80 protein-coding genes, 1 other RNA gene and 1 pseudogene are annotated in these 99,951 nt (G+C 46.3%); 49 read left to right on the top strand and 33 right to left on the bottom strand.

Annotated elements, in window-relative coordinates:
- Positions 1-88: 88 nt before the first annotated feature.
- On the bottom strand, positions 89-859 hold the full coding sequence (locus QUA10_RS09090) for an SDR family NAD(P)-dependent oxidoreductase (RefSeq protein ID WP_333082385.1): 771 nt from the start codon (positions 857-859) through the stop codon (positions 89-91).
- A 981-nt stretch (positions 860-1,840) separates the two neighbouring features.
- Between QUA10_RS09090 and QUA10_RS09085 the strand changes: the two genes are divergently transcribed.
- Both QUA10_RS09085 and QUA10_RS09080 read left to right on the top strand, forming a co-directional pair.
- Positions 1,841-2,152 (top strand): RNA-binding protein, encoded by a 312-nt coding sequence (locus tag QUA10_RS09085; RefSeq protein ID WP_333082386.1) that lies wholly within the window; start codon positions 1,841-1,843, stop codon positions 2,150-2,152.
- A gap of 409 nt (positions 2,153-2,561) precedes the next feature.
- Positions 2,562-3,173 carry a hypothetical protein gene (locus QUA10_RS09080; protein ID WP_172191765.1) on the top strand — a complete coding sequence of 204 codons (612 nt, stop codon included), beginning with the start codon at positions 2,562-2,564 and terminating at the stop codon, positions 3,171-3,173.
- A gap of 211 nt (positions 3,174-3,384) precedes the next feature.
- On the opposite strand, the gene egtD is transcribed toward QUA10_RS09080, so the two are convergent.
- From egtD to egtC, 3 genes are all read right to left on the bottom strand, one after another.
- The gene (gene egtD, locus QUA10_RS09075) at positions 3,385-4,428 is read right to left on the bottom strand and encodes an L-histidine N(alpha)-methyltransferase (RefSeq protein ID WP_333082387.1); all 1,044 of its coding nucleotides are present in this window, start codon (positions 4,426-4,428) and stop codon (positions 3,385-3,387) included.
- A 380-nt stretch (positions 4,429-4,808) separates the two neighbouring features.
- Positions 4,809-6,143 (bottom strand): ergothioneine biosynthesis protein EgtB, encoded by a 1,335-nt coding sequence (locus tag QUA10_RS09070; protein ID WP_333082388.1) that lies wholly within the window; start codon positions 6,141-6,143, stop codon positions 4,809-4,811.
- The gene (gene egtC, locus QUA10_RS09065) at positions 6,115-6,903 is read right to left on the bottom strand and encodes an ergothioneine biosynthesis protein EgtC (RefSeq protein WP_333082389.1); all 789 of its coding nucleotides are present in this window, start codon (positions 6,901-6,903) and stop codon (positions 6,115-6,117) included. Before egtC ends, QUA10_RS09070 begins: the two co-directional genes overlap by 29 nt.
- 161 nt (positions 6,904-7,064) lie before the next feature.
- Here egtC and QUA10_RS09060 point away from each other — a divergent pair, with 161 nt between their 5' ends.
- Complete coding sequence (locus QUA10_RS09060; protein WP_190736419.1) at positions 7,065-7,283, top strand: hypothetical protein; 219 nt, start codon at positions 7,065-7,067, stop codon at positions 7,281-7,283.
- Between the two features lie 983 nt (positions 7,284-8,266).
- Positions 8,267-8,554, top strand: a complete 288-nt coding sequence (locus tag QUA10_RS09055) for an RNA recognition motif domain-containing protein (RefSeq protein WP_015179076.1) — start codon at positions 8,267-8,269, stop codon at positions 8,552-8,554.
- A 269-nt stretch (positions 8,555-8,823) separates the two neighbouring features.
- On the opposite strand, the gene QUA10_RS09050 is transcribed toward QUA10_RS09055, so the two are convergent.
- Together QUA10_RS09050 and QUA10_RS09045 are read right to left on the bottom strand one after the other, a co-directional pair.
- On the bottom strand, positions 8,824-9,270 hold the full coding sequence (locus QUA10_RS09050; RefSeq protein ID WP_333082391.1) for a hypothetical protein: 447 nt from the start codon (positions 9,268-9,270) through the stop codon (positions 8,824-8,826).
- Between the two features lie 450 nt (positions 9,271-9,720).
- Complete coding sequence (locus QUA10_RS09045; RefSeq protein WP_333082392.1) at positions 9,721-12,207, bottom strand: putative PEP-binding protein; 2,487 nt, start codon at positions 12,205-12,207, stop codon at positions 9,721-9,723.
- Positions 12,208-12,279: 72 nt separating this feature from the next.
- Here QUA10_RS09045 and QUA10_RS09040 point away from each other — a divergent pair, with 72 nt between their 5' ends.
- The gene (locus tag QUA10_RS09040) at positions 12,280-12,966 is read left to right on the top strand and encodes a ComF family protein (RefSeq protein WP_333082393.1); all 687 of its coding nucleotides are present in this window, start codon (positions 12,280-12,282) and stop codon (positions 12,964-12,966) included.
- Positions 12,967-13,101: 135 nt separating this feature from the next.
- On the opposite strand, the gene QUA10_RS09035 is transcribed toward QUA10_RS09040, so the two are convergent.
- Positions 13,102-13,656 (bottom strand): 2'-5' RNA ligase family protein, encoded by a 555-nt coding sequence (locus QUA10_RS09035; RefSeq protein WP_333082394.1) that lies wholly within the window; start codon positions 13,654-13,656, stop codon positions 13,102-13,104.
- Positions 13,657-13,776: 120 nt separating this feature from the next.
- On the opposite strand from QUA10_RS09035, the gene QUA10_RS09030 reads away from it, so the two are divergent.
- The 18 genes from QUA10_RS09030 to QUA10_RS08945 all read left to right on the top strand — a co-directional run bounded on the left by QUA10_RS09030 (position 13,777) and on the right by QUA10_RS08945 (position 31,675).
- Positions 13,777-14,043: a YciI family protein gene (locus tag QUA10_RS09030; RefSeq protein WP_265234333.1), complete on the top strand. Its 267-nt coding sequence runs from the start codon at positions 13,777-13,779 to the stop codon at positions 14,041-14,043.
- 23 nt (positions 14,044-14,066) lie between these two features.
- An RNA gene (gene ffs, locus QUA10_RS09025) (signal recognition particle sRNA small type) lies at positions 14,067-14,163 on the top strand.
- A 23-nt stretch (positions 14,164-14,186) separates the two neighbouring features.
- The gene (locus QUA10_RS09020) at positions 14,187-14,567 is read left to right on the top strand and encodes a phasin-related domain-containing protein (protein ID WP_333056143.1); all 381 of its coding nucleotides are present in this window, start codon (positions 14,187-14,189) and stop codon (positions 14,565-14,567) included.
- Between the two features lie 198 nt (positions 14,568-14,765).
- Positions 14,766-15,209, top strand: a complete 444-nt coding sequence (locus tag QUA10_RS09015) for a hypothetical protein (protein WP_333082395.1) — start codon at positions 14,766-14,768, stop codon at positions 15,207-15,209.
- Between the two features lie 34 nt (positions 15,210-15,243).
- Entirely contained in the window at positions 15,244-15,813 is a 570-nt protein-coding gene (locus QUA10_RS09010; protein WP_333082396.1) for a Uma2 family endonuclease, read from the top strand.
- Between the two features lie 96 nt (positions 15,814-15,909).
- The gene (locus QUA10_RS09005) at positions 15,910-17,256 is read left to right on the top strand and encodes a DNA phosphorothioation system restriction enzyme (protein ID WP_333082460.1); all 1,347 of its coding nucleotides are present in this window, start codon (positions 15,910-15,912) and stop codon (positions 17,254-17,256) included.
- 85 nt (positions 17,257-17,341) lie between these two features.
- Complete coding sequence (locus QUA10_RS09000) at positions 17,342-17,617, top strand: hypothetical protein (RefSeq protein ID WP_333082398.1); 276 nt, start codon at positions 17,342-17,344, stop codon at positions 17,615-17,617.
- Positions 17,614-19,677, top strand: a complete 2,064-nt coding sequence (locus QUA10_RS08995; RefSeq protein WP_333082399.1) for an AAA family ATPase — start codon at positions 17,614-17,616, stop codon at positions 19,675-19,677. The genes QUA10_RS09000 and QUA10_RS08995 overlap by 4 nt, the downstream gene beginning before the upstream one ends.
- Positions 19,667-20,323, top strand: a complete 657-nt coding sequence (locus QUA10_RS08990) for a Uma2 family endonuclease (RefSeq protein WP_333082400.1) — start codon at positions 19,667-19,669, stop codon at positions 20,321-20,323. Before QUA10_RS08995 ends, QUA10_RS08990 begins: the two co-directional genes overlap by 11 nt.
- A gap of 12 nt (positions 20,324-20,335) precedes the next feature.
- The gene (locus QUA10_RS08985; RefSeq protein WP_333082401.1) at positions 20,336-20,656 is read left to right on the top strand and encodes a nucleoside triphosphate pyrophosphohydrolase; all 321 of its coding nucleotides are present in this window, start codon (positions 20,336-20,338) and stop codon (positions 20,654-20,656) included.
- A 92-nt stretch (positions 20,657-20,748) separates the two neighbouring features.
- Positions 20,749-21,219: a DNA phosphorothioation-associated protein 4 gene (locus QUA10_RS08980; RefSeq protein WP_333082402.1), complete on the top strand. Its 471-nt coding sequence runs from the start codon at positions 20,749-20,751 to the stop codon at positions 21,217-21,219.
- A 10-nt stretch (positions 21,220-21,229) separates the two neighbouring features.
- Positions 21,230-22,276 carry an endonuclease/exonuclease/phosphatase family protein gene (locus QUA10_RS08975; protein ID WP_333082404.1) on the top strand — a complete coding sequence of 349 codons (1,047 nt, stop codon included), beginning with the start codon at positions 21,230-21,232 and terminating at the stop codon, positions 22,274-22,276.
- Positions 22,277-22,595: 319 nt separating this feature from the next.
- The gene (locus QUA10_RS08970) at positions 22,596-24,047 is read left to right on the top strand and encodes a methyl-accepting chemotaxis protein (protein ID WP_333082405.1); all 1,452 of its coding nucleotides are present in this window, start codon (positions 22,596-22,598) and stop codon (positions 24,045-24,047) included.
- A gap of 616 nt (positions 24,048-24,663) precedes the next feature.
- Entirely contained in the window at positions 24,664-26,256 is a 1,593-nt protein-coding gene (locus QUA10_RS08965) for a hypothetical protein (RefSeq protein ID WP_333082406.1), read from the top strand.
- Between the two features lie 366 nt (positions 26,257-26,622).
- Positions 26,623-26,988: a hypothetical protein gene (locus QUA10_RS08960; RefSeq protein ID WP_333082408.1), complete on the top strand. Its 366-nt coding sequence runs from the start codon at positions 26,623-26,625 to the stop codon at positions 26,986-26,988.
- A gap of 260 nt (positions 26,989-27,248) precedes the next feature.
- Positions 27,249-28,841 carry a M36 family metallopeptidase gene (locus tag QUA10_RS08955; RefSeq protein WP_333082409.1) on the top strand — a complete coding sequence of 531 codons (1,593 nt, stop codon included), beginning with the start codon at positions 27,249-27,251 and terminating at the stop codon, positions 28,839-28,841.
- Positions 28,842-28,894: 53 nt separating this feature from the next.
- On the top strand, positions 28,895-29,473 hold the full coding sequence (locus QUA10_RS08950; RefSeq protein ID WP_333082410.1) for a hypothetical protein: 579 nt from the start codon (positions 28,895-28,897) through the stop codon (positions 29,471-29,473).
- A gap of 255 nt (positions 29,474-29,728) precedes the next feature.
- Entirely contained in the window at positions 29,729-31,675 is a 1,947-nt protein-coding gene (locus tag QUA10_RS08945; RefSeq protein ID WP_333082411.1) for an alpha-amylase family glycosyl hydrolase, read from the top strand.
- A gap of 294 nt (positions 31,676-31,969) precedes the next feature.
- On the opposite strand, the gene QUA10_RS08940 is transcribed toward QUA10_RS08945, so the two are convergent.
- Positions 31,970-33,562 (bottom strand): DGQHR domain-containing protein, encoded by a 1,593-nt coding sequence (locus QUA10_RS08940; protein ID WP_333082412.1) that lies wholly within the window; start codon positions 33,560-33,562, stop codon positions 31,970-31,972.
- 230 nt (positions 33,563-33,792) lie between these two features.
- On the opposite strand from QUA10_RS08940, the gene dndB reads away from it, so the two are divergent.
- Positions 33,793-34,929 (top strand): DNA sulfur modification protein DndB, encoded by a 1,137-nt coding sequence (gene dndB, locus QUA10_RS08935; RefSeq protein WP_333082413.1) that lies wholly within the window; start codon positions 33,793-33,795, stop codon positions 34,927-34,929.
- A gap of 31 nt (positions 34,930-34,960) precedes the next feature.
- Here the strand turns inward: dndB and QUA10_RS08930 are convergent, their stop codons facing one another.
- Positions 34,961-35,572, bottom strand: coding sequence for a hypothetical protein (locus QUA10_RS08930; RefSeq protein ID WP_333082414.1), 612 nt, complete (start codon positions 35,570-35,572; stop codon positions 34,961-34,963).
- Between the two features lie 218 nt (positions 35,573-35,790).
- Here QUA10_RS08930 and QUA10_RS08925 point away from each other — a divergent pair, with 218 nt between their 5' ends.
- From QUA10_RS08925 to dndE, 5 genes are all read left to right on the top strand, one after another.
- Positions 35,791-36,759: an HNH endonuclease gene (locus tag QUA10_RS08925; protein WP_333082415.1), complete on the top strand. Its 969-nt coding sequence runs from the start codon at positions 35,791-35,793 to the stop codon at positions 36,757-36,759.
- Positions 36,760-36,781: 22 nt separating this feature from the next.
- Positions 36,782-38,497 carry a DNA phosphorothioation system sulfurtransferase DndC gene (gene dndC, locus QUA10_RS08920; RefSeq protein ID WP_333082461.1) on the top strand — a complete coding sequence of 572 codons (1,716 nt, stop codon included), beginning with the start codon at positions 36,782-36,784 and terminating at the stop codon, positions 38,495-38,497.
- A 125-nt stretch (positions 38,498-38,622) separates the two neighbouring features.
- A complete protein-coding gene (gene dndD / locus QUA10_RS08915) occupies positions 38,623-40,620 on the top strand; it encodes a DNA sulfur modification protein DndD (RefSeq protein WP_333082416.1) in 1,998 nt (665 codons plus the stop codon).
- 110 nt (positions 40,621-40,730) lie between these two features.
- On the top strand, positions 40,731-41,120 hold the full coding sequence (locus QUA10_RS08910; protein WP_333082417.1) for a GxxExxY protein: 390 nt from the start codon (positions 40,731-40,733) through the stop codon (positions 41,118-41,120).
- Positions 41,121-41,201: 81 nt separating this feature from the next.
- On the top strand, positions 41,202-41,603 hold the full coding sequence (dndE, locus tag QUA10_RS08905) for a DNA sulfur modification protein DndE (protein ID WP_015179042.1): 402 nt from the start codon (positions 41,202-41,204) through the stop codon (positions 41,601-41,603).
- Here dndE and thiD read toward each other — a convergent pair.
- Positions 41,600-42,439: a bifunctional hydroxymethylpyrimidine kinase/phosphomethylpyrimidine kinase gene (thiD, locus tag QUA10_RS08900; protein ID WP_333082418.1), complete on the bottom strand. Its 840-nt coding sequence runs from the start codon at positions 42,437-42,439 to the stop codon at positions 41,600-41,602. The two genes, dndE and thiD, sit on opposite strands and share 4 nt — an antisense overlap.
- A gap of 151 nt (positions 42,440-42,590) precedes the next feature.
- On the opposite strand from thiD, the gene QUA10_RS08895 reads away from it, so the two are divergent.
- Positions 42,591-43,355, top strand: coding sequence for an MBL fold metallo-hydrolase (locus QUA10_RS08895; protein ID WP_333082419.1), 765 nt, complete (start codon positions 42,591-42,593; stop codon positions 43,353-43,355).
- Positions 43,356-43,418: 63 nt separating this feature from the next.
- Here the strand turns inward: QUA10_RS08895 and ftsZ are convergent, their stop codons facing one another.
- Together ftsZ and QUA10_RS08885 are read right to left on the bottom strand one after the other, a co-directional pair.
- Positions 43,419-44,693, bottom strand: coding sequence for a cell division protein FtsZ (ftsZ, locus tag QUA10_RS08890; RefSeq protein ID WP_333082420.1), 1,275 nt, complete (start codon positions 44,691-44,693; stop codon positions 43,419-43,421).
- Between the two features lie 370 nt (positions 44,694-45,063).
- Positions 45,064-45,966: an FtsQ-type POTRA domain-containing protein gene (locus QUA10_RS08885; RefSeq protein WP_333082422.1), complete on the bottom strand. Its 903-nt coding sequence runs from the start codon at positions 45,964-45,966 to the stop codon at positions 45,064-45,066.
- A 336-nt stretch (positions 45,967-46,302) separates the two neighbouring features.
- On the opposite strand from QUA10_RS08885, the gene QUA10_RS08880 reads away from it, so the two are divergent.
- The 4 genes from QUA10_RS08880 (at position 46,303) to QUA10_RS08865 (ending at position 55,597) form a co-directional block, all read left to right on the top strand.
- Positions 46,303-47,634: a P-loop NTPase fold protein gene (locus tag QUA10_RS08880; RefSeq protein WP_333082423.1), complete on the top strand. Its 1,332-nt coding sequence runs from the start codon at positions 46,303-46,305 to the stop codon at positions 47,632-47,634.
- Positions 47,635-48,316: 682 nt separating this feature from the next.
- A complete protein-coding gene (locus tag QUA10_RS08875) occupies positions 48,317-53,791 on the top strand; it encodes a WD40 domain-containing protein (protein WP_333082424.1) in 5,475 nt (1,824 codons plus the stop codon).
- Between the two features lie 247 nt (positions 53,792-54,038).
- Complete coding sequence (locus QUA10_RS08870; RefSeq protein WP_333082425.1) at positions 54,039-54,845, top strand: TPM domain-containing protein; 807 nt, start codon at positions 54,039-54,041, stop codon at positions 54,843-54,845.
- Between the two features lie 128 nt (positions 54,846-54,973).
- Positions 54,974-55,597, top strand: a complete 624-nt coding sequence (locus QUA10_RS08865) for a precorrin-8X methylmutase (protein WP_015179019.1) — start codon at positions 54,974-54,976, stop codon at positions 55,595-55,597.
- 18 nt (positions 55,598-55,615) lie between these two features.
- Here the strand turns inward: QUA10_RS08865 and QUA10_RS08860 are convergent, their stop codons facing one another.
- From QUA10_RS08860 to dapB, 4 genes are all read right to left on the bottom strand, one after another.
- Positions 55,616-55,948, bottom strand: a complete 333-nt coding sequence (locus tag QUA10_RS08860; RefSeq protein ID WP_333082426.1) for a DUF2442 domain-containing protein — start codon at positions 55,946-55,948, stop codon at positions 55,616-55,618.
- Entirely contained in the window at positions 55,929-56,147 is a 219-nt protein-coding gene (locus QUA10_RS08855) for a DUF4160 domain-containing protein (protein WP_333082427.1), read from the bottom strand. The genes QUA10_RS08860 and QUA10_RS08855 overlap by 20 nt, the downstream gene beginning before the upstream one ends.
- A 90-nt stretch (positions 56,148-56,237) precedes the next feature.
- The gene (locus QUA10_RS08850) at positions 56,238-56,948 is read right to left on the bottom strand and encodes a phosphate ABC transporter permease (protein ID WP_333082428.1); all 711 of its coding nucleotides are present in this window, start codon (positions 56,946-56,948) and stop codon (positions 56,238-56,240) included.
- 108 nt (positions 56,949-57,056) lie between these two features.
- On the bottom strand, positions 57,057-57,884 hold the full coding sequence (gene dapB, locus QUA10_RS08845) for a 4-hydroxy-tetrahydrodipicolinate reductase (RefSeq protein ID WP_333082429.1): 828 nt from the start codon (positions 57,882-57,884) through the stop codon (positions 57,057-57,059).
- A gap of 299 nt (positions 57,885-58,183) precedes the next feature.
- On the opposite strand from dapB, the gene QUA10_RS08840 reads away from it, so the two are divergent.
- Complete coding sequence (locus QUA10_RS08840) at positions 58,184-60,706, top strand: EAL domain-containing protein (RefSeq protein ID WP_333082430.1); 2,523 nt, start codon at positions 58,184-58,186, stop codon at positions 60,704-60,706.
- 116 nt (positions 60,707-60,822) lie between these two features.
- A complete protein-coding gene (locus QUA10_RS29085) occupies positions 60,823-60,957 on the top strand; it encodes a DUF6883 domain-containing protein (protein ID WP_445243569.1) in 135 nt (44 codons plus the stop codon).
- Positions 60,958-61,059: 102 nt separating this feature from the next.
- On the opposite strand, the gene QUA10_RS08835 is transcribed toward QUA10_RS29085, so the two are convergent.
- Positions 61,060-62,856 carry a pseudouridine synthase gene (locus QUA10_RS08835; RefSeq protein ID WP_333082431.1) on the bottom strand — a complete coding sequence of 599 codons (1,797 nt, stop codon included), beginning with the start codon at positions 62,854-62,856 and terminating at the stop codon, positions 61,060-61,062.
- Between the two features lie 283 nt (positions 62,857-63,139).
- On the opposite strand from QUA10_RS08835, the gene QUA10_RS08830 reads away from it, so the two are divergent.
- Positions 63,140-64,822, top strand: coding sequence for a tetratricopeptide repeat protein (locus QUA10_RS08830; protein WP_333082432.1), 1,683 nt, complete (start codon positions 63,140-63,142; stop codon positions 64,820-64,822).
- Between the two features lie 411 nt (positions 64,823-65,233).
- Here the strand turns inward: QUA10_RS08830 and QUA10_RS08825 are convergent, their stop codons facing one another.
- On the bottom strand, positions 65,234-67,696 hold the full coding sequence (locus tag QUA10_RS08825; RefSeq protein WP_333082433.1) for an ATP-dependent helicase: 2,463 nt from the start codon (positions 67,694-67,696) through the stop codon (positions 65,234-65,236).
- A gap of 455 nt (positions 67,697-68,151) precedes the next feature.
- On the opposite strand from QUA10_RS08825, the gene QUA10_RS08820 reads away from it, so the two are divergent.
- Entirely contained in the window at positions 68,152-69,159 is a 1,008-nt protein-coding gene (locus tag QUA10_RS08820) for a DUF4349 domain-containing protein (RefSeq protein WP_333082434.1), read from the top strand.
- Positions 69,160-69,316: 157 nt separating this feature from the next.
- Here the strand turns inward: QUA10_RS08820 and QUA10_RS08815 are convergent, their stop codons facing one another.
- Entirely contained in the window at positions 69,317-70,411 is a 1,095-nt protein-coding gene (locus QUA10_RS08815; RefSeq protein ID WP_333082436.1) for a RuBisCO accumulation factor 1, read from the bottom strand.
- Positions 70,412-70,567: 156 nt separating this feature from the next.
- On the opposite strand from QUA10_RS08815, the gene QUA10_RS08810 reads away from it, so the two are divergent.
- The 4 genes from QUA10_RS08810 to QUA10_RS08795 all read left to right on the top strand — a co-directional run bounded on the left by QUA10_RS08810 (position 70,568) and on the right by QUA10_RS08795 (position 74,412).
- Positions 70,568-71,512: a response regulator gene (locus QUA10_RS08810; protein WP_333082437.1), complete on the top strand. Its 945-nt coding sequence runs from the start codon at positions 70,568-70,570 to the stop codon at positions 71,510-71,512.
- 359 nt (positions 71,513-71,871) lie between these two features.
- Positions 71,872-72,585, top strand: a complete 714-nt coding sequence (gene ubiE / locus QUA10_RS08805; protein WP_333082438.1) for a bifunctional demethylmenaquinone methyltransferase/2-methoxy-6-polyprenyl-1,4-benzoquinol methylase UbiE — start codon at positions 71,872-71,874, stop codon at positions 72,583-72,585.
- Between the two features lie 117 nt (positions 72,586-72,702).
- On the top strand, positions 72,703-73,935 hold the full coding sequence (locus tag QUA10_RS08800) for a DUF445 family protein (protein ID WP_333082439.1): 1,233 nt from the start codon (positions 72,703-72,705) through the stop codon (positions 73,933-73,935).
- A gap of 168 nt (positions 73,936-74,103) precedes the next feature.
- A complete protein-coding gene (locus QUA10_RS08795; protein WP_333057719.1) occupies positions 74,104-74,412 on the top strand; it encodes a DUF3493 domain-containing protein in 309 nt (102 codons plus the stop codon).
- 337 nt (positions 74,413-74,749) lie between these two features.
- On the opposite strand, the gene QUA10_RS08790 is transcribed toward QUA10_RS08795, so the two are convergent.
- Positions 74,750-74,878, bottom strand: a complete 129-nt coding sequence (locus tag QUA10_RS08790; protein ID WP_333082440.1) for a hypothetical protein — start codon at positions 74,876-74,878, stop codon at positions 74,750-74,752.
- 279 nt (positions 74,879-75,157) lie between these two features.
- Between QUA10_RS08790 and QUA10_RS08785 the strand changes: the two genes are divergently transcribed.
- The 3 genes from QUA10_RS08785 (at position 75,158) to QUA10_RS08775 (ending at position 79,375) form a co-directional block, all read left to right on the top strand.
- On the top strand, positions 75,158-75,733 hold the full coding sequence (locus QUA10_RS08785; protein WP_333082441.1) for an alpha/beta hydrolase: 576 nt from the start codon (positions 75,158-75,160) through the stop codon (positions 75,731-75,733).
- Between the two features lie 558 nt (positions 75,734-76,291).
- Entirely contained in the window at positions 76,292-77,500 is a 1,209-nt protein-coding gene (locus QUA10_RS08780) for a DegT/DnrJ/EryC1/StrS family aminotransferase (RefSeq protein ID WP_333082442.1), read from the top strand.
- Between the two features lie 747 nt (positions 77,501-78,247).
- A complete protein-coding gene (locus QUA10_RS08775) occupies positions 78,248-79,375 on the top strand; it encodes a glycosyltransferase family 4 protein (RefSeq protein WP_333082443.1) in 1,128 nt (375 codons plus the stop codon).
- Between the two features lie 156 nt (positions 79,376-79,531).
- Here the strand turns inward: QUA10_RS08775 and QUA10_RS08770 are convergent, their stop codons facing one another.
- From QUA10_RS08770 to QUA10_RS08760, 3 genes are all read right to left on the bottom strand, one after another.
- Entirely contained in the window at positions 79,532-80,713 is a 1,182-nt protein-coding gene (locus QUA10_RS08770; RefSeq protein ID WP_333082444.1) for a glycosyltransferase family 4 protein, read from the bottom strand.
- 422 nt (positions 80,714-81,135) lie between these two features.
- Complete coding sequence (locus QUA10_RS08765) at positions 81,136-81,360, bottom strand: hypothetical protein (RefSeq protein WP_333082445.1); 225 nt, start codon at positions 81,358-81,360, stop codon at positions 81,136-81,138.
- A gap of 241 nt (positions 81,361-81,601) precedes the next feature.
- Positions 81,602-82,342, bottom strand: a complete 741-nt coding sequence (locus tag QUA10_RS08760; RefSeq protein ID WP_333082447.1) for a low-complexity tail membrane protein — start codon at positions 82,340-82,342, stop codon at positions 81,602-81,604.
- A 256-nt stretch (positions 82,343-82,598) separates the two neighbouring features.
- Here QUA10_RS08760 and QUA10_RS08755 point away from each other — a divergent pair, with 256 nt between their 5' ends.
- Positions 82,599-82,727 (top strand): hypothetical protein, encoded by a 129-nt coding sequence (locus QUA10_RS08755; RefSeq protein ID WP_333086223.1) that lies wholly within the window; start codon positions 82,599-82,601, stop codon positions 82,725-82,727.
- Here QUA10_RS08755 and infB read toward each other — a convergent pair.
- From infB to QUA10_RS08715, 8 genes are all read right to left on the bottom strand, one after another.
- Complete coding sequence (infB, locus tag QUA10_RS08750; protein ID WP_333082448.1) at positions 82,702-85,869, bottom strand: translation initiation factor IF-2; 3,168 nt, start codon at positions 85,867-85,869, stop codon at positions 82,702-82,704. The genes QUA10_RS08755 and infB overlap by 26 nt on opposite strands.
- A 382-nt stretch (positions 85,870-86,251) precedes the next feature.
- Complete coding sequence (locus tag QUA10_RS08745; protein WP_333082450.1) at positions 86,252-86,566, bottom strand: YlxR family protein; 315 nt, start codon at positions 86,564-86,566, stop codon at positions 86,252-86,254.
- Between the two features lie 262 nt (positions 86,567-86,828).
- The gene (nusA, locus tag QUA10_RS08740; protein WP_333082451.1) at positions 86,829-88,112 is read right to left on the bottom strand and encodes a transcription termination factor NusA; all 1,284 of its coding nucleotides are present in this window, start codon (positions 88,110-88,112) and stop codon (positions 86,829-86,831) included.
- A 293-nt stretch (positions 88,113-88,405) separates the two neighbouring features.
- Positions 88,406-88,873 (bottom strand): ribosome maturation factor RimP, encoded by a 468-nt coding sequence (rimP, locus tag QUA10_RS08735; protein WP_333040953.1) that lies wholly within the window; start codon positions 88,871-88,873, stop codon positions 88,406-88,408.
- A 334-nt stretch (positions 88,874-89,207) separates the two neighbouring features.
- Positions 89,208-89,357: a hypothetical protein gene (locus QUA10_RS08730; protein ID WP_333086222.1), complete on the bottom strand. Its 150-nt coding sequence runs from the start codon at positions 89,355-89,357 to the stop codon at positions 89,208-89,210.
- Between the two features lie 2 nt (positions 89,358-89,359).
- The gene (locus QUA10_RS08725) at positions 89,360-89,509 is read right to left on the bottom strand and encodes a thiamine S protein (protein ID WP_333082452.1); all 150 of its coding nucleotides are present in this window, start codon (positions 89,507-89,509) and stop codon (positions 89,360-89,362) included.
- Positions 89,510-89,580: 71 nt separating this feature from the next.
- On the bottom strand, positions 89,581-90,972 hold the full coding sequence (locus QUA10_RS08720) for a response regulator (RefSeq protein ID WP_333082453.1): 1,392 nt from the start codon (positions 90,970-90,972) through the stop codon (positions 89,581-89,583).
- Positions 90,969-93,797 (bottom strand): ATP-binding protein, encoded by a 2,829-nt coding sequence (locus QUA10_RS08715; RefSeq protein ID WP_333082454.1) that lies wholly within the window; start codon positions 93,795-93,797, stop codon positions 90,969-90,971. The genes QUA10_RS08720 and QUA10_RS08715 overlap by 4 nt, the downstream gene beginning before the upstream one ends.
- An 870-nt stretch (positions 93,798-94,667) precedes the next feature.
- Between QUA10_RS08715 and QUA10_RS08710 the strand changes: the two are divergent.
- Positions 94,668-94,796 (top strand): annotated as a pseudogene (locus QUA10_RS08710) (IS5/IS1182 family transposase); the annotation flags it as partial.
- 25 nt (positions 94,797-94,821) lie between these two features.
- Here QUA10_RS08710 and QUA10_RS08705 read toward each other — a convergent pair.
- Positions 94,822-96,273 (bottom strand): hypothetical protein, encoded by a 1,452-nt coding sequence (locus QUA10_RS08705; RefSeq protein WP_333082455.1) that lies wholly within the window; start codon positions 96,271-96,273, stop codon positions 94,822-94,824.
- A 609-nt stretch (positions 96,274-96,882) separates the two neighbouring features.
- On the opposite strand from QUA10_RS08705, the gene QUA10_RS08700 reads away from it, so the two are divergent.
- Together QUA10_RS08700 and QUA10_RS08695 are read left to right on the top strand one after the other, a co-directional pair.
- Entirely contained in the window at positions 96,883-98,382 is a 1,500-nt protein-coding gene (locus QUA10_RS08700) for a GUN4 domain-containing protein (protein ID WP_333082456.1), read from the top strand.
- A gap of 324 nt (positions 98,383-98,706) precedes the next feature.
- Positions 98,707-98,970 carry a hypothetical protein gene (locus QUA10_RS08695; protein WP_333082457.1) on the top strand — a complete coding sequence of 88 codons (264 nt, stop codon included), beginning with the start codon at positions 98,707-98,709 and terminating at the stop codon, positions 98,968-98,970.
- A gap of 128 nt (positions 98,971-99,098) precedes the next feature.
- On the opposite strand, the gene QUA10_RS08690 is transcribed toward QUA10_RS08695, so the two are convergent.
- On the bottom strand, positions 99,099-99,626 hold the full coding sequence (locus tag QUA10_RS08690; protein WP_333082458.1) for a P-loop NTPase family protein: 528 nt from the start codon (positions 99,624-99,626) through the stop codon (positions 99,099-99,101).
- Positions 99,627-99,951: the final 325 nt, after the last annotated feature.

Raw genomic sequence — 99,951 nt, 5'->3', positions numbered from 1 at the left:
TTACTCGGCATTGACTTTTCATAAATATGGTTATATTGTATAATACAATATGCGTTTTAAATGCACAACAGCTTAAGACGGGCGCGAATTATTTGTTAGCAGAACCCGGTTCAGTAAGCTGGCGGTGCATTTCGGCATTAACGGTATCAGGTAAAACTTTGCTGGCGCTGGCGAGAATCTTTGTCTTGAGTGAACCTGCAATGATGTTGTCCTTGCCGGCCATCAAGGCTTCAAATCCCTGCTTGGCAACCTCGGCTGGATCATCTTTCTTGTCGGCGCCCGCCTTTGTGTCGTCCATTCCCGCCCGATGGAAGAAGTTAGTATCGGTTGGGCCGGGCATGAGCGAGGTGACAGTTACACCTGTATCTTTTAACTCATTGCGGAGTCCTTCGGAAAACGAGTGGATGAAGGCTTTGGATGCTGCATAGACTGCCTCGAACGGGCCGGGCATCAGGGCGGCAATGGAGGAAGTAAATAGAATCCGTCCTTCACCGCGATCGACCATATCCTTAACTACCCGTTTAGCCAAATGCACAGACGAGACAACGTTGAGGTTAATCAGATTTAGTTCGTCCTTCAAGTCGGTTTCGCGGGCAAAGTCGCCGCCTACGCCGACACCGGCATTAATTGCGATCGCATCCACTGGCCGATTAGTCGCTTTTATCTGGTTGTAGAGCGTCTCAACACCGTCGTAGGTAGCGAGGTCTGCCTGCACTGTATCGACTTTGGCACCGAGCCCCTCAAAGGCTTGAGCCGCTTCATTGATGCTCGCTCCGGTGGCGGTGACTAGGAGATCGAAGCCGTTTTGAGCGAACTGTTTGGCGAGTTCGTAGCCGATACCGTTAGAGGCACCCGTCACGACAGCCAAGGGCCGGGTCAACGAACTGTTTATAACCATTTAAAATCCTCTGTAACTGCTCCACGCTCTTTTGTCTAGGCTTGCTTCTGTCTGTACTAGACAATCTTTGTGGACTGTGGACGTTCAACTTTTACAATGGTAGGGAGGTAGGAGTGCGATCGCATCTTTCCCAGGACATAAACTTTTAGGCATTTAAATACGGTAGAATCGAAAACAAACTTCATGCAATTAGTGTAAAAATCACAGCCGAGAATCATCTTAGAGAAAGAGCAAATAGAGAAACTACATAAAGCCTTAAAAAATGAATAAAATCGAAATATTAAAGAAATAATTATACTTAGATAGCAATCCTTGCAGGAGTCGTAAAATTTTTACCCCACCCCAACCCTCCCCGCGAGATGGGGGAGCGAGTAAGAAATTCACAAATCATGCGAGGATTGCTATCTAAGTATAAAATGCGCGTAGATATGGCTAATAACTCTTTTGATAATTATTGGGGAGCCGCCATTATCGGGCGCTAAATCGGATGCGATGAGAGACGGGAGATGGAAGATGGGAGATTGACTCGGAAGATTAATCCTGGGCTAAAAACATTTATCTCTGGTGGAACGGGCAGGAGGCTTGTCCAAGGAGAACAGTGGGTGATGTTAGTTATAAGTGAATCTCAGGCACTGGTCTCAATCAGACCCAATCAACCTGGTAACAGCGACGCAAAATTTCAGATATCAGGTCGATCGCGCAGCAAGAAACCAACCGGAGGATGCCAAGAGTGTAAGATGTCATTTATCAAGAATACTTTCTGTTGCCGATTGCCCGCTCGGCACCCAACATTGAAAATTATGACAGCCAATTGCTGATTCTGCTGGCTTCATGTTATAGTGGTTTTCCAAGAATTAAATTCGGTTGCGTAGTTTGTTGGTGTTTATTTACAAGCGTCTCTCCGAATCTAAGTCTCTGCACCCTAATGATTCTGGAGATTTTATGTCGATTTACGTGGGTAATCTTTCATATGAGGTAACATCAGATGACCTCAACGAAGTATTTGCCGAGTACGGTACTGTAAGCCGCGTCCAAGTGCCAATGGACCGGGAAACAGGCAGGATGCGGGGTTTTGCTTTTGTGGAAATGGCAAGCGAGGCAGAAGAAGCAGCAGCCATCGCAGCTTTAGACGGTGCTGAGTGGATGGGCCGTGACTTGAAAGTCAACAAAGCCAAACCTCGCGAAGACAACAAACGCTCATCGGGTGGCGGCGGCGGCTGGGGCGACAAAGATCGCTCTTCTCGACGCTACTAAGCTTTGAGACTGAAAATTTGAGTTTTGGTAGTTGACGGCAGGTGCGAATGCTGCTTTTTTTTCGGGTTGTTCGATCGACCCATCAAATAAAACTCCCAAACCTCTAAATCAGTTTTGCCCCCTCCTTGGAGGGGGCTTTGTTTTTGGCGAAAAATCCCGCGAGATACGTCGGCGGTGCAGTTTCGAGTCTAGTTCGTGATTCAGTACCCTGTTAACTGCTTTTTTTAAGAGGCTGTCGGGATTTCGCGGCTCGACGCCTGTAAACTATCAAACTAGAATTAAGCAGCAAGAAAAGTTAGAATAACGGCAAAACTGAATATTGCCTAGAACAGCAAAACTATCTTTACCGAAGATTAGTCGAGAAAACCAGCCGAATATCAGCCAATATCTTGATTTTGCCTCAATAAAGATGTCCAAGGTCTACAGCACGGCGGAACTCATTAAAATCCTCGAAGAAGAGCGCCAAGCCTGCTTGCATGGGCGGCGTCTCAATTTGACTGAAACTCCTGCTACAGGCAACCCCGTGATTGACCGCTTTCTCAAATCTGAGGGAGTTCAGAAGTTCACTGCTTATCAAAATTTTAAGGCTGCCGTGCACGAATACCAGCGGGAACATCAAGTTTCTGGGATTGTCTGGCGGGAAATGGCGGTTAAAGGCAATACTCTACGCTATCCGGCAGTGGATGACGAATTAATAGCTCTACCGGTTGATTTGATTACGTTGAAGGCAGCTAAGATTGCTATGTTGGAATTCTGGCAGCAGGTAACTGCGGGGATGGATTTGTATTTAAGCATTAACAGCGGGAAGGATTTTCGATCGATCGAGCCGGTTGATGTAGAGGCTATAGCCCAGCGCACAGAATGGGCCAGTCTCTCGAAGTGGGAAAAGTTGGATTTTCTAGAAATTTTGTTGCAGTTGGGCTGGGGGAAGCCAGAGGAAGCTTATTACAAGCGGGGATGGCCGACCTCGGGCAGCGAGTACATTCACGCCGTCAAACCAGGACAGCGGCCGATTTGTTAATTGGTCAGTAGTCAGTAGTCAGTAGTCAGTAGTCAGTAGTCAGTAGTCATAGTGCTGTCCCCGCTCGCGAACGTTATTAGTCAGTAGTCAGCAGTCAGTAGTCAGTAGTTACTGATTATTGGGAGATATTCAAAACAAATAACAAATAATAATTGGCAATTGGCAATTGGCAATTGGCAACTGCCAACTGTCAACTGTCAACTGTCAACTGTCAACTGTCAACTGACATCTGACAAAGCATCAAGCCAAACCACTGATTTGGATCTGTCCAAACCTGCACAGGCATTAAACCACGCTGCGAAAGTTCTTTTTTTACAGTATTGAGATTAAACTTGCGCGATATTTCGCTGCGAATAGTTTCTCCCGCTGCAAATTCAATTGTTAAATTGAGAGAACGCAACTGCACTGTTTGCGCTTTTTTACTTTTTAAGTGCATTTCAATTTGACATTCCTCTTGATTGTAAAAAGCCCAATGCTCGAACTGTGCTAAATCAAAATTTCCCTCATATTTTCGATTTAAATGTCGCAGCATATTCAAGTTAAATGCTGCCGTTACTCCTTGACTGTCATCGTATGCAGGCTCTAAAATATCCTTAGATTTGTCCAAGTCAATTCCCAGCAAAAAATACTCTCCAGGCTGCAATGCACCGACAATTTGCGAGAAGAACAAATCGCATTCTTGAGCGTTGAGATTGCCGAGGGTACTGCCTAGAAAGCAAATCATTCGGGTTGGCAACGGCGACGGTGCAATTTTAGCTAAGGCTAATTCGTAAGTGCTGACAAGTCCGTGAATCTGGAGCGACGGATAATCTGCCAACAGTTGACAAGCGCTGCTTTCTAGGATAGTAGGACTGATGTCGATCGGCAAATAGTGCAGGGGATATTCCCGTTGACTGTAAGCATCGAGGAGAATGCGAGTCTTGGTGGAACTGCCGCTGCCGAGTTCGACGATTTCGCAGGGGCCAGTTAAATTGGCGATCGCCCCCGCGCACCCCTGCAAAATAGCCGTCTCAGTGCGCGTCAAGTAGTATTCCGGCAACTGGCAAATCAACTCAAACAGCTTTGATCCGCGATCGTCGTAGAAATACTTGGGAGGCAGGGATTTGGGGGTTTGAGTCAACCCGCTAACTGCATCGCTGCCAGCATTGATTTCTGCTGGTGTCAGTGCCGCAGCGCTCACCAGGCGCTCTAAGTGCAGCCGGTTTTCTTTCGTTGAGGCTGAGTTGGTTGTGTCGGACAGTCTTGGGGATTTCATAAAGTAATTTTTAGATGCACACATGGGTATAGCACGCAGTCGCGTTGCCAAATATCGCGCTCAAGTCAGATGTTTCATACCGCTCTCCGTTCTGTATTGTCTCACCCAATGGCGATCGCATCCACAATTAAAACTTAAAATTTATCCACAAAAATTATTGAATACTTAACCAAAGTAGTTTTCTTTGAGCTTGTTACATGGAAAAAACTTGGGCATTTCGCAAACAATTTTTTTTCCCAATTCCCTCTCCAGCCATTTATCTGATGTTCGTCAAATAAGCTTTGTAATGCAAGTATTAAGGAATTTGTTAAGCTGAAAAGTCGGATGAATAAATTTTTAACTATAAACAAATTTGATAGTAATTATAATTACCTAGCCAACTACTTAGCGCAGCGAAAACCAGCAATAATTTGCCGCACGCCCGGATAATACCAATTCCGAAAGGTCGATCGCAGTGCCTGCGGAAAAGTCGCCCAACTCCCGCCTTTCAAAACCCGGTGTTCTGCATCAAAATAAACTTGAGAATATCCCCTGTAAGGATAACTTTCAAATCCCGGATAGGCGTCAAAGGTTGAAGCAGTCCACTCCCAAACATTCCCCAACATATCCCAGCAACCCGACGCACTTGCTCCTTTGGGAAAGGCATCAACTGGCGAGGTATTGGCAATATTATTGCCGTGATTGCACAGGCTGCCGTTTGGCGGTTCTTCTCCCCAAGGATAGATGCGATATGTTTGATTTATTGCATCCCAACTCGCAGCTTTTTCCCATTCCGCTTCCGATGGCAAACGCTTGCCAACAAAGTTGCAGTAAGCTTCGGCTTCGTACCAACTCACGCCGCAAACTGGATGGTTGTTGAAAGCTGGATTTTCTGACCAGTAAAGCGGTTGAGAGACGGCTTCGCCTTGCAGCCATTTCCAGCCCTCCGCTGACCACCAATCAGGGTTTTGATAGCCGCCGGATTCCATGAAATCTTGGTATTGACGGCAAGTGACGGGATAGCGATCGATCGAGTATGCTTCTAAATAACACAGGTGGCGCGATCGCTCATTATCCAAAGCCTCAGCAGCATCGCTTCCCATGTAAAATTCCCCGCCCGGAATTTCAATCGCTGAATTGGGCATTGGGAATTGGGCATTGGGCATTGGGCATTGGGAATTGGGCATTAATATTCCTTCTTCCTTCTTCCTTCTTCCTTCTTCCTTCTTCCCTCTTCCTTCTTCCTTCTTCCTTCTTCCCTGTTCCTTCTTCCCTCTTCCTTCTTCCTTCTTCCTGTGCATTTGCAACACGAAAGCAACTGTTTCGCAGTGCTGGCTTTCGTGCTGAATAATAAACCGCCAGAGACGTTCTTGCTCGTCGATCGGTGCTAATTCCAAATAATCTAACACCTTTTTTCTCACCGCGTCTAGATATAATTCAACTTCAGGTAACGTCGGCAGAAAAACCCGTTGTTTTTTCGGCAAAATATCAGCAGCAAACAGTTGGTGATACTGAGGAAAGACAGGTTCCAAGCCAGCACATCGCTGCAACAGCCACAAATCCTCAGTATAAGCAATGTGACCTAAGTGCCAGCCAACTGGACTGAAATCAGGATGAGCTTGACGGCAAAAAGTATCATAATCGATGTCTGCAAATAGCTTGAAAGTGCCGCTGCGACACTGCTGCAAATCGCGATAAATTGCCTCTCTACAAGATTGGATAGATTTCGATATCACGCTCTACTCCGGTACTGATAATGCTCTGGACTGGGCACTCGTGCCAATTGCCAGCAAATAAAGGTTCAGAAGCAATGATGACAGAATCCGGGAAATTTAAATCGTCCCGCAGCCAATAGAGGGAAGGAGGGGTTTTTTGGGAAGCAAAGCGAGAGGCAACAAGCTGGTGTCCGTCACTGATAATGATATTAGCTGAAAATTCTACTTGGTGAAAGTTTGCTAGCTCTGCCAAAGTTTTCAGCGAGTTTCGCAAAGCAGCTTCTAGAGTCACATTGGCGACTGTCAATTCATTGACAAACAAGCCGAAAATATGCTCTGAATCTGTAGTGCCGTTAATTGATTGATAAAGCGTATCGCTGAGTCGATCGCGAATTGGTCTGTAAAGAGTTTGCCGAAAATTCTTCACGAAGCCGTTGTGTACGAACAGCAGGCGATCGTTCTGAAACGGCTGACAGTTGCTCAAATCTACAGCTTGTCCTGAAGTTGCACTGCGAACATATCCGATCGCGCATCCAGATTCAACGTATCGACTGATACTCGGAAGGTTAATGTCGCTCCAAATTGGCTGTACATTTTTATAGGTAAACGGGTCAGTATCTAGGTGCGGGTGATACCAACCAATACCAAAACCGTCAGCATTGAGTAGACCAGAAGTCATTTCGCGGGGCTGGTAACTCTGCACAATTAGGGAATGTTCCGGCTTGTACAGAATAGCATCAAGTAAAATCGGCTCCCCTAGGTAGCCAAGCAAACGGCACATAAAATTTTTGCAGCAATTTGATTAGCATTGTAAGTCATGAGCCGAAAAATTGCCCGATCGCCCATTTTCAGCGCTGGAAGGTTTTTTGTAGCCTGCTGCCAGCATCGCAGTACAAACGATACAGTTAAGGTAGAACCCCTGCAACACAAGGAGACTCTTGAATGTTCCTCGACGAACTCATCCCAATGGCGAAAGAATTGATCGAACAGCCGATCGCCTTCGCGGGCGGATTTTTATCTGGTCTGCTTCGACTCAACCTTCACGAAGATCCCGTTAAAAGCTGGATCGACGAGCAAGCTGGTTCAACTTCCTACACTACTCCCCCAGCCGAACCCACCAACGGTAAAAGCACGGGGCCTCAGTCAATCTCGATCGACTAAGGAAAAACAGTAACATCCTCCCAACGCCAAACTGATTACAGTTATGGCGTGGGCTTCCAAACGTCACAGTTTGGCTTTTCGCGTTTTTCCCTTACGGGATTTCCACACTGGGGTAGATTGAATTGCTCAGTCCCCGCTAGAAAGTCTGCACAGACACAAGCGATTCCTGCAGAGCCTTTCTCAGATAGATGAAGTACAATAACAGCAGTGTGTAAACCAGTTCCAAATCTTGTGCTGAGAAAGTTGACGGAATGCAAACTCGATCGCCTTTCCTAATTATTGATAATTTGTTATGTTGATAAAACTGAAAATATATTTAAGTTTTGACCATAAATTCTCAGGTTTGTGATAAATGGCGAGAAGGGGGTGACAATTATATTATTTTAGCCCCTTTTTTTGATTAGTTTCTTTACTTATTTTCTCTATTTATATGACTATTTTCCATCACTAACAAAGCATTTTTCCATGGTTTGGGTAGGTTGTCGCATCATAAAAGTATCAAATGTAATTGTATCATTTTTTTTTAAATTAACTTATATTATAACTTTATGAACCCTTAGATAGCAATCCTTGCAGGAGTCGTAAATTTTTTACCCCACCCCAACCCTCCCCTTAGCCGCTCTGAGGGAGTAAGAAATTCACAAATGATTTAGGAATGCTATACCTTGTTAGTCGCTTTGTTTCCGAAGATGCTTGGTGATTCCTCGCCCACCCATCAGTGATCTGATTAAAATCAAGTATTGTTCAGGGGTGGGATTCCTCGCCGCCCCAAAACTTATATCCTCACTTATATCCTCACTCATCCGCAGGGGGAGTGAGGATATGAGTTTTGATTAAACTAACTATTGCAGCCAGTACCAAGGGTTGGTGAGTGCGGCAAATCCTTTTAGTCAGAGTCGATCGCCCAGTTGTATGCTAGATAGCACTTGACAGTTAAATTAAAAGGTTATTATGTATAGCACAACAAGTTCAGTTCGATCGACATGACTATCTACATTGGAAATCTGTCTTACCGCGCCACCGAAGAAGACCTCAAAGCAGTATTTGCAGAATACGGCACAGTCAAGCGAGTTGTCTTGCCTACCGACAGGGAAACCGGTCGGATGCGCGGTTTTGCATTTGTTGAGATGATGGAGGATGCCCAAGAAGACGCTGCAATTGCCGAATTAGACGGTGCAGAGTGGATGGGGCGCCCCTTGCGAGTGAACAAAGCTAAACCGAAAGAAGAGGGAAATCGAGGCGCAGGTATCAAGAGAAACGACGGATATTAGTCCGTGATGCGGCGGTTGACATCCTCTCGAAACCCACCTGATGCACCAGTACGCCACTAGCGCCGAATTGCAAGCAGCAGTTGATTTTGGGGATGAAATGTCAAATCCGCTGCACAAAAATATCGCTTCTTTGTGAGCTGCACTTGATTCCTAACTTTTTGAGAAAGACAGAATTTATACACGCTAGTCTAGAAACCCGATTTCTGCCGCGATACCTTGCTGGTAAAAGCAAAATTTATCAGGAGAAACCGGGTTGATGAGCGTTAGTCTTAGAAAGAGTAAATTCGCCCTTTTTCATCAATATAAACTGAGCGGTCTTGCCTAGTGCGGGGGTCTGATCTGGTGATGCGAACCGTCACAATGTTTGTCTGCGAGTCAACGTTATAGTCGTATTTCAAAGTTGCGCTTCCTCCTGTGGTATTAATCGGAATATTGGCAATGTCGCCGGTGCGATTGCTGATACGAACAATGATGTTTTTGCTGGTTCCGACGGGCAAGGATGACAAGCTGGCACCTGATTGACCGTATTCTAGGTTTAATCCAGTTTCATTTAACAGTCTGAGGGTAATGTTGCGAGTATTGTCAACCTGGGCTTGAGGTTGCCAAAATCCGGGTTTTGTCCCGCCGTCAGTTGCAGGTTGAGATAATGCTGGGTGAGGATGCAGAAAGGCTAGGGCGGCAAGTATTGCTGCGGTTGCAATAATTTTTGATTTCACGGTTTGTACCTCCGGGTCAAGAATTGGTGATATTTCTATCCTAGCTTTAAAATCGGATGTTAGTGGAAGCAAGAAGGAAGTTCGGCAACGGATTATTTAACGGATGTAACGGATGTAAAGGATAGAAGGAAGAAGGAAGAAGGAAGAAGGAAGAGGGAAGAAGGAAGTTCGGCAACGAGCAATGTACGGGATGTAACGGATGTAAAGGATAGAAGGAAGAAGGAAGAAGGAAGAAGCAGTAAAAGCAATAAAAGCAAGGGCTTCACCAATTAAAAACGTCCTCACTATCTGGGCGGTTGCTATATAATTAGAAACCGGGTTTCTGTAGTTGTTAATAGTCCTGGATGCACGGGTTGTCTAGAAACCGGGTTTCTGAGCGGGTGGCTGCTTGCCAAAGCTATGATTTAAAGTAGAAACCGGATTTCTGGGGTCAAGTGCGTTCGGAAGTGGTTAATTGTTAATTATCGATCGAGCGGCTTCTAGCAGCAGGCGCTGTTCGGCGCGGACGATCGCCCTGGAAGTTTGTTCTGCAGCATCGACATTGACCGAAATAGACGAAATTCCCCACCGCACGAAGGATTCAACTGTGTCGGGATACAATGCGGGAGCGTCGCCGCAGATTGAGCAAGGAATGCCGGCGGCCCGGGCCTGTTTGATTAATTGTTCGATCGCCCTCATCACTGCTCGATCGCGCCCGTTGAAAGCACCTGCTACCTGGTCGGATTGGCGGTGAATTCCTAATAGCAATTGGGTTAAATCGTTGGTTCCTATTGAAATTCCTTGAACTCCGGCTTTTACGTAATCTGGCAATAAAAATAACACCGAAGGAACTTCCGCCATAATCCACAGTTGAAACTCTGTTGAGCGGTTTTTCCAAACTGTTTCTAAGCGCTGGCGGCAGTAGATAAACTCGTCAACTGAGCGCACGAAAGGCAAAATTAAATTAACATTTGTATAGCCTGACTCGCAGACTTTTTGAAGTACGCAGAGTTCCCAATCAAATAATTCTGGTTCAAAGGTATAACTGAAACTTCCGTGGGCGCCTGACTCGCGCAAATCGAGCGATCGATAAAATATTGGCCGCGGCGAAACAGCAGCAGCAAATAAGCTGAGGCAATCCGCCATACGATCGACAAATTCCGATTGGCGACCGTCTTGTAGCCAAACTTTGGGGTTTTGACAGTCCAAAGCTTCTAATGCCATTAATTCCGATCGCAGCAATCCGATGCCGTCTATTGGCAGATTTTTGAGGCGGTCAATCGAACTTGTTTGGCTGACATTAACTAGCAGTTGAGTCGCCGTTGGTGGACCCCAAACATATTGAGTAGACTCAGATTGTCGAGATTTAGACGCCCAATTGGACGATCGATCGGAGGTAGAAGATTGGTGCTTGGCTATTGACATTTTTGCTGCTGTACTGTATATATTTGCCTTTTTTGCTGTGTCCCGAAGTCGGCTGCTGTCTCCTGTCTCGATCGCATCCTGTTGGGCGAGGGCAAAAACTTCTCCGCTATCGCCGTCTACCAACACGGAATCGCCCGAGGCGATCGCCCGCGTGGCCCCTGCCACTCCCACAACGGCGGGAATTCCCAATTCTCTCGCTAAAATGGCGCCGTGGCCTGTCATGCCCCCTTGTTCCGCCACCACCCCAGCAGCAACCTTCAGCCAAGGCAGCCAATTCGGCTCGATTGTCCGGGCTACCAAAATGCCTCCGGCTAGGAATTCCGCGTTTTCTGGGTGGGAATTAGTCATAACTTGGGCAATTGCTTCGGCTTTTCCTGATGCTGCTGCCACACCTCTGAGTATGGCAGGAGTTCGGGCTGGGGCGATCGAGTTTGGCTGCAGGAGGGATCTCGAATTTTCCTCTAGTGGCGTGACTTTTTCCCCTTTGACAAGACGAACTTGAGTGAAATAAAACTGCGCTTCGCCGCTTTTTGCTGTCTGGTTTAGCGTCCACTCTAAAATTAAATCCGAGTCAAATTCCGCGATCGCTTTTTTACTCAATTCAATGATTTCTTGCAGTTGCGATTCCTCTAAAACATATTCTGTTTGTGCTTCCTCTCCCAGCGCTAAAACTTGCACGCAACAATCAGCAAAATCAGGAATTATAAATGGAGAATCGGAAATTGGGAAAGCACCAAACTTGCCCAGCAGCAGTTTTTTTTTCGGTTCACCATCGCCGACTTTGAGATTGTAGGCTAATGTTTTGTAACCGATCCGCTGGAATTTAACCGCGCTTGTTTCTGGCTGCACTTGATAGTAATCGGGGATGGTTTCTCCCCTAGCGAGGGACAATCCCAAACCGCTGGTGGCTTGGATTTCCCACTGTGCGCCCGCCTTTGTTTTCACCTCGCCCGCGGCGATGGCTTCTTGAAGTGGCTGCACCAAAACTGCGGGATTGATTTGCTGTACCCGCAGGCCGCACCGCTGCCAGTAAAATAGACTTCGGGCTCTGAACATTTCTGCCCAAGCTCGTTTGAGTCCGTCCCCAATGGCTTCGGGTTCTGCCCGTACTGCCTGAGATGCCAGAATGCCCACTGTTTTCGGGTTCCAGGAAGTCAGGGAAGGGCGAAAAATTAAGGCTGTGGAGTTTAAGTTTGACTTGGAGTTGAGTTGAGAAACAGCAGACTCTAGGGTGGAGAGCAGTGAATCTGGCAGTTTGCCGGCGAGGATTTGGTGGCGGATGCTGCGGGCGATCGATTGCAATTGTCTGGGTTCATCGACATTCAAGTGCAGTGAAGAGTGTGGCCAGTCAGCAAACAGCGGTTCTAGGCACTCGATCGACTCTAAAAACTGCCAGAATGTGGTAGCCGGTACGACAAAACCAGGTACAACAGGATGATTTTTCTGGAGCAAACAGCTCAAGTAAAATGCTTTTTCTCCCACTGCATCTCTGTCTGAAGGTTGAATTTTGTCTAACCAGTAGAGGTTTTTCACGCTGCGAGCCTGTCGGTGGAAACTGATTGAAGTTGAAAGTTTTTCCCATTAATCACTTACGACAATTTTAGGATGAACAAGCGACAATGGACGGGATTGGTCAAATCTTTTCTCAATCTATTTCTTAAGTCTAACTGTCCTCTTTGTCAGCGACCGGCCGCCGGAGAGTTTTGTTTGTACTGTCACAAGCAACTTCAGCGATGTCAGTTAAGCGATTCCGGTCGATTTTGGAATTCACAGCAGCGTGTTTTTGTGTGGGGTGAGTATGGCGGGGCTCTCAAACGCGCGATCGCAGCTTTGAAATATGACGGCAACCCGCAATTAGCCAAACCTCTAGGCGGCTGGCTGGCAGAAGCTTGGCTGAGTTTTCCGGAATTAGCTATAGACAATTTAACAGTTGTACCGATTCCCCTGCATCAAGAAAAGCTCAAGGAGCGCGGTTTTAACCAGGCCGAACTTTTGGCTGAAAGTTTTTGCGAGGTGACTGGTTTGCCTTTGCAGCGGCACGGTTTGGAGCGGGTGAAAAATACTCAGGCTTTATTCGCTCTGACGCCACAGCAGCGCCAAGCGGAAATGAAAAATGCTTTAAGTTTGGGGAAAGATTTTCGTCGTCGCCTTCCGCGCGATCGAGTGCTGTTAGTTGATGATATTTACACTAGCGGTACTACGGTTAAGTCGGCAATTAAAATATTGGAACAGTCGGGAATTTCGGTTTACGGAACTGTGGCACTTGCAACTCCGAATAAGAGCGATCGGTAGGCTATTTTGTCTTTAATTTTAAACAGGTTTGTAGTGAGGAAATGTTATTTCTCAGGATTTGCTAATAAGATTTTTTTGGGAAAACGAACCGCGAAGACGCGAAGTCGGCGAAGGAAGAAAAAGAAGAGAGAGAGTTTAGGCGGAAAGGGGGAATTGGTTGCTGATGTTCCAGCGGCTGCCGTCGTGAAGCAGTAAAGTTAACGCCGAAGCGGTAAACTCAAAGTGGAGCGATCGCCCGGAGAATTCCAACCAAGCCGTTTGAAAATTCTCCTTAGTTAAATCGCGAAACGCTACTGTCATGTGCGGTACAAATGGGCGAGCCTGAGAAACTCGATCAACTATTCCCAAAGTTGCCTCCAAATAACTCATCAAATCTTTGTGAATCTCCAGCAATTCGGGCGATTTGACAACATCAACGTAAATGACGCGCGGCGCGAAAGCAGCAAAACTGGATAGAGTAACGGGAATTGACAGCCGATTTGCCGAAAACTCCTTCAAACTTTCCTCTAATTTGGGAACATCCTCCGCTAACGAGTGAAAAGGAGGTTGCAGCGTGATATGCGGCGGCGAATTCAAAGCACTGCGGCTGTTGTAGTGTTCCGCAAAATACTGTTGAATCTCAGTAATGTGCTGTTCAATATCGGGAGGTGGCACTAGGGCAATAAAAAATCGCTGTTTTGACTGGTTCATCGGATAACATCGCAGTTAAGAAAGGATGGTGCAAAATGGAATAGAGAGCATTTGCCCTAGATCCCATTGGTGATCACCCATTCCCAATCTAAAATATAAAATCTAAAATCCCAAATAAAAATGCCTTGGTTTGTCAAAATTGAGCAAGGAATTGTCGAAAAACCTGTCTTTGACCAATACGTGCCAGCTCACAGAGCTTATGTCCGAGAGTTGATTTCTAAAGGACACCGAGCCAAAACTGGCTACTGGGCGAGGCGGGGCGGCGGTATGTTGATGTTTGAGGCGGGTTCGATGGATGAGGCGAAGGCGATCGTCGCTGAAGACCCGCTGGTGAAGAACGGTTGCGTTATTTATGAAATTTATCACTGGTGTGTGGTTGAAGAATAAATAACTGTGTTATACTCATTTATGAACTGGACCCACGCGATTCCAACGCCCAAATCTTGTCAGGACCGGAAGGTAGCAGCAACACGGGATGCTTGTAATAGGCGTGGTCTCCGGTTCACCCAGTTTTATGAGGTGTAGATCCTATGCCTGGTTTCGGAGATATTTTACAAAAAGCAGTTTACCTTGGTGTCGGGCTAGCTTCCTACGCTGGTGAAAAAGCTGGCAGCAAGTTAACTGAATTACGCACTGAAGCCCAAAAGCTGGCAGACGAATTGGTGAAGCGGGGCGAGATGTCCACGGAAGAAGCTCGCCGCTTTGTTGATGACATGGTGCAACAGGCTCAGCAGCAGCCCCCCGTAGCCTCGGCTGGGAACGAAAAACCCGCTGAACCTCGGCGGATTGAAATTGTTTCTGAGGAAGAAGATGTCTCGGCAAAAGATGCTAAAGAGACAGGCGGCGTAGACAAGCTCCGCGAACAGGTGCAGAATTTACAAGAGGAATTGCGGCGGCTGAAGCGGGATTAAGCAGGAAAAAGCTCGCTCAGCAAAGCATGAAGGGAACTCAGGATAATAATCTTGAGTTCCCTTTTTGAATATCTGCCCTGTCAGATGTGGACGGATATCAGGCAATAGGTAATAGAATTGAAAGTAGGTGCAAGCACTTCACTTGAGGCTGGCTGCACTTGTCTGTAAAATATTTTGTAATAGCAAGCTGTCAAATTCATGGAAGATTGGTCTAAAGATTTTTTTGGAGTAATGGAAAATGCTGTTTCTGAAGTAGAGCATTTTTTCACCGAAATGGGCGAAGAGTTCGTCGAAATGCTGGACGTTTTGGCAAAAATGTCGGAAGAGTTTACAGAACAAGTACAAAATAATCTGATTAACGACATAGACGGTTATTTCAATGAATTTGACGGTTTATTTAATGAATTTATCGAACCGATAATTGAAATTTGCCGCGACTTCGACCCGGAGTTTGATGAGATAGATTTGTCGATGGTGACTTATGTAGACCCTTCGCCGACGCAGCAGCCAGCTTGTCGCGGTTGTCGCAACTATCACGGTCAAGTTTACGGGGGAAATTTGTTGGTTTGTGCGATGCACCCTACTGGTGTGGAATCGGAGAGTTGTGCGGATTGGGAAACAGACGGCGATGCAGATTTTTAATGGCCCAGTTGAGTTGTTGAGGGTTTAATGGCTTATGGTAACGTCAATTCAGTCTCCGTCAAAGATTTCTCTGGAAGAGTTTCTGCTATTGCCAGAGACTAAGCCTGCTAGCGAGTATGTTGACGGTCAAATTTATCAAAAAGCTATGCCCCAAGGAAAACACAGCACGTTACAATTCGAGTTTCCATCTGTTATTAATCGAGTTGGCAAGCCGCAGAAATTAGCTTATGCGTTTCCAGAATTGCGCTGCACTTTTGGGGGACGTTCTATTGTTCCAGACATAGCAGTGTTCGAGTGGCCGCGCATTCCTCTGAATTCTCAGGGAAAGATTGAAAATAGGTTTGAAATTGCGCCGGATTGGACAATTGAGATTTTATCGCCGGAGCAAAGTTCAACTCGCGTAATTAATAAGATTCTGTTTTGCCTCAAGAATCATACTAAATTAGGTTGGCTGATTGACCCGGAAGAAGAATTGGTAATTGTTTTTAAACCGCAGCAGGAACCTGAGATTAAAGAGAATGAAGATATTTTACCTGTACTGGATGTGCTGTCTGGTTTGCAATTGTCGGCGACAAATTTGTTTGAGTTGTTAAGTTTTAATTAGAAATGAGTTAAAGTTGAGTATAGGGAATTTTGCATCTAACGGCATTTAAAGGTGAATCGCTCAACGGCTGATAATTCGCAATTTGGGTTTCCGAAGATGCCGCCATCGCTGCAATTGCGACAGTATCAGCGAATGGCGGTTGCTAATTGGTTTGCGAATCAGGGACGCGGTACGCTGAAGATGGCGACGGGTAGTGGCAAGACGATTACTGCACTGGCGATCGCCACTGAATTATACAATAAAATTAACCTGCAAGTCCTTCTCGTAATTTGCCCTTACTGCCACCTGGTGAATCAGTGGGCGCGCGAATCGGAGAAATTTGGTTTAAAACCTATTTTGGCTTTTGATAGCGCCCGCAGTTGGCAGAATAAGCTGGCTGGGGGTTTGTATGAAGTGCGATCGGGCGATCAAGCATTTCTCACAATCATCACTACCAATGCTACCTTAATGGGAGATAGTTTGCGATCGCAACTGCGCTATTTCCCAGAAAAAACCCTGATTATTGGAGACGAAGTTCACAACTTAGGCGCGCCGCGTTTAGGAGAAAGTTTGCCGCGCAATATTGGACTGCGACTCGCCCTTTCCGCCACTCCAGAAAGGCATTTCGACGAACAAGGAACCGAAGCTATTTTAGATTATTTCGGCCCTGTTTTGCAGCCCGAACTCACCCTGGCTGATGCTATCCGCCAAAAAGCATTAGTACATTATTTATACTATCCAATTTTAGTAGAATTGACAGAAGCCGAAACCCGCAAATATTCCTACTTAACTAAAAAAATTGGCTGGGCGCTTTGGGGCGATGAAAAAGTAGAAGAAAACGATGCTTTAACGACTTTATTAATGCAGCGAGCTCGGTTAATTGGGGCAGCGGCTAATAAATTAACAGCTTTGCGAGAATTAATGATTCACCGTCTCGACACAGCCCATACTTTATTTTACTGCGGCGACGGTGCGATCGAAGGAGGTGCCCGCCGAAATAACAACCGCCAACTAACAGAAACCGCGAAGTTATTGGGTTCAGAATTAGGCTACCGAGTTAACACTTATACTGCGGCAACTCCTTTAGCAGAAAGAGAACGATTGCGCCGACAATTTGAGAGTGGAGAATTGCAAGGTTTAGTCGCGATTCGCTGTTTGGATGAAGGCGTTGATATTCCAGCAATTCGCAATGCTGTAATTTTAGCAAGCAGCAGCAATCCGCGCCAGTTTATTCAGCGCCGGGGACGGATTTTGCGGCCGCATCCGGGGAAGGAAAGGGCAACTTTATTTGACATGATAGTTTTGCCTCCAGATTTAGGTCGGGAAACGTTAGAAGTCGAGCGCAATTTGCTGCGAAAAGAGTTAAAGCGGTTCTTGGAATTTGCGGATTTAGCCGACAATGCTGGGGAAGCGAGAGTGAAATTGCTGCAAATTCAGAGGCGTTACGGGCTATTAGACATTTGACATTTATTAAGCTTCGGTTTATGTTTGAGAATAGAGAATTATTCGATCGCAGTTTGAGTTGCTAGTTTTTAATATTTGAAAAAAAATGACTGAAAATCTGCATGAAAATCTGATTATGGCATTTAGATATGAAGATAGTGCGATCGCAGCCGTACCAACAAGTATTTTAGCAGAAAATCGTTCTTCTTATCAAACTCATCAGGAATTGAGCGACGTACAGGAACCAATTACTAGCGCGCCGCCCGAAGTCCGACAAATTATCGAACGGGTATTAGAAATTGAAAAAGATAAACTGTACATGAGGGCTCCCCGCTATATTAGCGATGACATTTTGAAAGTTATTAAGGAAGCAATTGTATGAAGCTGATTTCAATTAGTCTGTGCAATTTCAGGCAGTTTTTCGGCCAAACACCCGAAATTAAGCTAGCCTGGGGCGCGCAAAATATTACAGTGATTCACGGCAATAACGGTGCTGGAAAAACAGCTTTGATGAATGCCTTTACTTGGGGACTTTACGGAAATCTGAGCGCGGGTTTTACGGAAGAACAATCAGTAAATAAACGCGCTATTGCGGAAGCCAAACCGGGCAAACGAGTACCTTGTTGGGTGGAAATCGTGTTTGAACACGACAGCAAGCGCTACCAAGTAAGGCGCAGTTGCCATGCTTACAAAAGTCAAAATAGTGTCGAATATAGCAAAGGCGAATTGTTTATGCAGGTAGCAAAAGATGACGGCCGCTGGATGCTACCGCCCCAGCATCCTGATGATATTATCGGACGAATTTTGCCGGAAAGTTTGCATCAATATTTCTTTTTTGACGGAGAGCGAATCGAGCAAATTGTCCGCCACGATAAGAAAGCAGAAATTGCTGAAGCTACTAAGGAGTTGCTGGGAGTAGAGGTGCTGAATCGCTCGATTAGACATTTGGGAGATGCCAGAAAGTCTCTAGAAACAGATTTAAGAATGATTGGCAGTTCCGAAATTAAGAAACTTTTGAAAGAGAAGCAAAGATCTCAAAAAGAGGTAGAACAACTTTTGCAAAAGAAATTAGAAATTGAGCAAGAATTGATTCATCAAGGCGAGTTAAGAAAAGCAGTTAACGGTGATTTGCTGGTACTGGGCGGTGCCGCCGAATTGCAAAATTTGCGAGACGAATTGGAAAAGCAGCGCCATTTATTTAAGCAACAAATTTCAGAAGCTACAGATGCTCTAAAACGCTCAATATCTATGCGCGGTTACGCGGTATTTCTGTCAGATGCGGCGGTTGAATTTGAAGCTATTGTCGGGGGTTTACGAGAAAAAGGCGAGTTGCTTTCGGGGATTCAGCGGCCGTTTTTGGAAGAGTTATTAGCACAGCAGCGGTGTATCTGCGGTGCGGAATTAGTGGAGGGTTCTGAATCTCACCAACAGGTTAGTGGTTGGATGGATAAGGCGGGTGTTGGCGATGTGGAAGAAACAACTATTCGGATTAGCGATCGGGTAAATGAAATTGATAGGCAAGTGGCTGATTTTTGGGAAGAAATTGACAGACAGCAAGGCAATATCAGTCGCGACAGAACCGAACTTTCTCGGGTGGAAACGCAGTTAGACGATATTCACAACAAGCTGCGAAATTTTCCTGAAGGCGATGTCAGCCGCTTGCAAAAGCGCTTGGATGAAATTGAGGCAAAAATTGGCGATTTGCACCGGGAAACAGGCTCTAACCAGCAGCAGATTGAGAGTTTGAATGCGTCGATCGCGAATCTGGACAAGCAAATCGATAAGCAGCAACTGAACGAGCAAAGGCAAGTATTAGCCCAGCGCCGGATTGCTGCGACTCAGGATGCGATCGATCGCCTAACTGAAGTGCGATCGCGCTTAGAAAAACAGTTTTGTTCTCAGTTGGAAAAGCGGGTGCAAGATATTTTTAGTCAAATTTCTTTTACTCCTTACATCCCCAAGTTGAGCGATAAATACGAACTGACGCTAGTAGAAAATACGTCGGGACAAGAATCTTGGGTTGCCGCTTCTACAGGAGAAAATCAAATTCTCAGTTTATCGTTTATCGGCGGGATTATTGAGGGCGTGCGGGAGTGGAGTCAAAAGAATACTTTGATGGGCCCGGATAGCAGTACGTTTCCAATTGTGATGGATTCTCCCTTTGGGAGTTTGGACGAGATTTATCGCAAGCAAATTGCAAATAAGCTGCCGAAGTTGGCGAATCAATTGGTAGTTTTGGTAACAAAAACTCAGTGGCGTGGAGAAGTTGCTCAAGAGATGGAAAGTTGCATCGGCAGGGAATACGTGCTGGTGTACAATTCTCCGAAAGCTGATTGTGAAGAAGATGCGATCGAACTGGGCGGGACGCGCTATCCTTTAGTTAGGCGCAGTCCGAATGAATTTGAATATACGGAAATTGTAGAGGTGGATTATGACTTCTAATTCGGCAATTACGCAGGCTTTGGAAACGGATATTTGGGTGAAGGCGACGTGGGAAGAGTTTCTGAATTTTGCTGAGGATTCAGCATGGGAAAAGGGCAAGTTTTATTACTATCAAGAACACATGAGGGTAGAAATGTCACCAGTAGGGCCATTGCACGCGCGTCATAATTCAATCATCCCGTATGTAGTTATTCTGTTTGCTACATTGGGAAATATCCGAGTAGTTCAATTTGCTAATGCCAGTTTTAGGAAATCAGGTATTCGCGAGTTTCAACCTGATTTAGCTTACTACATCGGTTCAGATTTGAGAGTTCCTCCTAATGACAGCAATTCACCTGTTGATTTGGATGAATACGATCCGCCTAATTTGGTAATAGAAATTGGTGCATCTTCTTTTAACGATGATTTAGGCAGTAAGCGGTTGCTTTACGAAAATGCAGGAATTAGTGAATATTGGGTGGAACGTGCAAACACGCGGGAGGTTTTTGCGTTTGCGATAAATGGCGGAGGTAGCGGGAGAATTCAAGAGTCGCGGGTTTTACCTGGCTTAGCAATAGCGTTAATTGAGGAAGCTTTGAACCGGAGTCAAACAGAAGATGATGGGGAAATTAATCGCTGGTTGATTCAAACTTTTAGTCAAGGTTGAAGGGAGTTGGACGTGGAAAAAGAGTATCATAAGTTGGTGCGCGATCGCATTCCTGAAATTATTCGCAAAAGCGGGAATGAATGCGAGTTTGTAATTTTGTCGGAGGCAGAATACCGTCAAGCTTTGCTGCAGAAATTGATTGAAGAAGCGGGGGAAGCGGCGGCGGCTGATGAAGAAGATTTGGTGGCGGAATTGGCGGATTTGTATGAGGTGATAGATGCGGTGATGGCGAGTTTTGGCATTTCGGGCGATCGACTTTTGGCGGAACAAATGAAGCGGCGGGAAGCAAGAGGAGGTTTTGCACAAAAAATTATGTTGTTGCGGACATTCTGAAAATTATCTGCGTTAATCTGTGTTTATCTGCCTCTAATCTGCGGTTACTCTCTCAATCAAATTACTCAGTTAAAAATTACATATTAATCCCAATGGCTGCTAACAAAATTAGAATTGCTAAAGATAAAGCGGAGTTAGTCAAATCCTTAACTTTATCGGATAACAACTCCGCGCCATTTCAGACTTACGCTGATGTCATCGCCTTCGCCGCATCCTTGGGAAAACAGCGAAAAAAACGATCGCCTTTAGGGGAAATTTCTAAACGAGAACCGGGGGCGATAGATGTTGATATTTTTGTATCCAGGGGTTACGATATGGCGATTAAATTAATTGCGATCGCCGAAACCAAAAATCCTCAAATTCTCTCCCATCTCGACGAAAAATTGGAAGCAGAACGCTTGCAAATTTTTGAAGAATATGCTAATGGCGGACTGGAGATTTTGCGCGAAGAGTTGCGGGGTGCGGCGGATTATACCGATCGCCTTTTGTTGGTGTTGATTTCTGAAAGAGACAACCAACATCGGTCAAATGAAGAATTCGATTTAAGCAAGTTTTTATTTTAATAGGTTCCCAATGAAATATGTAGTAGCCGATTTAATAAACAAAGGGCTTAAAGAATCTGCCAAAATTTTCGCTTACAGCTACTCAGGATTCATTATCTGCTATTTCATTCTCAAACTAATTTTTTGGGATAGACTGTGGATTGTGGGCTTAATTAGCACTTTTATTCCCTTAATTTTCTTCCCCACTTTCCTGATTGCCATCATCGGATTGTTAATTATCAAAAAAAGATGGTTCACTATTATTTCTGCGATCGCCTGCATTTTCCTAATAAGTTGGCTGCACATTAAATACTTTTCTCCCGCACCAATAAATATTACAAATTCGCAGCCCAGTCTCAAAATTCTATCCCATAACGTCGGTTGGTATGCAACTCAGTCACCTACTTTATTTAAACTGATTCACCAGCAAAAACCAGATATTATATTTTTACAAGAAATCGTTAGGAAACATACCGAAAGAGCTTTCACCTGGTTAAAAGCAGACTACCCCTATCAAATTGGCACTCCCCCTGTAGGAATTCTCAGTAAATATCCGATTGTATCCAGCGAAATACTGCACTTAGCCGGCCATCGAGAAACGCAGCAACGGGCAATTATTAAATTTAACGAACAAGAAGTAGTGATTTACAATATGCAAGCTACCGGGCCGTGGTTTAAGAAATCGAGACTCGGGCGTTTTCTCAAAATTCCAGTTTACAAATATGGCAAACGAGCGCCTGAAATTCAAGACTTAGTGGAGCGAGTTGAACGAGAAAATCTGCCAGTAATTGTCGCGGGCGATTTTAATATGACAGACGAAACTCAAGACTATGACAGGGTGCAGAAAGTCATGCAAGATTCCTTCCGAAAATCTGGACTGGGGTTTGGTTTTACCTGGCCTAACGGTTGGGAACTTAAGTTATTGGTAAAAAGGTCGAATTGGAGATTAAATTATCCCGTTTGCCGGATTGATTATATTTGGTATTCAAATCATTGGGGTGCTAAATCTAGTTCGGTTTTGGAGGCAACCGAGTCCGATCATTTGCCTGTAGGAGCCGAACTTATTTTGTTAAAATGAAGGGGTGTAAGCCACAGCATCAACCAAACTTAAGATCGATCGCCTGCTCTCGGAAAACTCCTCGGAAAACTCCACTAACTACTCAAGGAAATACCACAGTACATAATGGTATAATTTACATCTACCCGTGCAAAATTTGGTATCCAGTATTATAGACCCCTACTCGCAGAAGACCCCTTACGCAGTGAAAGGGAGTGCGGGTATCCTGGGATGTTGAGATGAAGAAGTTGAGTAGGTGGCGATTAATGGCGCCACCCGCCATCGATCATTTCCTACCGAAGTGTAGCTATTGATTGAAGTCAAATTTTGGATCAAATCTATGTTGAACAGCTTTAAACTCAGAGGAAAAATGCTACTTGGCTACTCAGTGCCAGTAGGATTAATCGCAGGACTAGCGATCGGTGTCTATAGTACATCGCAAACAGTTAGTAAAAACTTTGAGGAAGCATTGCAAGCAGTACAAGCTGCTAGGATGTCAGACTACATTGAATTGAGAGTGTCAGAAATTGCCCGACAGTCAAGGGGTTATGCTCTGACCCTTGACAAAGAAGCGCTCGATCGCTACGAAGCGGGTGTCAAGAAGCTGAAGGAAACTGAAGATCAAGCCTCAGATCTGACTCACAACCTCAGCAATGAACAAAAAGAACGGATGACCAAGATGATTGAATTTTCAACCCAGTATGACAAGAGCGCCCGCAATCTGATTGAAGCGGCCAAAGCTGGTAACCGTAAATTGGTAATGGACACAGCAGAGCAGGGTGCAGAAAATCTCAAGGCTTTCGAGGCTGTTATGACGGAGTTTGACACTCAGCAAGCTAAGCTAGTCAAGCAGTCGGAAACTAACACCAAAAATGCGCTCGGTGTGTTGGTCATGATGTCGGTATTGGGTGCTGTTGCTTCTTTAGTTATTGCGTTGGTGGTGGCATACTTGATATCCACGGCGATCGCCAATACCCTCAACCAAACTGCCGGCGAAATTGCTAGCTCCTCGGCACAAATCGTCAGTGCGGTCGAAGAGCAAGAACGCACCGTCTCGCAACAAGCTAGCTCAGTGAATGAAACCTCGACCACGATGGACGAACTCGGCGCATCTTCGCGCCAATCGGCGGAACAGGCTGAAGTCTCTGCTTCAGGGGCACGTCACGCCCTCTCGCTGACTGAAGGCGGTACAAAAGCGGTGCGCCAAACTCTTGATGAGATGACTACCCTTAAGGACAAAGTGGGGGCGATCGCCCAACAAATTTTGCGCCTGAGCGAACAAACCAACCAGATTGGCAATATTTCGGGCTTGGTGGGTGACTTAGCTAATCAAACCAATATGCTCGCCGTGAGTGCCGCCGTAGAAGCCGCCCGTGCTGGCGATCATGGCAAAGGCTTTGCGGTAGTTGCTCGAGAAATTCGCAAACTTGCTGACGAAAGTAAGAAGTCTGCGGTCAAGATCAACAGTCTGGTATCGGAAATCCAAACGGCGATCGACTCCACCGTGATAGTTACCGATGAAGGCAACAAGACAGTGAATGAAGGCTTGTCCCTTGCCCATAGCATGGCAGAGGCATTCACAGGTGTGTCTAACTCAATCAACAAAGTTTTCATCAGCAGTCAACAGATTTCGCTGAATGCCAAACAACAAGCAGTTGCGATTAATCAAGTGGTCGAAGCGATGAATGCGATTAATCACGGTGCGCGGGAGACGGCTTCGGGTGTATCGCAAATCAAAGTCAGCACGCACCAACTCAATTCTGCTGCTCAAAAGCTGCAAGCAGTTGTTTGATCCTCCACCCTTCAGCATCTCCGTTCTCAAGGGGGACTTAACGAATTCAATCCCCCTTTTTCATGGCTGGTAGCGACTGTTCGCAAAAACTTAGCTAAATATTCCTAAAATTACTCAGACGACTGATCATCCGTCTCATTCCCGATCAAATCGGGAAGCAATATTTCTTGCTACGGGAAGAACAACAACCGCAATCCTTCTCTATTGCTGCTTGGGAATTCCTAAGACTCACCAAACGCGAGGCCCCGGTGTTGTTTTGGATTGCCAAAAATAATAGCAATGCCGGAATATAGCATTTCTCAGTTGAGTTAAGTACAGATGTCCGATTGAAAACTGCTATAGCTAAAGTGCTGGGTTGCTGTGAAGAAACAGTGCGAAAACATTTGGATAATCTTTACAAAAAACTATACAAACTCGAACGGGTGCGGTGATGGTTGCCAAGAGAAAAGTTGGGGCTACTCAAATGGTAATTTGTTGCAATATCTTCATAATCCTATACGCTGATCGTCGTATTGTTTCTCAAGTTTATTTGGAGGAGTATGAAAGCAAAGGCTATTCAATGAAATCTGCATTTTTGAATGGACAAAATGAAGACAATATTTGAGAAGGAGTAAAAATGACAACTGTAACTAGTCATTGGGCCACAACACCGATCTCGCTATCTGGCAGTTTCTCTCCAGGAGAATGGACAGACGCTGGTGTCATGCCAATGCCCAATGGAGTAATTCTGCTCAAGAATGATGCTACATTTCTTTATCTGGCTCTAGACCTGATCGGTGACACTGGTAATTCACCCGGGGTAGATGACTATTTCTGGTTAAGCTTCGATGTTGACCGGAGCACCAGCATTACACCAAATTTTGATGTGAATTATGGGATTTATCCGTCCCTACCCATCAAAATTGCAAGACAATACTATCTGGGACCAGGAAGCTGGACAGGCATTCTCGGTACGCCCACCTCGTCTGTAGTTCGGCAAGGATTTGGACCCTCTCCGAATTCGGCGACCCCTCACCGAATTTGGGAGATGCGGATTGCGTTATCGGAAATTGGGATCGCTGGATTGGGAGGTATGACGCTACCCTACGTGCGTTTTGGGCTAAGGGTCGCCTCAACGTCGCCTTCGTTTGTGACCGATTTTCCACCAGCGTTCTTTACAAACTTTGCATCCCTGCACCAGATCTATTTAGCTACGGGTCCAGATGCGATCTATCCGCCGGGGATGGCTGGACCTGTCATCGGTGGCGTGGGTCTGATTCCCGCTACCACTATCAGTGGCGGACGAGCCACCACGACAGCCCCCTATGTGCCGACGGTAACGAACGCAGCTTTTGGCGGAACGCTCAACTTTATCTATAATCGTCCCAACATACTAGCTTTGTGGGGGGCTGGGGCAAGGAAATATCGCATTCTCCATCGATTTGGCAGTAGTGGCAGTTTTGTACCGCTACGCCGGACATGGGCAAACTATCGGTGGACTGGCAGCACTTACGTGCTGGATTCTTTTGGTCCCGATAGCAATGATTGCTATGGATTGCAGAATCCATCGTTGGACTATTCTACGAAGGATCTGCTATTCCAATTGAACTCGGCAGGTGGCTCGGGCGATGCACCACTACCCACTGGGGTGCATGAGTTCCAGGTGGAATTTCAAAATGCTGTAGGTGCTGTCATCATTTCACCACCCCAAACACTGCAACTCTACATTGATAACGCCATGCCGGAGTTGCAGATCTATGGCATCACCTATAAAGGGGCGTCAGTTGCGCCCTGTTCCATCATCGACATTACAGAAACACCCGATCCTGTACGTGTGCGCTTCCGTGCCTACGATCCGGAGGGGAATCTCCTTTTCTTTGGACTACAGGCATACTATGGAGGGCCAGGGACTCCGCCAATTAACCTATTGCCGTCTGGTATGGGTTCCTATCCAGGTGGAAACTGGCAGGGCGTGGCTGACCAATGGATTGATTGTCCGGTTAGTCCAACGAAATTTCCGCCTGTCACCTGTGCTTATCAAATACGGCTCAGTGCTTATCCGCGGACAACTAACGGATATGGCTATATTGGCTATAAAGAAGTCACAACCCATGTGACTTTTCGGAGAGCAGGGGTCGCACCGTTTAGTGTTAGTCAACCCCTAGAGGTTCCATTGGGATTCCAGTACGATCCTGAAAATCTTTATGTAGTTGGCATCGATCGTGCATGAACATTAAGAGCAGTTGCTCCAGAAACTCGTTGTCATGTAATCGACACGATATGGAATTAATACAAAGTGTTAGTTTGCTTGAAGGTTCACTCTAGAGTGGAAGGTCATGCGATCGCTGTTTTGATGGCAAGCTGCGATCGCACATCTTGAATATGTGAAAAGAGCGATCGACAGGATGCAACTTGAGTTGAAATTCCACTGACCGGATTTAACTTTGCTAGAGGGCTACTTAAACGATAGTTTGTTGCAATTTCGTCATAATCCTATACGCGGATCGTCGTATTGTTTCCCAAGTTTATTTTGCTGAGAATTAGATCGAAGGCTACGTCTAGTAAGTAGTGAAGCAATATTTACGGAGGATTCATCATGAACGAGTTGATGGACAGCAGTGCTCTTCTTCCCGAAGTTACTGAGAAAGTGCATTTGGTGACACCGAAAGGCGTAACCGCAGGCGCAATCGGACAGCAACACTACGGATACGTTTTCGCAGGCAGTCGCCCTGGTGATTTCATCTTGAAAGTGACTGGCTGGAACTTCACCACGCCAACCCCGCAGATTGTACAGTGCCAGCCTCGCCAAGCTGACAATCTCGATCGCGGGTGGCCCGATCAATTTGGGATTCAGGTGATCGAAACCGGGCGTGATTTTGTGCGGATTCGCATCCGTAGATTGGACTCAAACGGCAGCGGATGGGGACAAAATCTTCGGATTGACATGGTGGTTATTGAATAGCTACCGAAGTTGGGTAAGCTGAGGCGCATCTAAATTTTACAGTCAAGTTTGAGCAAATTCTGGTGTGGGTTCCGCCTTTTTTGACCTCGAATTCCTAGGCTCCGGCCACTTCAAGCGCTAATGTACTTGGTTGGTCATTCGAGATGCGAGGTCAAACCCCAAAAATACAATTTAGATGCGGGACAGCTTAGTACCATGCACCCTTTTTAGAAATCTGATTTTCAAGAATTCATTGCATCAATTGACAAGGAGAAAAACTTATGTTTCATAAAGAGTCTAGCCTTAGTCATCCTGCCAACCGAAATCGTGTTGATGCCTTCGTCTCTGGTGTAGCCGCTGAGTCAGTTGCGGTTGCTTCGGCCCAGAGGAAAACATTTCTGGCGCAGCGATCGGGATCTTCCTTAGTGGTGAACACCATGACCGGCAATCCTGCTTACTTAGAAGGAAAATTGTCCATGACAATCACAGGCACTGCCGCTGACGCCAGCCGTTCCTTCCTGATGGAAAACCCTGGTATTTTAGGACTGAGCGCAGAAGATGCTGAAGAACTGACTGAAGTTGATTCCTTTGAGTGGGGCGGGCTGAAATTCATTCGTCGCCAGCAAAATCACCAGGGATTACCCGTCTTTGGTGCCAGCGTTTTGGTAGGTGTAGATGACAAAAATCAAGTTCGGATAGTGACGAGTGGTCTGCGATCTCAAATTTCTGTCAAACCGGGCGAGACAGCTATCTCCCTAAAACAAGCTCGCCAGATTGCCCGAAAAGATCTCGGTGAAGCGGTTGAGTTGAGGGGTAGCATTACCCATAAAACCGTCCTCTATCCGACCCAACAGGGTCATGTGCGAGTCTATCACTTAACTGTTCCGGCAGAAACCCCCCTCGGTGACTGGGAATACTTTATTGATGTCCAGAATGGAGAAATTGTAGACAGCTACAACTCGATGAAATTTCACTCATTTTACTTTGCACCTCGGGCGCGAATTTACTCTGAAAATCCCGAGGAAACGCCCCTAACAACTGTGATGCTGCGCGATGTCAAATCTCCTTACAACAAGTTAGATGGTCGGTATTGTAAGGTGATTAATGAGGATGCGCCCGGCGCAGTGGTAGGCAGCAATTACCGATTTGACTTTCCTCCTGAAGATACGCACTTTGATGAATGCCAAGTCTACTATGCTGTGGAGAAAGTCTATCAATACTTCTTGGACCTGGGATTCCGAGGGTTTACTGTCAATAACCCCTATGGCAAAGTTAACAGTGGACAACTCGCTGCTAACGTCCATACCGGAACAAAATACGATAATGCTTATTACTCTTCCAGTACGGGGCAAATCTACTTCGGAGATGGCAGTTATCCCGGCAATCCCGGTGGACTTCGCGACCTAGCCAAGGAATTTGATGTAGTTGCTCACGAGTTCACCCATGCCGTGATTGATGAATATCACCCTGCTATGTTTGGAAGTGAAGGAGCTGCACTGCACGAAGGTTACGCTGATTATTTCGCTTGCTCTTTATTGAATGATCCTGACTTAGGGGAGTATGTCGTACCTGCTCCTGAAAAAGCGGGGATGATTCGCAACTGCGATAATGATTTGAAATATTCCGAAACATCAACAGAGTCCCATGACCGTGGTCAAGCTTGGGCCGGGGCCTGCTGGCACTTGAGAAAAAAACTCGGACAAGAAGTGGCAGACTTCCTGATCTTTGGGAGTATGCTGGTTCTAGGAACAACTTCACCGACCTTCAAGTATGCCAAGGATATGCTACTCGCGGTTGACCAATCCTGGTGTGGTGGAGAATACAAAGCAACGATCCAGCGGATCTTTGAAACTGAACGAGGCATCCCTGTTTAGTAGTTTGCTTGGTCTATGTCAACTAGAAGAATAGTCTAATTAGGACTGGGGGTATGGTGAAACCATGCCCCAGAGATAGGTTTTTTGCTATGGAGAAGCCTTTTTACCAAAAACTCATTCCAGTCACCATTCTGGTATCACTTCTAGCGTTTATGACTGCTATGGCGATGAGTACACCTCGTAACAATCCTTTCCTCACGGAAGATGGTTACCCGATCGCAGAGTTAGAGTTTCGAGATGGACAGATGGGCTTTGTGGGGATTTCTGGCATAACTTGGACAATTCTCCCTAATGGGACTTGTCAGGCTAGTCGTTTTATCAACGATACAGTGTCATCTCCCCATCAAAGATGCCAATTAGAGCAACAGGATTTAGTAATGCTTGCGAATATTCTGTCCGATCAGGATTTTGCCGACCTACCCTCTGAGATCCCATCTGAACCTACCCTCAACCCCCACCGGCTCACTATTCGCCTGGGGGAGAAATCATCAACATTGGTATTGCCAACAGGTCAAAGTATTGAGAATGTTCTGACAACACTGCATAATCAACCGGAAACTCCTCGATCGAGATTCCTAACTATTGCACAGGCGATCGATCAACTTGTACGGCAGCATTGCGGGGACAATTAGTCTACTGCTAAGTAAGTGCGATCGCCATCTTCTAGCAAGATGGGTTGAGGGCCCTCAACCCATCATCCCAAACTGATCGCCACAACAAAAAATCTGGGTTTCACAGAAGTTTAACTCAGTCCACACAAGATCGGGCGATCGCCTGAGTCCAGTCCATTCTTGACAGAGTGCGATCGCCGATCGCCCCACATTAACAAAAAAAACATAACTTCAGAAGACCGAGCAAAGCTATTCACCAATCTTGAGATAATTCCTATGACATTTACCGATCAAAATCTCACTAAAAAGCGCCCAGATAGTTTAAAAGACTTTTCTTTACCCCGACGTGAGAGTTACTTTCCATCCTCTCCCGATTGGAGAAATGAAGTCCTCTATTTTCTCTTACCCGATCGCTTTAGCGATGGTCAGGAGGACACACGCCCTCTACTTAATCGGCAGCAACTCAATCAGGCCCGACCTAATCTGCCGAACGGACAGTCTTGGCAATTTGACAAGTGGGCAGAATCCGGAGGCGATCGCTGGCAGGGTGGGACGCTCAAAGGATTAGAGTCAAAGCTGGATTATCTCAACCAACTAGGCGTGACGACGATCTGGGTAGGGCCAATCTTTCAGCAACGGGGTCACTTGGATAGCTATCACGGTTACGGAATTCAAGATTTTCTAGAGGTCGATCCTCGCTTTGGGACTCGCCAAGATTTGGTCAGTCTGGTCAATAAAGCGCACTCCAAGGGGCTACGCATTATCCTTGATATCATTTTTAACCATTCAGGATCTAACTGGTTTTATGCTCCTGGTACCCCTGGGGGAGAATGGGAACCACCCTATACACCTGCTTGGTATCAGTTTGGGTCGTGGGTAGGCGATCGCGGACAACCCATTGCGGGGCAACCTCAAACCGAGGCGGAAGGAGTCTGGCCGATCGAACTCCAGGAACCAGATTGCTATACTCGTGCCGGAAAGGGCGATTTAGGGCGGGGGGAACTCGACGATCCCAATGCCGAATTCCGGCGATCTGATTTCATTACGCTGCGCGATTTCCAGTTGGACTATCCACATCTGTTAGATTACTTAGCCCGGTGTTATAAATACTGGATCGCCCTGACAGACTGCGATGGCTTTCGGATTGATACGCTTAAGCACGTTACCTACGAGCAAGCCCGAAATTTCTGCGGGACGATTAAGGAGTTTGCGGCCAATCTGGGTAAGAGTGACTTCTTTTTGGTAGGAGAAATAGCAGGCGGAGACTATAACGAAGACCGTTATCTGGATGTAGTAGGGCAAAACTTAAATGCTGCGTTGGATATCGGCGAGATGCGGGGAAATCTTAACCAGGTTGCCAAAGGGCTGATGGACCCAAGAGCCTACTTTAACGGGTTCGATCCAGGGAACGCTGTAATGGGGTCGCACCGGAATCTCGGGCGGCGTCATGTTTCAATTTTGGACGATCACGATCATGTATTTGGTGAAAAAATCCGCTTTTCCAGCGAAGCTGCATCGGATCATCAGGTGATTGCGGGAGTGGCATTGCAACTCTTCACGTTGGGGATTCCCTGCATTTACGCGGGAACCGAGCAGGCATTGGCGGGGCCAGAACCGTCTGAACGCAAGTGGTTGCCCGACTGGAAGAGATCCGATCGCTATTTGCGGGAAGCCATGTTTGGCCCCTCGCATCCCCGGCAATCTGGAGTAGCAGGACTACAAGCCTTGGATGAAAACTTACCCGGCTTTGGGCCGTTTGGGACAGCGGGTGCTCACTGTTTCGATCCGAATCACCCTGTCTATGTTCGGATTGCGGCAATGGCGGCACTCCGCAAAAAGTTCCCTGTGCTGCGCTTGGGACGGCAGTATTTGCGACCAACCGCGATTCCCTTCTTGAACTTGCCCTTTGGCGATCATGGACGGAGTGGAGAAATTATTGGTTGGTCACGGGTTTTAGACGATGAGGAAGCGGTTTGTGTGCTAAACAGTCATGGAACGGATAATCGAGGAGCGAGAGTGCTCGTGGATGCCAATCTCAACCCGATCGGCAGTTCAATGACGGTAATTCTGAATACGGCCCAAGTAGGGAATCCGGGTTACACGGGTCCTCATCAGGTGGGATCAACGCTGTCAGTGCAGCGACAAGATGGGATTGCTTATGTCGAAATTCAACCGATTCCAGCATCCGAATTGTTGATTTTGACGAATCATCCTGAAAGTTAAGTTGAGGTAGTGCGATCGCCCGAATCAACCAGTGGGTGACATTACCTTGAGCAAATCAACTTTGCCACGCCGTGCGATCGCATATCTGGAATGGGCGAAACGAGCGATCGAGTCAGTGCAGTTTCAACTCCACTGACTCGATTAACTTTGCAACGCCGTGCGATCGCAAATCTAGAGTACGAGAAAAACAATAAATTGGCGCAGGTATGTGCAGTCGATCGCCTGATCGTGAAAAAACATCTGCCTGCATCGTGGCACGGGCGTCCCGCCTGTAGTTCCGAAGCGGTGACAAAATCAACTCAGCACCGGCGGCAATCCTACCTCTTGCGGCTGCACAAATCTGCCGTTAAAACTAATAGCTTTATCCTCAAAAGTTCTCGCTTCCGCTACCGCTTGTCGCAAATGAGCTCTATCCATATCGTCCTGAATTCCCCCTACCAAATATACAATTAACTTCGTCGCTAAATCCTTTCCCGAAACTAGCATTCGCTTTTTGTTCGGATCGTACAAAATCCCGTACCACGGAGACTCAGGATTGTCCATGTGGCTAAATCCTTCATCGACATCGAATCTGCGGAGTTTGTCGAAAATAGATTTCAGGGAAAGTTTCTTCCTAAATACTAGAATTCCCAAAGCATTAGCTAAAGCAACTTGACCGACTGGACGGAACAAAATATTTCCCTCACCCCCTGGCTTTTCAAAACTAAATCGGCGCAATTCAGCCGTTTCTTCGCCGCTTTCAATTCTTTGATAGCTGGGTAAAGTTGCTAAATGATCGAACAATTTTTTAAACTCTTCAATTCCCTCTTTTAGTTCTTCATCTTCGGGACGCATGGGAATTAAACCTTTTCGTTCCGGCTTCCAATGAGGGAATTTGTATTCTAAATACCGTTCGGACATATCTTGCAGTGCTTGCAATGTGGTTAACACAGTTGATTTTGCTGCGACTGTGGCGCTGTCCCAATTGACGCGGGGGTTTCTGTCATCTTGTTCTTTTAATAAGGGATGGGTGACGGCAATTTTTCGGGCTGCGATCGCAAATCCGTTGTCCTCGTTCAATAATGCTAGCTGGCCCTGACTCAGCGTTACGGCCATTAGGTTAACGTGCACAAAGATTGATCGCACTCGCCGTTGTGCTTGCTGTCGCGTTTCCCCCGCTACCGCCGCCGGGATAAACTCAATTCCGATTTTTTCGTGAGCTAATTTATACACTGTTTCGGGGTCGATTTGATACTCTTCTGCTAAATCTTCCAGAGTAATTGCAGCGCCGACAGGTTTTTTATTTTTGTTGTATCTTTGCAGGATTCCGGTTTTAATTAAACTCATTAAACCTTGAACTCCCATCAGCCGATGCTGGCCGTCTAAGGCAAAAATCGAGAGTTCTTTAGAAACATTCAAAAGCCCTAAGTTTTCGTTTTTATCAAAGGATGTAAATTCAGTCGCGGATTTGGTTGCTACGCCACTTTTATCCCATTCCTCGGCTAATGGATTATCTACCCACGGGGGACTGACGACTACTAAAACTGCGGGGAATTTGTGCGATTTTCTGGCTGCTAAGTATTGAGTGAGGGCGGCTTGGCGCGACCAATCTAAGGGACGCTGAATAACTTCGTCAATCGTTTCGTTGTCGCGGACGATGTTGTTGGTTTGGAGGTCGAATTTTTGGCGGAAAAGGGGCATTTGTGAGGCGAAACGGACGCGAGAGTCTAACCATTCTAGGGTGACTGAACCGATGTATGCTTCGCTGTTTCCCATCTGGGTTTTTTGTACGAAAATGCGATCGTCCTTTCCTAAATAATTATCTAATAAAAGTGCGATTTCCTGTCTGTCGCTATTTTCTTTTTCTAAAATTTTACTAGCGAGGTCATCCGCTGGGTGGGTAGTCATCGGCGGTTTTTATATAATTAGGCTATTTTTTCAAAAAATATCATATGTTCAAGTTTATGTCAACACTTGTTTTTAAAAAAACATTGTGAAATACTTAAATTAAGCCCAAATAGCCCACGTACATACCATAAAATTTGAAAAAAGTCAATAGCTATTAATGCCCAATACCCAATGCCCAATGCCCAATGCCCCATGCCCCATGCCCCATTCCCAATGCCCCATTCTAAAATATGTCTACTCCTTCTTTTGAATACATTTTGCCGGTGATCCGGGGAATTCAAGCGGGGCGCGAATATTACGTGTCGATGTGTCCGGTGCGTTTTTTGCCGAAATTGTTTCCCTTTGAATCTGAAGATTTGCCGCCGTCTATGCGGGCGAAACGCGCGCTTAACAAAGCTAGGATTCCCGAAATTGCTGATTATTTTGTTAAGAATCCTACAAATTATACTTGTGGGGCAATTGCTGCTTCGATTGATGCGGATATTACTTTTGAAGCAGTGGGAAATGAGGCAGAAGAACGGAAAATTGGTCGCTTGCGGGTGCCGATGGATGCTAAGTTTACTATTAATGACGGACAGCATCGGCGCGCGGCTTTTGATATGGCTTTGAGGGAAAATCCGCAGTTGGGATATGAGACGGTGGCGCTGATTTTGTTTCTCGATATTGGGTTGGAAAAGTCGCAGCAGATGTTTGCTGATTTGAATAATTTTCAAGTTCCTTTGGAGGCGTCGCTAAGTCTACTTTACAACCACCGGGACGATCGCGCTTTTGTCGTGAAGGCGGTTGTTAAGCAGGTTGAGGTTTTCCGGTGTTTGACTGAGATGGAGAGGGGGAGTTTGAACGGGCGATCGCACAAATTGTTTACGCTGAGTGCGATCGATCGTGCTATCATGGCTTTGCTGTCTAATATTCACCGCAGCGAACAGCCAAAACCCTCTGGTTATCGCACCAAAAAAGAACAGAAAGAGGAAGAACTTGCTCAAAAAATACAACTGGCGGTTAGTTATTGGAATGCGGTTTGCAATTTTATTCCAGATTGGCAATTAGTTCTGCACAAGCAAGTTGCGGCCGGGGAAATGCGCCGGGATTGCGTGCACTGTCACAGTGTTGTGCTTGAGAGTTTGGGGGAAGTTGGGGCGGCTTTGCGATCGGTTTTTCCTGAGAGTTGGGAGGAACATTTGAGCTTTTTGCGGCAGGTTGATTGGTCGATTTCTAATCCTGATTGGGAGGGAGGGATTTTGTTGAAAGGGGGGATTTCGCGATCGAGGGCGAGTGTTAGTTGGATGACTGATTATTTGAAAAAGCGGTTGGGTTTGGAAACCGCAGATACAGCACAAGCGGGACGCCCGTGCCACCTGCCTTTGTAATTGCAGCGCCCAAATGCCGCCAAAAACTAGGCTAATTAAAATAGCGTCTGAATGGTTCTGCAAGAATGCCCAATATTTGGTCTAGCTGAGTAATGAAATATTCAGTTAAATCAATTTTTAACAACTGATTTTCTAAAATTAGGAATTTCCAGTTTGTACCCGTTGAAACTGCTCCATAAATTGCGGATTGTTCTTGGCCTTTGCGGGCATTAAATATTTGAGCTGCTGCCATCTGAGCCGCACACTGTCCCAATCCTATTCTAATATCGTTGTCTTTGGCTTCCACTAATGTCAAGAGTGGGGCTGTAACTAATGATTGATTACTGGACGCACTGAGGAGAAAGTCACAAGCTCCGATTAATCCTTTGCTCTCTTCTACGTTAAATATGTTGCCGGAAAAATAGCCAATTTTGTTGTTGAAAGTGCGCCGTATTTCGAGTAGAATGGGGGTGATTATTAATTCCGATCGAGCTTTTTCGGTGCTGATACTTGAGGCTAAGTCTAAAGCTTCGTCTAGAGTTTCTTTGAGGCGTTCTGAAGGTGCGCGGGGGCTAATTTTGCTGAATAAGTGGGGAATGTCTTCAACGGTTAGATCCAGGGTTGAGACGGCTTGGTCGATGGTTTTGAAGTCGCTGTAGGACATATTTGATTTGGGGGGTGAGAGATGATTTTTTTAACCGCAGATGCACGCGGACAGTGATATAATTATCTCCTGTCTAGGCTATAAAATTACTTTTTAGTCTGCTGACACTGCTTAAATTGTCTAGTTTATGGGTTATGGTTTTGCCTGCGGTTAACTTTTTGTTGGCAAGAGTGTAAAATTTCAGGTCGGATTTTATTTAATCCTAGCGGGAGGAGAAAATGACTACAGGAGAAGAGTCCGAAAATAAGAATTTAGCATACTATCGCCAACGTTTTGCAGCTCTTAATGTAAATAACACACGCCAACGTGGCCAAGCTAATCATAAGCCAATATTACTATTGTCAATCATCGATCTAATTGCTCAAGGAATAATTAGGGAAAATCGAATTTATGTTTCGGATGCCTTGGTTAAAACATTTAACAAGTATTGGGAAATTTTAGGTTCTGACTCTCACAATCGTGGTTTGTACTATCCATTTTGGCATTTGGAAGGTGATGGATTCTGGCATAAAACCTTGAAATCGGGATTTAACGGTTCAAAGCCTAAAACAACTAACAAGCTAAGAGAAGCTGTAGAATACGGTAGTTGGGATAATGAATTATTCGATTTACTCCAAGACCAAAATTCTAGAGCGGAATTAATAGATACACTGATTGCTAAATGGTTTTCATCAAATAGAGACGATATTGGAGAGATTTTGCAGGTCAATCAAGAGTTTGAAAATGTTAGTCACACAGAAAGAGAAATGTCGGCTACAGCCGAAGTTTCTGACGGAGAACCGAGATTTTGTTTAACAAAATCTGCTGTTAGAAATGCTTTTTTCAGGAAAGCAGTAGTACATACATATGATTACAAGTGTGCATTTTGTCGATTGAAAGTTATCAGAAATCTAACTCAAAATATTGTAGATGGCTCACATATTAAGCCATTTTCAAAGTTTTATGATAATCAAATTAATAATGGGATATCATTGTGCAAAAATCATCATTGGGCTTTTGACCAGGGTTGGTTTGCTATAGATGATAATTACAGAATTATCGTCGCTAATGACTTAGAAGAGGAATCCCCCAATGCCAGATGTATGAAAGATTTTCATAGTGAAACTATTCTCCTGCCCACTTCCGACCAAGATTTACCAAGACTTGAATCGCTAGAATGGCATCGGCGGAATGTATTTAGAGCTTAATAAAGTAACTGAGGTTGAAGACATGACAGAAACAATGCTACCACTTTTTCCACCCCGTACCGTTAGGGACTTAGTGGAAGAAATAAAAAAATTAAGTCAAGAAATTAGAGATTTATATTGTTTAGATGATCTACCTTGGGTTTTAGGATATTCCGGTGGGAAAGACAGCACTGCGGTAGTGCAGCTTATCTGGTATGCAATAGCAGAATTACCACCTGAAAAAAGGACGAAAAAAATTTATGTAATTACCACAGATACACTGGTAGAGAACCCGATAGTTTCTACTTGGGTACGTCAGTCATTAAAACAGATGAAGTCTGCGGCTATAAAGCAGCAGCTCCCAATAGAGCCTCATATGCTTTATCCAGATGTCAAAGATACTTTCTGGGTCAACTTGATGGGAAAAGGCTACCCAGCACCGAGACATGGATTTCGCTGGTGTACTGAACGCCTGAAAATTCTTCCTTCTAATCGGTTTGTTCGTGATATGGTGAGAATCAATGGAGAAGTAATTCTTATATTGGGTACTCGCAAAGCTGAAAGCATTAAACGCGCTGTTTCAATGGAGAAACATGAAATAGGTCGCATGAGTGACCGTCTAAATGATAAATCTAGTTCCATTAAATCTCTGCTTTATCAGAGTCCTAGTCTGCCTAATTCCCTAATTTATAGTCCGATTGAAGATTGGCGAACTGATGAAGTTTGGATTTATCTGAATCAGTGGCCTAATCCTTGGGAAAATAGCAACAAAGATTTATTTACCATGTATCGAGGCGCAACAGCAGACAATGAATGTCCTTTAGTTGTCGATACGTCTACACCTAGCTGCGGCAGTTCTCGCTTTGGCTGCTGGGTTTGCACAATGGTAAGCCAAGATAAATCTATGGAGGCAATGATTCAAAACGATGAGGAAAAAGAATGGATGCAGCCTCTTCTCGATATTCGCAACGAATTAGACATTAAAAACGATCGCCCAAAAAGAGACTTCCGACGCATCTACGGTAGAGTAGAACTGTTTGAACGCAACATGGGCGACGACACAACCTCCGTCGAACCCATCCCAGGGCCCTACACCAAATTCTGGCGGGAACACTGGCTGAGACGAGTCTTGGAAGCACAAACCCAAATCCGCAAAACCGCACCCCTAGAAATGCGCGATATCACCTTAATTACCCCAGAAGAACTTAGCGAAATCCGCCGCATTTGGCTGGAAGAAAAACACGAATTTGACGACTCTTTGCCCCGGATTTACGAAGAAGTCACCGGCGAACCTTTTGAAGATTCCCGTCCCGCCGCCGAAAGAAAACTCCTCGGTAGCGACGAATGGGCTGCGATCGAAGAGATTTGCAGCGAGGACAAAATGCACCTCGAATTGATGGCAAAACTCCTGGATACAGAACGTCAATACTACACTAAACCCCGTCGTACAGGCATTTACGGCGATTTGGACAAATGCTTTGAAACCAGTTCGCGATCGAAGGAAGAAGCAATTGGCAACGCCCACTATCAACGCAATTTAAAAAAAGCGGTGGAAGATATTAAAGCAAATCCGACGGAAAACATTCAGCAATTCAAAGATGCGATCGCCCAAACCAACAGTTCCGCAAAAAACGATACGGTTGATATTGCCAAACTTAAAGAAGAACTCGAAAGCAACAGCAATCAAAGCAGACAGCTATCTTGGGCAGACATCAAATATTCTACTCCCGATGTAGGAGAGAAAAATAGCCAAGATTAAATCCGTTAAATCAAAAATTCCCCTGCGTAAGGTGCGTCAGCTATCATTATTCTCGACATAATGGATAGCCCAATCGCTGACGTACCTACCAAACAAATCAGCGACCAACAACATCTACATCTACAATGCAATTCCTCGAACTCGTCCTCAAAAACTTCGGCCCCTATGCAGGCACCCAAACCATCAATCTCCGCCCCGAAAAAGACGGAAATCCCTGCCCAGTCATTTTATTTGGCGGCATGAATGGCGGCGGCAAAACCACCCTTATGGACGCCATTCGCCTCGCCCTCTACGGTGGGCGCGCCCAATGTTCCACCAGAGGCAATTTAAGCTACAGCGACTTTCTCAATCAATGCGTCAACCGCCACACACCCCCATTAGAAGATACCCGCGTCGAACTAACATTTGAACAAGTCCAAGATGACAAATTAGCTCAATTCAAAATAGTTAGATACTGGAAAAAACTAGATATCAAAGACAACCTAAGCATTCTCATATACAGCGAAATTGTCAGCGATTGGTGGTCGGACAAAGCGATTACTAACACTTGGGACGAATACATCGAAACCCTTTTGCCCGTCGGAATATCCAACCTATTTTTGTTTGACGGCGAACAAGTAAAAGAACTCGCCGAACTCGAAACACCGCCAGAGTTTGTCGTCGGGGCGATTAAATCTCTTTTAGGTTTAGAATTAGCAGAACGCCTCGCCGTCGATTTAGAAATATTAGCCGGCCGCAAGCGGAAAGAAATTGCTGGCAAAAAAGACTTGGCTGCTTTAGAGAAAATAGAACAAACTTTTAAGAAAATTAGTGATGAAATAGACTCAGCTAAGCAAGAACAAGCCAGCTTTAAAAACGAGTTAGATAAAGCTCAAAAAAATCAGCAACAAGCATCAGACAAGTTTATTTTTGAAGGCGGGAAAATTGCCGCCGATCGCAGTCAACTAGACAGACAGCTAAACGACTACAGAAATCAGGCAGATAAAACCCGTCAAGCCATGATGGAATTGGCATCAAATACGCTACCACTAGCCCTAATTTCGCCCTTGCTAAGTGAAGCCAAAATTCAAGCAGAAACAGAAACCAGCCAGCAGCAAGCAAAGATTGCCCAAAATGTTATCAAACAAAGAAGCGATCGCCTTCTCAACTACATCGCGGAAATCTCGTTAAATCCCCAACAGCTAGATAAAATTCAAGACTTCATCCGCCAAGAAAACCAAGAACTCGAACAGCAAGCCGGAACAGACTCCCCACCCTGGATGAACGCCGACAACAACAGCATCCAGCAACTAGAAAACCTCCTTAGCTACCAAATCAAAGCCCAGCAAATTCTAGCCCGCGATCAAATAGAAGAAATCAAAAGCATCGAAGCAGAAATCGACTTCACAGACAGACAACTGGCAACCGCAGCTTCCCCCGAAGCCTACGAAAAACTAGAAGAAGAAGTCAGGAAAGCCCAAAAAACAGTCGCTATCGCAGCCGCAGCCTTGGAATCAGCCAACCGCCGCGTCGATGAATTAGAGAAAGAATTAGCCAAAAACCAAAAAGAACTAGAAAACTACAGCAGCGAATACATCACCATCAGAAACAGCCAACACGTCATCGCTTCCATCGCCAAAGCCCAAGCCACCCTGAAACTCTTTAAAGAAAAACTCACCCTCAAAAAACTCAACAAACTCGAAATAGAAATTACCGACTGTTTCCGCTACCTGTTGCACAAAACCGACCTCGTACACAGAGTTGCGATCGACACTCAAACATTTAGCCTCTCCATTTACGATCCAGAAGGCAAACCAGTACCCAAACACCGACTTTCAGCCGGGGAAAAACAATTGCTGGCGATCGCCTTTTTGTGGGGATTAGCGAGAGTATCCGGGAGACAATTGCCAGTGGCGATCGACACTCCCTTGGGCCGCCTCGACTCCTCCCACAGAAACAACCTAGTCGAACGCTATTTCCCCTCGGCCAGCCACCAAGTCATCCTGCTTTCTACCGACACGGAAATTAGAAAAGTAGAATACGAAAAACTCCAAGAATTAGAGGCGATCGCCCACAGCTACCTCCTCAAATACGACTCCGCCAAACACCAAACCACCGTCGAAAAAGGTTACTTCTGGGAATAAACCGCAGATGAGGGCAGATGAACACGGATGAACGCAGATTGGATTGGATGGCATGGGAATTTTTGGTATAGTTTTGGATGTGGGAGGTTTTTAACCGCAGATGAGGGCAGATGAACACGGATGAACGCAGATTGGAATTGAAGGGGATTACGGAAAAAATTATTGGTTGTGCTTTTAAGGTAGGAAATACTTTAGGTTGTGGATTTTTGGAGCAAGTTTATCAGAATTCTTTGGTTTATGAACTTCACAAAACAGGAATGCTGGTTGAACCTCAGTTTGTCATTTATGTCCATTATGAAGATATAATCGTTGGGAAATTCGTACCAGATGTGTTGGTGGAAAGATCCGTGCTTGTAGAACTCAAAGCTATCAAATCACTGGGGGAAAGAGAAATGGCACAGTGTCTAAATGTCATAAAAGCTACAAAACTAACCGTCTGCTTGCTCATCAACTTCGGCAACCCTAAAGTGGAAATTCAACGAATAGTCAATAATTTCTAAACCGCAGATACAATCTCATGCTATTATCTGCGTTCATCCGTGTTCATCTGCCCTCATCGGCGGTAACAAAATTATCAACCTATGGAACCACCAGTCGATCGCATCCGCCTCTCCCAAACAGGCAAAGACCAACTATCAAAACTGAAACGATCGACCAAAATCGATCAGTGGAATATTCTATGCAGGTGGGGATTTTGCCGATCGCTCGCCGAACCCAGCATCCCATCCCCAGTACCAATTCCCAGCGACAGCAACGTCGAATTAAGCTGGGATGTCTTCGGCGGCGACATGGCTGATATCCTGATAATGGCCCTCAAACAGCGGTGTCACCAAGATAATTTAGGCACAGAAAAAGAAACTCTAGCCAAACAGTTTCGCCTGCACTTGCACCGAGGGATTGGTTATTTGGCCGGCGATCCGAATATTAAGAAAATCGAAGACTTGGTGGCGATCGCTCTATCGCCTGAGAAATTAAGAAATTAACTGACTGTTGACTTCTTCCCTCTTCCTTCTTCCTTTAACAGTGGGAAAAAATGACCTACTGGCCCTTGACCTTCCCCAATATCCAAAGCATATTTGAGAGCAGTAGTAACATAATCTTTAGCCAATGTCACCGCTGTCAATAAATCTTTACCTAATGCTAAATTAGCGGCGATCGCAGCGCTCAAAGTACAACCAGTCCCGTGAGTATTCCCAGTATCAACATTTTCAGTCTTCAACACATCCAACCGCGTACCATCAAACCAAACATCAATTCCCCGCAAATCTCCCGCCATCCCTCCGCCTTTCACCAAAACAGCCTTTGCGCCCGATCGATAAATCTGCTGCGCCGCCGATCGCATATCATCAACAGAATTAATCTGCAAACCGCTCAAAATCTGAGCCTCAAACCGATTCGGAGTCACGACAACAGCCACAGGAATCAAAACATCCCGCAAAAATGCGATCGCCCCCTCATCAATCAATCGATCACCCGATCGTGAAACCATCACCGGATCTACAACCAAATTCCCTATTCCCAAAGCCTCAACCTGTGAAGCCACCGCCGCCATAATTTCCCGATTCAGCAGCATCCCAGTCTTCACAGCATCCACCCCAATATCCCCAACTACCGCCTCAATTTGAGCCGCCACAGCCTCAGCAGACAAAGCATCCACCCGCGTCACCCCCAAAGTATTTTGAGCCGTCACACAAGTCAAAGCACTCGTACCGTGCACGCAGTGAAACGCAAAAGTCCGCAAATCCGCCTGAATCCCAGCCCCACCGCCACTATCGGAACCAGCCACAGTCAAAGCCACAGGAATCTTCGATTTAATCATCTTTTTTTAACTGCAGATAAACGCAAACAAACGCAGATAAATCCCATCATATCCGCGTTCATCAGCGCTCATCCGCCCTCATCTGCGGTTAAAATGTCCCCACAAAATTAGCTATGATTAAAACAAATGTAAAGAATTATTGCAAACAACAGTGAAAATAACTCGAATCGACCTCAACTCTTGGATCTTCCACATCGCAGGCCAAACCATCCTCGTCGATCCCTGGCTAATCGATCCGCTCGTATTTTACGGTCAACCCTGGTTGTTCACCGCCTACCACAACACCCCCGTCGCCTTTACTCCCAGTACCTTACCGCCGATCGACCTCATCCTGATTTCCCAAGGATTAGACGACCACTGCCACAGACCAACACTCGAAAAGCTCGATCGCACAATTCCCGCGATCGCCTCACCCACCGCCGCCAAAGTCCTCAGCAGTTTAGGCTACACCAATATCACATCTTTAGCAAATTGGCAAGAATTTAATTATCAAGAAAAGTTACAAATTACTGCCGTACCCGGAGCCGAAATCCAGCCGGGACAAGAAGAAAACGGCTATTTGCTTAAAGATTTAAGCAGCGGCGAGACACTTTATTACGAACCGCACCTGCCACCATTAGAAAAAGTCAAACAGAAAATAGACACAGTAGACGTAGCCATCGCCCCAGTCATCGGTCAAATCTTCCCATTTCTCGGACAAGTCATCATCGGCCCTTCGGAAGCCCTCAACCTCGCCCAAACACTCAAACCTCGGTTTTTCCTGCCTACAGCGGCGGGAGACATCCGAGCCACAGGCATTTTACCAAAGTTAGTGCGATCGATCGGCAGCATCCCCGAATTTCGCGATTTGCTAGCAAAATCGGGACTCTCCACCCAACTCCTCGAACCCGAACCAGGCCAAACCCTAGAAATTTGAGATTTGAGATTTGAGATTTGAGATTTGAGATTTAATCCGCCATCCAAAATCCCAAATCCAAATTTATCTAGGCGGGCGACGGTTACGCAAAAACTCAGGAATATCCAATCCCAAATCCTGCGGCGGTTTCGCTTTCGGATCTGGTGTCTGTTGAGCAGGAGTCACCGGCACAGTTGCAGCCCGCCAAGGAGCATTAACATTTTGCGTGCGCCCCGGAGTCGGAGGCGGGGAAACTTCCCCGGAAAAACCAGTAGCGATCACAGTAATCTTAATTTCGCCCTGAAGCCGCTCGTCAATCACCGCTCCAAAAATAATATTGGCATTCGGATCGACAACCTCGTAAATCGTCTCAGCCGCCGCATTCACCTCGTGCAGCGTCATGTCCGTACCGCCAGTGATGTTAAACACCACACCTCTAGCGCCCTCAATAGACGAAGCTTCCAGCAGAGGCGAAGAAATAGCCTGCATCGCAGCCTCCCTAGCCCGCGACTTGCCAGAACCCACGCCGATGCCCATCAAAGCCGAGCCCGCATCAGCCATTACTGCCCGCACGTCAGCAAAGTCAACATTCACTAAACCGGGAATAGTAATAATGTCAGAAATACCCTGAACCCCTTGGCGCAGGATATCATCAGCAACTCGAAAAGCCTCTTGTACCGGCATTTGTTCGGAAATCACAGACAGCAACTTGTCGTTAGGAATTACGATCAGCGTATCCACCCGGGTTTGCAAAGCCGCAATCCCTTCTTCAGCTTGGCTGGTGCGCCGCCGTCCCTCAAACGTAAAAGGCCGCGTCACTATGCCCACAGTCAAGGCGCCCATTTCCTTAGCCACCTCAGCCACGATCGGAGCCGCGCCTGTACCCGTACCGCCACCCATGCCGGCTGTGATAAACACCAAATCCGCATGATTCAAAGCATTAGCAACCTCGTCGCGAGATTCCTCCGCAGCCTTTTGACCGATCGCCGGATTGCCCCCCGCGCCCAAACCGCGCGTCAACTTCTGTCCGACTTGCAAGCGTTTCGGAGCATTTGAGAGAACCAGAGCTTGGGAATCTGTATTCACGCACCAAAACTCGACACCAGAAACCTCGCTGGCAATCATCCGGTTAACGGCGTTGCCCCCACCGCCGCCGACGCCAATTACTTTGATTTTGGCAGCACTGCTGGGCATTATGTCTTTGGGATTGACCATAGGATCGATATCAATACTATCTACATTTACATAACCAGACTTGCGTCTAAAGGGATTGGCGGAATCTGCAGCCACCGGAAAATTTTTTACTTCTTCCGAAGGGGGACTGTCTTGGTCAGACCCCTGTCTATTATTAAGCTTCATTAGAGTCGGGGATAGTAGATTACAGCTTTTTAACTAAACGCCAATTCACAATCAACTATAGGCTAAGTTGCGCGAAAAACTAACACTGGTCGATGCTTAATGTTAGCAATCTCGGATTTGGCCGACCTCGCTAGCCCAGACCTCGCTTGACGCCATCCAGGTACTTGACCGGATTAAGGCAGTTGTAAGCAAGGCAGAGGGAAAAAAAATGGATACTAGCCTCAGAGGCATCGGGATGGAAAGAAAAATCAGATTTTTTTTCCCGACTCGATATCAAAAAACAGTCCTTATTTCCAGCGCTGCGTATTGATCCTGATGGCTAAAAATTCTGCCGTCCGATCGATACCTTCTACCTTTTGTTGACAGAGGATCAATTTCGGGCGCGAGTGGGTGCCGGAGTTGAACTCTCCAAACTGCCGGGTAGTTCGGGCAAATGGACGATCGGCGAAGCAGGATTTTTCAAGTCAATGTAGGCTATTTTGCTTGAATCTAGCTGTTTTGGCAATTGTCGCATTCTGTCTAAAACCTTAAGTTGCTCCCCAGTCCTGGAACTGTACGGCCCTAAGTGTACGGTACCGATCTCTGTTTTCAAGATCAAGTTGTTCGGGTTTTGCCAATTAATCTCAAACACTTTCACCGTCAAGCCGCTGAGTCCTTGGTAAAACTGCGGCCAAGAGGCGCGATACTGTTCCAAAGGCCCGATGACTTTTAAAGTGGGCAAAGAACGCTGAGGCTGCGTTCCCGGAATGCTGCCGGGCCCGATCGAATTATTCTGCGATCGTACAGCAGTATAACTATCCGACGGCATCCAACCTCCGCGAGCGTCCAGCCACCCCACTTTTTCCTTCTCACTGTTCGATCTCAACACCGCCGTCGGCTGCGCCACGGCCACCGGCAGGCGTTCTGCCACTTCTATAGTCAAACTCGGCGGAAACAAGTTACGAGTCACCTTCGCTTTGGCGATGGGCCCCGTTGACTCCAGCTTTTCGGCCAGGGCCTGCGGTTGAATCCCCCACAGCGACTGCGGGTAAGACAGCGGCACCAAAGACCGCACCGCCTTATCCGACAGCCACTGATTGCCCTCCACCTTCACTTGTTCCGATCGGGCAATCAACCAAGCCGGCTGAGCAATCCACCACAGCAAACCTCCAGCGATTGCGCTCGCTGCTAGCATTTGCCACACAACAGCCGCCAATCGAGCGCGCCTCTGCTGCCGCAACTTTTGGCGCCTGCGCCCTAACTCTGTTTGAGAAACCGCTCCAAAACTAGCCATCTACGTCTTGACAATATAGGAATTAAGGATTAGTACAAATTCAAAACTGTTTAATCTCTCTCTTGAACCCTGTTTTCCCCTACCATTTAACCAGATCCCCGCAAATTTACCCATACTCCTGCTAATATCAGTAATATCACTGATCCCGCTAAGTAATAAAAAATTATTAATTAAAAATTCCAAATTCCAGCGCCGGGAAAACCCCTTGCCAGATCAAGGTTCTTTGGGTATTTAGGGCATTACCCCACAGGGCAAAAGGTTACAAATCAAACTAAACTCAACTAAAGAAAGTTTAGACTTTCGATTAACTTTTCTAACTTTTATTCGGCTTCCATTGTGATCGCACTCGAATTAGACAGATTCTATAAAGCCTGCAACCCCAGCAAGACCCTTGTTGCGGGAGACCCAGGGGATTATCAATACTACATTGATTTTGGTTCCGTGCGTGGCGGCAAAATCATTGAATCTTTACAGCGAACCATTACCCGCATCTCCCCCAACGAGCCAACCTGTCAGCTATTTACAGGACATATCGGCTGTGGCAAATCTACGGAATTGTTTCGGCTGAAAGCTGAGCTAGAGCAAGAGGGTTTTTGCGTCGTCTACTTCGAGTCTTCCCAAGACTTAGACATGGGTGATGTAGATATCAGCGATATTTTGCTGAGCATTGCGCGCCAAGTCAGCGAAACTATGGAATCGGCTAAAATCAAACTCAGACCGAGCTATTTCACCAATCTGTTTGCAGAAGTGGCAGAATTTTTGCAGACTCCCATAGATTTGTCAGCGGAAGCCGAGTTATCTGTAGGCATTGCTAGAGTGACTGCTAAAACTAAAGACTCTCCCAAACTGCGATCGCAACTCAGGCAATATCTCGAACCCCGCACCAACAGCATTTTGCAGTCCATCAACGAAGAACTCCTCAACAAAGCTAACGCTGAACTTAAGCAGCAAGGCAAAAAAGGACTCGCAGTCATCGTTGACAACCTCGATCGCCTCGACGCATCCCTCAAGCCCAGCGGACGCACCCAGCCAGAATACTTGTTTTTAGACCGCGGCGAACAGTTGAAAAAACTCAATTGCCACGTCGTCTACACGATTCCCCTGACTTTGATTTTTTCCAACGACTTCGGCCGCCTCGCCAGTCGATTTGGAGTCAAACCCAAGGTGATGCCGATGGTACCGGTGCAAATGCGATCGGGCGAAGACCACATTGAAGGAATGGCACTCCTGCGGCAGCTAGTATTAGCTAGAGCTTTCCCGAAAGTTGCTCCCGATCAACGCATTGATTTGATTTCCCAGGTGTTTGACTCTCCCGAAACTTTAGATCGGCTTTGTCGGATTAGTGGCGGTCACGTTCGCAATCTACTGATGCTTTTGTATAGCTGTTTGCAGCACGAAGACCCTCCCTTCTCTCGCGAATGCCTCGAAAGCGTCATTCAAGAATATCGCGATGACCTTTTGGGAGCTATCAATGACCTAGAATGGGAATTGCTGTTTCAAGTCGTCAAGCGACAAAGTGTAACCGGCGAAGAAGAGTCTCAAATCTTGTTGCGAAGTATGTTTGTCTTTGAATACCGCGATCAAGAAGGTCGTTGGTTTGGGATTAATCCAGCCCTAGCAGAAACCAGAAAATATAAGGAGTGGCTGCAGCGCACTGAAGCAAAATAGTTGGGGTTTTTGAGATAGCTTCGTGACTCTAAGCACCCTTAACCACCAGGGAATTAGAAAGTATTTAACTGAAAATTCATCGCTCACAACTCCGAAATCTTACAATTTAATAAAGAAATCAGTCAGCGGTTTTTGCCACTGGCTGATTTCTGTTGAATGCTGGCTATAGGCGGTGAATGTTATTGTCTTGTACAACTTTGCCGCCACTAAGGACTTTCCCCACTCTCAACTCTCATATCTGCAATATCATACCCCCTATTTCTGTTTTTACCTGTTGCTCTTAATTTCACATAATCCCATCCCGGACGACATTTTTTTTGCGGTTGTGTTAAATGCCTGCTACAGATATATCGGAGTTGTTTACTAATAGCTAGCCGTCGGTATGATCGTGAACTTAGCAGTTGACTATTTATGATCTGTAGTTTTTTATGTATAGCTGAATAAAAACATCTAAGATAACCTTAAATTTTTATTGGGAAGTCTAGCATTCTCTGAGATTGAGAGGTATGATATCTTTACATTGGATCTAATAACTATGTAAGTATTGATAGAACAAGTAGGAGAAACTACGTATTTATACAGAGGTAAAGCGCCAGACAGAGACGGCGCTGTCTAAGTAGATACGCTTTCAGTCACGATTGGCGAGCGTTAGGTAATTGATTAATGCAAAAGAGGTGCACGCATGACCGATCTAATTAAGGTACAAGAAACTGCAAACTACAACGAGCGATCGCTCAAAACTCTGGTCAGGTCAATCACAATGTCTCAACACCAATTCTCGCTAATTTTGGTGCGCTGCAACTACGAGCAGTTGCGCCAGCAAATAGCGCAGCGGCTGCGAGAAGTGTCCCCAGTTCCAATTCAAGATCTCGTCCTGCCAGCTTCAGTCAAAACCCTTTACACTACTCTGCAGGCAAGCACTTTCCAAGAGGGGTACTCGCCTGTGGTTTCTGCCTCGGCTTTGATGGTATTTGGTTTAGAAACAGTAGTAGCGATCGACGAACTGATGGCTTCTACCAATCAAGTGCGAGACGAATTTCGCAAAAATTTTTCCTGCCCAGTGATTTTGTGGGTAACAGATGACATCGTGACCAAAATGATTCGTCTGGCCCCGGATTTCAAAAGTTGGGCCGCCGCCACAATTAAATTTGAAATGGGCGTTGACGAATTAATTAATTTTCTCGCTAGGCGGGCCGATACTATATTTAAAATAGGCGAACTCAATCAAGAACTCGCCAGTAGCAACGTCAGCACCATCGCTAATTGTGAGACCTGCGAAACCCCGTCCGAAAAAAGCGACATCGATCGCGAAATCAGCCCTGGAGAACGCTTTCTAACTTTTAACTCACGGCCACAAAACCGACGACAATCAGATGTCCACTCCTATTCGCCATTGAGTCCGGGCAATACCTTCGATTTGGCGATCGGCTCTTTGCCACGCCGAGAACTAGAATTAGCTTTAAGAGATTTACAAAATCGCGGTGAAGAATTAGAACCCGCCCTCAAAGCCAGCCTGCAATTCGTTCTCGGTCGAGATTACTATGTCAGCGACCAAACCGAAACTGCCTTAATTCACTACCAAGAAAGTTTAGTATTTTGGCAGCAGAAAACGGGCAACTGGGAACTAGCAAACTTGGAACATTCCGAAAACCCAGAAACCTTCTCCTCCTTGTCGAATCCTGTCCCCAAAATTTTATTTTTAGAGAGAGAAGGCATAGTGCTGTTTCACATAGCCCTGTGTCACCGCTTACAAGCAGCCAGAAACCCGGTAGCCAACCGCCAGCACTGGGAACAAGCGTGGATTAGCTTGGAAAAATCTAGAAACGCTTTCTCCCTTGCCTCACGCCCGGAATTGGTAGCTGAGGTGACAGCACACCTCGGAGAAGTGCTGCAGCGCCTAAAAGCTTGGGGAGAGTTGCAAGCATTAGCGGAAAATTCTTTGCAGTTGCACTTCACTTACGGTACCCCCAGCCAACTAGCTCAAGATTACGGCTTTTTGGCTGAAGTTGCCCTGCAAGAGTCGAGGTGGAGTCAAGCCCGCCAGCTAGCCGAGTTGGCTTTGGCGATTTTGGATCAAACGCCTAATGATTTGAGATTGCTGATTGAAGATTTGAGATTGGGGTTTGAGGGAAATTATCCAGAAATTGTGGGTTCTAACGAGTTAAGTAACGAACCCAAATCTAAAATCCAACATCCCAAATCCGACAGGAGTTCGTATCTTTTACTTTTAGCCCGAAGTTTGCGACAGCTAGGGCAGTGGGAAGCGGCGGTTCATTCTTTGGAGTTGGCTCAATCTCAAAGCGAGCCGAAGTACGACCCCCGACTTTACATCGATATTTTGACGGAATTGCAAGCGGTTTATTTCGAGCAGGGAGAGTATCTTAAAGCGTTTCGGATTAAAAAAACCCAGCGTTCGATCGAATATCAATACGGATTTAGAGCTTTTATCGGAGCCAGCCAATTGCAGCAGCAGCGCCAAGCGGTCAATCCTTCAGGCCCCTCAGCTCAAAACCAAGCTGCCATCGCAGCCTCCATGACAGCTTACTCGCGGCAAACAGATATCAATAGCTTGCTAGAAAGAATTAGCAGGGACGACCATAAATTAACTATTATTCACGGGCCCAGCGGAGTCGGGAAAAGTTCTCTAGTCAATGCCGGCTTAGTACCAGCTTTGAAAAATATTACTCCGGGCGCGCGGGATACATTGCCCGTAGTAGTCAAAGTTTACACCGACTGGCTGGTGGAGTTAGAAAATGCTTTGAACAGCGCACTGTACGACAAACAAGCCGAAGAGGAAAGTAAATTAATCTCAAAAGGACTACAGGAAATCCACAAAAGAAGTTGCTCGGTTATTCCTGCTCGCAGCTCGGAAGTCTCTTCTTTTATTATAGAGCAGTTGCGCGAAAATGCCACAAATAATTTGTTGACTGTGCTGATTTTCGATCAATTTGAAGAGTTTTTCTTTGTTTCGACTTCAGTGGCACAAAGACAACTTTTTTATAATTTTTTGCGTTTGTTTTTGAATTTGCCTTATGTCAAGATAATTCTGTGCTTGCGGGAAGATTATTTGCACTACTTACTAGATTGCGATCGCTTCCCAAATCTTGACGCTATTAACAATAATATTCTCGACAAAAGTATCCGCTACCAACTGCGGAGTTTTTCTATCAAAGACGCGCGGGCTGTCATCGGACACTTAACAGAACGGGCGGAATTTTATTTAGAGCCGGCACTGATCGATGCCTTCGTAGAAGATTTAGCAGACGAACTGCAAGAAGTGCGACCGATCGAATTGCAAGTAGTAGGAGCGCAACTGCAAGAAGAAGGTATTACCAGTCTAGCACAATACCAGCAGTTGGGGGACAATCCCAAAGCGGAATTAGTGAAAAGATCGCTCGAAAGAGTGATCTCTGACTGTGGGCCCGTTAACGAAGATGCAGCGTGGAAAATCTTGTTTTCCCTGACAGATGAAAGAGGCGTTCGCCTGATAAAAACCAAACACGAACTCTCGTTAGTTACAGGTCAGCAGCCAGCCGATGCCCGCGAAACCGAATTATCGGCGCTCAGCAGAAACAGAATTTCCCTACAGCGACAGTTCGCCAAAGACCCTGAAAGCCGACCCAATAAAACCGACAACCTCGACTTAATTTTAGACATTTTAGTTGGTCACGGTTTGCTATTTCTGCTACGGGAAGCGCCCGAAGACCGCTATCAATTGGTACACGACTATTTAGTGCGACCGATCCGTCAAAGATTCGGCTTAGAAGCCAGACTGCACAAAGCAGAAGCAGACAAAAAAATGAGTCAAGCACAGCTCTACCGAGCCAATACTTTTCTCAAACAACTGCTGGGAGTAGCAGTGATAGGCGTCATGCTGCTCACCAGTTCTACCATCGCCGCCGTAAATTTTTGGTGGCGGGCTGTGGGTCAAAAACAGCTAGCTGTCGCTCAAACTCAGCGAGCCGAAATCAGTACCCTGACAGCAGCTTCTGAAGCACTTTATTTCTCAAACAACAAATTTGACGCCATGATGGAAAGTTTGAGAGCTGGTAAAAAGTGGAAACAGATCGAACACTCCCAACAAATGTATACTCTCAAAGACACCGAAATTCTGATTTCTGCTGCCCTCCAGCAGGCAGTTTATGGAGTCAAAGAACGCAACCGCTTGGAAGGACATGGCGATGTAGTTTGGGGTCTTAGCTTCAGTCCAGACGGCGAAACAATAGCTTCTTCCAGTGTAGATAAAACCGTCAAACTTTGGCGGCGCGACGGCAGTTTGTTGGCAACTTTCAAAGGCCATACTAACAGTGTCTCCTGTGTGGCGTTCAGTCCCGACAACAAAACCATAGCCTCGGCAAGTTTAGATAAAACTGTCAAAATTTGGGAAACTGACGGCAGTTTGCTGGCAACTTTCAAAGGGCATACTAACAGCGTTACCAGCGTTGCTTTTAGCCCTGACGGTCAAACGATCGCCAGTGGCTCTACAGATAAAACTATCAAACTTTGGAAAACCGACGGCACGCTGTTGAGAACGATCGAACAATTTGCTCCCGTAAATTGGCTAAGCTTCAGTCGCGACGGCAAAATAATCGCTGTGGCGAGCGATGACGGTACTGTGAAACTGTGGAGTTCTGACGGCCGGTTAATCGCTAATTTATGGCACAGCGAAAACAGACAACCCTCGAAAATTTACACCGTCAGTTTCTCCCCCGATGGTGAAACGATCGCCAGTGCGGGTGAAGATAAAACTGTGAAAATCTGGAGCATCGCTGCACTCAAACACCCACCAACAGAAAATTCAACACCAGCTAAAAAAGGTGAACTGCTAACAACTTTGCGGGGGCACAGCAAGTGGGTATTTGGTGTCAGTTTCTCCCCCGACGGTCAAACACTTGCTTCGGGAAGTGCAGACGGGACTGTCAAACTCTGGAGTCTTGCTGGTGTTGGCGACAAACGCCCAACTGATGCTAGCAACATTAAACCAGAGAGTCGCTTACTGAGAACTTTTGAGGGACACGCCGATCGAGTTACTCAGGTGAGTTTTAGCCCCGAAGGCAAAACCTTGGCTTCGGCAAGTTTTGACAAAACTATCAGGCTGTGGCGACTTGATGACGTGCCGCTCAAAACCCTCGACGGACACCAAAACCGGGTGCAAGGCGTTACTTTTAGCCCCGACGGCCAAAGGCTGGCTTCTGCTTCTACGGACAAAACTATCAAACTCTGGAGTCGCACGGGAGTTTTGCTAGAAACCTTGGAAGGACACACTCAGAGAGTCGCCAGCGTCAGTTTCAGCCCCGACGGCCAGCTACTTGCTTCTGGGAGTTACGACAAAACGGTGAAAGTCTGGAGTTTGACAGAAGATGGCATGAATAATATTCTGCCTTGTCCTTCGGCTCCGCTATTTCCGTGTTCGCCTTCTGTGCTGTTCACTCTCGACGCCCACGCCGATAGCGTGATGAGCGTGAGTTTTAGCCCTAGCAGCCAGATACTCGCTTCGGGGAGCAAGGATAAGACTGTGAAACTCTGGACTAGAAACGGCAGGCTGATTAAGACTTTGACGGGACACACAGGCTGGGTGACTGGGGTGACTTTCAGTCCCGACGGCTCGATGCTGGCTTCTGCCAGCGATGACGGTACTCTCAAACTCTGGAATCGGGATGGTCGTTTGCTGAGAACTTTTGAAGGAGCTCACAACAGTTTTGTGTTGGGGGTGGCTTTTAGTCCTGATGGCAAAATGCTGGCTTCGGCTGGTTACGACAATTCGGTGAAATTGTGGAAGGTGGACGGGACTTTGGTGGCGACGCTACTGAAGGGTTCTAGCGACAGCGTGACTAGCGTTGGTTTTAGCCCCGATGGTTTGTTGGTTGCTTCGGGCAGTTACGATCATAAGGTGAAGCTGTGGAGTCGCAGCGGGACTTTGCTGAAAACTTTGACGGGTCACAAGGATAGCGTGATGAGCGTGAGTTTTAGCCCGGATGGGAAGGTTCTGGCTTCTGCAGGCCGCGATAATCGGGTGATTTTGTGGAATTTGGATCTTGACGATTTGTTGGTGAGGGGCTGTGACTGGGTGGGAGATTATCTGAGAACTAATCCTAATGTAAGCGATCGCGATCGGCTTCTCTGTGAGGGGGTTGGGGCAAAACCAAATCGATTTTAGATTTTAGATTTTAGATTGGGGGATTCAGTGGATGTTCGATGTTACTCACCCCTTTGAGGATCTCGATCGCTAATTTCTCCCCCCTTCCCCCTCTCCCCCTCCCCCTTTCTCAAAAACTATTTTTTCCTTCCCCTTGCTCTCGGCTTCCTGTAAAGTAAATAATTGTAAAGAAAAATGAGTTTTCTCTTATCCTTTGGTTAAGACCGCCAGCTAGCATTCACAATTAAGACCCGGATTATAAGTTCCTATGTCACAGCTTTTCCCGCGAAAATTTCTAGCATCTGTTGTCGCATTTTGTCTGGCTTTGTCCGTGTGGACGATCGCACCAGCAGCCCACGCTTTCAATAATCCCGATTTGTTGCCGTCAACTCAGACGCCGATCATTGACTTAGCTAAAGCCCTCACAGATATTGAAGAACAAAATTTGGCAAAAAATTTAAAGGCATTTGAAGCCGAAACCGGCTGGAAACTGCGAGTGCTGACTCAGTACGATCGCACGCCCGGTTTGGCTGTCAAAAGTTATTGGGGGCTAGATGACAAGAGTGTGTTGCTAGTTGCTGACCCCCGAGGGGGCAATTTACTCAATTTTAATGTGGGCGACTCGCTGTATCCGCTGCTGCCACGAACTTTTTGGGTGGAACTGCAAACCCGCTACGGTAATCAATTTTTTGTGCGGGACAATGGGGAAGATCGAGCAATTATTGAATCTTTGGAGTCTATAGAAGGCTGTTTGCGTCAGGGCGGATGCCGCGTGGTTCCCGGTTTGCCGAGGGAACAGTGGGTTCTGACGTTAATTACCTCGGTGGTTGGCGGCGTCATCTGCGGGTTTGCAGCTCAACCTCGGAAGCCGGGACAGGTTGTGGCTTGGCAGTGGGCGCTGATTTTTTCGCCGCTGTGGGGCATTCTGTTTTTCGCCTTCGGACTTGGGCCCGTTGTGACTCGGACTTCTGACTGGTTGCCTGTGGTTCGGAATGTGGCCGGTTTTGCGATCGGAGTTTTGGTGGCATTCCTGACTCCGGTGTTGGGCAAATCTTCTTCATCGTCGGAAACTTAGTTGTCAGTTGGCAGTTGCCAGTGAACAGTTATCAGTCAACAGTCATCAGTCAACAGTCAACAGTCAACAAATGACTAAAAGCTGGTAAGCTGATACCTGACAACTCAGAGGCGACAGCTATCCAACAAATGGAATGGCACGTAAGCGATGCCCAGAGTCTGGGATTAATCGATAACGAAATTGGCGACCACGGTTTTTCAGCGGCGGAGTACGAAATAGTCCGCCGCGTGATTTATGCTACTGCTGATTTTGAGTACAAGTCTTTAATTAGTTTTTCCGATCAGGCTTTGCAGGCTGGGGCTGCGGCTTTGGCTGCTCGGACTACGATCGTGGTAGATGTGCCGATGGTGCAGGTGGGCATTACGCCTCTGATCCAGAGTACCTTTGCGAATCCGGTTTACTGTTCGATGGAGGCTTTGACACGCCCCCAAAAGGAAAGGACGCGGGCAGCTTGGGGGATTGAAACTTTGGCAAGACGCTATCCTGAAGGGATTTTTGTGGTGGGCCAGGCTCAAACTGCTTTGTCGGCGATCGTGGATTTGATTGAATCGGAGGAAATTCGACCGGCTTTGGTGATTGGGACTCCTTCTGGGTTTGTGGGGGTTGATGTGGCTAAGTCGCGGCTGCACGATTCGATGATTCCTCACATTCGGATTGAGGGGCGCAAGGGTTCTGCGGTGGTGGCTGTGGCTATTGTTAACGGGCTGGTGGATTTGGCTTGGCAAGCTTATGGGCAAGAGGGAAACAGTTGATGGAGAAGTCAGCAGTCATTAGTCATTAGTTATTAGTAGTTCTGGATTATTTCGATCAGTCTTGCGGTTAATTAACCAACTTTCAAACGATCGTTGACTTTCACTGCTGCGTCGGCCGGCTAGCAAACCTTCAACTCCAATATGTTCGTCTAAATCAACCCATTCAATGGCATAACCATCTCCAAGTAGCTGCCAATTCTGTCTTTCCTCCGGGGAACCGTGCAACAAACGGGGATACCAAGCTAAGGGAACACTCAAACTGCGACCATCAACTAAGTCCACAATTACTTTTTCATCTGTCACCGTGACTTTAATTACGAGGGGTTCTGTTTCAAGTACCAAAGTAGTCATGCCAAGCCTGCAACAATATTTGTTCATATTCCTCTACAAGACGAGCAATCTGGTTTAATTCATGCTCTTTGAAGCCTAGATTTTTTTCTAGAGATACAGGATTCATCCAAAATTGGGTAAGTTGCCGATCGCGCTTAACATGAATGTGGGCGGGTTCGCCTCGATCGGAACTAAAAAAAATGAAACTGTAGGGGCTCACCTAAAAAACCGCAGGCATTAGCCGCTATCTTGTGAATTTTGTCAGAATTTTAACCTGCACTCGCTCTTAAATTTGTGGCTACTATCAATATTAATAATCAGCGGGCGATCGCCTTTTTACATCTCTGCTTTGATTAGTACGATCGCGGTCTTTTTTCCTACCTTTTTTAATTTGCTGGCTCATCTCGACAAACAAATCTCTGCGTAAATAAGGATAGTCGCTCACCCACACGTCACGGCTGGGAATGTAAATATCTGAAACTTTGGCAATTCTGCCCAAATCTTCTTGATTTGACATAATTACCATTAAAGCAGCTTGGCCGGGGGCAATTCCTTGATGATCTTTCCGCAAGGGAGCTCGCAGTGTAGTAGTAAATCCGGTTTTATCGCCGACTTCTAAGTTGATTCGTGGTTCTAGGTTGTCAACTATTACGAGTTGTCCTTTTTGATTGACTGTTTCTTCTTGACTTGTGACTTCATCTGTAATATATATATCCAAAACTCGTCCTTGCCAAAAACCGCAGTATTGATATTTGCGGCATTCTGCATTCCGCAAACTCGCCCACAAAATCGGCCCCCACAGCCAGTACAAACCAGCTATCAATCCGGTAATTAAAACTAGCGGCCCGACATCGGAACCGACGAAATTATAAACTACCAGGAGGAAAACTACGGTGACGGCAGAGATTAACATTCGCCTCAAAAAATCGGGCGGTTTTCCCCAGATATATTTGTATTGCGCTCCCGTGGCGACGGCGGGAATTAGTTCTTGAAAGGTTTCGCGGGTTAAGGGAATTAGCATAATTAGTCAGTTGGCAGTTGGCAGTTGGCGGTTGGCAGTTGGCAGTTGGCAGTTGGCAGTTGGCAGTAGTAACAAATTACCAATTACAAATTACCAATTACCAATTACCTACAAGATTTTTTCCAGACCGTAAACGAGCGATCGCAATTCAATGACTTTGCGTATAGACAGCAAGACTCCGGGCATATAACAAGCGCGATCGCTCGTATCGTGTCGTAAAGTATAAACTTGACCGGCGCCGCCAAAAATTACCTCTTGGTGGGCAATTAAACCGGGTAAACGGATGCTGTGAATGCGAATCCCTTCATCCGCCAGTGAACCTCGAGCTCCGGCTAATTTTTCGGTTTCCTCAACTTCTGGCGGATTGAAAGTTTTTCCCATCTCTGCTAACATTTGGGCAGTTTGAATTGCCGTACCGCTGGGAGCGTCGGCTTTTTGATTGTGGTGCAGCTCGATAATTTCTACGTGTTCAAAATACTGAGATGCCGTGACGGCGGCTTGTTGGAGCAAAACCATGCCGATCGAGAAATTGGGTATAATCAAACACCCTGTGCTCGCTTTATCAGCAAATTCAGCTAAGTTTTCAATTTGCTTGCTGCTCAATCCGGTAGTGCCGACTACGGGGCGAATCCCGTAAGCTATAGCCGATCGCACGTTTTCATAAACTGACGAAGGGTGCGTAAAATCTACCATCACTCCTAACTGCTTTTCCTGAGCTGCTAATACCAGCATTCCTTGCAAGTCGTCAGTGATGGGAACTTCTAACTGGCCGCATCCGGCTACTTCGCCGGCATCGGCGTTGAGGCACGACTGAGAGCGGTCTACAGCCCCAAATAAGGTCATGTCACTAGCATGGGCGATCGCCTTAATTACTTCGCGGCCCATTTTGCCTGCAGCACCGTTAACAATCACCGGAATCGGAAGTTGATTCGCCATAATCTCAAAAATATCCTGAAAGTTTGATCGACTAAATTTTAACGCTTGTGGGAATTTGGGTAAACAAGGAATGAAAGACAGGATTTGTCTGCCAATCTTCCAAAACCCGGTTCCGATTCGAGAAATACTTTGCCAAATCGAGTAATTAGCTTAAAGAAACTCGGTGGCTGCAGAAGTTCTGAAAAAATTACATTCAATCTCATATTAAGCTCAATTCTGTAAGAACAGACTGCAAAGCTAATTTGCACCGACATATTTTTTCTGTGACTGCCAAATTCTCTCGAAATCTTCGATATGTCATGTCTGTCGCAACTGGTCTCAACCTGAGTTCTCAAAACCGACGGGTTAGGATTTTGCCTGCAATGCTTGCGGGCGCGACTGTAACGCTGCTGAATATGGGAGTTCGGCAGTTGGGAGGCCTGCAAAGCCTGGAATTGGGGAGTTTTGACTCGTTAGTGCGCTTGCAGCCAGATTCGGGCCCCGATCCGCGACTGCTGGTAGTGGGAATTTCTGAGGCCGATATTCAAGCTTTGGGGAGATTTCCGATTTCCGACGGTGCGCTCGCTCAAACCTTGGCCAAACTGCAAAAGTATCAGCCAAAAGTCATCGGTTTGGATTTGTACCGCGATTTGCCTCAACCGCCGGGACACGAAGAATTGCTGGTCGCACTGAAAGCACCGAATGTGGTGGCGATCTATAAATTGAGCGATTCAGAAAGTCAGGGAGTGCCTGCGCCTCCGGGGATACCGCCCGATCGGCTCGGTTTTAACGACTTCGTGCTCGATCCTGATGGCGTTGTACGCCGCAATTTGCTTTCAGTCTCGCAACCAGACAAAAAGATTGCTTTATCGTTTTCTGTGCAAGTGGCTTTGCTGTATCTCAAAGACAGAGTACAGCAGAAAAATAGCCCTGTTCATCCCCACCAAATCAATTGGGGAAAGGCAGAATTTGTGCCTTTAACTTCTAACAGCGGCGGGTATGCAAATCTCGATGCCAAAGGCTACCAAATTCTGCTCAAATACCGATCTGGTAAGGAGGTGGCGCGACAAGTCAGTATCAGGCAGGTATTGAAGGGAGAAATTGACCCAAGCTGGGTTAAGGACAAGATTGTGTTGATTGGGACGACGGCACCGAGTACCAGAGATTTATTTTTGACGCCCTACAGCCCGGTTAAAAAGCAAAGTCCGAAAATGCCGGGGGTGTTGCTGCACGCGCAAATGCTCAGCCAAATATTGAGTGCGGTTTTGGATGGGCGATCGCTATTTTGGGTGTGGCCGGAATGGGCGGAAATTTTGTGGAACGGTGCTTGGGCGATGATTGGCGGGGTTGTGGCTTGGCGGATTCAGCATCCTGTGAGGGCGGGATTGGCTGGGGCTGCGGGATTGATGGGACTGTTGGGGATTAGTTATGGGATTTTTACTGGGGGTGGGTGGGTACCGCTGGTGTCGCCGACTTTGGGTTTGGTGGTGACTGGTGTGAGTGTCAGTGCTTACAGGAAGCTTTACGATGCTTTTCACGATTCTCTAACAGGTTTGCCCAACCGGGATTTGTTCGTGGATTGTCTGGGGCGGGCGATCGCCAATAGTAGGGGCCGCCGCAGCTATCTGTTTGCGGTGCTGTTTCTGGATTTAGACAGATTTAAGGTGATTAATGATTCTTTGGGTCATTTGGCGGGGGATGAACTGCTGATGGCGGTGGTGTTGCGGTTGAGGACAAGTATTGGTCGCGCCGATACTGTGGCGCGGGTGGGCGGTGATGATTTTGCGATTTTGGTGAGGAATGTTGATGTTGCTACTGCGGTGGATTTGGCCACTCGAATTCACCAAGCTTTAATTGTGCCTTTTGAGTTGAAGGGGCAGGAGGTGTTTTTGACGGCAAGCATCGGGATTGCGCTGGGGGGCGAACCTGCTGCTACTGTCAGTGAACAGCCGGAACACTTGCTGCGGGACGCCCACACGGCGATGTACCGGGCGAAGGCTTTGGGAACGGGAAGGTATCAGGTGTTTAATGCTTCGATGCACGATTTGGCGGTGGAGAGGTTGCAATTGGAAACTGATTTGCGGATGGCTCTCAAGCGTCAGGAGTTTTTGCTGCATTACCAGCCGTTTGTATCTTTGGCAAGCGGGAAGATTATTGGGTTTGAGGCTTTGGTGCGTTGGCAGCACCCGCTGCGAGGTTTGATTTCGCCGATGAAGTTTATTCCGGTGGCTGAGGAAACGGGGGCAATTGTGCCGCTGGGTGAGTGGGTGTTGGAGGAGGCTTGCCGGCAGTTGGAGCTTTGGGAGGGAATGTTTGGTTTCGATCGAGCTTTGATTATGAGTGTAAATTTGTCGGGAAAGCAGTTTGCCCAGCCAGATTTGGTCGATCGCATTCAGGTGATTTTGGAAACAACGGGTTTGAGTGCCGAGAGTTTGAAGTTGGAGATTACTGAGAGTGTGGTGATGGAGGATGTGGAGTCGGCGATCGCGGTTTTGAAGCAGATGAAAGCGTTAAATGTCAAGTTGGGAATTGATGATTTTGGCACTGGTTATTCGTCGTTGAGTTATTTGAGTCGGTTTCCTACGGATACTTTGAAGGTTGATAAGTCGTTTGTGGGGCGAATGGAGATCGAAAGCGAGGGGGAGAATGTGGCGATCGTGCGGACGATTGTGGCGCTGGCTCATGCTTTGGGTATGGATGTGATTGCTGAGGGTGTGGAGACGGCGGCACAATTAGCTAGGTTGAGGTCGATCGGCTGCGAATATGGTCAGGGTTATTTTTTTGCTAAGCCGTTACCGAGCGAGGCTGCGACTGCTTTGATGGCTTCCGATCCGCAGTGGTAGTTGTGGGTTATTAGTTATTAGTTATTGTACGTTAGAGCTAAAATTGAAAGTCGATCGGGTTCCCCAAGCGTATCTCTAATATCTTAGGTGCTAAAATTACTGCTAGGTAAACAAATATGAACCTGAAAAAAAATGTCAGCCATCTCGTTATCGCTTCTCGAAAATTAACAGAGTATCCTCTTAATTTAGATAACGCTCTCGGTAGCGATAAAGCTGTAATATTTCAGGGTTGTTTAGGATTAAATCAATAAAACTATGATTTACTGTTAGCACAAATTTCAACTAAAACTCTTGAGGCTGAAGCAATTACTTGTTATTCTACAGATATTGATCATTGCCCGATCGCCCTTAGCTCAAAAAGGTGTTTCTGCCTGTAAGTGCAGCTTTTCTCCCAACTGCGGATGCTCAAACGAAAGTTCCCGGGCGTGCAAGTGTAGCCGATTCGCAGCAGCCCGACATCCGTAAAGTCGATCGCCCAAAATCGGTATCCCTAACCCTTGAACATCCGCTGCATGAACCCTCAATTGATGAGTGCGTCCCGTCAGCGGCAAAAACTCGACGCGAGTATGATTTCCCTCTTTCGCCATTACCTGAAAGCGAGTAACACTGGGTTTTCCGCACTCCCAATTGACTTGCTGGTAAGGGCGATTTTCTGGATCGCCCCAAAGTGGGAGAGCGATCGTCCCCGCATCAATTTTTACAGTACCGGAAAGCACCGCTTCATAACCTTTGTGAACCTGCTTTTTTGCAAATTGCTGCCTGAGTTGACTGCTAGTTTCTTTGTCCCACGCCAATAGCAAAATTCCAGATGTTTCCAAATCTAAACGATGCACCACTGTCAAATTAAAACTTTTAGATAAAAAGTTACGCAAACGACTGAAAACACTATCTTGATTTTCAAAAAAACGACCTGGAACTGACAGCAACCCGGAAGGTTTATTGACCGCAATCAACCATTTGTCTTCATAGATAATCGGTAGCATTTGGGTAACGCGCAAGATGCCCGTTCCACAAGAAATATGATGGTTTTTAGGGCTGGCTTCTAGCCCGCCCGCAACGGGCAAGATGCCCGTTCCACAAGAAATATGATGATTTGTGGGCTGGGCTTCTAGCCCGCTCGTCAAACCCTCATTTATATTATTAGAAACAATCGGGTTTTGAGCCAATCCTGACAGCAAAAAACCCATCAACGGCTGACACCGATCGTCACAAGCACCATAAAATTCTCCCTGTATCTTATCCCCCGATGGCCGCCCCCACCAAAACTCAGCCATTGCCAGCGGTTTCAGATTGTGTACTGCCGCGTAGTGAAGCAATTTTGGCGCGCAACAGTCGCCAGTGCCAGTGGGAATAGAATTAGTTGGCATTAATGAGGAGAGCGAGATCGATGTCCCCAAAAAATTCATCAGAGTGTAAGCCGCGTGCATTTGCGTCTGAAGTTCGCGGGAAAGTTCTTTTCGCTGCTGTTTTAACGCCCGCATCCGTTGATCTGCAGCTTCAATTAATTGTTTGAGCGGCTGCAATGTTTCATCCCGGTGCCGTTTCAATTGCCTGCGTTCAATTTTCTCCAAACGGCTTTCTTGATTGAGTTGTTCCAGGGCAATTTCTAGTGTTTCTGCTGCGAGAGTTTGGCACAGTAACTGGCGTTTTTCGTCTCGCTGCTGCTTGTAATTGCGATGCCGATCGCTCAAAACTTGCATTTGCACTTCAAACTCCCGAAACAAGGCTTCATACTCTTGTCGCTGCGGGAGTTGATTCAGTGCAATAAGTTCCTGTTTCATCGCCTCCAATTGAGTTAAGGTGCGGGCTTCATCGAAAGCAACTCGATCTCGTCCCGGAATCGGTGGCACCCACCCATCAACAATGCTGCAACCGTTCAGCATCCCGGAAAATGCTTTGAGTATCCCCTGTTCCCCCGAAGGCATCTCCACCAGTAATATGCCGTACATCTTGCCCTCGCGATCGTAGGCACCGTCAGCCGCCAGGTACTGCATCAAACCCCGCGCGAGGTCCTCCGACATTCGAGTGCGCGGCAGTCTCAGCAGCTCGCCGCTTTGAGGACAACGGCCTTCGTACCAATAATTCGGCTGCGAGTCGATCGACTCCCAATGACAGTCCGTGACATCTAAAAGCGCGTGAAATTCTAACATATTAAATTTGGTTTGAAATCTGAATTACGAGATATCTGCTGGTATCCTGGATGCTTTCGGTCAATCGAAAATCGAAAATCGACTGACCGTATATTACAGGGGTGTACCCAAAGTGGGAGGGGTGCATAATTTTATACCTACTAGAATTAAGTAAAAATGATTGGTCGCACCCAGCCTGATATGCTAAATTTGTTTCAAAACAGCAGCGAGATTAAGAAAAGCATAAGTTAATATATAAGACCGCAAGCTTGTTATCCCACTAAATTTTTTATGTGCAAGGCGTATGCCAGACCTCTCGACTTCGGCTCCTGAAAACTCCTCAAACCCCCAACCAGCTCTGCTGCCGCCGATTTTAAGAATTTTTGCAGCATTTCCAGATTACGATCGGGGCAATAGATTGTACGCCGCAGGAAGGTACGAAGCGGCAGTCCTTTGCTACGGAAAAGCGGTTCAAATCAAGCCGGACTGGGCCAGGGCGTGGCTGAATCTGGGCAAAGCTTACAAGCAACTGCATTCCTACGCAGAAACCGTAGCCTGCGCCGATCAAGCTACTGCAATTAATCCCGAAGAATACTGGGCTTGGATGCTGCGCGGGACAGGGCTGTTAAGTTTGCAAAATCACTCAGAAGCGATCGCCGCTTTCGACACCGCAATTCAAATCAATTCAGAAAAGCACGAAGCTTGGTATCAGCGCGGCAGAGTTTTAGAGGAATTGCAGCAGTGGGATGCAGCCGCAACCTGTTACAAAAAAGCAACCCAACTTCATCCGAATTTACCCGCCATGTGGTATAGGCAAGGCAACGTCTTGGTTCAAGCAGAGCGCTATCCTGAAGCGGTGGCTGCTTTCGAGCGCGCGCTGAAACTCGTCCCGACTAATTGGGAAGCTTGGCTGAACCGAGGTTTGGCTTTGATGAAAGCCGAACGCTACGCTGAAGCTGTCACTTCTTACGATCGCGCCATTCAACTGCAACCACAAAATAGTCTGGCTTGGTTCAATCGGGGCATTGCTTCCGCAAAATTGCACAAATATGCAGAAGCGGTGACAGCTTACGATCGCGTACTGCAAATGCAACCCAACGACTGCGAAGCTTGGTTTTATAAAGGAATGGCCCTCAAACACCAGTGGGCAGATGCGGCAATTGCTTGTTTCGATCGGGCAATTCAAATTAATTCTTTTTATCCCGAAGCATGGATCGGGCGCGGTCAAACACTGTCAGAATCGAGAGATTTTGAAGGGGCGATCGCTGCTTTTGACCAAGCCGTTCAAATTAATCCGAATTTTCCCGAAGCTTGGCTGGGTAGAGGCATCGCCCTAGCAGGATTGGAACGCTACAAAGAGGCAATTATCGCTTACAGTAATGCCCTACAAATTGAAGGTAATTTTCTAGAAGCTTGGAACTTGCGAGGCGAAGCTCTGGAAAAATTACAGCAATACGAAGAAGCGATCGCCTGTTTTGATAAAGTAATCTCTCTGACTTCAGAAGCAGAAATTACATCAAAAGTAGGTTTGCAGCAAGGCGCAGCGCTGGAAAAATTGCAGCGTTACGAAGAAGCAGTCGCAGCTTACAACCGCGTACTAAAAATCGTGCCAGACAATTTTGAAGCTTGGTTGCAACGCGGCAACGCTTTGTCAAAATTGCAGCAGTACGAACAAGCTCTAGCATCATACGATCGAGCAATTACTGTCTGGCCCGATAACTATCAAGGCTGGGTACAGCGAGGTCTGATCCTAGGGGAAATGCAGAACTATTCCCAAGCACTCGTCGCTTTTGACCAAGTGATTCAACTCAAGCCAGACAACTGGGAAGCTTGGGCGCAGCGGGGCGACGTTTTGCAAAAATTGCAGCGAACTCAAGATGCCATTAGCTCTTACGGAGTCGCCCTCGAAATCAAACCAGATTACTACGAAGCTCTAGTTAGTCGAGAAGAATTGAGACTTAAGGGCACGATGTCAGGAAAGTGGTGAGGGGAAATTGACAAAAATTTTTGAGTTTTGAAATTGCTTTGTTCTTTGTAACGTTGCGCTGGGGTAAAGTTTTAACCTAAACTTCCCCCTGCAAATCAGCTAATCCGCATTTAATACCATTTCACTAAAATCGTGCAACACTCTTCGACCCCCTTAGCCCCCCCGCTGCATTGCGGGGGGAACAAGAATACTGTTGCATTCTTTTTTAAAATTGGTATAAATTGCATGGTAAAATAAATTTTCACTCTTGTGGGAAGTAGGGGTTGGGCCGGAAAGCCCGCCCTCAACATACAATTTAAATGAACAACAATTAACAATCGAATTAAGTTGATTATGCGACAAAGATAGGAATTTTCTAACGCCAGATAACTTGTGATAAGCTGATGCACCTCAGCTTAATTATGACTTCTTTTATATAGCATTACTCGGAAATCTCTGCTTCAAAACAGGCATTATCGGACAAGGTTTTTGCTCCTGTAAATTCTCTGGTTTGTTCCAAGTAAAAGGCCCTTTTTGCTCCGCCGCCATCCACAACAAACTTTTTGCTCGCGTCATCGCCACATACAGCAGTCGAAACTCTTCTGCTGTTTTCAAATAACCTGCTTGTTCCCAGGCTTCGCCTAGATTTGGTAAAGGATATTTTTCGTGCAAACTTGCTCGAATCTGCGCTCTCGCTACCTCTGCTAAAGTGAAATCTCCTAAAAATCGGGCTTGCGGCAAAACTCGCAAATTTCCGGGGATGGTTTGTTCGTGCAGAAACGGCAAAAATACGCAGTCCCAATCCAATCCTTTGGCTTTGTGCATGGTAATAATTGTTAGTTGACCTTTGCTGGTATAGCGTTCTTCTATTTTGTCGTCTGCATCCACAGGTTCAAATCTTTCGGAACTGACAATTTCGCTCAGTACATCCAAAATATTCCGCATTGAATTGTTGCCGGCTGTTTGGATTGCTACTCGTTCTGCTAATTTGTCGGCCGTGGCTAATTCTGTTTGGTCGTATTGCAGCGCTAAGGCTAAGAATGAAATGATTTGGTATGGTGGCAGTTCTAAGCTAGCTTGCAGCAAACCGCAGCAAAAATAGCGGCATTTGCGAACCGGGTCTGACTGCTGGGGGTCTAGGGGGCCTGGGTAAAGGAATTGTTCGGGGCTGGTAGCAAAAGCATTGTAGTCTTGTTTGGGGATCAGTTGCCGATCGCTCAAAATCTTTAAGGCTGCTTTCAGGTAGTCTGGAGAGTGGGGGCGATCGAGAAATTGTAGCAGTGTTAAGATTTCCCAAGGTACTTGAGAATGTCTGTCGCGTTCTCCCACATCCTCAATTTTAATTCCATATTTGTGCAAATCAAAGCTTAATCCGTGTTTTTTCGGATTTTCTATCACTTCTTTGATAAACTTACCTTGTTTGTTTTCCCGCACCAAAATAGCCATCGATTTCAGATTTTCTAACGGCAATTTTGCACAATTTTCACCCTCGCTAGCTTCACCGCCTGATTCGATATTTTTGCCATTTATTCCAAATTCAAACTCTGCCGGTAAAAATTCTTCTACTAACTCAATTACCCGCTTGCCAATTAACTCAACTGTATGGTATATATCGCGGGGAGTATGCAATTCTAAGCCTCGACCAATGGGAGCCGGATTGGCATTCTGCTGCGGGTCATGGCTGGGTACGGGCTTAATAGTTTGGTCGCGAAAAGGCTTTTCATTTTTTGCTAATTCCGAACCATTTACCCATTGCAACATAAAGTTAGCGGCATCGATAATTACCTGGGTGCTGCGACCTGCGCCGTCCATTGTCGCTAACTTATTCTCTACTTCGCACTCATCACAAAATTGGTTAAAATAAATCGGATCGGCGGGAGTGAAAGTAGAATTAATCGCTTGATTTGGGTCGCCAACTCTGATAAAATTGGGAGGTAAGGTAGGATAATCGGGATCGATCGCCAATGTTTCCAAAAGCCGAGTTTGCAAAGGTGTAGAATCCTGCGCTTCGTCCTCAAAAACGGCAAATACTTGCTTTTGCTCGATCGCCCTCGCCCTCGGATTGTCCAACACCCGCAAAGCGGCTAAAATCATCTCGTCGTAATCGATGAATTCTCTACTCCTCAACAAAGCCTGATATTTTTGATATAAACCCCCAGCTACTGCTAAAATCTCATAACCGTCCCCAGTATCAAGAGCGTTCATTTCTAACAACTGTTCGGGAAATAAACCAGAAGATTTCGCCTCGTGAATCACAGTTTTAGCTACCTGTGGCAAAATTTCCGTCCGCAAAACCGATTGTCGCCGCAGCCTCTCCGTTTCCTCTCCGTCGAATTGCTGTCCTTCCAGTAAAACTTGATATCGGCGAGGATTTTCCGCAATCCAAAGTTCTACACAGGTGCGAATTAATCGGTGACTTTGAGTTGGAGTTACTAAGGTTGAATTTTCTAAATTTAAACCCGACAAATCAGGATGGCGCATCGCAATATTCAAAGCTAAACCGTGCAAAGTGTGCACCGCAAAACCGCCTTGAGATAAAGATAATTCTGCCAATCTTTCCCGAATTTTAGCTTTAATATTAGCAGCAGCCGATCGCGTAAATGTCACGACAATTAACTGTCGGCGGCTGTGAAGCCCGTTGCGGGCGATCGCAATTGCTGACGCAGCAGCCATTCCCGTAGACTTCCCGGCCCCTGGAACCGCCGAAACAGCAAGGGGGCCGCCTTGCCAATCCGCCATGTCCTGCTGCCCCGCACGCAAGCTTTCGCGAATTTTAAGGCAAGCTTGTTCTCGCAAAACTGCGGCAACCGCTGATTCTGAAAGCGCAGAGGCTACATCCGGGCGCTCGATCTTGGTTGTCGATCGCATAAAATCAGTATCAAATTCATCTGTCATTCGATTTTAGATTTTAGATTTTAGATTTTAGATTTTAGATTAGAAAAATATTTGTGGCGTTCAGCCTTTTTAAACGGTATCAGAAACCGAGTTGCTTTAGTTGCGCCTATGCCAAAAACCCGAACCGTCAATCGATTTTAGATTTTAGATTTTAGATTTTAGATTGAATAAAGCGACCTCGCTCAGAAATCCGGGGGCTGGCGGGAGCGAGGAGCTTTTTTCTAGCTCCACGGATAAATGCGGGGACTTGTGACCCCATTGTTTTCGGTCATCAAACCGATATTTATTGGCGTTCATCTGCGTTCATCTGCGTTTATCTGCGGTTAAAAATCCCAAAGTATTCAACCTCTACCGTTTCCATTTCGGTATCGGCTAAACTAATGCTATCTATTGAAGCTTAAATTGAAACAAGCATAAAATTCAATACCCAAGCCTTTTTTATAGGAGTCACCCAAATGAAAACTTACCTCAAAATCAATTCCCCCCCGCACCAGCCAAACCCAAACCCAGCCAACAGCAGCACAACTCGTTTTGCTGTGGCGGTATTCTTAACTTTATCTTCAGCCATTGCTTTGCCTAGCTGCGGAGGATCTCAACTGACCAGCAGCGCTCCAGGCGGCGCAGATTCACCCAGCATCCGTGAAAACCAAGTTGCCGCATCGGCTCCACAATCGGCACCAGCACCCGAGCCAGCAGCCCAGAGGTCAAAAACTCCTGGTGCATCAAAAAAAGCAGCAGAAACGACCGCAACCCGTCCTCAACTGATTAAAAAAGCCCAACTCAGTGTAGTGGTCAAATCTATTGACGCCAGCACTAAATCTGTTACTAATATTGTCGAAAAACAGGAAGGCGATATCTTGGGTTTTCAAAATCAAAAGCCCCCGGATTCGAGTGTCCGCCAAACGGCTTCTGTGGAGATTCGCGTGCCTCAAGAACGTTTAGAAACGACTTTAGACGCTTTGGCCAAACTCGGAACTGTAGAGAACCGTTCTCTGACGGCTGAGGATGTTACCGATCAATTAGTTGACAGCGAGGCTAGGCTGCGAAACCTTCGCAAATCAGAGGAAATGGTGTTAAAAATTATGGAGCGATCGGGTTCTGTCGGCGACGTGCTCAAAGCTGCTCAAGAGTTGAGCAATATTCGGGAGTCGATCGAACGCATTGACGCTCAGTTAAAAAGTTTGCGAAATCAAGTAGCCTATTCGACTATTAGCTTAACTCTAGAAGCAGCAGTATCGGCTCAACAAACTCCCGAACCTTCTCTAGGTTTGCGGGTACAGGAAACTTGGGGGAAAGCGACTCATTCTGTGGGTGAATTGACGCTAGGTTTGTTTGGTTTGGGTATTTGGCTGTTGGCTTACAGTCCTTATTTTCTGTTAATTGGGGCTGCGGTTTACGGCTTTAATCGATTTAAGAAACAGCATTCTGTTCCGCAAATTCAAGAACCGAAACCGCCGCAGTAGTCATTAGTCATTAGTCATTAGTCATTCCACCCACATAAAATTTATGTATTTTGGAACGACCGGAGAACCCGTTCTTAAAACCAACAACAACTGACAAGTAACAACTAACAACCGTCAACTGACAACAGTCAACAGTCAACAGTCAACTGACCACTGACTAATCATCAATTTGCCATCCATCTTTGGTATAGTCTTCATCCACAATTTTTTTCGGACGCATCACCAGCACAACTCGCCCCAAAATAGGAATATCTGGGGATTGTTCAAACCAGTACAATTCTAAATTGCCAGCGTTATCTGCGAGGAAATAACTGTCAGCATCCCACTGTCTTTGAGCTCGATCGGCAATAATCAAAACTTCTTCAACTTTGCCTTGCAGCGGTACCGGCAATTGATCGCTCATTTCCAAAACAGCCACCGGATCTTCAGCGTTCAAAATTACCTGCCATCCGGGAATCGCCACCCAAGCTCCGGCTCCAGAAAATTTTACCATTCGGAACGGCTCGATTTCCTCCGGCAAAGGCACTGCCAGCAAATCTGTCGTAGAAAGCGGCAATTTGCCCACAACCGGGACAACGCGCGGCAATTGTTCTTCGGTATCCAGCCGATAGACGGGCAAGCGGGGCGCTTCCCGTCTGGAAACTACGGTAAAATCAACGAGCAACTGCTCGATTTGCGCCCTAGCGGTTGGGCTGCTAGCTAATTTTAAACCGCGAGCAATTAAGCGCGATCGCTCTTGCAAATCGCTTTTCTGTCTCGCTAATTGCCAGCATTGGTAAGCCATAGCATCGCCGGGAGTGTCTGTGAACCCTTGGGGGAGACTCCCGAAGTGCGAAAACTCCTTGATCGCTTTAGCAACTTGGCGAGCATCGTCAACATCCAAATTGTGGGTTAGCATCAAAGCAGCCGCCCCGGCACGCTCTACTTGAGAGAGAATCCGAAACTCGTATAAGATATCGCTACCTTTGCCCAAAAAGTGCGATCGAACTTCCTCTGAAGCCCCAGCATTTACCATGCTGGTGTAAACTTGGGCTGCGACGCTTACTTGATTTTGCTGAATTGGCTCAAAACCAGTTTCTTCAAAAATCCTTTGAGAGTTGTAGCCAGCTTTTAGCAGTGCTGTGCAGGCCTGTCCCCACTCTACCCAAGTGCCTTCTTTGCGGCGGAGCGATCGAATTAACTTTTCAGCATCCACAGCATTGGTGGAGGGTGCAGATGCAGGAGGGGAGGAATCTTGCGGTGTATCAGTCATAATTGAATCAAAAACTAGCGCTAAGTTATGTGTTATTGGATACCGGCAAGGCTCGTGTCGCGGCAGAGCGATAGATTAATAGTAAGTGAGTTATGAGACTATTGTTACAGAATAGTTGCTCGCCTAAATTTACAAAGGGGAGTTTATCGTATTGTTATGGATAATGCCATTTCAGAGCTAGATCAAATTAAACGCCAGCTCATGACCCTACACAGACCGAAAAAGCCCAAAATGCTGGTAGTAGACGACGAACCAGACAATCTGGATTTACTCTACCGCACTTTCCGACGAGATTTTAACGTGCTCAAAGCTGAGAGCGGAATTCGCGCCTTGGAAGTCCTCGGCATCGAAGGCGAGGTCGCCGTCATCATTTCCGACCAGCGGATGCCCGAAATGAAGGGGACGGAGTTTTTGAGCAAAACCGTACCCCAGTTTCCGAATACGGTCAGAATTATCTTGACTGGTTTTACGGACATTGAAGACTTGGTGGATGCGATTAACTCAGGACAGGTTTACAAGTATATCACTAAGCCTTGGGACCCGAACGAATTGAAAATGGTGGTGCAAAAAGCGGCCGAGACTTATGAAATTCTCAAGCAGCGGACTGAGGAATTGGATCGCGCCCAAAATCAAATACAACTGTTAGCAACAATTATGCAAACGGCTGTGGATTATCCGAGTTTGGAAGCAAGTTTAGAGCCAATTGCTACTGCGATAAGTGATAATTTTTTGGCGGACTGTTGCATTTTGCAACTGGTGGACGGAAATGTTTTGATGCCACTCCAAGGCTGTCACACCACTGGTTCACCTGTGGAAAATTGGCTGGCAGATGATCCTCTGGTTCGAGAAGCAATTACCTCTCAAACTATTCAGGGTGCTGTGAATATTGGACTCGACACAAACCTAGCGAGTCTGCCGCACTATCAGAAATCCGGCATTCAAGCTCACCTGACCATCCCGGTGGTTCACAAAGGTCGATCAATCGCCCTGATTTCCATGCAGTGGAAGCAACCTTGTTCCCTGCGCCCCGACGAACTCACAACAGTTCACCTCGCCGCTCAAGAAGTTGCTTTGGTATTGACGAGTTTTCAGGGTCATTAGTCATCAGTCAGTCGATTTTAGATTTTAGATTTTAGATTTTAGATTTACTTGCAGCGCAGTGAATCTTGGAGCTTGAACAAAAGTCTAAAATTTTGGAATATCCACGACAATTGTCGGGAGCTTGTACCTGTTTTTGGGCGGGGTCATCAGTCATTAGTTGTCAGTCATTAGTTATTAGTCGGCTGTTTGTCTTGAGTTGAAAATAATAGCAAACGAAGGATTCAAGACAAAATCTCGCGGATAGCTAACAATACAAAGCATTAATGACTGGCGACAGCATGACATGAATGCACGGATTAATTGTTTTTACGTGATGACAAACTAGCCACCAATTACAAATTACCAATCACCAATGACTAATGACTAATAACGCAGAACAAATTAAAACTATATTTAATCGAATTGCACCAGTTTACAATCAATTGAACGACTGGTTGAGTTTTGGGCAACACCGGATTTGGAAGCAAATGGCGGTGAAATGGAGCAGTGCTGGCCCCGGAAATACTTGTTTAGACTTGTGCTGCGGTAGCGGGGATCTAGCTTTGTTGCTGGCTAAACAAGCAGGGCCGACCGGTTGCGTATTTGGAGTAGATTTTTCCGCCGAACAATTGGCCGTGGCGGCCAAGCGCGATCAACCTTTTCTCACCCCTGCAAGTCCCATTTCCTGGGTAGAAGCTGACGCCCTATACTTGCCTTTTGCTGACAATTACTTCGACTGCGCCACAATGGGTTATGGCCTACGTAACGTGACTGACATCCCCCGCAGTCTTCAGGAATTGCACCGCGTACTCAAACCCGGTGCCAAAGCAGCTATTCTCGACCTCCACCGCCCCAGCAATTCCCTAATGCGGAGCTTTCAGCAGTTTTATCTAGACAGTCTCGTAGTGCCCATTGCTCAGCAATTTGGAATGACTCAAGAATATGCTTACATTAATCCTAGTTTAGAAAAATTCCCGATCGGCCAGGAGCAAGTCGCGATCGCCAACAAAGCCGGATTTGCCACCGCCACCCACTACCCCATTGCCGGAGCTATGATGGGAGTATTGGTACTAGCCAAAGCAATTGACAATTAAAAATGCTTGCAGTTTCGGTCGAGCCAATACGCCCGATCAAAATTTTAGACCAAGGTTCAACCCCCAGATTCATCTGTGGAGTAAATCTAAAATCTAAAATCTAAAATCTAAAATCTTATGAATCCGTCTGACATTTGGCTGTTGTTGGCCCCACCTGTAGTGGGAGGAATTATTGGCTATTTCACTAACGATATAGCTATCAAAATGCTGTTCCGCCCCTATCGAGCTATTTACATCAAAGGGCGGCAGTTGCCTTTCACTCCAGGCTTGATCCCCCGCAACCAAGAGCGTTTAGCAAAGCGAATTTCCGACACAATTATGGGTTCCCTGCTGACGCCGGAGGAACTGCAAAACTTGGCGCGCCGCCTCCTGCAAACCGAGCGGATGCAGTCGGTGATTCTCTGGTTGTTGCAGTTGGCGCTGGATCAGGTAAAAGCAGACGCAGAGCAAAAAACCGCTAAAATTCTCGCTAACATTTTGCGAGATTTGCTGGGGGAATCTGTGCCGCGAATTCTCAAAGTTTTGGCGCGCCGGGAAGATTTTTTAGAAGCTCAGCTAAATCAAATTTTTGATCAAGTTTTGCTGGAGATTCAGCTAACGGAATCTCAGGCAGCTCAGCTTGCTGAGTGGTTGTTGCAGGTAGTAATACCCCCGGAAGTGCTGCGGCAGGCTTTAATTGACTTTTTGACGGATCGCAATATTTCGATCATCGATGAAGGGTTTCGAGAAAAAACCAGTGGCACTTATTGGGTAGTAGCAAATTTGTTTGGTTTGCGCAATACTTTAACTCGGCTGCGGACTTTTTGTCTTGATGACAGAGAAGCGACAAATCAGCGCTTAGCAGAGTTAACTATTTCTTTGGGGATTCGCGGGCGAATTCAGGAATGGCTGCAAAATTTGTCGATGCAAAATTTACCGGTTTCGACTGTGAGACAGTTGCGAAAAACTATGCGCGACAGCGTTCGCAGCTATGTTCAACAGCGGGGTACAGATGTACTTGAGGGGTTGAGCAAATCTATTGACTGGGAAAATATTTCGCGGTTGATTCTCAATCGCTTGCAAACTTCAGCGGTGATGAGCGCTTCCCTGGAAATTGTCAGCAAAGAACTGGCTTTGGTTTTAGAGCGTTATTTAGAGCGGGATTTAGAAAATATTGTAGCTCAGGCTATCCCGATTTTGAATATTGACCAGGTGATTGTCGATCGAGTCAAAGGTACTTCTCCTGAAGAGTTGGAGTTAGCAATTCAGGGAATTGTCAAAAGCGAGTTGCAGGGAATTGTAAATTTAGGAGGCATTTTGGGCGTTTTTGTCGGCTGTTTGCAGACAGTTGTGCTTTTGCTTCAGCGATGATTTATTTCGGCAGTTGTGAGATATTTGTTCTAGTCTAATATTCACTCGACTTGGGCCCACAGTACCAAAAACCAGGCTTTTCGACCATATTGGCCACCTCAGCCGGAGGATTTTTGGTATAAATCGGGTTTTTGTGGCTCCATCCTAATTTACTTATTTTCTAAATCTATGCCAGCTCCAAATTCGGACGATCGCACAAACATCCCAAAAAACCCGCGCAACCTTAGCCGCCAACAATACGAGCGTTTAACCGCAGAAATGGCCACTCCCTACCGGCCTCTGCGACAGTTTGTTTACGTAGCTTGTGGCGCTTCGGGCTTTATCGGCGGCTTGGTTTTCCTCGCTAAAATTGCCTCTGGCCGGGAAATTGGCTCTGCTTTGCCTAATTTTGCTCTACAAGTCGGAGTGGTGGCCCTGATGGTGTTCCTGTTTCGCTGGGAGCAGCGCGCCGAGGGCCGCTCCCCGAAGTCGAAGTAACAAAAGTTTACAAATCGAGACAAATATCTATCTGACGCAAGGAAAAGTTAGAAATATAAAGAAATTATTATGAAATCCTGGTTTGCCAGCGATCCCTGTAATGATAATGATGTGGCTTCAATTGGGGTCAGCAAATTTAAAGGCCCTAATCATAAACCGCTTGTAATTCGTTCAATTGGGGTCAGCTTTCATAAAGACCCTAAATATATAAAATAAATTTAAGCCCAGCGCCAGCCTTCACTGATAGAAGAGCTGGCGTTCGGCATTTTGGTAGGCTCAGGAGTTGGGGAGATAGAATCAGTAGGGTGTGCACCGCGCACAGAGTCAAAATCCCGTACTAGCGCCCGGAACCGAGTTTTTTGCCTACCATCCGATATAGGAATACCAGTTCCCAAAAATCATGCAACTCTTGGCCGATGCTGGAAACTACGATCGTCCTCACTAATTCGCAAATCTCAAATCTCAAATCTCAAATCTCAAAGAGGCCAGTAGCAGCGCCCGGAACCGAGTTTTTTGCCTAGCATCCGATATAGGGAATACCAGTTCCCAAAAATCATGCAACTCTTGGCTGATGCTGGAAACCATGATCGTCCTCACTAATTCGCAATTCTAAAATCTAAAATCTAAAATGGTATAAGTGCTGGGGCGATCGAATAATTTGGCATTTGCCGAAGACCTGAGCCTGTGCAGTAACTAATGAGATGTGTCAAAGTCGAAGTAGAAAAAGATGTTAGGAGATTTGACTATGGGTAGATCATTTTTCAAAAAGCGGTGGACGTTATTTTTAGCAGCAGGCGCGGGAATTGTATTTTACAGTAATGCTGCGGCGGCTGCCGAAAAGGTAGTGCTCAAATACAGTGCGATCCGAATGACTTTACCCGTCAGCGAATTAGAAATTTTTGCAGAAACTGGGCAAATGTCGCCCGCGTTAGAAATGCTGCTGGGAAAAGCAAAAAAAGACCCGGAAGCCGTTCGCAACAGTCTGACGAGACCAGTGAAAGTCAGTCAAAGCTTTTTGGATCGGACGCTTAACAGCAAGGTTGGCGAAATAATTCTCGATGAAGTGGGTCAGGTAATTCGCACTCCTTCTGGGAATGCAAATCGAGAAGCTTTGCGCGAGGCCTTGGTGCTGTCTGCAACTAATGATAACGAGATTACACTGCTGGAGGCGATGAAGAATTATCCGAATTCAGAAGTTTATGTTGAGGGCGACCGCTTAGTTGAAGCTTACGGCAAACTTGTAGCTTTGTCAGAACAATTGGGCGGCGTTTCAGAACGGCTGCAAGACATTTTGAACAAGATTCGTCTGCCTCGATTGTAGTGGATTTGGTCAAGGACGGTTGATTGCTTCGAGCGAGCGCAGAATGTTGCTGAACCTGCATCAATTACAGGGGAGTTACATTTTTTTTGTGCAAAATTTGCCTAGATTTTACACGATTTAAAACAAAATCTAACTCCACCCAAGCTCCAAACCTCACGGGAATGTGTCATCCGTAATTCTAAAATTAAAAATCACAAATCAGATAACTTCTCTGTCAAATCTTTCTTGGGATAGATGTTCGACACCTTACAAAAAATTGATAGAGAAAGAAAACATTTTCTTAAAAAAATATTTAAAGTAAAAAATGCGGGTAAGAGCTTGTGTATCACCCATAAACTGAAATACGATCTACTGGACATTGCAGATTCTCTATCTTAAAATATATAAATTCTGTCAGGGTCAGGCGCTTGCGAAAAAACGGCTTGTCATTAGTAAGCTTGTTATACAAAAGATGCCATTACACAAGGTATTAGCAAAAGATCTGGATAAAAAACGCTGATACTGCATTCATTAACACTTCCATTTGATCAAGTTTACTTACTGGGTAAGACTAGCAACATGAACAACAATCCTATTCGTTCAAAAGACCGTTTCTTGGTTTTCGGTGCTCCGGCGATCGAAGATTCTGAAATTCAAGAAGTGGTGGCAACCATGAAAACAGGTTGGTTGGGTACAGGCCCTAAAGTCAGGAAGTTTCAAGACGAATTTAATGCTTACAAGGGTTCCCAGTACGCGATTGCAGTCAATTCCTGTACGGCGGGACTGCACTTGAGCGTCCTCGCTGCTGGCTTGGAACCGGGGGATGAAGTCATTACTACTCCGATGACTTTTTGCGCTACAGTTAATGCCATCATCCACGCCGGGGCAACACCGGTATTGGCGGATGTAGATCCGGTGACAATGAATATTGACCCGGCTCAAGTCGAAGCTAAAATCACTTCAAAAACTAAAGCAATTTTGCCGGTTCACTTCGCAGGTCGTCCCTGCGATATGGATGCGCTTTGCGAGATTGCTCGCCGTCACAACTTGAAGTTAATTGAAGACTGTGCTCACGCGATCGAAACAGAGTACAAGGGACGGAAAGCAGGCACATTTGGCGACTTCGGATGCTTCAGCTTTTATGTCACCAAAAACATTACGACCGGGGAAGGAGGAATGATTCTGGCCGCCAGTCAAGAAGACGCCGACAGGCTCAACATTTTAGCGCTGCACGGTATGAGCAAAGATGCTTGGAAGCGCTTCAGCGACTCGGGTTACAAGCACTACCAAGTGGTGGAAGTCGGTTTTAAATACAATATGATGGATCTGCAAGCTGCGATCGGCATTCATCAATTGAAACGAGTCACGCCTTACTGGCAGCGGCGGGAGCAGATTTGGCAGCGCTACAACGAAGCATTTGCGGATTTGCCGATTACTTTGCCAGCCAACTCCGAACCGGATACAATTCATGCTTATCACCTGTACACCATCCTGGTAGATGAAGCCAAAACTGGAATCAGCCGCGACGAATTTCTCGACGCTATCAATGCTGAAAATATCGGTGTCGGCGTACATTATATGAGTATGCCGGAACATCCTGTCTATCAAAAAATGTTTGGATGGCATACCGAAGATTATCCGAATGCTGGCTACATTGGGCGGCATACAGTTAGCTTGCCGATTTCGGCCAAATTAACAGATGCAGATGTGGAAGATGTGATTGCTGCTGTTAAAAAATGTTTGGCGATCGGCAAAACTAAGAATCCAGCTTTGGCAACAGCAGGCTAAAGTCCTGAAATAGTTTGCCATACAAACATCCTAGCTGTTTTTTAAGAAAAGCAGCTAGGATGTTTTTTAACTCCACAACGCCCTTTGGAAGGTAATGATCTAGCAACCTTTTCGGTGCCACCGGAGGTTTTTAATAGCCCCAACCATTGATTTTATTGCATTTACCTTCTGATTTCCCCCAAGGAGGGAGCACGGGTGTTGAACTTCTTCCTTGTTCCTTCTGCTATACCAAATCCGGGTTTAATACCCGGTCGATGGATTTGAGATTTGAAATTTGAGATTTTAGATGCCACAAAAGCGGCCTGTACCATTCTCCGTTCGCTCGGATGCCCAGGTGAGTGAGGCCTGATCCGCGGCCGCGATCCGGGAGCTTGTACCCTGGATGTTTTCGATCAGTGATTTTAGTACGTAATATCCAGGAGGAGAGTAGGTGTAACAGCAATTTCAATCGCCACGTTATCTAAAACGCTTGAAAAGCCCTATTTACTAGGACGCCAAACATCTTGGAAAAATTTTCAGTGCATTTTGGATGCTGCTGTTTCATTCTTTACAGTAAAAATACATAATTTTTGGTTCAGGGCCTTGTCAGTGAATTTACTTAATGTTATGTTGTCACCATACAATCACTGTCAGACGGCAGAATCTACTTTTCAATCAAACAAGACTGGTCTCTAAACCGAGCCTCATTTTTCTATGTCCGTGTTTAGAAACAAGTAGAAAAACTTTAGTTAACTCAAGATGAATCCCATGTTAAAACTGAGTGCTTTATTCCCAATTCATTGCAATGACCGAGCCATCAGCCACGTATTTTTTTCAGTGTGCAAAGAATGGCAAAAACCTGAGCTGAAGGCTCGCATGGTTGTCCCGAGTTGCGATCGCTCCTGCCGCAACTCAAATATAGTTGAAGCAATTCCGTCATTACTGACAAACTTGTATTACCGCAGCCCTACTGCTCCCAAAATCAAGGCAGAGAAGCGTTTTCTCAAAGATATCAAAAATTTTGATGTTGCCTACTTGTGGCCCGCTATATCATTAGATACTGTAAAGAGCGTTAACAAGCAAAGTAAGCCGATTTTTTGGGAGCGAGTTAATACTTGTCAAAAGCAAGCTAAGAGTATCCTTGACGATGCTTACTCTCGCTTGGAATTGCAACCTCAACACACAATTACCCCAGAAAAAATTAAGACCGAAGAGCAAAAACTCAAGCTAGTTGACTTTCTGTTTTGTCCCAGTCCGGCAGTAGTAAAATCATTTCAAGAAGCCGGAGTTCCTGAAGAAAAACTGGTGTTAACCACTGAAGGTTGGTCGCCGTCGCGTTTCCCCAATTATCAATCCCAAAAACCGGCCTCAGAGGAAGTTAACGTCCTTTTCCTAGGTTTTGCCTGCGTCCGAAAAGGGACTCACCTGCTCTTACAGGCTTGGGAGCGAGCTGGGATTAAGGGAAAGCTGACAATTTTTGGCTCCCTCGAACCGGCAATTGCTCACACTTGCAGCCATTTGCTCAAACGTCCTGATGTAGTTCACTTTGATTATGCCCTGGACTACAGTTCTGCCTATCGCCAAGCTGACTTTTTTGCCTTTCCCAGTCTGGAGGAAGGTAGCGCACTCGTTATCTATGAAGCAATGGCTCATGGTTTGCCGATTCTGGCTTCACCGATGGGAGGAGGCGGTGTTGTGCGTGATGGCGTTGAGGGCATAATTCTTCCTCCTTACGATACTGACGCCTGGGTGGAGGCACTACGAAAACTATCTAATTCTCCTGATTTGCGGGCTAAGATGGGAGCCGCCGCCCGCCAGCGAGCTTTGGAGTTTACTTGGCAAAAAGTTGCGGCTAGGCGCGGAGAGCAGATTCGGCAAAAAATGCAGGCAAAATAAAAACTCAATAGGAGAGGACTGACGAAGAGTCCTTATTTGTTAAAATCTTTAAGAAACGACTCTTCGTCCTCACGACTTGCCTGATGAGGGTTAAATGACAGGACTAGATATAAGTCCTACTCAAGTTTAATTAGGTTGACCTAATTATTAACTTTTTCATGAGTTATAGGCTCCAGAAGCTAGTCGTTGTTCAAATAACCACTGTTTGCTTTCAGGAGAATCATCCAGCCAGCGATCGATCAAGTCCGCCCATTTGACAGGCAGACGCAACTCCTGCCAGGTTGAGTGAGAAGCGACAGAAAGATTGTGGTAAAGCGCTGAATCCGAAATAACTTTTTCGATACATTCTGCTAAAGCCAGAGAGTTACCCGCCTCAAAAATCATCGAATTAATACCGTGTTTTAAGTGGGTTTTAAACATCGGGTGATCCGAAGCTACTATCGGTGTTCTAGTGCGTAAAGCGTGCTGAATTGTCAGGGGAAAACCTTCGGGATAGTCGTGCCTGCTAGTAACTAACACGAGATCGGATTCTCTCATTAAAGGTTCTAAACTATGAGTTGGCACGATTCCCAGAAAATCTACACAATCTTTAATTTGCAACTCTTCGACTCGCTGGGCAAAAAACTCCTCTTCACCTTTACCTGCCATTTTTAAGTGAACTGATATATTATTCCGTTCTCTTAACTTTGCTACGGCTCTCAATATATCGCCCACTCCCTTACTTTGTACTAACGAGCCAGCGTAAAAAAGTTTAATTTTTTTGATGTCCGCAGGGATTGTTTTCGGCGACAAAGAGCCGGGGTTGGTCTCTAAGAGAAAGTCCCAGGGAATTATTTTATCAGCTTTTACTCCTATTTCTTTGAACAATAAAGATGAAGTAATGCCGTAAGTTCCAACCCATTCTATTTGGTTGTTATTCAACAATTGGGATAGGAAATAGTTGCGGTATTTATTGCGCCAAGTTTTTGTTGCAATAGATTCGGCAAATACAGCGAGGGTTTTAATTTCGTTTTTAATTGCCCAATTAAAAAGGTCTGGAAAAGTCGTCCGCAGGACTAAATGAGTCGGATTTTGCTTGGCAATTAAGTCGATCAATTTTTTGGAATCAATTTTGTAATTAAATCCGCAACCGATCGCCCGCACGCCGTTTTCTAGAACCCGATCGTTAAATTCTGGTGTCATGCAGCAAATAACTGTTACTGACTCCGCTCGTTTTGCCATCTCGGTGACGGCATCAACAGAATATTTTTGAGCGTAGTATGTTTCGCTTCCACCTTTGGCTAAACGCTCAAAGGCTTCTGCGTAATCGCCGGCATACTGAACTATTACTAAGCGCATTTTCTTCTACTCTGGTTGTAGACTATTTAATAGGACTTACGGTGCAAAAAGTTTGTAAGTATGTTGATGGGGACGGTTTGATGTACCGCCACAACCGCACTATTAATTTTATTTTGCTTCAGCCTTATTATAAACAGTTCCGGCAACACGCACGTCAATAGATAGCGGCCGCAGTCGCTTTGTATGGGGGCTTTCAGGCTAATTTTCTCGGAATTTTTCAAGTGGGTGTTGCCAGTAGAAGGCGGAAATTAATCCCGACTAAGTAAGGAGAAATACTGTCCCCTGCAATTTGATCTCCGAAGTTGCGATCGACACTCACTCTCGACACTCACTATCGGCACTCACTTAGCATATTGGAGGGGATGCCAGCAGCATTGGGCTATAAAATTCACAAACCGTGACAATATTTGGTTTTAGGGTACTCAATAAGCCAAAGTTTCTAAAGTTTCCCGCAGATAGGAACGAACCTGCTGATCGATGGTGGCATTTTGCTGCTGACGCTCAAAATTGAGTTCTAGCTGCCAGCGTTGAAATCCTGAACTTGCACCGATCGCGGATTTGAGACTGCCCCAGATTTCAGAATCTTCGCACAGCTCGATCGGATCGGCGGCTTGAGGTTCTTGTGCGATGGGTAGATAATTCGCCATATTGTTATACCTCTGTTTTAATCCCTTGTAAGGATTGAAAGCTGACCTTGACACTCTCTATTATAGATTCTTCTCTCCAAAGAGCCAACATAAAATATCCACAACCTGCGATTAAAAATTAAATATTAAGACTATTAATAATCTCTATCCGAAGAGGGGCCTTACCTATTTTTTGCACAGCATACATCTGTACAAATTAAAGTAGCTTAAACTACAATTGTCCCCCTCTTAATTTTTTATTTCACTTTTTTTCGATCGACTCTTCGGGTAGAGATGTAACGCCGTTGGTGTCAGCAGGTTTTGGGTTGACAATACTGCCGACTGACAAATTCCCTATGCTGGATGCTAGCCCAATTGACTCTGCGGGTGCAGCCACAGCGGCAGTTGTCTCGGCTGCCAAAGCCGGCAAAAGTCGATCAACTTGCCAAGGCGCGATCGTAAAATCCTGCCGAATTTTTTCTAAAACATAAGGCTTTGTCGCTGCAAATTCTGATTCCGGCGTCAGCAAAACCGCCATGACACTAGCAGACACCTGCAAAAACAGATTGCTAGCTAAAAAAGCAGCAATTGCCAACAACAATCCAGCCCACCGCCAGGAAGGAGGAAAGGGAGCCACCGAAGCCGCCAGGGGAGCCAATCGGTAAAGCTGCCACAAAATTACTGCCAGCAAAACAGCGACAAATAGAGCGAGTCCTTTATTTAACTTAGTTTTAAACCGAGTCAGAATCTGCTGCTGCACAGAAGTTAAATTCTGCGGTTTCACCGCCACAACTAAAATACTAAAAATGTAAAAAGGGCGGAACCACTGCATCCACAGCACAGGAACAATACCGGCTACAGCCACTAAAAATATTTCTAACCAGACAGGGAGCAGGGGAGAACCCACTGCGAGTCCCAGCAAGCACAGTCCCAGGAAAATCGGCAGTGTAGCCGCCCCAGAAAGGTGAATCCACAAAAAAGGATCTGACCAAAAAGAACGCACTTTAAATAATTATGAGTTATGAATTAGGAGTTTTGAATCTTGGATTTTGAGATTTTGGGATGCACTCTTGACTCTGAAATCTGATGCGAGGAGTAAATATTTAGCTATCAAACCGAGGACTTACAAGCAGAAATCTGGTTTATTTCGGTAATTCTTATTTGAGCGAGCGAATTTTAAATTTTAAGCAAGGGTAAAGACGATTAGGAAGTTCTTAATTCCTTCTTCCTTCTTCTTTCGGTCAACTGTCAACTGTCAGATGAGTTTGGGAGTATTGAGTGAAGAGAAGAGTTGCGAGCGATCGGCAATTTGGTTGCGATCGCTCAAAAATTCTCTTCCCGCTCAACACTCACAACTCAAAACTATTGAGAGAGAGTCCGGCGCTTAGTAACCATCCGGTAGGCTTCAATAATATCGCCATCCGCCCAGTCGCTAAATCCGCTCAAGGAAATACCGCATTCAAAGCCAGCATTGACTTCCTTGGCATCTTCCTTCATCCGTTTTAGGGAGTCGAGGACACCTTCGTAAACGACATTGTTACCCCGGCGCACCCGCACCTTACAGTTACGGATGACTTTGCCAGAGAGTACCATACATCCAGCCACAGCCCCGCGACCGATCGCAAAGACAGCGCGCACTTCGACTTGACCCAAAGGTTCTTCCACCAATTCGGGTTCCAGCAGGCCTTCCATCGCCCCTTGAATATCATCCAAGAGGTTGTAGATGATGCCGTATTCCCGCACGTCTACCCCCGCTTGGTCAGCGGCGAGGCGAGCGTCGGTGGCGAGAGTAGTATTGAACCCGATAATTACAGCATTACTGGCTGCAGCGAGGTCAATATCCGTTTCGGTAATTTCCCCAGGAGCAGATAGCAGCAGTCGGAGTTGAACTTCTTTTTGAGGAAGTTGAGTCAGAGCGCCGACAATTGCTTCGAGGGAGCCTTGGACATCTGCCTTCAAGATCAAGTTGAGTTCTTTGAGAACGCCTTCCTTAGCTTGTTGAGAGAAGCCACTGAGGCTGATCCGACCGCCTTGCAGCAGGCGGGAATCTCGTTGGGAGGTAGCTCTTCCGCTTGCGATCGCTGCCGCTTCTTTTTCGTTTGCGAAGACATCAAACTCGTCTCCGGCGCGAGGAACTTCCCGCAGCCCTAGCACTTCCACCGCGAAGGATGGAGTTGCGTGCTCTACGCGATCGCCCCGGTCATCGATCATGGCGCGCACCTTGCCCAGAGCCGATCCTGCGACCACAATATCGCCCACTCGCAGAGTGCCGTTCTGCACCAGCAGAGTTGCCACAGGTCCCCTTGCCTTGTCGAGGTGAGCTTCAATCACAGTACCCTTAGCCGGTCGGTGCGGGTTGGCGTTGAGGTCTTCCATTTCCGCCACTGTCAGAATCATTTCCAACAGAGTATCCAGGTTTTCGCCGCGGATAGCGCTGACTGGAACCATCGTGATATCACCGCCCCAGTCATCTGCCACCAAGCCGTACTCAGTAAGCTCTTGCTTCACCCGTTCCGGCTGAGCACCCTCCTTGTCAACTTTATTGATAGCCACAACAATTGGCACTTTCGCCGCTTTCGCGTGGCTGATCGCTTCAATTGTCTGGGGTCGCACGCCGTCGTCCGCCGCCACCACCAAGATGGCGATGTCCGTAACCCGTGTTCCCCGAGCCCGCATCGCTGTAAAGGCTTCGTGACCGGGCGTATCCAAAAATACCACCTGCTGGCTCTTGCCTTCATGTACCACATCTACGTGGTAAGCACCGATGTGCTGGGTAATGCCCCCAGCTTCTCCCTGAGCCACCTTGGTTTTGCGGATCGAGTCGAGCAAGGTAGTTTTACCGTGATCCACGTGACCCATAATCGTTACGACTGGCGGACGGCGTTCGAGGTATTCCAAATCCGCTGCGTCCAGCATCTCGATCACTTTGATAGCTGGGGCTACTTTTTCTGGGGTTTCCACCTCTACGCCCATTTCTTCGGCTACCATCCTCACCGCTGGAATGTCCAGGGTTTCGGTAATATTTACCGCAATTCCTTTAGAGAACAGCCGCTTAATAATTTCGGTTTCGGGAACTGCCAAAGTAATTGCTAGTTCCTGAACGGTCATCGGTCTGCTCAGCAGCAGCTTTTCTGGACGTTCTACCTTAGCTTCGGCTGTTTTGCCCCGGTTGCCGCGTCCCCCACTAGAACCAGAAGAAGAACTTTTATCGTGAGAAGGGCCCGGTCTTTTATTTTTTCCACTGCTTCCGGGTGCGCCCGGAGTTGGTGTTGACTTGGGTGCTGCTTGTGACTTCGCTTTAGCTGGGCGGGCTAGGGACAGGCTGACCGTGACTGGTGCTGGCATATCCAAGCCGTTTTCTAAGTCGTCGTCATCCTCATCTATTGGTTTGAGGCGAGAACGTTTTGCCTTAACAGCCTTGGCAGCTTTGGCAGCATCTGAGTTTTCGTCATCATCTTCTTCCCAAATGACCGATGTCTTTTTGGCAGGACGAGGGAGAGAAGGCCTTTCGAGGAGAGTAATCCCCAGCAACGGCGTATTATCTTCTTCATTGTCATCAGTGTCATCCCCTGCGGCTCCGGTGTCACCGCCGCGGCTACGCAGCCCGGTAGCTGACGTTGCGGGGGCAAGGCTCCGGCGCGGGCCACCGGGCTGGGGTCGATCGGCAAGTTGAGTTTTGACTGGACCACCAGCGCCTTCCCGGCGCGGTCTTTGCGCGTCGCGAGATTCGGTAGGAGAGCCCGGTGCAGGTCTGCTGGGGCGGCTGGGTTTAGCCGGCGCTTCCAGAGTTTCTGACTGTCCTGATTGCTCTTGCTCGGTTTTTGCAAGTTTGAGTACCGGCTTGTTCCCCAGATTTTGTGGGGTACGGCTAGCCGACTCGGACGCCGCTCTGACTGGGGGCGACGTGAGTTTGGCCGACGGCGCAGGGGGGGCGATCGGTGGTTGCTGAGTGCGTTCTGGAGCCTTTTCCGACGGCGGTTGAGGTGCCGCAGGTGCCTGAGCCTGGGCGGTGGTTTCCGGGGCGATCGCACCTACATTTTCCGACACTTCTGACGGAGCCGCCGACACAGCGACATTTGGCTTCGACAGTACAGGTCGATTGATATTCGGTTTAGCGGGAGGCTGGAGTTGTTGAGCTGCAGGCGACTTGGGAGGAGTTGCCACGGTTGCCGCCGGCTGATTTTGGTTCTCCTCGTTGCCTGCAGGCTGGGAGTTTGCACCAGCCGGTCGTACTTTGGGACTGCGTATTTCTAAAATTTGCTGCTTTTTTTGTTGGTCGTTAGGGTGAGGGCCAGATTCTCTAGATGGCGCTGCTGCTCTTTCGGGTGGAGCTGGCTTGCCGGGGGAAGAGTGGCTACTGGCTACGTATTTTTCCGCCGTTTTGCGAATGCGCTCTGCTTCGGATTCTGTAATTGTGCTGCTGTGGCTCTTGACTGAAATATTGAGCCGCTCGCAAACTGCCAAGATGTCTTTATTATCCAAATTTAGTTCCCGTGATAATTCGTAAATTCTTACTTTGCCGTTGTTCATCCACTCTGCCCTCTTTTGTGCCAACCAGTTTTTACATTGTGATTTTTTGTGCTAATGACGACATCATTCGGTGTGATTGATTCAGTGTCAGGAATCGGGGTTTTGGTACTCGCTCAGCAATTTTATCTAAAAGATGCAACTCGCTGAAGTCTGCGGTTGAAGAATTCTCAAGTCTGTTTGGGAACTTGGAACTCCGAAGTCTGAGTTTTGGCAAAACCCACTCTCTCAAGCTTCAAAGTTTGCCTTTCCACCTTGAGGATACCTCTGCTAGTACCCTACCCTTATCTAATCTGACACAAATCTTTCCAGACTGGTGGGCAGATCGGATTGGGGTTTTATAGCTGGCGCTACCGGTAATTACTGGTAGGGCTGCCAAGAGGGTTTATACAGTCGATGCCGAACTATTGTCGGTTTTTCGTCCGGCTAGGCCAGAGTAAGATGTACAGTCAGATGTGGCTAAACGCTGCCAAAGTGTTTGGTACAGTTCGTCAGACACAGGCGCTTTGAGCGATCGCCCAAGTCGATTTTTTTTCTGAGCTGCTTTGAGGCATTCTGCTTCCCGACAAAGGTAAGCAGAACGGCCCATGCCACGATCTAATTGTACCTGATGAGAAGGATAGAGCCTGACTACTCGCCAAAAAGCTTCCTTATGAGCTATTTTTCGACAACTTGCACAGCACCGGTAGTTCGGTTTCATTTCTTGTGAGAGGGGAAGTAGGGGACAAATCCTCCTTGTCTGGCGAAAATAGAAAATCTTATGACAAGGAGTCAGAAGACAGAATTCAGAATTCAAAATACGCCATGCCCCAAGTCAGGGGTAAGGGTCACGGAAAGAATTTTTTCGGCTCCACGATTAAAATCGGGGGCTTTAAAGCTCGATTCTCCATCCTGTCGCACAGAACCCATGCTGGATTCTGGCTCCTGAATTCTGAATTCTTCTTCGGTAAATGTCACAGTTGTTAGACTGCGGCTTCGGTTTCCTCCGTCGCGGCTGCCTCCTCTTCCTCAAATTCTGCGGTTTCCTCGTCGTAGTAGCCTGCTTCGTCTGCGTCGTAGTCGCCTGCTAGTTCTTCGAGCCTAGTTGCTTCTGCTGCCAATTTGCTGTCTTCGGCGGCGCGATCGTACTTAGCAATATCTTTGATATCGATTTTCCAACCGGTTAGGCGGGCTGCGAGACGGACGTTCTGACCTTCTTTGCCAATGGCAAGACTCAGTTGGTCTTCAGCGACCAAAATGTGAGCTCTCCTGCCTTCTGGAGCAACTAAACGCACTTCATCTACTCTAGCGGGACTCAGAGCGTTAGCAATATAAGTTGCTGGGTCTGGAGACCAGCGGATCACGTCGATTTTTTCGCCGCGCAATTCGTTGACTACTACCTGAATCCGCGATCCCCGCGCTCCGATGCAGGCTCCTACGGGGTCTACGTCGCGATCGAGAGTATCAACTGCTATTTTAGTCCGGGGGCCGACGTGCCGGGAGGGGGGATTTGCCTCCCTGGCTACGGCGACAATCCTCACCACCCCGTCTTCTATTTCTGGTACTTCGTTAGCAAACAGGTAAACCACCAAACCTGCGTCGGCTCTAGAAACAAGTAACTGCGGCCCACGAGTTGAGCCTTCGCCTACTTTTTTGAGATAAACCTTGAATGTAGCGTTGGCCCGGTAATTGTCGTTGGGCAACTGTTCGCGCTTAGGGAGTTCGGCATCTACTTCTGGCTGACCGAAGCTGCTGGTAACTGCTAAAATTACCGACTGCCTCTCAAACCTCAGCACTCTTGCTTGAAGAACGGTTTCTTCTAAATCTTTAAACTCTTCTTGAATCATTTTGCGCTGTTGATCGCGCAGTTTTTGAGCGAGAACTTGTTTGGTTTGGATCGCGGCCATGCGACCAAATTCTTTTTGATTTGGTGTTACGTCTACGAGCACGATGCTCCCAGGCTGAGCTTCCGTAGCTACTTCTTGCACTTCCGAAAGTGAGATTTCGTGATCGGGATTGATGACTTCTTCGACAATAGTTTTGTTGGCTAAAACGCGGAAACCTTCTTGTTCGGCGTCGAGTTCTACATCAAAGTTGTCGAAGTATTCTTCGCTGAAGTGATCGAGTTTTTGGGTACGGCGGTAGCGTTCGTATCCTTTGAGCAGGGCTTCTCGCAAGGCTGCTTGGACGGCGTGTTTGGGTAAATTGCGTTCTTTGCTAATACCTTCGACCATTTCTTTTAGTCCGGGCAGGGGAACCATTGACATATAAAACACTCCTTTTTTGCTGTGGTAATAAGTAACTGGTAATCGGTAATTGGTACTGGGAAAATTTCAAGTAGAAGTGATGACAGAGGAGTGATGAGTTCCTGAATATGATTAGGGGAAATCGTTGCTGTAACAATTTATTTTTTGTCCCTATTCAACCCGCTGCTACAGATATGATTGTTAAAAATTAACTCGCAGCCAAGCGTTTTCAGCTTGCTGCGAGGCAATCTCAAAACTCAAATCGGGCGGGCACAGGGGCACCGCCCCTACAACTCAAAACTCAAAATTTCCCTTTACATCTCCTTTCCTTCGTCTAGTTCAACTTTGACAATCTGAGGGCGGGGAATTTTAACCTGTCGCCCTTTTTGATTGAGATAAACCGCTGTTTCATCCCGGCCCAGGAGTAGTCCTTTCCACTCTTTGATTCGCGAGTCCGGTTCGGTGGTTTTGGCTGTCACGGGGAAACCTTTAAAGGTAATGAATTCTCGATCGCTGCTGAGCAATCGGGATATTCCGGGACTGGAAATCTCTAGCACGTAGGCATCGGGTATGATGTCGGCTGCCTCTAACTCGGCATCGAGGGCTGTGCTCATGCGCTCGCAGTCGGCTAAACCAGTGTCTTGTTGGAGGTTGCGGATGTCTACCCGCAAAACGGGAGGATTTTGGTTGGTGTGAAACACTGCTCCCACTACTTCCAATCCCAGTGTTTCCGCAACGGGGGTAGCTAAGTCAATGATTTGTGGGATTAGGGGATGAGTCATATCGAATACTTCAGTTAAAACTCCTGAACTCGGACACGGGCAAGGAAAAATTTGGTGTTGAGATTGCTTGGCTTTGAGGTGGTTTGATTAGGTGGCTGCGACTTTCGTCTTCAACTTTGGGACTTACCCAACATCCCAGCAGGGGATCTCAAGCGGGGGGGTACCCCTACTAAATCAGTCCTCAACTTGCAAGTCAGACGCCCTGAGTTCTTTTCCTGCGACTAATGCAACAAAAAAAGTGGGCTTGACCCACTCCTAGGTAAAACAATTTCTTCCAAGAAGTTTGAGGACTTCTTCCGATCGAAGGGAGACCTCAGTTCTCAGTTTAGCTCGATCACCCGCCCGGTGACAAACCGATCGCCATCGGCCGACTGTCCGAGGGCAGAAGGGAAAAGCTGACAGGGGGAATGAGGAGGACTTGATCGCCGTTTTGGAGTGGGGCGAGGGCCAATTCCTGGTGGATACCGTGATCGGGTGCGATCAATCCTAGAACAGTGGGGGAGTGGCACTCAGGCGTTCTAGGACTTGCGATACGGGAGTTTCTTTGGGAAATTCTAATTTTAGTTCGGACCAGCCCTCTGCTTCTTGATAGGTGGCGAAGAGTTTGACAGTGAGGGTGATTGGTAGATTCGACATGGGCGATCGCCAAATTAACAGTATATTGACCAAACAGCCAAACTAAGATTCACCATAAAAAATCCCCATTACTAATGCTGAATAGGAAGCTCAATTACAAACTCTACCCCCCATTCGGGCGAGGAGATGCAGGTCAGCGTACCCCCATGTTTTGCTTCTACAATCTCACGGCTAATAGACAAGCCTAAACCTGTCCCTTTACCCACTGATTTTGTAGTAAACATCGGCGTAAATAAATGCTGCATTATCTCCGGCGTTATCCCCAGCCCATTATCAGCAATCCGAATCACAACTCTGTTGCCCTGAAGCATTTCAGTGGATATCCGAATCTGTGGATTGTCATTGCTTTGTTGCTTTTCTCCGCAGAGCGGACAACTGATCGTAGACTCTTCTAAAGCATCAATTGCATTCGCTAATACATTCATAAACACCTGATTTATTTGCCCAGGATAGCACTCGACCAGGGGTAATTCGCCGTACTCTTTAATAACCTTAATAGCTGGGCGAGTGCCTTTACCTTTCAATCGATGACCTAAAATCAACAGGGTACTATCTAGCCCATCGTGAATATTCACTGGCGTTAGTGCCGATGTATCCAACCGAGAGAAATTACGCAGTGACATAGAAAGATTGTAAAGTCGCTCTGTTCCGACCGCCATTGAATCAATAATTTTTGGCAAATCTTCAACAATAAAATCTAGCTCAATCTCCTGGAACTTATCCTCAAATTCTGATGTCGAAGTAACATTGTGCTGGCAAAGCCGAGTCATCTCGATCAAATCTGCAATATATTCCTTGGCAATAGGAATATTATTGGAGATAAAACTAACTGGATTGTTAATTTCATGAGCCACCCCAGCTACAAGTTGACCAAGGCAAGCCATCTTTTCACTTTGAACGATTTGCACTTGAGCTTTTTTAAGATTATCCAAAGCTTGAGAAAGTTCAGCCGTTCGTTCTTCTACCCGTTTTTCTAACTCCTGCGCGAGCTGATGTAACGCTGCTTCTGCTGCGAGTCTGTCTTCAATTTCCCGTTTGAGAAGCAGATTTTGATCTGCAAGAATTTTAGTAAGAGAACGCAGTTTTAAATGGAGATTGACTCGAGCTAACACCTCCTTTTGTTCAAAGGGCTTAGTAATGTAATCCACAGCCCCTAGATTAAAGCCTTTGACCTTATCTCCTATGTCAGAAAGAGCAGTCATAAAAATTACCGAAATTTCGTTCGTCAACGGGCTTTCCTTCAGGCGATGGCAGGTTTCAAACCCGTCAATTCCTGGCATCATCACATCTAACAGAATCAAATCAGGCTGAGTATATTCAGCCTGTTCGATGGCAGTTTCGCCATCAGTTGCTACCAATATCTCCCATCCAAAACCCGCTAAAGCTTCAGAAAGCACGTCCAGATTGCTAGGATTATCATCGACGATTAAGATGCTACTTGTTTCCATATTTGCTGCCTTCATTCTTTTTCTATCCTGTGGGATGTAATAAACTCTTTAATTTTTTTGACCTGATAGCCTTGGGCTAACTGGCGCAGCTCAACAGCAAAGGACACAAATTTTTGATCCAATTTCTCTATGTGTTCGCTGCGCTTCACAATTCCTTTCACGTTGCCTCTCATCGCCAGTTCAAGTAGAAGTTCAATTTCTCCGGGCGGGGGAGCAACTACAGAATTGGATTCAGAAAGTGATTGAGGATCAGAGGAAAAGGGAATATGGCTGATTTTTTCATTTTTTTGTTCGTCATATATCCATTCAAGTTTTAAATACTTTTGCAACATCTCAAATAGCTCTTCTGCCTGCACTGGCTTACCGAGAAAATCGTTTGCTCCCCCCTCCAAACTCTTATGTTGATCGGTAGCAAATACACTGGCAGATGAAGCAATGATTGCTAGGTCTTTATAGTGTGACAAATTTCGGATACGGCGCATCATCTCAAAGCCATCTAACACTGGCATCACCAAGTCAGTGATAATCAGATCAAACTTACACTCTTCTATTTTTTCTAAAGCTTCTTGACCGTTTTTAGCTTCGGTTACTTCAAAGCCGAGGGGTTCCAGGAGATTGACAATGACCGAGATGTTTTCCCATTTGTCATCCACAACCAAAACTTTCTGCTTTCTACCTTGGTAGCCAACCAGCTTTCTGTGGTTGGCAATCGTGGTTGTATTTGCCCAGTCTGTCGCTTCCCGTAAATCCAAATCTATCCAAAAAACACTGCCTTGTCCTGACTGACTTTTTACTTGAATGATACTACCCATCATTTCAACAATTTTCTGGCTAATTGTTAAACCGAGTCCGGTTCCTTCCGCCTGACGCTTGCTATCTCCTACCTGTTCAAAAGGCAAAAATATTTTTTTTAATTGTTCGGGTGTCATACCAACGCCAGTATCTTCAATTTGAAACCTAATTTTGTGAATTGGTGAGGCTGGCTTTTGGTTATGGCTTTGTACCTTTGCACCTGTCCCCTTTTCCAGATGTTCTATCTTAAAAGTCACTCGTCCCGAGTCTGTAAACTTAATTGCATTGCTCAGTAAGTTAATTAGTACCTGTCGCAAGCGTTTTTCGTCAGCGTAGATGCCAGCAGGAATTTCCGAACTGGGTTGATAAACAAAAGCAATTCCTTTTTGTTCGGCTCGGATGCGGCAGATTTCCGCGACTCCCTGCAAAAAGGAAGGAAAATGGAAATCCTTCGCGTACAGTTCCAATTTCTGGGCTTCAATTTTAGCGAGGTCTAAGATGTCATTGATCAGGGTTAGCAGGTGGGAGCCACACTGGTGAATAATACTGATGCCTTGGAGTTCCTTCGGAGCCATCGTTTTTGAGCGTTCTAGGATTTGAGCGTATCCTAAAATTCCATTGAGTGGTGTTCTCAATTCGTGACTCATATTCGCTAAAAATTCACTTTTAGCTTGGTTGGCAGTATCAGCGATTTGTTTGGCTTCCGTGAGTTCGGCGGTGCGTTCTTTTACTCGGATTTCTAGTTCGGAATTGGTCTTGGCTAGCGCATCAAAGGATTCGCGCAACTGTTGTGCCATCAGGTTGAAAGACTGACCCAGAACTTCTAGTTCTTCTACGCCTTTTACCTGCACATTTTGCTCTAAATCTCCACTCGCAATTGACCTAGAAGCTTCGCTCAAACGGAGAATGGGGTTGGTAATCCAGCGTGCGGTTAATATTCCTAAAACCGTAGCCATTCCCAAGGCTCCTAAACACAATAAAATGGTAGTCTGGGTATTGGCGTTAATTTCATCCATGAAGTCAGCTTCGGGAACTGTGACTATAATCAACCAGTCCAAACCACGATTGTCTTTATAAGGAAGCGCTTGTAGAAATTGTCGTTTGCCATCGAGCCAGAAGTCAAGCTGTTCTCGCTGGGCAATTTGTTTTAGATCGCCAAATTGCTGTTGTAATTGCTTAGTAGCAGAGCTTAGTAAGGGATCTGTGCTGTTAACTGCATCAATGCGTTTAGCTTGTGCATTTTCAACTAAAAATGGCTGATGTAGGGTAGAACTGGCAACGATGAGTCCTGAGCGCTCGATGATAAAAGTTTGCCCTGAACGACCGATTTTTATGTTTTTGAGAAAGTCACTAATTTGTGTTAGAAAAAAATGGTCAGCGAATACCCCAATGACTGCTCCGTTACTATCATTGAGAGCAACACTAGCAGGCAAAACCATTTCTGGGAAAGCGTGATAGGAAAATATTTCGCCCCACACTGGTTTGCCTGCTTTCACGGCAGCCACGTACCAGGGTCGTTCCTCTATCTTGAAGTCGGGCTTTTCCTGAATGAGCCTTATACGCTCTCCGTCTTTAGTCATATCATAAAATCGAATACTTCCCCCTGTGGCTTGGCCGGCTTCCATGATTTGCAAGGTATCTTTTTTAGGTTTTAATGCCCCAATAAACCCATCATATTTTTGACTACCGAACATAATGGAACCTGCTGTCGGAAATAACTGTACCTGCTGCACAAAGTAGCGCTCTAGGCGTGGCAAGTCTTGAACGTCAATTTGACCTAGGCGGACAGCCTCAAGATTGATTTGATTGACTAGGTGGGGAGCCTCTAAATATTCGTTAAGCTTCTGATTGATGCGTTCGGAGACTTCACTGCGGAGTTGAGTCGCAACATTATTGACCGCTTCTTGTCCGTTGCGTACCGACACCCAAGCGGTCAGCCCGACGGCGGCAAATATTTGCAGAACGAATGGGAATACTAAAATCAGGCGCAGGGACACCTTTTTTTTAGAACGGTTTGACAGGAAAGTGCTTGCAGAGGTCTGTGACATTGATTGGTGTTACTCCTGGGGTAACGAGTTGGCTGAAAAATCTCAGGGGATTTAGTGAAATGAGGCTGAGGAAATATATATTGAAAAGCAATCTATAATAGTTAGTGAAAAGTTTGAGACAGTAACTTGATTAAACAAGAATGGCTACTTAAGTATTTTTTATGGTAGGGGTAGAATAAGATATGACTAAAGATACTGACGCGCCTTATTTTTTTCTAGCATTGGTAATTTTTTTTAGCCTTTAGGAAACCAGTTAGCAATCATATCTAATAGATTACTTGGTTTAGAGCTATTTTTAGTAGTTTTTAACTTTACTTTACAGATTGACTCTAAAAAGTAGAATATCATCAAACTTACATATAAATTGATATAATGTACGGATAAAAAAATGACCTTTCTCGCTAACAACATGACAGCCCAGGCCGGTGAGAACCCTAACGGCGGTCTCACTCACTACCGCGCTGAAGATGTGATGCACAAACCTGCAGATAACTCTGGTAGAGAATGACGATCGCACATGAAACTTTACAATTCCAGCAAGTTTCATTTGCAGGAGTTACAGCAGGGTAATTACTAATTGCTAATTGGGGAAGAAAAAAATAAGTAGAGCGGTGGAGCAGAGGGGATTACGACACAGAAGAGGGTTAGGGCTATTCTTTTAATTATGGGAAATTACCTAAGCTTAATCGTGAATTTGGTATTAGAGGTAAACACATGGCTGGCAAGGATTTAAAGCTTTTTCAAATCCTAGAGGCTAGGGTTTGTCATCAGTTAATGTAAAGGAAGGTAAAGGAGAGATACAGCCGACTAGAAGGTTCGATCGCCGTAAAAAGCCAGCGTTATGCCCTACGGGATTAACAGTGGGAAAGGATCAAAGATTTGTGGCGCGGAGGAGAAGTTGCTGTGGGGGGATAGCGTGCCTACAATCGGTTGTTCGTGGAAGCGGTTTTGTACCGCTACCGCGCGGGCATCGCGTGGGGAGACTTGCCCGAACGGTTTGCGTACTTCCGAGTCATGACACGCCCTAACGCGGGGCTATCTGTTGCAGTTCTTTGGCTTGTTCTAAAATTTTCTCGAAGTCTTCTTCGCTCAACCGCTGAATGTAGTTGATTTTGAACTCTTCTAGAAAGTCGCACAGCAGCAGTTGTATTTCTTGCCAGGTTTGCTGCTGTTGCAGTTCGGTTCCTAAAGCTTGCCCGAAATGTTGGACTAGCTGGCTGGAGAGTTTGATGCTTATGGGGTCTTCGCTGGCGATTTTGAAGGCTTCGTAGGCATCTTGGGGGCCGAGGGTGGCTAATTTGGAGAGTTCTGCAACTAATTGCTGTGCTAGCTGTTCGGGCAGGTTTCCCAGGCCGGGTACTTGCTTCCATCCTTGATAGAGGGGGGATTGTTTGAGCAAGCTTTCAATATTGTACCGGAGAAGGGCTTCTAGGTCTGGCTGAAGTTGGGGAAGGACTTTGTAGACGGTTATTTGGACTAGATGGGTGGCGATCGCTTCTATTTCATTGATATTGTTGATGTCTAAATAGCGCTGTTTTTTAGATTGAAAGAGTTGACGAGCGAGTTCGCCTGTGGTAATTGATTGTTGCATCTGGTTGATGAGTTGAATTACTACAACTTCGGTCAATTCTTGGGCGAAGTTGGCGACGAAACCTCGGCTGATTTGGGTGCGTATGGGTTGGAGATCGGGCATTTTGGCTTGGTGAATGCGAATTGTGACGGGTAATATTCGCAACAGGCGCCAGAATGGGAGCATCAGGAAGATGTCGTACCATCGCCAGAGCATGGCTGCTCGCCAAGTGACGCTGCGGTGGCGGCGGCTGATCAAGTAGGTACGGGCGAGAAATTCGATCGCAAATATGGCAATGAATGGCAGGTCGATTAGCCAGAAGTTATCGGTGAATTCACCGTTTTCTCCAATCTCGCGGAAATAGTTGGTGGCAATTAATGGCTTGATTTTGGCGTCAAACCATTTGATTTCTTTTTGCCAGCCTTGTTTGTTTAAATAGTCTTGGCTCCAGAATCTTTGGAATGATTGTTTAGCGGAGTCTTGCGGATTCGGGACGCGATCGCGCATCCGGTCTTTGATTTTTTCTAGGGTGCCACTTTTTGATGCTACTCGAAAGGGATCTTCGTCGATCATTTTCGCGCTCAGATTGTTTATTTCCTGCAATTTGGCTGCTACTTGGGGAGAGGGCAATCCTGTTTGCACTACTTGAATTTTTAATTCTTCTAATGTTTCTAGATATTGCTGGGTGTCTCGGTGGGGTTTAATTCCTTTAAATGGGTCGTATACTTGAGTTAGAACTGGCAGTTGCCGGAGGTAGAAATCTCGCCCGGGGACGTAAGTTATGTCAAATAATACTAGGCTTAAATTTCCTAGGGCAACCAGTGCCATGAACCGCTCGAACCAGGGGACTTTTGGTGATTTTTTGCGGGAGTTGGGAGTGGGAGAGGGCTGTAGTTTTGGTGTCACTGAGGGTTCCTAATTAAGTAGACCTATGGAAATAGATGTAACTGGTAATAGCTGAAAAAAGGAAAGAGGGAAAACTGGCTAATTGTCTGGTGGCGGTCGGATTGCGATCGCGGAAGCTAGTCTTTATTTTAACGTGCGTTTGTTGAGGAGTTTTGGATTGTTGATTCCGCCTGGTTAGGTAATAATTGATGCTGCTAAAATATTAAAGCCGATCGAAGTTGACGGAAGCTGTGGCTCCCGTTAGTGTGCTTCTCTCTGGTAATAAAATTATATCTCAGGCAGAATCCTCAGTTTTTTTGGCGTTGCAGAAATCACGCGGCTGGTAATAAATTACTATTTCTGTTTAATCTGGTGGCTCTTTGACCGCTAAATCAAATGTATTGCACACAGGGGAGTCTAAGGTTAGATGAGGACTTCGAGTTTGAGGTCAAACCCTCAAGAGAGTTATACTTGCTCAGGGGCAGTCTGGTGAGAGCGCCCCCTCTGATCGCGAGGGTGGCTGTCGCCTCCGTAAGGTTCGAGGTCTCGCCTCTAGAAAAACCAGCTCGCGATCGGACTCTTGAATAATATAAAACCCTGAGTATAATTTTGTTCGCATTTTTTTAATATATGACATACTGCCTTAATCTCGATTGCCCAAGAGACAAGCGTCAGAACCCACCAGGCACAAAGTATTGTCTTAATTGTGGTTCAAAGCTGCTACTAAAAGACCTTTATTCAGCAACTGAACCGCTACGCGATGGGGGATTTGGCAGGACTTTCCGAGCTGTTAATCATGGAAAATTTGAGGAATTGTGCGTGATCAAACAGTTGTCACCCCCTCAAGAGTTTCAGCGGAAACCGGGTCATTTTAAAAAATATGTTCGACTGTTTGAACAAGAGGCAAGGCGGTTATACGAACTGAAGCACCCGCAAATTCCTCAGTTAATTTCTTATTTTGAGGAAGATGGGCGCTTGTATTTAGTCCAAGAGTTTATTGATGGCAATAATTTAAAGGATGAGTTAGATAAGTACGGTGCTTATAGCGAAATCAAAACTTGCGAACTGCTGTTAGATTTGTTGCCTTTATTGAAGTTTGTTCACGACCGAAATGTAATTCACCGTGATATTAAGCCTGAGAATGTGATCCGCCGATCTCGCGATCGTAAGTTAGTGCTGATAGATTTTGGGGTTTCTAAACAGGTAGTAGCTGCTGCTCCTACCAAAACAGGAACTAAGTTGGGAACTCCTGGCTACGCGGCTCTAGAACAGCGTCACGGTAGGGCTGTTCCTGCTAGCGACCTTTATAGTTTGGGGGTGACTTGCATTCGCTTGCTGACTTCTGTTATGCCTTATCTGGATATCTACGGGGACATTCACGATGACCTTTACGATCCGCTTGAAGGCCGGTGGCTTTGGAGGGAGGCTTTGCCAAAAGGAACACAAATTAGCGAGGATTTAGGTCAGGTTTTGGATAAGTTGATTCAGGAATATGTTAAAGATCGCTACAAATCGGCTGTGGAAGTTTTGGATGCTTTAAAACCTCCTGTTGTTGTTGTCCCCATGCTGGAAAAGTCGCAGCAGGCAACTGTCATTAGTCCTTCGGTTCCGACTCAACCTGTGACGGATACTCCGCTAGTTTCGGTGAATTTAGAGTCCGAAAAAGGTATTGATTATTCTCACTTGGCCAGGCTGCTGGCTGCTAAAAATTGGCGTGGTGCTGATGAGGAAACTTCTGTGAAAATGCTGGAGGTGATGCAGCAAAATTCACGGGGTTATTTGAGTGAGGAAGATATTAGGAAGTTTCCAGCTAAGGATTTGCAGACTATCGATCAACTTTGGGTGCGGCACAGTCACCGCAGATTCGGTTTTTCTGTGCAAAAGGGTTTGTGGCTCAAGTTGGGGGGAAAGCCTGGTGTTTATGATGCTACAGTTTGGGAGAAGTTTGGCGATCGAGTGGGCTGGCGGGTTAACAGCCAGTGGGTATACTATTCGGAGCTGAATTTTACTTCTAAAGCAAAGCCTGGACATTTGCCGGGGGGAACTGTTTTTGGGTGGGAAGGCGGGGTTTTGTGCGGTGTTTTGGGTTTGGGTGGGATCTGGTTTCTGCTGTCGCGGCGGGATTTGTAGAGTGAAGGTAGAAGGTAGAAGGCAAAATTTATTAGTCAGGCTGCACCCTCCGCGAAGTCGAAGTGTTTGTCATTAAATATAGCCGTTCTCAGTAACATGAGGTGCACGCTTGATAAGCGGGCATAGGGCATAGGGCATAGGGCATAGGGCATAGGGCATACCTCACCAAGATTGAGAACTGCTATAGTTTTGAGTTGGGAATTAAAGTGTTAACAAGTTTTGAGTTTAATCATCTGTTATGTAGAAAATAGCTCTCAAAAAAGCGAAAATAAGATATAATCACAAACCCTTTTTTTTGTGCTATGTTCTTAGAGAAGGTCAAGTTTGCAAAGTCAAAAGCCAGTCCTCGACCGTGGCCAACCCTGGGGACTGGCTTTTGCTCCAATTTACCAAGGAGATTTATCTAGTATGTTGCAAGAAAAACGTCTCAAGCCGTGGACTATAGTTCGCTCGCTTCCAAATGTGGAAAAGGTGGTTGTGGGTGAGTTTCGCAGTTGGTCTGATGCAGACGGTCATTTGAAAATTCTCAAGCGGATGGTGCCGGCGGATCGATTGAGTGTTGTTTTCGATCCGGTAGTTCAAGCGTAACGTCGCTGGTAAATTGATCAGCGTGCGATCGCTCTTTGAGCTAAGCGATCGCCTCTTTTTTTAGATACTGTTTTTTTACATAAAAAATGCGATCGCCAAACGGGCGATCGCAACTTGAATCATTGTCCTTAACTGCGGCGAATTTCAGTAATTTGGTCGGCAACATCCAAAATTCTTTGGGGCATGGATGGCCCGGTAAAAATCATATCCAAATGATGCGGCTTGTTGTCAATCAATGCCACCACTTCGGCTTCGGGAATCAATCCCAAATTAACCGCTAAACTCAATTCATCGAGAATAACTAAGGAATAACGACCTTCGCGCACTGCATTTTGAACATACTGCCACAATTGTTCGATCGATCGCGTCTCCAGCTCATCTAAATCAGCATTCTCAATGCAGCGTGACAAATCGCAGCGCACCCAATCTAAATTTTGCCCCAGCCGCACCGGATGCTGATGCCCTTGATTAATTCCCCCTTTGAGGAACTGCACCGCTAGCACGGGAGCTCCCTGTCCTGCAATTCTGAGGGCTTGAGCCATGACACTGGTAAAAAAGCAGCGGTGCGGGCCTGTAAAGACTTGCACCAGCCCTTGAACTGTGTAGGGTAAGTTGTGGTTTAAATTTAGTTTAGGGGTTTGTAACTGAGCAACCATAGGGCAATATTTAATCAGCAACTAAGTCTTGAGTGCAGCTCCGACCTTGGCGTGGCTGAAGCCTGCTTGACAATATATAGTGTACGGGGCCGAGTGCACATCGGATCGAACACTATATATACAAGTTGTCAAAAGCTCGCGGCAGTGGCATTCGCAGTCGTTTGTGCAATTTTTGAACTCAATTAGCACTTACACAGAAACGGGGTTTTTTAGGAAAATACGGCGTGGAGCTTGACATTTATACAGTTATACCAATTTCCTAAAATAGTGCTACAGTTAGTAGGTGTACCTTTGGTGAATTAGTACCCAAATATAAAGAATAAAA

Origin of the sequence: Microcoleus sp. Pol8_D6, from assembly GCF_036700965.1 — a bacterium.
GTDB lineage: Bacteria > Cyanobacteriota > Cyanobacteriia > Cyanobacteriales > Microcoleaceae > Microcoleus.
The sequence above is the reverse complement of the archived record's forward strand: the minus strand, read 5'-3'. Positions and strand labels throughout refer to the sequence as shown.

Coding starts and splice junctions, on each gene's coding strand:
- QUA10_RS08860 (WP_333082426.1), bottom strand. CDS start 55,948: ATGACTACTTTGGTACTTGAAACAGAACCCCTCGTAATTAAAGTCACG.
- QUA10_RS09020 (WP_333056143.1), top strand. CDS start 14,187: ATGCCTGGTTTCGGAGATATTTTACAAAAAGCAGTTTACCTTGGTGTC.
- QUA10_RS08830 (WP_333082432.1), top strand. CDS start 63,140: ATGCCAGACCTCTCGACTTCGGCTCCTGAAAACTCCTCAAACCCCCAA.
- QUA10_RS08980 (WP_333082402.1), top strand. CDS start 20,749: ATGGCTGCTAACAAAATTAGAATTGCTAAAGATAAAGCGGAGTTAGTC.
- QUA10_RS08940 (WP_333082412.1), bottom strand. CDS start 33,562: ATGACTACCCACCCAGCGGATGACCTCGCTAGTAAAATTTTAGAAAAA.
- QUA10_RS08885 (WP_333082422.1), bottom strand. CDS start 45,966: ATGGCTAGTTTTGGAGCGGTTTCTCAAACAGAGTTAGGGCGCAGGCGC.
- egtD (WP_333082387.1), bottom strand. CDS start 4,428: ATGAAATCCCCAAGACTGTCCGACACAACCAACTCAGCCTCAACGAAA.
- QUA10_RS08725 (WP_333082452.1), bottom strand. CDS start 89,509: ATGTCGAATCTACCAATCACCCTCACTGTCAAACTCTTCGCCACCTAT.
- QUA10_RS08950 (WP_333082410.1), top strand. CDS start 28,895: ATGGTGAAACCATGCCCCAGAGATAGGTTTTTTGCTATGGAGAAGCCT.
- ubiE (WP_333082438.1), top strand. CDS start 71,872: ATGACTAATAACGCAGAACAAATTAAAACTATATTTAATCGAATTGCA.
- infB (WP_333082448.1), bottom strand. CDS start 85,869: ATGAACAACGGCAAAGTAAGAATTTACGAATTATCACGGGAACTAAAT.
- ftsZ (WP_333082420.1), bottom strand. CDS start 44,693: ATGAAGCTTAATAATAGACAGGGGTCTGACCAAGACAGTCCCCCTTCG.
- QUA10_RS08870 (WP_333082425.1), top strand. CDS start 54,039: ATGTCACAGCTTTTCCCGCGAAAATTTCTAGCATCTGTTGTCGCATTT.
- QUA10_RS08910 (WP_333082417.1), top strand. CDS start 40,731: ATGAACACGGATGAACGCAGATTGGAATTGAAGGGGATTACGGAAAAA.
- QUA10_RS08970 (WP_333082405.1), top strand. CDS start 22,596: ATGTTGAACAGCTTTAAACTCAGAGGAAAAATGCTACTTGGCTACTCA.
- QUA10_RS08810 (WP_333082437.1), top strand. CDS start 70,568: ATGGATAATGCCATTTCAGAGCTAGATCAAATTAAACGCCAGCTCATG.
- QUA10_RS09010 (WP_333082396.1), top strand. CDS start 15,244: ATGGTAACGTCAATTCAGTCTCCGTCAAAGATTTCTCTGGAAGAGTTT.
- QUA10_RS09035 (WP_333082394.1), bottom strand. CDS start 13,656: ATGAACCAGTCAAAACAGCGATTTTTTATTGCCCTAGTGCCACCTCCC.
- QUA10_RS08800 (WP_333082439.1), top strand. CDS start 72,703: ATGAATCCGTCTGACATTTGGCTGTTGTTGGCCCCACCTGTAGTGGGA.
- QUA10_RS09085 (WP_333082386.1), top strand. CDS start 1,841: ATGTCGATTTACGTGGGTAATCTTTCATATGAGGTAACATCAGATGAC.
- QUA10_RS08945 (WP_333082411.1), top strand. CDS start 29,729: ATGACATTTACCGATCAAAATCTCACTAAAAAGCGCCCAGATAGTTTA.
- QUA10_RS08955 (WP_333082409.1), top strand. CDS start 27,249: ATGTTTCATAAAGAGTCTAGCCTTAGTCATCCTGCCAACCGAAATCGT.
- QUA10_RS08715 (WP_333082454.1), bottom strand. CDS start 93,797: ATGTCACAGACCTCTGCAAGCACTTTCCTGTCAAACCGTTCTAAAAAA.
- QUA10_RS08795 (WP_333057719.1), top strand. CDS start 74,104: ATGCCAGCTCCAAATTCGGACGATCGCACAAACATCCCAAAAAACCCG.
- dndB (WP_333082413.1), top strand. CDS start 33,793: ATGTCTACTCCTTCTTTTGAATACATTTTGCCGGTGATCCGGGGAATT.
- QUA10_RS08835 (WP_333082431.1), bottom strand. CDS start 62,856: ATGTTAGAATTTCACGCGCTTTTAGATGTCACGGACTGTCATTGGGAG.
- nusA (WP_333082451.1), bottom strand. CDS start 88,112: ATGTCAATGGTTCCCCTGCCCGGACTAAAAGAAATGGTCGAAGGTATT.
- QUA10_RS09080 (WP_172191765.1), top strand. CDS start 2,562: ATGTCCAAGGTCTACAGCACGGCGGAACTCATTAAAATCCTCGAAGAA.
- QUA10_RS09060 (WP_190736419.1), top strand. CDS start 7,065: ATGTTCCTCGACGAACTCATCCCAATGGCGAAAGAATTGATCGAACAG.
- dndD (WP_333082416.1), top strand. CDS start 38,623: ATGCAATTCCTCGAACTCGTCCTCAAAAACTTCGGCCCCTATGCAGGC.
- QUA10_RS08770 (WP_333082444.1), bottom strand. CDS start 80,713: ATGCGCTTAGTAATAGTTCAGTATGCCGGCGATTACGCAGAAGCCTTT.
- QUA10_RS08930 (WP_333082414.1), bottom strand. CDS start 35,572: ATGTCCTACAGCGACTTCAAAACCATCGACCAAGCCGTCTCAACCCTG.
- dndE (WP_015179042.1), top strand. CDS start 41,202: ATGGAACCACCAGTCGATCGCATCCGCCTCTCCCAAACAGGCAAAGAC.
- thiD (WP_333082418.1), bottom strand. CDS start 42,439: ATGATTAAATCGAAGATTCCTGTGGCTTTGACTGTGGCTGGTTCCGAT.
- QUA10_RS08755 (WP_333086223.1), top strand. CDS start 82,599: ATGAGTTTGGGAGTATTGAGTGAAGAGAAGAGTTGCGAGCGATCGGCA.
- QUA10_RS29085 (WP_445243569.1), top strand. CDS start 60,823: ATGAACCTGAAAAAAAATGTCAGCCATCTCGTTATCGCTTCTCGAAAA.
- QUA10_RS09015 (WP_333082395.1), top strand. CDS start 14,766: ATGGAAGATTGGTCTAAAGATTTTTTTGGAGTAATGGAAAATGCTGTT.
- QUA10_RS09005 (WP_333082460.1), top strand. CDS start 15,910: ATGCCGCCATCGCTGCAATTGCGACAGTATCAGCGAATGGCGGTTGCT.
- QUA10_RS08850 (WP_333082428.1), bottom strand. CDS start 56,948: ATGCTAATTCCCTTAACCCGCGAAACCTTTCAAGAACTAATTCCCGCC.
- dapB (WP_333082429.1), bottom strand. CDS start 57,884: ATGGCGAATCAACTTCCGATTCCGGTGATTGTTAACGGTGCTGCAGGC.
- QUA10_RS08745 (WP_333082450.1), bottom strand. CDS start 86,566: ATGAAACCGAACTACCGGTGCTGTGCAAGTTGTCGAAAAATAGCTCAT.
- QUA10_RS08995 (WP_333082399.1), top strand. CDS start 17,614: ATGAAGCTGATTTCAATTAGTCTGTGCAATTTCAGGCAGTTTTTCGGC.
- QUA10_RS08975 (WP_333082404.1), top strand. CDS start 21,230: ATGAAATATGTAGTAGCCGATTTAATAAACAAAGGGCTTAAAGAATCT.
- QUA10_RS08990 (WP_333082400.1), top strand. CDS start 19,667: ATGACTTCTAATTCGGCAATTACGCAGGCTTTGGAAACGGATATTTGG.
- QUA10_RS08815 (WP_333082436.1), bottom strand. CDS start 70,411: ATGACTGATACACCGCAAGATTCCTCCCCTCCTGCATCTGCACCCTCC.
- QUA10_RS08825 (WP_333082433.1), bottom strand. CDS start 67,696: ATGACAGATGAATTTGATACTGATTTTATGCGATCGACAACCAAGATC.
- rimP (WP_333040953.1), bottom strand. CDS start 88,873: ATGACTCATCCCCTAATCCCACAAATCATTGACTTAGCTACCCCCGTT.
- QUA10_RS08765 (WP_333082445.1), bottom strand. CDS start 81,360: ATGGCGAATTATCTACCCATCGCACAAGAACCTCAAGCCGCCGATCCG.
- QUA10_RS08690 (WP_333082458.1), bottom strand. CDS start 99,626: ATGGTTGCTCAGTTACAAACCCCTAAACTAAATTTAAACCACAACTTA.
- QUA10_RS09040 (WP_333082393.1), top strand. CDS start 12,280: ATGAACAAGCGACAATGGACGGGATTGGTCAAATCTTTTCTCAATCTA.
- QUA10_RS09030 (WP_265234333.1), top strand. CDS start 13,777: ATGCCTTGGTTTGTCAAAATTGAGCAAGGAATTGTCGAAAAACCTGTC.
- QUA10_RS08700 (WP_333082456.1), top strand. CDS start 96,883: ATGACATACTGCCTTAATCTCGATTGCCCAAGAGACAAGCGTCAGAAC.
- QUA10_RS08780 (WP_333082442.1), top strand. CDS start 76,292: ATGAACAACAATCCTATTCGTTCAAAAGACCGTTTCTTGGTTTTCGGT.
- QUA10_RS08865 (WP_015179019.1), top strand. CDS start 54,974: ATGGAATGGCACGTAAGCGATGCCCAGAGTCTGGGATTAATCGATAAC.
- dndC (WP_333082461.1), top strand. CDS start 36,782: ATGACAGAAACAATGCTACCACTTTTTCCACCCCGTACCGTTAGGGAC.
- QUA10_RS08965 (WP_333082406.1), top strand. CDS start 24,664: ATGACAACTGTAACTAGTCATTGGGCCACAACACCGATCTCGCTATCT.
- QUA10_RS08960 (WP_333082408.1), top strand. CDS start 26,623: ATGAACGAGTTGATGGACAGCAGTGCTCTTCTTCCCGAAGTTACTGAG.
- QUA10_RS08840 (WP_333082430.1), top strand. CDS start 58,184: ATGTCTGTCGCAACTGGTCTCAACCTGAGTTCTCAAAACCGACGGGTT.
- QUA10_RS08720 (WP_333082453.1), bottom strand. CDS start 90,972: ATGAAGGCAGCAAATATGGAAACAAGTAGCATCTTAATCGTCGATGAT.
- QUA10_RS08820 (WP_333082434.1), top strand. CDS start 68,152: ATGAAAACTTACCTCAAAATCAATTCCCCCCCGCACCAGCCAAACCCA.
- QUA10_RS08775 (WP_333082443.1), top strand. CDS start 78,248: ATGTTAAAACTGAGTGCTTTATTCCCAATTCATTGCAATGACCGAGCC.
- QUA10_RS09055 (WP_015179076.1), top strand. CDS start 8,267: ATGACTATCTACATTGGAAATCTGTCTTACCGCGCCACCGAAGAAGAC.
- QUA10_RS09000 (WP_333082398.1), top strand. CDS start 17,342: ATGACTGAAAATCTGCATGAAAATCTGATTATGGCATTTAGATATGAA.
- QUA10_RS08875 (WP_333082424.1), top strand. CDS start 48,317: ATGACCGATCTAATTAAGGTACAAGAAACTGCAAACTACAACGAGCGA.
- egtC (WP_333082389.1), bottom strand. CDS start 6,903: ATGTGCCGTTTGCTTGGCTACCTAGGGGAGCCGATTTTACTTGATGCT.
- QUA10_RS08785 (WP_333082441.1), top strand. CDS start 75,158: ATGGGTAGATCATTTTTCAAAAAGCGGTGGACGTTATTTTTAGCAGCA.
- QUA10_RS08925 (WP_333082415.1), top strand. CDS start 35,791: ATGACTACAGGAGAAGAGTCCGAAAATAAGAATTTAGCATACTATCGC.